The sequence below is a fragment of the Streptomyces sp. NPDC097107 genome (assembly GCF_044762405.1).
In the GTDB taxonomy this organism is placed as follows: Bacteria; Actinomycetota; Actinomycetes; order Streptomycetales; family Streptomycetaceae; genus Streptomyces; species Streptomyces thinghirensis.
Map to the genome: position 1 here is coordinate 1 of NZ_JBIWEF010000006.1, position 110,334 is coordinate 110,334.

Annotated in this window: 108 protein-coding genes, 1 rRNA gene, 3 pseudogenes and 1 riboswitch (1 of these 113 only partly in view); of the genes and pseudogenes, 65 read left to right on the top strand and 47 right to left on the bottom strand. The window is 72.6% G+C overall.

Annotation, left to right across the window (positions count from 1 at the left end; genetic code table 11):
* The 11 genes from rrf to ACIQ1J_RS15410 all read left to right on the top strand — a co-directional run.
* Positions 1–95: ribosomal RNA gene (gene rrf / locus ACIQ1J_RS15360) — 5S ribosomal RNA — on the top strand; the annotation flags it as partial.
* A 110-nt stretch (positions 96–205) separates the two neighbouring features.
* Complete coding sequence (locus tag ACIQ1J_RS15365; RefSeq protein ID WP_403557204.1) at positions 206–814, top strand: CDP-alcohol phosphatidyltransferase family protein; 609 nt, start codon at positions 206–208, stop codon at positions 812–814.
* A 112-nt stretch (positions 815–926) separates the two neighbouring features.
* Complete coding sequence (locus ACIQ1J_RS15370) at positions 927–3,422, top strand: mannose-1-phosphate guanyltransferase (RefSeq protein ID WP_210964161.1); 2,496 nt, start codon at positions 927–929, stop codon at positions 3,420–3,422.
* Positions 3,423–3,590: 168 nt separating this feature from the next.
* Positions 3,591–4,427, top strand: a complete 837-nt coding sequence (locus ACIQ1J_RS15375; RefSeq protein ID WP_403557205.1) for a DUF881 domain-containing protein — start codon at positions 3,591–3,593, stop codon at positions 4,425–4,427.
* The gene (locus ACIQ1J_RS15380; protein WP_003977440.1) at positions 4,424–4,756 is read left to right on the top strand and encodes a small basic family protein; all 333 of its coding nucleotides are present in this window, start codon (positions 4,424–4,426) and stop codon (positions 4,754–4,756) included. Before ACIQ1J_RS15375 ends, ACIQ1J_RS15380 begins: the two co-directional genes overlap by 4 nt.
* A 5-nt stretch (positions 4,757–4,761) precedes the next feature.
* Positions 4,762–5,688, top strand: a complete 927-nt coding sequence (locus tag ACIQ1J_RS15385; RefSeq protein WP_403557206.1) for a DUF881 domain-containing protein — start codon at positions 4,762–4,764, stop codon at positions 5,686–5,688.
* A 61-nt stretch (positions 5,689–5,749) separates the two neighbouring features.
* A complete protein-coding gene (locus tag ACIQ1J_RS15390) occupies positions 5,750–6,703 on the top strand; it encodes an FHA domain-containing protein (RefSeq protein WP_403557207.1) in 954 nt (317 codons plus the stop codon).
* A gap of 42 nt (positions 6,704–6,745) precedes the next feature.
* Positions 6,746–7,483 carry a MerR family transcriptional regulator gene (locus ACIQ1J_RS15395; RefSeq protein ID WP_403557208.1) on the top strand — a complete coding sequence of 246 codons (738 nt, stop codon included), beginning with the start codon at positions 6,746–6,748 and terminating at the stop codon, positions 7,481–7,483.
* A gap of 82 nt (positions 7,484–7,565) precedes the next feature.
* Positions 7,566–8,039 (top strand): bifunctional nuclease family protein, encoded by a 474-nt coding sequence (locus tag ACIQ1J_RS15400; RefSeq protein ID WP_030189411.1) that lies wholly within the window; start codon positions 7,566–7,568, stop codon positions 8,037–8,039.
* A gap of 193 nt (positions 8,040–8,232) precedes the next feature.
* Positions 8,233–8,916, top strand: coding sequence for a MerR family transcriptional regulator (locus tag ACIQ1J_RS15405; protein WP_403557209.1), 684 nt, complete (start codon positions 8,233–8,235; stop codon positions 8,914–8,916).
* 69 nt (positions 8,917–8,985) lie between these two features.
* Positions 8,986–10,437 carry a DNA polymerase IV gene (locus tag ACIQ1J_RS15410; RefSeq protein ID WP_403557210.1) on the top strand — a complete coding sequence of 484 codons (1,452 nt, stop codon included), beginning with the start codon at positions 8,986–8,988 and terminating at the stop codon, positions 10,435–10,437.
* Positions 10,438–10,482: 45 nt separating this feature from the next.
* Here ACIQ1J_RS15410 and ACIQ1J_RS15415 read toward each other — a convergent pair whose 3' ends face one another.
* Positions 10,483–10,860: a PRC-barrel domain-containing protein gene (locus tag ACIQ1J_RS15415; protein ID WP_210964155.1), complete on the bottom strand. Its 378-nt coding sequence runs from the start codon at positions 10,858–10,860 to the stop codon at positions 10,483–10,485.
* A gap of 150 nt (positions 10,861–11,010) precedes the next feature.
* A riboswitch (glycine riboswitch) is annotated at positions 11,011–11,106 on the top strand.
* A gap of 177 nt (positions 11,107–11,283) precedes the next feature.
* On the opposite strand from ACIQ1J_RS15415, the gene gcvP reads away from it, so the two are divergent.
* Positions 11,284–14,169 (top strand): aminomethyl-transferring glycine dehydrogenase, encoded by a 2,886-nt coding sequence (gene gcvP / locus ACIQ1J_RS15420; RefSeq protein WP_403557211.1) that lies wholly within the window; start codon positions 11,284–11,286, stop codon positions 14,167–14,169.
* A gap of 66 nt (positions 14,170–14,235) precedes the next feature.
* Here the strand turns inward: gcvP and ACIQ1J_RS15425 are convergent, their stop codons facing one another.
* From ACIQ1J_RS15425 to ACIQ1J_RS15445, 5 genes are all read right to left on the bottom strand, one after another.
* Positions 14,236–14,655 (bottom strand): molybdopterin-binding protein, encoded by a 420-nt coding sequence (locus ACIQ1J_RS15425; RefSeq protein ID WP_403557212.1) that lies wholly within the window; start codon positions 14,653–14,655, stop codon positions 14,236–14,238.
* 26 nt (positions 14,656–14,681) lie between these two features.
* On the bottom strand, positions 14,682–15,749 hold the full coding sequence (locus ACIQ1J_RS15430) for an ABC transporter ATP-binding protein (protein WP_403557593.1): 1,068 nt from the start codon (positions 15,747–15,749) through the stop codon (positions 14,682–14,684).
* 71 nt (positions 15,750–15,820) lie between these two features.
* On the bottom strand, positions 15,821–16,630 hold the full coding sequence (modB, locus tag ACIQ1J_RS15435) for a molybdate ABC transporter permease subunit (protein ID WP_210964151.1): 810 nt from the start codon (positions 16,628–16,630) through the stop codon (positions 15,821–15,823).
* On the bottom strand, positions 16,627–17,463 hold the full coding sequence (modA, locus tag ACIQ1J_RS15440) for a molybdate ABC transporter substrate-binding protein (protein WP_403557213.1): 837 nt from the start codon (positions 17,461–17,463) through the stop codon (positions 16,627–16,629). The genes modB and modA overlap by 4 nt, the downstream gene beginning before the upstream one ends.
* A gap of 204 nt (positions 17,464–17,667) precedes the next feature.
* Positions 17,668–18,063, bottom strand: coding sequence for a molybdopterin-binding protein (locus ACIQ1J_RS15445; RefSeq protein ID WP_403557214.1), 396 nt, complete (start codon positions 18,061–18,063; stop codon positions 17,668–17,670).
* A 296-nt stretch (positions 18,064–18,359) separates the two neighbouring features.
* Between ACIQ1J_RS15445 and kdpF the strand changes: the two genes are divergently transcribed.
* Genes kdpF through ACIQ1J_RS15465 form a run of 4 tightly spaced genes read left to right on the top strand, consistent with a single transcriptional unit; the run spans position 18,360 to position 22,931 of the window.
* A complete protein-coding gene (gene kdpF / locus ACIQ1J_RS15450; RefSeq protein ID WP_109004339.1) occupies positions 18,360–18,449 on the top strand; it encodes a K(+)-transporting ATPase subunit F in 90 nt (29 codons plus the stop codon).
* An 8-nt stretch (positions 18,450–18,457) separates the two neighbouring features.
* Positions 18,458–20,119, top strand: a complete 1,662-nt coding sequence (gene kdpA, locus ACIQ1J_RS15455) for a potassium-transporting ATPase subunit KdpA (RefSeq protein WP_403557215.1) — start codon at positions 18,458–18,460, stop codon at positions 20,117–20,119.
* A complete protein-coding gene (kdpB, locus tag ACIQ1J_RS15460) occupies positions 20,119–22,257 on the top strand; it encodes a potassium-transporting ATPase subunit KdpB (RefSeq protein ID WP_403557216.1) in 2,139 nt (712 codons plus the stop codon). The genes kdpA and kdpB overlap by 1 nt, the downstream gene beginning before the upstream one ends.
* A 5-nt stretch (positions 22,258–22,262) precedes the next feature.
* Positions 22,263–22,931 (top strand): potassium-transporting ATPase subunit C, encoded by a 669-nt coding sequence (locus ACIQ1J_RS15465; RefSeq protein ID WP_403557217.1) that lies wholly within the window; start codon positions 22,263–22,265, stop codon positions 22,929–22,931.
* Between the two features lie 137 nt (positions 22,932–23,068).
* On the opposite strand, the gene ACIQ1J_RS15470 is transcribed toward ACIQ1J_RS15465, so the two are convergent.
* The gene (locus tag ACIQ1J_RS15470) at positions 23,069–23,272 is read right to left on the bottom strand and encodes a DUF5999 family protein (RefSeq protein ID WP_210964143.1); all 204 of its coding nucleotides are present in this window, start codon (positions 23,270–23,272) and stop codon (positions 23,069–23,071) included.
* Between the two features lie 286 nt (positions 23,273–23,558).
* Positions 23,559–24,143, bottom strand: coding sequence for a hypothetical protein (locus tag ACIQ1J_RS15475; RefSeq protein ID WP_403557218.1), 585 nt, complete (start codon positions 24,141–24,143; stop codon positions 23,559–23,561).
* Positions 24,144–24,697: 554 nt separating this feature from the next.
* On the opposite strand from ACIQ1J_RS15475, the gene ACIQ1J_RS15480 reads away from it, so the two are divergent.
* Both ACIQ1J_RS15480 and ACIQ1J_RS15485 read left to right on the top strand, forming a co-directional pair.
* The gene (locus ACIQ1J_RS15480) at positions 24,698–26,215 is read left to right on the top strand and encodes a glutamate--cysteine ligase (protein ID WP_403557219.1); all 1,518 of its coding nucleotides are present in this window, start codon (positions 24,698–24,700) and stop codon (positions 26,213–26,215) included.
* A 212-nt stretch (positions 26,216–26,427) separates the two neighbouring features.
* Positions 26,428–27,234, top strand: coding sequence for a CPBP family intramembrane glutamic endopeptidase (locus tag ACIQ1J_RS15485; RefSeq protein WP_403557220.1), 807 nt, complete (start codon positions 26,428–26,430; stop codon positions 27,232–27,234).
* A 60-nt stretch (positions 27,235–27,294) separates the two neighbouring features.
* Here ACIQ1J_RS15485 and ACIQ1J_RS15490 read toward each other — a convergent pair whose 3' ends face one another.
* A complete protein-coding gene (locus tag ACIQ1J_RS15490; protein WP_403557221.1) occupies positions 27,295–28,104 on the bottom strand; it encodes a PhzF family phenazine biosynthesis protein in 810 nt (269 codons plus the stop codon).
* A gap of 203 nt (positions 28,105–28,307) precedes the next feature.
* On the opposite strand from ACIQ1J_RS15490, the gene ACIQ1J_RS15495 reads away from it, so the two are divergent.
* Positions 28,308–28,958, top strand: coding sequence for a PadR family transcriptional regulator (locus tag ACIQ1J_RS15495; protein WP_403557595.1), 651 nt, complete (start codon positions 28,308–28,310; stop codon positions 28,956–28,958).
* Positions 28,959–28,974: 16 nt separating this feature from the next.
* Here the strand turns inward: ACIQ1J_RS15495 and ACIQ1J_RS15500 are convergent, their stop codons facing one another.
* Positions 28,975–29,229: a hypothetical protein gene (locus ACIQ1J_RS15500; RefSeq protein ID WP_403557622.1), complete on the bottom strand. Its 255-nt coding sequence runs from the start codon at positions 29,227–29,229 to the stop codon at positions 28,975–28,977.
* 219 nt (positions 29,230–29,448) lie between these two features.
* On the opposite strand from ACIQ1J_RS15500, the gene ACIQ1J_RS15505 reads away from it, so the two are divergent.
* The 3 genes from ACIQ1J_RS15505 to ACIQ1J_RS15515 all read left to right on the top strand — a co-directional run bounded on the left by ACIQ1J_RS15505 (position 29,449) and on the right by ACIQ1J_RS15515 (position 32,633).
* Entirely contained in the window at positions 29,449–29,988 is a 540-nt protein-coding gene (locus ACIQ1J_RS15505) for a Clp protease N-terminal domain-containing protein (protein ID WP_403557222.1), read from the top strand.
* 508 nt (positions 29,989–30,496) lie between these two features.
* Positions 30,497–31,501 (top strand): EamA family transporter, encoded by a 1,005-nt coding sequence (locus ACIQ1J_RS15510; protein WP_403557223.1) that lies wholly within the window; start codon positions 30,497–30,499, stop codon positions 31,499–31,501.
* Between the two features lie 190 nt (positions 31,502–31,691).
* A complete protein-coding gene (locus ACIQ1J_RS15515) occupies positions 31,692–32,633 on the top strand; it encodes a DMT family transporter (protein WP_403557224.1) in 942 nt (313 codons plus the stop codon).
* Between the two features lie 235 nt (positions 32,634–32,868).
* Here ACIQ1J_RS15515 and ACIQ1J_RS15520 read toward each other — a convergent pair whose 3' ends face one another.
* The gene (locus ACIQ1J_RS15520; protein ID WP_403557225.1) at positions 32,869–33,561 is read right to left on the bottom strand and encodes a pyridoxamine 5'-phosphate oxidase family protein; all 693 of its coding nucleotides are present in this window, start codon (positions 33,559–33,561) and stop codon (positions 32,869–32,871) included.
* A gap of 35 nt (positions 33,562–33,596) precedes the next feature.
* On the opposite strand from ACIQ1J_RS15520, the gene ACIQ1J_RS15525 reads away from it, so the two are divergent.
* Positions 33,597–34,928, top strand: a complete 1,332-nt coding sequence (locus tag ACIQ1J_RS15525) for an aminotransferase class I/II-fold pyridoxal phosphate-dependent enzyme (protein ID WP_210964133.1) — start codon at positions 33,597–33,599, stop codon at positions 34,926–34,928.
* 120 nt (positions 34,929–35,048) lie between these two features.
* Here ACIQ1J_RS15525 and ACIQ1J_RS15530 read toward each other — a convergent pair whose 3' ends face one another.
* Complete coding sequence (locus ACIQ1J_RS15530; RefSeq protein ID WP_403557226.1) at positions 35,049–36,017, bottom strand: DMT family transporter; 969 nt, start codon at positions 36,015–36,017, stop codon at positions 35,049–35,051.
* Positions 36,018–36,091: 74 nt separating this feature from the next.
* On the opposite strand from ACIQ1J_RS15530, the gene ACIQ1J_RS15535 reads away from it, so the two are divergent.
* Positions 36,092–37,039 carry a LysR family transcriptional regulator gene (locus ACIQ1J_RS15535; RefSeq protein ID WP_403557227.1) on the top strand — a complete coding sequence of 316 codons (948 nt, stop codon included), beginning with the start codon at positions 36,092–36,094 and terminating at the stop codon, positions 37,037–37,039.
* A gap of 35 nt (positions 37,040–37,074) precedes the next feature.
* Here the strand turns inward: ACIQ1J_RS15535 and ACIQ1J_RS15540 are convergent, their stop codons facing one another.
* The 7 genes from ACIQ1J_RS15540 to ACIQ1J_RS15570 form a co-directional block, all read right to left on the bottom strand.
* Complete coding sequence (locus ACIQ1J_RS15540; RefSeq protein WP_403557228.1) at positions 37,075–37,542, bottom strand: pyridoxamine 5'-phosphate oxidase family protein; 468 nt, start codon at positions 37,540–37,542, stop codon at positions 37,075–37,077.
* A complete protein-coding gene (locus tag ACIQ1J_RS15545; protein WP_403557229.1) occupies positions 37,539–38,027 on the bottom strand; it encodes a Rieske (2Fe-2S) protein in 489 nt (162 codons plus the stop codon). Before ACIQ1J_RS15545 ends, ACIQ1J_RS15540 begins: the two co-directional genes overlap by 4 nt.
* A gap of 164 nt (positions 38,028–38,191) precedes the next feature.
* Entirely contained in the window at positions 38,192–38,911 is a 720-nt protein-coding gene (locus ACIQ1J_RS15550; protein WP_403557230.1) for a FadR/GntR family transcriptional regulator, read from the bottom strand.
* Between the two features lie 34 nt (positions 38,912–38,945).
* Positions 38,946–39,941 carry a sugar kinase gene (locus tag ACIQ1J_RS15555; protein WP_403557231.1) on the bottom strand — a complete coding sequence of 332 codons (996 nt, stop codon included), beginning with the start codon at positions 39,939–39,941 and terminating at the stop codon, positions 38,946–38,948.
* Positions 39,938–40,582, bottom strand: a complete 645-nt coding sequence (locus ACIQ1J_RS15560) for a bifunctional 4-hydroxy-2-oxoglutarate aldolase/2-dehydro-3-deoxy-phosphogluconate aldolase (protein ID WP_403557232.1) — start codon at positions 40,580–40,582, stop codon at positions 39,938–39,940. The genes ACIQ1J_RS15555 and ACIQ1J_RS15560 overlap by 4 nt, the downstream gene beginning before the upstream one ends.
* Before the next feature lie 55 nt (positions 40,583–40,637).
* Positions 40,638–41,825: a galactonate dehydratase gene (dgoD, locus tag ACIQ1J_RS15565; protein WP_403557233.1), complete on the bottom strand. Its 1,188-nt coding sequence runs from the start codon at positions 41,823–41,825 to the stop codon at positions 40,638–40,640.
* Between the two features lie 124 nt (positions 41,826–41,949).
* Positions 41,950–42,177, bottom strand: coding sequence for a hypothetical protein (locus tag ACIQ1J_RS15570; protein ID WP_403557234.1), 228 nt, complete (start codon positions 42,175–42,177; stop codon positions 41,950–41,952).
* A 593-nt stretch (positions 42,178–42,770) separates the two neighbouring features.
* Here ACIQ1J_RS15570 and ACIQ1J_RS15575 point away from each other — a divergent pair.
* The 4 genes from ACIQ1J_RS15575 to ACIQ1J_RS15590 all read left to right on the top strand — a co-directional run bounded on the left by ACIQ1J_RS15575 (position 42,771) and on the right by ACIQ1J_RS15590 (position 49,041).
* A complete protein-coding gene (locus tag ACIQ1J_RS15575; protein WP_403557235.1) occupies positions 42,771–43,931 on the top strand; it encodes a Vms1/Ankzf1 family peptidyl-tRNA hydrolase in 1,161 nt (386 codons plus the stop codon).
* Positions 43,932–44,066: 135 nt separating this feature from the next.
* Entirely contained in the window at positions 44,067–45,392 is a 1,326-nt protein-coding gene (locus ACIQ1J_RS15580) for a zinc-dependent alcohol dehydrogenase (RefSeq protein WP_403557236.1), read from the top strand.
* Between the two features lie 168 nt (positions 45,393–45,560).
* On the top strand, positions 45,561–47,027 hold the full coding sequence (locus ACIQ1J_RS15585) for a cation:proton antiporter (protein ID WP_403557237.1): 1,467 nt from the start codon (positions 45,561–45,563) through the stop codon (positions 47,025–47,027).
* Positions 47,028–47,199: 172 nt separating this feature from the next.
* Positions 47,200–49,041 carry a thiamine pyrophosphate-requiring protein gene (locus tag ACIQ1J_RS15590; RefSeq protein WP_403557238.1) on the top strand — a complete coding sequence of 614 codons (1,842 nt, stop codon included), beginning with the start codon at positions 47,200–47,202 and terminating at the stop codon, positions 49,039–49,041.
* 267 nt (positions 49,042–49,308) lie between these two features.
* On the opposite strand, the gene ACIQ1J_RS15595 is transcribed toward ACIQ1J_RS15590, so the two are convergent.
* Entirely contained in the window at positions 49,309–50,025 is a 717-nt protein-coding gene (locus ACIQ1J_RS15595) for a GAF and ANTAR domain-containing protein (RefSeq protein WP_403557239.1), read from the bottom strand.
* Positions 50,026–50,388: 363 nt separating this feature from the next.
* Here ACIQ1J_RS15595 and ACIQ1J_RS15600 point away from each other — a divergent pair, with 363 nt between their 5' ends.
* Together ACIQ1J_RS15600 and ACIQ1J_RS15605 are read left to right on the top strand one after the other, a co-directional pair.
* Positions 50,389–51,144 (top strand): HipA family kinase, encoded by a 756-nt coding sequence (locus ACIQ1J_RS15600; protein WP_403557240.1) that lies wholly within the window; start codon positions 50,389–50,391, stop codon positions 51,142–51,144.
* A complete protein-coding gene (locus ACIQ1J_RS15605) occupies positions 51,141–51,524 on the top strand; it encodes a DUF3037 domain-containing protein (protein WP_403557241.1) in 384 nt (127 codons plus the stop codon). The genes ACIQ1J_RS15600 and ACIQ1J_RS15605 overlap by 4 nt, the downstream gene beginning before the upstream one ends.
* A 21-nt stretch (positions 51,525–51,545) precedes the next feature.
* Here the strand turns inward: ACIQ1J_RS15605 and ACIQ1J_RS15610 are convergent, their stop codons facing one another.
* Positions 51,546–52,409, bottom strand: coding sequence for a hypothetical protein (locus ACIQ1J_RS15610; protein ID WP_403557242.1), 864 nt, complete (start codon positions 52,407–52,409; stop codon positions 51,546–51,548).
* Positions 52,410–52,681: 272 nt separating this feature from the next.
* Here ACIQ1J_RS15610 and fabG point away from each other — a divergent pair, with 272 nt between their 5' ends.
* The 5 genes from fabG (at position 52,682) to ACIQ1J_RS15635 (ending at position 57,502) form a co-directional block, all read left to right on the top strand.
* Positions 52,682–53,443 (top strand): 3-oxoacyl-ACP reductase FabG, encoded by a 762-nt coding sequence (gene fabG, locus ACIQ1J_RS15615; RefSeq protein WP_121745780.1) that lies wholly within the window; start codon positions 52,682–52,684, stop codon positions 53,441–53,443.
* A 43-nt stretch (positions 53,444–53,486) separates the two neighbouring features.
* A complete protein-coding gene (locus ACIQ1J_RS15620) occupies positions 53,487–54,248 on the top strand; it encodes an SDR family oxidoreductase (RefSeq protein WP_210959812.1) in 762 nt (253 codons plus the stop codon).
* A 209-nt stretch (positions 54,249–54,457) separates the two neighbouring features.
* Positions 54,458–56,044 carry an ABC transporter substrate-binding protein gene (locus ACIQ1J_RS15625; RefSeq protein ID WP_403557243.1) on the top strand — a complete coding sequence of 529 codons (1,587 nt, stop codon included), beginning with the start codon at positions 54,458–54,460 and terminating at the stop codon, positions 56,042–56,044.
* 93 nt (positions 56,045–56,137) lie between these two features.
* The gene (ung, locus tag ACIQ1J_RS15630; protein WP_403557244.1) at positions 56,138–56,821 is read left to right on the top strand and encodes a uracil-DNA glycosylase; all 684 of its coding nucleotides are present in this window, start codon (positions 56,138–56,140) and stop codon (positions 56,819–56,821) included.
* 123 nt (positions 56,822–56,944) lie between these two features.
* On the top strand, positions 56,945–57,502 hold the full coding sequence (locus ACIQ1J_RS15635) for a hypothetical protein (protein ID WP_403557245.1): 558 nt from the start codon (positions 56,945–56,947) through the stop codon (positions 57,500–57,502).
* A 27-nt stretch (positions 57,503–57,529) separates the two neighbouring features.
* On the opposite strand, the gene ACIQ1J_RS15640 is transcribed toward ACIQ1J_RS15635, so the two are convergent.
* The 3 genes from ACIQ1J_RS15640 to ACIQ1J_RS15650 form a co-directional block, all read right to left on the bottom strand.
* Positions 57,530–58,036 carry a hypothetical protein gene (locus ACIQ1J_RS15640; protein WP_403557246.1) on the bottom strand — a complete coding sequence of 169 codons (507 nt, stop codon included), beginning with the start codon at positions 58,034–58,036 and terminating at the stop codon, positions 57,530–57,532.
* A gap of 112 nt (positions 58,037–58,148) precedes the next feature.
* Positions 58,149–58,661, bottom strand: coding sequence for a DinB family protein (locus ACIQ1J_RS15645; protein ID WP_403557247.1), 513 nt, complete (start codon positions 58,659–58,661; stop codon positions 58,149–58,151).
* A gap of 42 nt (positions 58,662–58,703) precedes the next feature.
* The gene (locus ACIQ1J_RS15650) at positions 58,704–59,312 is read right to left on the bottom strand and encodes a TetR/AcrR family transcriptional regulator (RefSeq protein WP_210959803.1); all 609 of its coding nucleotides are present in this window, start codon (positions 59,310–59,312) and stop codon (positions 58,704–58,706) included.
* A gap of 98 nt (positions 59,313–59,410) precedes the next feature.
* On the opposite strand from ACIQ1J_RS15650, the gene ACIQ1J_RS15655 reads away from it, so the two are divergent.
* Complete coding sequence (locus ACIQ1J_RS15655) at positions 59,411–60,628, top strand: FAD-dependent monooxygenase (RefSeq protein ID WP_403557248.1); 1,218 nt, start codon at positions 59,411–59,413, stop codon at positions 60,626–60,628.
* Between the two features lie 13 nt (positions 60,629–60,641).
* Positions 60,642–61,547 carry a Gfo/Idh/MocA family protein gene (locus ACIQ1J_RS15660; protein ID WP_403557249.1) on the top strand — a complete coding sequence of 302 codons (906 nt, stop codon included), beginning with the start codon at positions 60,642–60,644 and terminating at the stop codon, positions 61,545–61,547.
* Here the strand turns inward: ACIQ1J_RS15660 and lnt are convergent.
* Positions 61,471–63,045 carry an apolipoprotein N-acyltransferase gene (lnt, locus tag ACIQ1J_RS15665; RefSeq protein ID WP_403557250.1) on the bottom strand — a complete coding sequence of 525 codons (1,575 nt, stop codon included), beginning with the start codon at positions 63,043–63,045 and terminating at the stop codon, positions 61,471–61,473. The genes ACIQ1J_RS15660 and lnt overlap by 77 nt on opposite strands.
* A 183-nt stretch (positions 63,046–63,228) precedes the next feature.
* Between lnt and ACIQ1J_RS15670 the strand changes: the two genes are divergently transcribed.
* Positions 63,229–63,969, top strand: a complete 741-nt coding sequence (locus tag ACIQ1J_RS15670; protein ID WP_403557251.1) for an SDR family oxidoreductase — start codon at positions 63,229–63,231, stop codon at positions 63,967–63,969.
* Between the two features lie 13 nt (positions 63,970–63,982).
* On the opposite strand, the gene ACIQ1J_RS15675 is transcribed toward ACIQ1J_RS15670, so the two are convergent.
* From ACIQ1J_RS15675 to ACIQ1J_RS15685, 3 genes are all read right to left on the bottom strand, one after another.
* Complete coding sequence (locus ACIQ1J_RS15675) at positions 63,983–64,162, bottom strand: hypothetical protein (RefSeq protein WP_403557252.1); 180 nt, start codon at positions 64,160–64,162, stop codon at positions 63,983–63,985.
* A gap of 63 nt (positions 64,163–64,225) precedes the next feature.
* Positions 64,226–65,101, bottom strand: coding sequence for an undecaprenyl-diphosphate phosphatase (locus ACIQ1J_RS15680; protein ID WP_403557253.1), 876 nt, complete (start codon positions 65,099–65,101; stop codon positions 64,226–64,228).
* A gap of 137 nt (positions 65,102–65,238) precedes the next feature.
* On the bottom strand, positions 65,239–65,715 hold the full coding sequence (locus ACIQ1J_RS15685) for a winged helix-turn-helix transcriptional regulator (RefSeq protein ID WP_403557254.1): 477 nt from the start codon (positions 65,713–65,715) through the stop codon (positions 65,239–65,241).
* Positions 65,716–65,816: 101 nt separating this feature from the next.
* Here ACIQ1J_RS15685 and ACIQ1J_RS15690 point away from each other — a divergent pair, with 101 nt between their 5' ends.
* Positions 65,817–66,986, top strand: coding sequence for a thiolase family protein (locus tag ACIQ1J_RS15690; RefSeq protein WP_403557255.1), 1,170 nt, complete (start codon positions 65,817–65,819; stop codon positions 66,984–66,986).
* A 7-nt stretch (positions 66,987–66,993) separates the two neighbouring features.
* Here the strand turns inward: ACIQ1J_RS15690 and ACIQ1J_RS15695 are convergent, their stop codons facing one another.
* Entirely contained in the window at positions 66,994–67,782 is a 789-nt protein-coding gene (locus tag ACIQ1J_RS15695) for a TVP38/TMEM64 family protein (RefSeq protein WP_403557256.1), read from the bottom strand.
* 49 nt (positions 67,783–67,831) lie between these two features.
* Here ACIQ1J_RS15695 and ACIQ1J_RS15700 point away from each other — a divergent pair, with 49 nt between their 5' ends.
* The 3 genes from ACIQ1J_RS15700 (at position 67,832) to ACIQ1J_RS15710 (ending at position 70,986) form a co-directional block, all read left to right on the top strand.
* Positions 67,832–68,554 (top strand): DNA alkylation repair protein, encoded by a 723-nt coding sequence (locus ACIQ1J_RS15700; protein ID WP_403557257.1) that lies wholly within the window; start codon positions 67,832–67,834, stop codon positions 68,552–68,554.
* A 295-nt stretch (positions 68,555–68,849) separates the two neighbouring features.
* Positions 68,850–70,040, top strand: coding sequence for an elongation factor Tu (gene tuf, locus ACIQ1J_RS15705; protein WP_403557258.1), 1,191 nt, complete (start codon positions 68,850–68,852; stop codon positions 70,038–70,040).
* A gap of 100 nt (positions 70,041–70,140) precedes the next feature.
* Complete coding sequence (locus ACIQ1J_RS15710) at positions 70,141–70,986, top strand: spermidine synthase (RefSeq protein ID WP_403557259.1); 846 nt, start codon at positions 70,141–70,143, stop codon at positions 70,984–70,986.
* Positions 70,987–71,071: 85 nt separating this feature from the next.
* Here the strand turns inward: ACIQ1J_RS15710 and ACIQ1J_RS15715 are convergent, their stop codons facing one another.
* Positions 71,072–72,094: a hypothetical protein gene (locus ACIQ1J_RS15715; RefSeq protein WP_403557260.1), complete on the bottom strand. Its 1,023-nt coding sequence runs from the start codon at positions 72,092–72,094 to the stop codon at positions 71,072–71,074.
* 83 nt (positions 72,095–72,177) lie between these two features.
* Positions 72,178–72,336 (bottom strand): hypothetical protein, encoded by a 159-nt coding sequence (locus tag ACIQ1J_RS15720; RefSeq protein WP_403557261.1) that lies wholly within the window; start codon positions 72,334–72,336, stop codon positions 72,178–72,180.
* Positions 72,337–72,906: 570 nt separating this feature from the next.
* Here ACIQ1J_RS15720 and ACIQ1J_RS15725 point away from each other — a divergent pair.
* On the top strand, positions 72,907–73,344 hold the full coding sequence (locus ACIQ1J_RS15725) for a DUF4442 domain-containing protein (protein ID WP_310875920.1): 438 nt from the start codon (positions 72,907–72,909) through the stop codon (positions 73,342–73,344).
* A gap of 108 nt (positions 73,345–73,452) precedes the next feature.
* Complete coding sequence (locus ACIQ1J_RS15730) at positions 73,453–74,106, top strand: DedA family protein (protein WP_403557262.1); 654 nt, start codon at positions 73,453–73,455, stop codon at positions 74,104–74,106.
* A gap of 3 nt (positions 74,107–74,109) precedes the next feature.
* On the opposite strand, the gene ACIQ1J_RS15735 is transcribed toward ACIQ1J_RS15730, so the two are convergent.
* Complete coding sequence (locus ACIQ1J_RS15735; protein ID WP_403557598.1) at positions 74,110–74,643, bottom strand: gamma carbonic anhydrase family protein; 534 nt, start codon at positions 74,641–74,643, stop codon at positions 74,110–74,112.
* Between the two features lie 107 nt (positions 74,644–74,750).
* On the opposite strand from ACIQ1J_RS15735, the gene ACIQ1J_RS15740 reads away from it, so the two are divergent.
* Entirely contained in the window at positions 74,751–75,554 is an 804-nt protein-coding gene (locus tag ACIQ1J_RS15740) for an acyltransferase (protein WP_403557600.1), read from the top strand.
* A 204-nt stretch (positions 75,555–75,758) separates the two neighbouring features.
* Positions 75,759–76,316, top strand: a complete 558-nt coding sequence (locus ACIQ1J_RS15745; RefSeq protein WP_403557263.1) for a YbaK/EbsC family protein — start codon at positions 75,759–75,761, stop codon at positions 76,314–76,316.
* Positions 76,317–76,320: 4 nt separating this feature from the next.
* Here the strand turns inward: ACIQ1J_RS15745 and ACIQ1J_RS15750 are convergent, their stop codons facing one another.
* Complete coding sequence (locus ACIQ1J_RS15750) at positions 76,321–77,424, bottom strand: cation diffusion facilitator family transporter (protein WP_403557264.1); 1,104 nt, start codon at positions 77,422–77,424, stop codon at positions 76,321–76,323.
* Positions 77,425–77,499: 75 nt separating this feature from the next.
* Between ACIQ1J_RS15750 and ACIQ1J_RS15755 the strand changes: the two genes are divergently transcribed.
* Complete coding sequence (locus ACIQ1J_RS15755) at positions 77,500–77,859, top strand: ArsR/SmtB family transcription factor (protein WP_403557265.1); 360 nt, start codon at positions 77,500–77,502, stop codon at positions 77,857–77,859.
* A 9-nt stretch (positions 77,860–77,868) separates the two neighbouring features.
* On the opposite strand, the pseudogene ACIQ1J_RS15760 reads toward ACIQ1J_RS15755, so the two are convergent.
* Both ACIQ1J_RS15760 and ACIQ1J_RS15765 read right to left on the bottom strand, forming a co-directional pair.
* Positions 77,869–79,073: pseudogene (locus ACIQ1J_RS15760) on the bottom strand (4-hydroxybenzoate 3-monooxygenase).
* A 237-nt stretch (positions 79,074–79,310) separates the two neighbouring features.
* Entirely contained in the window at positions 79,311–79,718 is a 408-nt protein-coding gene (locus tag ACIQ1J_RS15765; RefSeq protein ID WP_403557266.1) for a CoA-binding protein, read from the bottom strand.
* Positions 79,719–79,869: 151 nt separating this feature from the next.
* On the opposite strand from ACIQ1J_RS15765, the gene ACIQ1J_RS15770 reads away from it, so the two are divergent.
* The 5 genes and pseudogenes from ACIQ1J_RS15770 (at position 79,870) to ACIQ1J_RS15790 (ending at position 86,021) form a co-directional block, all read left to right on the top strand.
* Entirely contained in the window at positions 79,870–80,586 is a 717-nt protein-coding gene (locus tag ACIQ1J_RS15770; protein ID WP_403557267.1) for a hypothetical protein, read from the top strand.
* Positions 80,583–81,123 (top strand): annotated as a pseudogene (locus ACIQ1J_RS15775) (SixA phosphatase family protein). Before ACIQ1J_RS15770 ends, ACIQ1J_RS15775 begins: the two are co-directional and overlap by 4 nt.
* A 17-nt stretch (positions 81,124–81,140) precedes the next feature.
* Positions 81,141–81,767, top strand: a complete 627-nt coding sequence (locus ACIQ1J_RS15780) for a YigZ family protein (RefSeq protein WP_403557268.1) — start codon at positions 81,141–81,143, stop codon at positions 81,765–81,767.
* Positions 81,768–81,870: 103 nt separating this feature from the next.
* The gene (locus tag ACIQ1J_RS15785; protein WP_403557269.1) at positions 81,871–83,034 is read left to right on the top strand and encodes an exonuclease SbcCD subunit D; all 1,164 of its coding nucleotides are present in this window, start codon (positions 81,871–81,873) and stop codon (positions 83,032–83,034) included.
* Positions 83,031–86,021 (top strand): AAA family ATPase, encoded by a 2,991-nt coding sequence (locus tag ACIQ1J_RS15790; protein ID WP_403557270.1) that lies wholly within the window; start codon positions 83,031–83,033, stop codon positions 86,019–86,021. Before ACIQ1J_RS15785 ends, ACIQ1J_RS15790 begins: the two co-directional genes overlap by 4 nt.
* A 15-nt stretch (positions 86,022–86,036) precedes the next feature.
* Here ACIQ1J_RS15790 and ACIQ1J_RS15795 read toward each other — a convergent pair whose 3' ends face one another.
* The gene (locus ACIQ1J_RS15795) at positions 86,037–86,483 is read right to left on the bottom strand and encodes an Lrp/AsnC family transcriptional regulator (protein WP_210959755.1); all 447 of its coding nucleotides are present in this window, start codon (positions 86,481–86,483) and stop codon (positions 86,037–86,039) included.
* A gap of 124 nt (positions 86,484–86,607) precedes the next feature.
* Here ACIQ1J_RS15795 and ACIQ1J_RS15800 point away from each other — a divergent pair, with 124 nt between their 5' ends.
* The 3 genes and pseudogenes from ACIQ1J_RS15800 to ACIQ1J_RS15810 all read left to right on the top strand — a co-directional run bounded on the left by ACIQ1J_RS15800 (position 86,608) and on the right by ACIQ1J_RS15810 (position 88,524).
* Positions 86,608–87,084, top strand: a complete 477-nt coding sequence (locus ACIQ1J_RS15800) for a rhodanese-like domain-containing protein (RefSeq protein WP_403557271.1) — start codon at positions 86,608–86,610, stop codon at positions 87,082–87,084.
* 21 nt (positions 87,085–87,105) lie between these two features.
* Positions 87,106–87,624, top strand: coding sequence for an immunity 21 family protein (locus ACIQ1J_RS15805; RefSeq protein WP_403557272.1), 519 nt, complete (start codon positions 87,106–87,108; stop codon positions 87,622–87,624).
* 54 nt (positions 87,625–87,678) lie between these two features.
* Positions 87,679–88,524, top strand: a pseudogene (locus tag ACIQ1J_RS15810) (SDR family oxidoreductase).
* 10 nt (positions 88,525–88,534) lie between these two features.
* Here ACIQ1J_RS15810 and ACIQ1J_RS15815 read toward each other — a convergent pair.
* Together ACIQ1J_RS15815 and ACIQ1J_RS15820 are read right to left on the bottom strand one after the other, a co-directional pair.
* The gene (locus ACIQ1J_RS15815) at positions 88,535–90,223 is read right to left on the bottom strand and encodes a DUF885 domain-containing protein (RefSeq protein ID WP_403557273.1); all 1,689 of its coding nucleotides are present in this window, start codon (positions 90,221–90,223) and stop codon (positions 88,535–88,537) included.
* A 78-nt stretch (positions 90,224–90,301) separates the two neighbouring features.
* Positions 90,302–90,793 (bottom strand): Lrp/AsnC family transcriptional regulator, encoded by a 492-nt coding sequence (locus tag ACIQ1J_RS15820; protein ID WP_210959747.1) that lies wholly within the window; start codon positions 90,791–90,793, stop codon positions 90,302–90,304.
* 59 nt (positions 90,794–90,852) lie between these two features.
* Between ACIQ1J_RS15820 and ACIQ1J_RS15825 the strand changes: the two genes are divergently transcribed.
* Positions 90,853–92,076: a trans-sulfuration enzyme family protein gene (locus ACIQ1J_RS15825; RefSeq protein ID WP_403557274.1), complete on the top strand. Its 1,224-nt coding sequence runs from the start codon at positions 90,853–90,855 to the stop codon at positions 92,074–92,076.
* 22 nt (positions 92,077–92,098) lie between these two features.
* On the opposite strand, the gene ACIQ1J_RS15830 is transcribed toward ACIQ1J_RS15825, so the two are convergent.
* The 5 genes from ACIQ1J_RS15830 to ACIQ1J_RS15850 all read right to left on the bottom strand — a co-directional run bounded on the left by ACIQ1J_RS15830 (position 92,099) and on the right by ACIQ1J_RS15850 (position 97,966).
* Positions 92,099–93,472 (bottom strand): GNAT family N-acetyltransferase, encoded by a 1,374-nt coding sequence (locus ACIQ1J_RS15830; RefSeq protein WP_403557275.1) that lies wholly within the window; start codon positions 93,470–93,472, stop codon positions 92,099–92,101.
* A 117-nt stretch (positions 93,473–93,589) separates the two neighbouring features.
* Complete coding sequence (locus ACIQ1J_RS15835) at positions 93,590–93,823, bottom strand: hypothetical protein (protein ID WP_403557276.1); 234 nt, start codon at positions 93,821–93,823, stop codon at positions 93,590–93,592.
* Positions 93,824–93,902: 79 nt separating this feature from the next.
* Entirely contained in the window at positions 93,903–94,256 is a 354-nt protein-coding gene (locus ACIQ1J_RS15840) for a hypothetical protein (protein ID WP_403557277.1), read from the bottom strand.
* 489 nt (positions 94,257–94,745) lie between these two features.
* Positions 94,746–96,332: an alkaline phosphatase D family protein gene (locus tag ACIQ1J_RS15845; protein WP_403557278.1), complete on the bottom strand. Its 1,587-nt coding sequence runs from the start codon at positions 96,330–96,332 to the stop codon at positions 94,746–94,748.
* 152 nt (positions 96,333–96,484) lie between these two features.
* Positions 96,485–97,966, bottom strand: coding sequence for a PLP-dependent aminotransferase family protein (locus ACIQ1J_RS15850; protein ID WP_403557279.1), 1,482 nt, complete (start codon positions 97,964–97,966; stop codon positions 96,485–96,487).
* 149 nt (positions 97,967–98,115) lie between these two features.
* On the opposite strand from ACIQ1J_RS15850, the gene ACIQ1J_RS15855 reads away from it, so the two are divergent.
* From ACIQ1J_RS15855 to ACIQ1J_RS15870, 4 genes are all read left to right on the top strand, one after another.
* On the top strand, positions 98,116–98,622 hold the full coding sequence (locus ACIQ1J_RS15855; protein WP_403557280.1) for a hypothetical protein: 507 nt from the start codon (positions 98,116–98,118) through the stop codon (positions 98,620–98,622).
* Complete coding sequence (locus ACIQ1J_RS15860; RefSeq protein ID WP_403557281.1) at positions 98,606–99,568, top strand: bifunctional lysylphosphatidylglycerol flippase/synthetase MprF; 963 nt, start codon at positions 98,606–98,608, stop codon at positions 99,566–99,568. Before ACIQ1J_RS15855 ends, ACIQ1J_RS15860 begins: the two co-directional genes overlap by 17 nt.
* Before the next feature lie 72 nt (positions 99,569–99,640).
* Complete coding sequence (locus ACIQ1J_RS15865) at positions 99,641–100,774, top strand: acyl-CoA dehydrogenase (protein ID WP_403557282.1); 1,134 nt, start codon at positions 99,641–99,643, stop codon at positions 100,772–100,774.
* A 55-nt stretch (positions 100,775–100,829) separates the two neighbouring features.
* Positions 100,830–101,951 (top strand): SDR family oxidoreductase, encoded by a 1,122-nt coding sequence (locus ACIQ1J_RS15870; RefSeq protein WP_403557283.1) that lies wholly within the window; start codon positions 100,830–100,832, stop codon positions 101,949–101,951.
* On the opposite strand, the gene ACIQ1J_RS15875 is transcribed toward ACIQ1J_RS15870, so the two are convergent.
* Positions 101,902–102,309: a hypothetical protein gene (locus ACIQ1J_RS15875; RefSeq protein WP_403557284.1), complete on the bottom strand. Its 408-nt coding sequence runs from the start codon at positions 102,307–102,309 to the stop codon at positions 101,902–101,904. The two genes, ACIQ1J_RS15870 and ACIQ1J_RS15875, sit on opposite strands and share 50 nt — an antisense overlap.
* Between ACIQ1J_RS15875 and ACIQ1J_RS15880 the strand changes: the two genes are divergently transcribed.
* The 5 genes from ACIQ1J_RS15880 to ACIQ1J_RS15900 all read left to right on the top strand — a co-directional run bounded on the left by ACIQ1J_RS15880 (position 102,287) and on the right by ACIQ1J_RS15900 (position 107,412).
* Entirely contained in the window at positions 102,287–103,531 is a 1,245-nt protein-coding gene (locus ACIQ1J_RS15880) for an aspartate aminotransferase family protein (protein ID WP_403557285.1), read from the top strand. The genes ACIQ1J_RS15875 and ACIQ1J_RS15880 overlap by 23 nt on opposite strands.
* A gap of 94 nt (positions 103,532–103,625) precedes the next feature.
* Positions 103,626–104,093 (top strand): aromatase/cyclase, encoded by a 468-nt coding sequence (locus ACIQ1J_RS15885; protein WP_210959739.1) that lies wholly within the window; start codon positions 103,626–103,628, stop codon positions 104,091–104,093.
* A complete protein-coding gene (locus tag ACIQ1J_RS15890) occupies positions 104,065–104,664 on the top strand; it encodes a flavin reductase family protein (RefSeq protein ID WP_403557286.1) in 600 nt (199 codons plus the stop codon). Before ACIQ1J_RS15885 ends, ACIQ1J_RS15890 begins: the two co-directional genes overlap by 29 nt.
* On the top strand, positions 104,661–105,983 hold the full coding sequence (locus ACIQ1J_RS15895; RefSeq protein ID WP_210959735.1) for an FAD-binding oxidoreductase: 1,323 nt from the start codon (positions 104,661–104,663) through the stop codon (positions 105,981–105,983). Before ACIQ1J_RS15890 ends, ACIQ1J_RS15895 begins: the two co-directional genes overlap by 4 nt.
* Before the next feature lie 187 nt (positions 105,984–106,170).
* Complete coding sequence (locus ACIQ1J_RS15900; RefSeq protein ID WP_403557287.1) at positions 106,171–107,412, top strand: wax ester/triacylglycerol synthase domain-containing protein; 1,242 nt, start codon at positions 106,171–106,173, stop codon at positions 107,410–107,412.
* 58 nt (positions 107,413–107,470) lie between these two features.
* On the opposite strand, the gene ACIQ1J_RS15905 is transcribed toward ACIQ1J_RS15900, so the two are convergent.
* The 3 genes from ACIQ1J_RS15905 to ACIQ1J_RS15915 form a co-directional block, all read right to left on the bottom strand.
* Complete coding sequence (locus ACIQ1J_RS15905) at positions 107,471–108,349, bottom strand: SAM-dependent methyltransferase (RefSeq protein ID WP_403557288.1); 879 nt, start codon at positions 108,347–108,349, stop codon at positions 107,471–107,473.
* A 43-nt stretch (positions 108,350–108,392) separates the two neighbouring features.
* Positions 108,393–109,970: an AarF/ABC1/UbiB kinase family protein gene (locus ACIQ1J_RS15910; protein ID WP_210959732.1), complete on the bottom strand. Its 1,578-nt coding sequence runs from the start codon at positions 109,968–109,970 to the stop codon at positions 108,393–108,395.
* A 98-nt stretch (positions 109,971–110,068) separates the two neighbouring features.
* Positions 110,069–110,334, bottom strand: the final stretch of a protein-coding gene (locus ACIQ1J_RS15915) for a hypothetical protein (protein WP_403557289.1). The gene runs 409 nt beyond the window's last position; 266 of the gene's 675 nt are visible here — the last part of the coding sequence; its start codon lies off the right edge, out of view; its stop codon occupies positions 110,069–110,071.

Genomic DNA, 110,334 nt, shown 5'->3' on the forward strand with positions numbered 1-110,334 from the left:
AAACGCCCGGTTACATTTCGAACCCGGAAGCTAAGCCTTACAGCGCCGATGGTACTGCAGGGGGGACCCTGTGGGAGAGTAGGACGCCGCCGAACTCCTCTTAGAGCTCTGGCTCTTGGGCATGCAGCCCGAGAGCCGGAGCTTTTTTGCGTTGAGGTAGGGTCAGGGAGCATCATTGGCTCGTTTCACCCCAGGAGGCCCCCGCGTGGAGGTCCAGGAGACCCGCGTGCAGACCGACCGGGTCCTCACCATCCCGAACATCCTCAGCATGGCGCGCCTCGCCGGCGTGCCGCTCTTCCTGTGGCTGATCCTGCGGCCCGAGTTCGGCGGCCCGCAGAGTGACGGCTGGGCGTTGTTGGTACTGGCCCTGAGCGGAGTCAGTGACTACCTGGACGGGAAGCTCGCGCGGCGCTGGAACCAGATCAGCCGCCTCGGCCGTCTCCTGGACCCCGCCGCTGATCGGCTTTACATTCTGTCCACTCTGGTCGGCCTCACCTGGCGGGAGATTCTCCCGCTCTGGTTGACTCTTGTACTGCTTGCCCGGGAAGCGGTGCTGCTCGTGATGGTGGGCATCCTGCGACGCCACGGCTATCCGCCGCCGCAGGTGAACTTCCTGGGGAAGGCCGCCACGTTCAACCTCATGTACGCCTTCCCGCTGCTTCTGCTCAGTGATGGAAGCGGGTGGATCGCGTCACTTGCCGCTGTTTTCGGATGGGCGTTCGCCGGGTGGGGTACAACCTTGTATTGGTGGGCAGGTGTTCTCTACGTGGTACAGGTCCGCCGTTTGGTCCGTGCGAACACCATGGCCGACTGAACTCACCGATTGTGCGGCCCCAGCGGCCGGATGGCCCCCACGGCAAAAGTGCGGGACGCTGGTCGGGTGAAGTCGGTCAATCCGTCGTCTTTTAGAGGAGGACGCTTCCGACATGAAGGCCGTCGTGATGGCTGGAGGCGAAGGCACGCGCCTTCGTCCCATGACCTCAAGCATGCCCAAGCCGCTCCTGCCGGTGGCCAACCGGCCGATCATGGAGCACGTTCTGAGGCTGCTCAAAAGGCATGGGCTCAACGAGACCGTCGTCACCGTCCAGTTCCTGGCCTCGCTGGTCAAGAACTACTTCGGTGACGGCGAAGAGCTCGGAATGGAGCTCACCTACGCCAATGAGGAGAAGCCACTCGGTACCGCCGGAAGCGTCAAGAACGCCGAGGAGGCGTTGAAGGACGATGCGTTCCTCGTTATTTCCGGCGATGCCCTGACCGACTTCGACCTCACCGACCTGATCAATTTCCACAAGGAGAAGGGTGCGCTCGTCACCGTGTGTCTGACACGCGTGCCCAACCCCCTGGAATTCGGCATCACCATCGTCGACGAAGAGGGCAAGGTCGAGCGGTTCCTGGAGAAGCCGACCTGGGGACAGGTCTTCTCGGACACCGTGAACACCGGTATCTACGTCATGGAGCCCGAGGTATTCGACTACGTCGATCCCGACGTGCCCGTGGACTGGTCCGGTGACGTCTTCCCGCAGCTGATGAAGGAAGGGAAGCCCGTCTACGGCTACATCGCCGAGGGCTACTGGGAGGACGTCGGCACCCACGAGAGCTATGTGAAGGCCCAGGCAGACGTACTGGAGCGCAAGGTCGACGTCGACATCGACGGCTTCGAGATCTCACCCGGCGTCTGGGTGGCCGAGGGCGCCGAGGTTCATCCCGACGCCGTGCTCCGCGGGCCCCTCTACATCGGCGACTACGCCAAGGTAGAGGCCGGTGCCGAAATCCGGGAGCACACGGTCGTCGGCTCCAACGTCGTCGTGAAGAGCGGTGCCTTTCTGCACAAGGCCGTCGTTGCCGACAACGTGTACGTCGGGCCGCACAGCAACCTTCGGGGCTGTGTCGTCGGGAAGAACACCGACATCATGCGTGCCGCGCGGATCGAGGACGGCGCGGTCATCGGGGACGAGTGCCTGGTCGGTGAGGAATCGATCATCCAGGGCAACGTCCGGGTCTACCCGTTCAAGACCATCGAGGCCGGTGCCTTCGTCAACACCTCGGTCATCTGGGAGTCCCGGGGCCAGGCACACCTCTTCGGCGCCCGCGGGGTGTCCGGCATCCTGAACGTGGAGATCACGCCGGAACTGGCGGTGCGGCTGGCCGGCGCCTATGCGACCACGTTGAAGAAGGGCTCCACCGTCACCACGGCCCGCGACCACTCGCGTGGTGCCCGCGCGCTGAAGCGGGCGGTGATCTCCGCCCTGCAGGCCAGCGCCATCGACGTACGGGACCTGGAGAACGTACCGCTGCCCGTGGCGCGGCAGCAGACCGCGCGGGGCAGTGCCGGCGGCATCATGATCCGGACCACGCCCGGAGTGCCGGACTCCGTCGACATCATGTTCTTCGACGGACAGGGCGCCGACCTGTCGCAGGGCAGTCAGCGGAAGCTGGACCGGGTGTTCGCGCGACAGGAGTACCGGCGGGCGTTCCCGGGAGAGATCGGGGACCTGCACTTCCCGTCCAGTGTGTTCGACTCGTACACCGGGTCGCTGCTGCGGAACGTCGACATCACGGGGATCGCCGAATCCGGGCTCAAGGTGGTCGTGGACGCGTCCAACGGCAGCTCCGGGCTGGTACTGCCCAGCCTCCTCGGCAAGCTGGGTGTCGACTCGCTGACCATCAACCCGGGTCTCGACGAGTCCAGGCCGACCGAGTCGGCCGACATGCGGCGGTCGGGGCTGGTGCGCCTCGGGGAGATCGTGGCGTCCTCCCGGGCCGCGTTCGGCGTGCGCTTCGACCCGGTCGGTGAGCGGCTGTCGCTCGTCGACGAGAAGGGCCGCATCATCGAGGACGACCGTGCGCTGCTGGTGATGCTCGACCTGATCGCGGCCGAGCGGCGCAGTGGCCGGGTCGCGCTGCCGGTGACGACCACCAGGATCGCCGAGCAGGTGGCGGCCTACCACGGGACCCAGGTCGAGTGGACGACCACCTCGCCCGACGACCTGACGCGGGTCGGCGGCGAGGAAGGCGCGATCTTCGGCGGAGACGGCAAGGGCGGCTTCATCGTCCCGGAGTTCAGCAGCGTCTACGACGGTACGGCCGCCTTCGTGCGGCTGATCGGGCTGGTGGCGCGGACGCAGCTCACGCTCAGCCAGATCGACGCGCGGATCCCGCGGGCGCACGTCCTGAAGCGTGATCTGGCAACTCCGTGGGCGGTCAAGGGCCTGGTCATGCGGCGGGTCGTCGAGGCGGCCGGAGACCGCTTCGTGGACACCACGGACGGCGTGCGTGTGGTGGAGACCGACGGACGCTGGGTGATGGTGCTGCCCGATCCGGCGGAGGCGGTCACCCACCTGTGGGCCGAGGGCCCCGACGACGCGTCCGCGCAGGCGCTGCTCGACGAGTGGTCCGCGGTGGTGGACAGCGCGGGCCGTTAGGGGAACGTCGCACTCGTGCGTGCCGGACAAGTGTCCCCAAGGGGGCCTGTCCGGCACGCCGGTGGGGCCGTTCGGAGGTAGTGGCCGTGGCGTGCGACGATGTGCGGCATGCCGCAGCAACCCCCCGTTCGGAGCACACTCACGCGGCCCGCGCGCCCGGACGCGTCCATGTCCTTGCTCACCAACGTCATGGACCACAGCCTCGACGACGGATACGCCGAGGCCGCCACGCGGAAGAAGGCCGAGGGCACCGGCGGAATGCCCAAGACCCTCCGCGCCAAGCTCGGACTGGCCGCCGGGCTGGTGCTGGCCGCCCTGGTCGTCACGGTCGGCGCGGCCCAGGCGCGAGTCGCGGCTCCGGCCGTCGCCAAGGAGCGCGAAGAGCTCATCGACCGCATCGAGGGCGAGACCTCGACGGCCGACAAGCTCGAGGAGAGCGTCGACAAGCTGCGCCAGGACGTGGGCGCGCGGCAGCGCGAGGCGCTCGAGAAGAACGGCGACAGCGACCGCTCCGACCTGATGGGCGTCCTGTCGGGCGCGGTCGAGGTGCACGGCCCGGGTGTGAAGCTCGTGGTGAACGACGCCAAGGACACGGGCACGGGCGGTGACGGGCAGCCGCGTGGCACCTCCGGGTTCTCCGACACGGGCCGGGTACGGGACCGGGACATGCAGCGCGTGGTCAACGGGCTGTGGGAGTCGGGGGCCGAGGCGATCTCCATCAACGGGCAGCGGCTGACAGCACTGTCCGCGATCAGGGCCGCGGGAGACGCGATACTGGTCGACAACAGGCCGCTGGTGCCGCCGTACACGGTGCTCGCGGTGGGGGACGGCGAGGGGCTCAGCGCCCGGTTCCAGGACAGCGCCGACGGGCTGTATCTGCATGCCCTGCAGGAGAACTACGGCATCCGGACCGCCATCTCCGTCGCGGACGACCTTGAGCTGCCGGCCGCGACGAGCGTGATCGTACGTACAGCACAGCCGATAACCGAGAAGGGCACATCGTGATCGCCGTACTGGGCCTCGTCGTGGGAGTCGTGGCCGGCCTGCTGGTCCGGCCCGAGGTGCCGGCGGCCGTCGAGCCGTATCTGCCGATCGCCGTCGTGGCGGCGCTCGACGCCGTCTTCGGTGGTCTGAGGGCCATGCTCGACGGCATCTTCGACGACAAGGTCTTCGTGGTGTCGTTCCTGTCGAACGTGGTCGTGGCCGCACTGATCGTGTTCCTGGGCGACAAGTTGGGCGTCGGGGCCCAGCTGTCCACCGGCGTGGTGGTCGTGCTCGGTATCCGGATCTTCTCCAACGCCGCGGCGATCCGACGCCACGTCTTCCGGGCGTGAGACCGATGAGCGACCACGACGAGCAGAGCGCGAACAGGCTGCGCAAGGAGCTGCCCGACGAGGTGCCGGCGTCGTCGTCGGCAGAGCCGCGGGCGGCGGAGTCCCAGGCGGCGGAGTCCCAGGCGGCGGAGGCCCGGGCGGCCAAGGCCCCGGCCGCCGGCGCCGCGATCGGGGAGCGACCGGAGCGGCGGTCCGATCCGGAGCCGGGACTGACCGGTAGGCAGCGGCTTTTCAAGGGACTGTGGCCGCCGCGCCTCACCCGGGCCCAACTCATCGTCGCCGTGCTCCTGTTCGGCCTCGGTTTCGGCCTGGCGGTCCAGGTGGCGTCGAACAGTGACAGCGACGACGCGCTGCGCGGCGCCAGGCAGGAGGATCTGGTCCGCATCCTCGATGAACTGGACGACCGTACTCAGCGTCTTGAAGACGAGAAGCAGGGCCTCGAGAAGCAGCGCGACGAGTTGGAGAACAGCTCCGACCAGGCAGAAGAGGCCCGCAAGCAGACGCTCGAGAAGGAGCGGCAACTCGGCGTTCTCGCGGGCACCGTGGCCGCGCAGGGGCCCGGCATCACGGTGACGATCGAGGACACGAAGGGGGCGGTCGAGGCGGACATGCTGCTCAACGCGATACAGGAGCTGCGCGCGGCCGGCGCGGAGGCGATCCAGGTGAACGGCGTACGGGTGGTCGCCGGCACGTACCTCACGGACTCCGAGGAGAGCGTGAGCGTCGACGGGAACAAGATCAACGCGCCCTATCGTTTCCAGGCCATCGGCAAGCCGCAGGACCTCGAACCGGCTCTCAACATTCCTGGAGGTGTCGTGCAGACTCTGGAGAAGGAACAGGCCACCGTTACCGTTGAGCGGTCGAGCAAGATCGTCGTGGACGCCTTGCGAGCGGTGAAGCGGCCTGACTACGCTCGGTCGTCCTCCCAGTGAACCGGCGGTGCATGGGGGAAGACCGGCGAGGGCATGAGGTTGCGGGGGGTCGGCGCACCGATTGGGTGGTGCGTGGTGGAAACTGTCTGGTGGAGACGGACGTTGTGAAGGTGTCCGGGTCGGTCAGTACGGTCAGTCAGGGTTCGTCCTGCCCCACGGGCGGGTCTGTTTCGGTCAAGGGGAATCGCCCGTGAAGTTGTTTGCGAAGTTGTTCGGCAAGAGCGCGCGAGAGGGTCGCGAGAACGCGACCGCTCGCCATCGGGCACAGCCTGATGCGGAGGGCGGGCGCCCGATGTTCCGGGACCAGGTGGCTGGTCCGGGCGGTGGCATTTCCGGTGGTCAGGGCGCGCCGTCTGTTGACCCTGCGCAGTCCGGCGACATAGGTTTCGGGCAACCGTCAACTGCGGGTGGAGGGTTTGCCCCCGGTCCGTACGCGTCGAACGCCCCGGCGGGGCAGCCGCGGCAGGAGGATCCGTCCATGTCGGCCCTGGTGTGTACGAGGTGCGGTAACCGCAACGCGGAGAACAGCCGCTTCTGCTCCAACTGCGGCGCGCCCCTGCGCGCCGGGGCGGTTCCGGAGCGTGCGTCCGAGACGACCTCCACGATCTCCATCTCCGGCCTGGAGGCGTACGACGCCGAGGTCACCGGTCAGACGGCGATGCCGGCGCTCTCTCCCGAGGCGCAGGCGGCGGTCGACGCGCTGCCGCTCGGCTCGGCGCTCCTGGTCGTGCGCCGCGGTCCGAACTCCGGAAGCCGCTTCCTGCTGGACGGTGAGCTGACCACCGCCGGGCGTCATCCGCAGAGCGACATCTTCCTGGACGACGTGACGGTCTCGCGTCGGCACGTGGAGTTCCGCCGCAGTCCGGACGGGTCGTTCACGGTGGCCGATGTCGGCAGTCTGAACGGCACGTACGTCAACCGCGAGCGCATCGACCAGGTCGCGCTGTCGAACGGCGACGAGGTGCAGATCGGCAAGTACCGGCTGGTCTTCCACGCGAGCCAGCGGGGTTACTGACCTGCCCCCGGGCACCGCCCGGGGAACCTCCAGGGAAGGTCCATGCTTCAAACACCGAGCGGCGGTGCCGGGCACGGCACCGCCGCCACGGACAGTGGGCTGATGAGCATCGGCGCCGTGCTGAACGCGCTGCGTGACGAGTTCCCCGACGTCACCATCTCCAAGATCCGCTTTCTGGAGTCGGAAGGCCTCGTCGAGCCGCGGCGGACCCCGGCCGGGTACCGCAAGTTCAGCGCACACGACGTCGAGCGCCTCGGCCAGGTGCTGCGCATGCAGCGGGACCACTATCTGCCGCTGAAGGTGATCCGCGAGCACCTGGACGCGATCGAACGCGGCGAGGCCGTGCCGTTGCCGACTCTGGGCCGGCAGCGGGACGGGGAGACCGTACCGGAGCCCTCCGAGGGGCCCACGGCGGCCCGGATCGGGCGGGACGAGCTGCTCGCCGCGGCCCGGATCGGCGACCAGGAACTGAAGGAGTGGGAGTCTTACGGGCTCCTCGCTCCGCTGCCCGACGGGGCGTACGACGCCGAGGCGGTCACCGTGGCCTCACTGGTGGTGGAGCTGGGACGGTTCGGTATCGAGCCGCGGCACCTGCGGGTGATGAAGGCCGCCGCCGACCGGGAGGCCGGGCTCGTTGACCAGGTGGTGGCGCCGCTGAAGCGACACCGCAACCCCCAGACCAGGGCACACGCGGAAGCGCGCACCAAGGAGCTGGCGGGGCTGGCGGTGAAGCTGCACGCGGCGCTGGTGCAGACCGCCCTCGGCGTGCGGCTGCCCTGAAACGGGCGCCCGGAGCCCCGAACGCCCACCCCGACCCCGGCCCGACTACCCAAATGTCCCGGGCACGGCCTAGGGTTGCTGTGTGAACGAGCTCGATGTCGTAGGTGTCCGGGTCGAGATGCCCTCCAACCAACCGATCGTGCTGCTGCGCGAGGTGGGGGGCGACCGTTACCTCCCCATCTGGATCGGGCCGGGGGAGGCGACGGCGATCGCCTTCGCCCAGCAGGGCATGGCTCCCGCACGGCCGCTGACCCACGACCTCTTCAAGGACGTGCTGGAAGCCGTCGGCCAGGAGCTCACGGAAGTACGCATCACGGACCTGCGTGACGGGGTCTTCTACGCCGAGCTGGTCTTCGCGAGCGGTGTCGAGGTGAGTGCCCGGCCGTCCGACGCCATAGCGCTGGCCCTGCGCACCGGAACGCCGATCTACGGCAGCGACACGGTGCTCGACGACGCCGGCATCGCCATCCCGGACGAGCAGGAGGACGAGGTGGAGAAGTTCCGCGAGTTCCTCGACCAGATCTCGCCGGAGGACTTCGGGACCAGTAACCAGTGAGGCGCGCGGACCGGAGCGGTCCAGGGTGCCGTACGGCCCTTGACCGGGCACATTCGGCCAGCCTTTCCCCGCGGCCGGGTACGCGAAACCACTCGTAGGGTGATTATCACTCGGCGTGCCGAGTGTGGCGATCGTTGACGCACCCTTGGTGACTGCCTACCGTCGAGGAGGCAGGTCAAGGACGGAGGTCGGCGTGAGAATCAGCGGCGACGGTACGGCTGGGGGTGGCCCCGGGCAGAGCCTTGGGGCAAGCGGTCCGTACCCTCCCCCGAGCTCTCGGCTCCGCGCCGGCGGGGGGCATCCCCAGCACGGTGTGGCGGCCGACCCTGTTCCGCAGCGACCGGCTGCCGTCCCGAGCAGCGGAGGGGCGACGTCCATGACGTCCGAGCAGATCGGCTACCGCGGGCCGACGGCCTGCGCGGCCGCCGGTATCACCTACCGGCAGCTCGACTACTGGGCTCGTACGGGCCTGGTCGAGCCCAGTGTGAGACCCGCGCACGGTTCCGGGACGCAGCGTCTGTACAGCTTCCGCGACGTGGTCGTGCTGAAGATCGTCAAGCGCTTCCTCGACACCGGGGTGTCACTGCAGAACATCCGCACCGCCGTCCAGCATCTCCGGGAGCGCGGCTTTCGCGACCTGGAGCGGATGACGCTGATGAGTGACGGGGCCACGGTCTACGAGTGCACCTCGCCCGACGAGGTGCACGCCCTGCTCCAGGGCGGTCAGGGCATCTTCGGGATCGCCGTCGGCGTGGTCTGGCGGGACGTGGAGAGCGCGCTGTCGCAGCTGCACGGGGAGCGGATCGACACGGGGGAGACCCTGGTCGGACACAATCCGGCGGACGAGCTGGCGCGGCGGCGCAACCGGGCCGTCTGAACACCGCCGAACTCGGCACCCCCCTGCTGGGCCGGGACATTGTCAGTGGCGTAGGGCAGCATCGGAGATGTGAGAGCCGCGCCCACGATCCTGCATCTCGACATGGACGCCTTCTTCGCCTCGGTGGAGCAGGCCTCCAAGCCGAGCCTGCGCGGGAAGGCCGTCGTGGTGGGCGGCCTCGGACCGCGCGGTGTGGTCGCCACCTGCTCGTACGAGGCGCGGGTCTTCGGCGTCCACTCGGCGATGCCCATGGGCCAGGCCCGGCGGCTGGCACCCAACGCCGCGTACCTGGTCCCGCGCTTCGAGCTCTACCGGTCGATCAGCGAGCAGGTGATGCGGCTGCTGCGCGGGCTGTCGCCGCTGGTGGAGCCACTGAGCCTGGATGAGGCCTTCGTGGACCTGGAGGCCGGCGGGGTGGCCTGGGACGCGGCGTCGGCGCGGCTGGCCGGCACCAAACTGCGTACGGACATCCGCGCCGTCACCGGCCTCACCGGTTCCGTGGGGCTGGCCGCCTCCAAGATGCTCGCCAAGATCGCCTCGGAGGAGGCCAAACCCGACGGGCTGGTCCTGATCCCGCCGGGGACGGAACGGGCCAAGCTGGAGCCGATGACCGTGCGGACGCTGCCCGGCGTGGGGCCGGCCACGGGAGACCATCTGCGGCGGGCCGGGATCACCACGGTCGGCGACATCGCCGAGGCCGGCGAGGACGAGCTCGTACGGCTGCTGGGCAAGGCGCACGGGCACGCCCTGTACGCCATGGCCCTGGCCCTCGACGAGCGACCCGTGGTGGCCGAGCGGGAGACCAAGTCGGTGTCGGTCGAGGACACCTATGACGTGGACATCCACGACCGGGTGCGGGTCGGTGTGGAGGTGGGGCGGCTGGCCGATCGGTGCGTGCGGCGGCTGCGCGGTTCCGGGCTGTCCGGGCGGACCATCGTGCTCAAGGTGCGCAGGTACGACTTCTCCACACTGACGCGCTCCGAGACGCTGCGTGGCCCCACGGACGACCCGGGGGTGGTGCGGGAGGCCGCGGCCCGCCTGTTGGACTCCGTGGACACCACCGGCGGCGTGCGGCTGCTCGGGGTCGGCGTCAGCGGGCTCGCCGACTACACGCAGGAGGACCTGTTCGCACAGGCTGCGGGGGAGCGGGCCGACGAAGTCGCCGAGGAGCCCGACGCCGAGTCCGTCCAGGAGGACCGGCCGACCCCCGCCCCCGAGCGCCGGTGGCCGTCGGGGCACGACGTGCGGCACGTGGAGTACGGACACGGGTGGGTGCAGGGCAGCGGGCTGGGGCGGGTGACCGTGCGGTTCGAGACGCCGTACTCGGAGACCGGCCGGGTGCGGACCTTCCCGGTGGACGATCCGGATCTGGCGCCGGCGGAACCGCTGCCACTGGTCCCGGCCGTGCCGCGAAGACCCGGGGAGGGCGGGCCGACGACCACGGAGGCCGCCCCGGACCTCGGCGGGGAGACCGACGCGGAGACCGGCCCGGCGGGGTCGGCGCGCCTGGCTCCCGGCTAGGACCTCGCCTCGTCCGGCGGATCAGGCCGCAGGAAGCCGGCGGCGTCAGCCCTCTTCTTTGCCCTGGCCGGCCAGCTTGCCGAAGTCGTGGTCGGGGAGCGGGGGCGGAGCGGCGACGTCGAGACCGTAGTGGTGGTAGAGCTGGAGTTCCTGTTCCGGCGAGAGGTGGCGGCCGACGCCGAAGTCGGGGGCCTCCTTGATCAGGGCCCGGTCGAAGGGCACGCGCAAGGTGCCGTCGGACAACTCGCTCGGCTCCAGGGGAACGAAGGCGTCCCGGCTGAACAGGCCGGTGCGTATGGCCGCCCACTCGGGGACGCCGGTGGCGTCGTCGAGATAGACCTCGTCGACGGTACCGATCCGGGTGCCGTTGCGGTCGAACGCCTTGCGGCCGATCAGGTTGCGCGGGTCGATGTCGGTACGCACGGGGCCCTCCACTTGGTCGCACTGGGGTCGCGCACCAGCCGATCCACCAGCCGCCGAAATCATCCGTAGTACTACAAAAGAGCACATATGGCCGGTCGGCCACTCGAAGGTTCGTGCGTCGGCCTCGCTGGTACGCTGGCAAACGGCTGCTGACCCCGCGCGGGAGAGTCCTCCGGACACCATCGGAGGCGCCGAAGGAGCAAATCCTCCCCGGAATCTCTCAGGCTCACGTACCGCGCGGACGAGGTCACTCTGGAAAGCAGGGCGGGTGTCGACGGCTTCCGCTCTCACCGACGGTGAAAGCCGGGAGCGCCCTCGGGCCCACCCGGTGAAGCTCTCAGGTTGAGATGACAGAGGGGGAGGCCGTACGGGTACCCGCGCCGTGGTGCCCCTCGAAGGTCGTCAGACCAGGAGGCCTCCGCAATGACCGCCCATCGCACCCCGCTCTCCGAGCTCGAACAGGCAATGCCGTTCGAGCAGCGCCACATCGGCCCCGATCACGAGGCACGGGCCAAGATGCTCGCGCAGGTCGGTTACGGTTCGCTCGACGAGCTGACGGCCGCCGCGGTGCCGGATGTGATCAAGAACGCAGACGCGCTGGACCTGCCCGGCGCGCGGTCCGAGGCCGAGGTGCTGGCCGAGCTGCGCTCCCTGGCCGACCGCAACCAGGTCCTCGACTCCATGATCGGCCTCGGCTACTACGGCACCTTCACCCCGCCGGTCATCCTGCGCAACGTCATGGAGAACCCGGCCTGGTACACCGCGTACACGCCGTACCAGCCGGAGATCTCCCAGGGCCGTCTCGAGGCCCTGCTGAACTTCCAGACGATGGTCGCCGAGCTGACCGGCCTGCCCACCTCCGGCGCCTCGCTGCTCGACGAGGGCACCGCGGCCGCCGAGGCCATGGCGCTCTCCCGGCGCATGGGCAAGAACAAGAAGGGCCTGTTCCTGGTCGACGCGGACGCCCTGCCGCAGACCATCGCCGTGATCCGGACCCGCGCGGAGCCGACCGGTGTCGAGGTCGTCGTCGCCGACCTGAGCGAGGGCATCCCGGCCGAGGTCGCCGAGCGGGAGATCAACGGCGTCCTGATCCAGTACCCCGGCGCCTCCGGTGCCGTACGCGACATCAAGCCGGTGATCGACCGGGCGCACGAGCTCGGCGCCCTGGTCACCGTCGCCGCCGACCTGCTCGCCCTGACGCTGCTCACCTCGCCCGGCGAGCTGGGCGCGGACATCGCCATCGGCACGACGCAGCGCTTCGGTGTGCCGATGGGCTTCGGCGGGCCGCACGCCGGTTACATGGCGGTGCGCGAGAAGTTCGCCCGCAGCCTGCCCGGTCGCCTGGTCGGCGTCTCCGTGGACGCCGACGGCAACAAGGCCTACCGCCTCGCCCTGCAGACCCGCGAGCAGCACATCCGCCGCGAGAAGGCCACCAGCAACATCTGCACCGCGCAGGTGCTGCTCGCCGTGATGGCCGGCATGTACGCCGTGTACCACGGGCCCGAGGGGCTGCGAGCCATCGCGCGCCGCACCCACCGGTACGCCTCGATCACCGCCGCGGGCCTCTCGGCCGGTGGCGTCGAGGTCGTGCACGGCGCCTACTTCGACACGGTCACCGCGCGGGTGCCCGGCCGGGCCGACGCGATCGTCCACGCCGCCCGCGAGAACGGCATCAACCTGCGGCTCGTCGACGCCGACCACCTGTCGTTCGCCTGCGACGAGACCACCACGCGCGCCCAGGTCGGCGGCGTGTGGAACGCCTTCGGCGTCGAGGGCGACATCGAGGCGCTGGATGCGGCGACGGAGGAGACGCTCCCCGAGGCGCTGCTGCGCGGCGACGACTTCCTGACCCACCCGGTCTTCCACCAGCACCGGTCCGAGACCGCGATGCTGCGTTACCTGCGCCGCCTCGCCGACCGCGACTACGCGCTCGACCGGGGCATGATCCCGCTGGGCTCCTGCACCATGAAGCTCAACGCGACCACCGAGATGGAGCCGGTCACCTGGTCCGAGTTCGGGCAGCTGCACCCCTTCGCCCCCGCCGAGCAGGCGCAGGGCTACCTCACGCTCATCCGTGAGCTGGAGGAGCGGCTCGCCGAGGTCACCGGGTACGACAAGGTGTCACTCCAGCCGAACGCCGGGTCGCAGGGCGAGTTCGCCGGTCTGCTCGCCGTACGCGCCTACCACCGCGCCAACGGCGACGACCAGCGCACCGTCTGCCTCATCCCGTCCTCCGCGCACGGCACCAACGCCGCGAGCGCCGTCATGGCCGGCATGAAGGTCGTCGTCGTCAAGACCGCCGAGGACGGCGAGATCGACGTCGAGGACCTGCGCGCCAAGATCGAGAAGCACCGCGACGAGCTGTCCGTGCTGATGATCACCTACCCCTCCACGCACGGCGTCTTCGAGGAGCACGTCGCCGACATCTGCGCTCGGGTGCACGACGCCGGCGGTCAGGTCTACGTGGACGGCGCCAACCTCAACGCCCTGGTGGGCCTCGCCAAGCCCGGTCACTTCGGCGGCGACGTATCGCACCTGAACCTGCACAAGACCTTCTGCATCCCGCACGGCGGCGGCGGTCCCGGCGTCGGCCCCGTGGCCGTACGGTCGCACCTGGCGCCGTACCTGCCCAACCACCCGATGCAGCCGGCGGCCGGTCCGCAGACGGGCGTCGGCCCGATCTCGGCGGCGCCGTGGGGCTCGGCGGGCATCCTGCCGATCTCGTGGTCGTACGTCCGGCTGATGGGCGGCGAGGGCCTCAAGCGCGCCACGCAGGTGGCGGTGCTCTCCGCCAACTACATCGCCAAGCGCCTGGAGCCGCACTTCCCGGTGCTGTACAACGGCCCCGGCGGGCTGGTCGCGCACGAGTGCATCATCGACCTGCGCCCGCTGACCAAGACGACCGGCGTGAGCGTCGACGACGTCGCCAAGCGGCTGATCGACTACGGCTTCCACGCGCCGACGATGTCGTTCCCGGTGGCCGGCACGCTGATGATCGAGCCGACCGAGTCCGAGGACCTGGCCGAGCTGGACCGGTTCTGCGAGGCGATGATCGCCATCCGCGCGGAGATCGAGAAGGTCGGTTCCGGCGCCTGGTCCGCGGACGACAACCCGCTGCGGGGCGCGCCGCACACCGCCGGTGCGCTGGGCGGTGAGTGGGACCACGGGTACACGCGCGAGGAGGCCGTCTTCCCGGCCGGGGTGTCCGCCGCCGAGAAGTACTGGCCGCCGGTGCGCCGCGTCGACCAGGCCTTCGGTGACCGGAACCTGGTCTGCTCCTGCCCGCCGCTGGACGCCTACGAGGACTGAGCCGCCGGTGCGGGAGAGGCTCCGCGCAGGCCCGGGACGGCCTTGCGCGGAGCCTCTCACCGTGTGTCACGCGGTGGCCAGCGACACCTCCGTCGACTTGACCAGCGCGACGACGGGAACGCCGACGGACAGCCCCAGGTCGTCGGCGGCCTCCCGGGTGATCGCGGCGGTCAGTTCGGCGCCCTCGACCGCGACCCGGACGGAGGCCATGGCGCCGCCGGTGGTGAGGGCGGTGACCGTGCCGGGCAGCCGGTTGCGGATGGACAGGCCCTCGACGCGGCCGGTCGCCACCGACACCTCCGTGGACTTCACCAGGGCGCGGACCTCGGTCCCGGCGGTGAGGGAGAGGTCGTCGGCGGCCTCCCGGGTGATCGCCGCCGTGAGGTCCTGGCCGCCCGAGAGGCGGACCCTGACCGTCGCCATGGCCTCGCCCGGGGTGACGGCCGTGACGGTGCCGGGGAGCTGGTTGCGGATGCTCAGGCTCATGAGGGCACCGTAGCCCGGTCGGGGCGTCATGCCGGGTACGCGTGTGTCTGCGTCGCCTTGACCGCCGCCCACACCGGTGCGCCCGGGTGGAGGCCGAGCTCGGCCGCCGCGACCGTGGTGAGGTCGGCGGCGAGCGGGAGTCCACCGGTGAGGTCCACGCGGATCTGGTCGCCGTGGGTCTCCAGGCCGGCGACCTCGCAGTGCCACAGGTTCCGGGCGCTGGAGCCCGTGGGGCGCTCCGCGTACAGCGTCACGGCGCCCGGCGGGAACGCCACGAAGACCGGACCGGAGAGGTCCTCGGTGGTGGTGATGGCGGGACCGGCGTCGAGGCGGACCGTGTGGCCGTCGGCCCGCCCGCGGTAGAGGTTCAGGCCGACCAACTGCGCGATGTAGTCCGTGCGCGGCCGGCGGGCGATGTCGGCGGGGCCGCCCTCCTGGACGACCCTGCCGTTCTCGACCACCACCAGCCGGTCGGCCAGCACCATGGCGTCCAGGGGATCGTGCGTGACCAGTACGGCCACGGCCTCGAACTCGGCGAGATGGCGGCGGAGCTGCGCCCGCACCTCCAGCCGTGTGCGGGCGTCCAGCGCCGCGAGGGGCTCGTCCAGGAGCAGCAGCCGGGGGTTGGTGGCCAGGGCGCGGGCGAGTGCGACGCGCTGGGCCTGACCGCCGGAGAGGCGGCGCGGCTTGGCGCCCGCGTGGTCGGTGAGGCCCATGCGGTCGAGCCACGCGGCGGCCCGCGCCCGGGACTCGGCCTTGCTCGCGCCCCGGCAGCGCGGACCGAACGCGACGTTGTCGAGCGCGGTGAGATGCGGGAAGAGGAGGTAGTCCTGGAAGACCACGCCGACCGGGCGGGACTCGGGCGGCGTACGGTCCAGGGCGACACCGTCGAGGCGCAGGTGGCCGTCGGCGAGCGGGACCAGGCCGGCGAGCGCGCGCAGGGCGGTGGTCTTGCCGGCGCCGTTGGGGCCCAGCAGGGCGACGACGTCGCCGGGCGCGGCGGACAGGGCGACGTCCAGGTGGAAGGTCCCGCGGTCCACGACGAGCCGGGCGTCGAGGCCGCCGTCGGGCGCGTGGCCGTCGGCGGGGTCCATGGCGGTGGTCGGTCCGTCGGGGTGGGTCATGTCGTCCTCGTCCGGACGGTCGGACGCCTCGTCCAGGCCGGTCATGACGCCCTCATCCAGCGGTCCCGGAGACCGGCCAGTACGGCGATGGAGACGGCCAGCAGCACCAGGCTGAGCGCGATCGCCGCCGCCGGGTCGTTCTGCAGGGCGAGATAGACCGCCAGCGGCATGGTCTGGGTCCGGCCCGGGAAGTTGCCCGCGAACGTGATCGTCGCCCCGAACTCGCCCAGCGCCCGCGCCCAGGCCAGGACGGCGCCCGCCGCGATGCCCGGCGCGATCAGCGGCAGCGTGACCCGGCGGAACGCGGTGAAGCGGGAGGCGCCCAGCGTCGTGGCGGCCTCCTCGAAGCGCGGGTCGGCCGCGCGCAGGGTGCCCTCCACGCTGATGACCAGGAACGGCATCGCCACGAACGTCTCCGCGAGGATGACACCCGTCGTCGTGAACGGCAGCGTGATCCCGAACCACGCGTCCAGCCACTGCCCGATGACGCCGTTGCGCCCGAACGCCAGCAGGAGCGCCACACCGCCCACCACCGGGGGGAGCACGAGCGGCAGCGTCACCAGCGCGCGGACGAAGCCGCGGCCGGGGAACTCCGTGCGCGCCAGCAGCCAGGCCAGCGGCACGCCGACGACCAGGCTCAACGCGGTCGCCGACGTGGCGCACAGCAGCGACAGCCGCAGGGCCTGCCACACCTCCGGACTGGCCAGCTGGCCGGGCAGGTCGCGCCACGGTGCCCGCACCAGCAGGGCGATCAGGGGCAGCAGCAGGAACGCCAGGCCGACGAGGGCGGGTACCAGCAGGGGGACCGGCACCATGCGGGCGCGGGTCCTGGGTACGTCGGGTTTCCTCATGGCGTGCGGAACCCGGCCGCGGTCAGCACCCGCTGCCCCTCGGCGGACTTCACCAGCTTGATGAAGGCCGCGCCCGCGTCGGCGTTGGGAGCCTCCTTGAGGAGCGCGACCGGGTAGTCGTTGACGGCCTTGGCCGACTCGGGGAAGTCCACGCCGGTCACCTTGCCACCGGCCGCCTTCACGTCGGTCTGGTAGACGACGGCGGCGTCGGCCTCCTTCAGCTCGACCTTGGTCAGGGCGGCCTTGACGTCCTGCTCGTACGAGACCGGGGCGAGCCGGAGGCCGCCGGCCTCCAGCGCCTTCTGTGCCGCGGCGCCGCACGGCACCGACTTGTCGCACAGCACGACCTTGAGCCCGGAGCCCGTGAGGTCCTTCAAGGACGAGATCCTGTCGGGATTGCCCGGGAGGGTGGCGATCTCCAGCTGGTTGCGCACGAAGGTGGACGGGGCGCCGTCGGTGGCCCCGGCCTCGGTGACGGTGGCCATCGTTCCGGGGCTGGCGGAGGCGAACACGTCCGCCGGGGCGCCGCCGGTGACGCTGGCGGCGAGGGTGTCGCTGCCGGCGAAGCTGAAGGTGACCTCGGTGCCCGGGTGCTGCTTCTCGAACCGCTCCCCGAGCGTCGTGAAGCTCTCCTTGAGTGAGGCGGCGGCGAAGACGGTGACCTGGCCGGAGACCTTCGCCGAGGAGGACGACGAGGAACCGGCGGAGTCCGAGTCCGCATCCGAGCCGGAGGACGACGAGCACGCGCTCAGGGCCAGCAGCGCGGCGGCTCCCGCACCGCTCACTCGCAGGTTCCGGCGGCTGCGGCGGGTCCTGCACACGGAACGGGTCATCACGGGCCACTCCCTCGGTGTCTGGGGCGGGAGTCCGACGGGCTCCGCGGCCGGGCTGGGCGACCGGGCGCACGGCGGGCTCTCCGCTGCGTCGATCATACTTCCGCATCTGCGAGGGGTAAGTCTGCTGTCGCATCGCATGAGCCAGCCAGTACTGAGAATTGCCTGGCATGTGCGTTCACACCGACCGACGGTGGCGGCGGGTCAAACCCTGTCGACATGGACGTTCGTCGACTTCACGCGGGCGGTGGCCTCCATGCCGACCTCCAGGCCGAGTTCCTCGACCGCTTCCCGGGTCAGCAGGGAGACGAGCCGGTGCGGGCCGGCCTGGATCTCGACCTGGGCCGCCACGTCGCCGAGCTTGATCGCGGTCACGATGCCGGGGAAGGCGTTGCGGACCGAGGTGTACGGCGTCTCCTCGTCGGCGCCGCCGGACCGGGCCAGGTCGACCGAGAACGCGGCCAGGTCGCGCCCGTCGACGAGCCGCCGCCCGCCCTCGTCGCGGTGGGTGGTGATCCGGCCCGCGTCGGCCCAGCGGCGGGCGGTGTCCGGACTGACGCCGAGCAGCCGCGCCGCCTGGCCGATCGTGTAGGACTGCATGCCGGTCACGATAGGGCGCCGGGAGGAAGTGCGGGTGACGCGGGGCCGGCCCTCGACCTCGACCGCGCCGTGATCACCCACGACATCCTCGTAAGAGATCCGTCAAAGGGGCACAGGCCACCGTATGGGACCCGTCAACGGGGGTCGTTTCCGGTCGTGGCAGGGGTTTGCTCGAAGCGTCCTAGTCGCAACCGAACCCCATTCCAGGAGCTCACGATGGCCGATCTGGCCTTCGTCGTCACCACGATCGCGGTCTTCGCGCTGGTGGCTCTCGTCGCCAAGGGGGTGACGAAGCTGTGACCGCCGAGAACATCGTCGGCCTGCTCGTGGCCGTCGCCCTGCTGGGCTATCTCGTCCTCGCCCTGATCTTCCCGGAGAGGTTCTGAGAGATTCCATGGGTCCCGTAACCGCCGGCGTGCTCCAGCTGCTCGCCCTCATCGGCGCACTGGCTGTCGTGCACGCTCCACTGGGCAACCACATGGCCCGGGTCTACTCCGCCCCCGAGCACCTGCGGGTCGAGAAGTGGATCTACAAGGGCATCGGTGCCGACCCGGACACGGAGATGCGCTGGACCGCGTACCTGCGCGGCGTGCTCGCCTTCTCCTTCGCCGGTGTCCTCTTCCTCTACCTGCTCCAGCGCGTCCAAGGTGTCCTGCCGGGCTCGCTCGGCTTCGACTCGGTGGAGCCGGCGCAGGCCTTCAACACCGCCGCGTCGTTCGTGGCCAACACCAACTGGCAGTCGTACTCCGGCGAACAGACGATGGGGCACGTCGTGCAGACCGCCGGTCTCGCCGTGCAGAACTTCGTCTCCGCGGCGGTCGGCATGGCCGTGGCCGTCGCCCTCGTGCGGGGCTTCGCCCGCGCTCGCACCGGGGAGCTGGGCAACTTCTGGTCGGACCTGGTGCGCGGGGTCACCCGCGTGCTGGTGCCACTGGCCGTCCTCGGCGCGCTCGTGCTGGTCGCCTGCGGAGTCATCCAGAACTTCTCCGGCATCCACGAGGTCGGTCAGTTCCTGGGCGGCCCGCAGCAGTGGAACGGCGGCGCCGTCGCCTCGCAGGAGGTCATCAAGGAGCTGGGCACCAACGGCGGCGGCTACTTCAACGCCAACAGCGCCCACCCCTTCGAGAACCCGACGCCGTTCACCAACCTGTTCGAGATCTTCCTGATCCTGCTCATCCCGGTCTCCCTGACCCGGACCTTCGGCGTCATGGCCGGCTCGGTGCGTCAGGGCTACGCGATCCTCGCGACCATGGCCACCATCTGGGTCGGCTTCGTCGCCCTCATGATGTGGACCGAGTTCGCCCACCAGGGGCCCGCGCTCCAGGCGGCCGGCGGCGCGCTGGAGGGCAAGGAGCTGCGCTTCGGGGTCGGCGGCTCGTCGATCTTCGCGGTGACCACGACGCTCACCTCCACCGGTGCCGTCGACTCCTTCCACTCGTCGTACACCGGATTCGGCGGCGGCATCACCATGCTGGGCATGATGCTGGGCGAGATCGCGCCCGGCGGTGTCGGCTCCGGTCTCCACGGCATGCTGATCATGGCGATCATCGCCGTGTTCATCGCGGGGCTCATGGTCGGGCGCACACCGGAGTACCTCGGCAAGAAGATCGGCCCCCGCGAGATCAAGCTGGCGGCGGTCTACATCCTGATCACCCCGGCGCTGGTACTGGTGTTCACCTCGCTGTCCATGGCCCTGCCGACGCCGCCGAACTCGATGCTCAACCAGGGCGCCCACGGCTTCTCCGAGGTGCTGTACGCCTTCACCTCCGCCGCGAACAACAACGGCTCGGCCTTCGCCGGCCTGAACGCGAACACCGACTGGTTCAACAGCACGACCGGGCTCGCGATGCTGCTCGGCCGTTTCCTGCCGATGGTGTTCGTCCTGGCGCTGGCCGGCTCGCTGGCCGGGCAGCAGCCGGTGCCGGCGACCGCGGGCACCCTGCGCACCGAGAAGCCGATGTTCACCGGCCTGCTGGTGGGCGCGATCCTGATCATCGTCGGTCTCACCTACTTCCCGGTGCTGGCCCTTGGCCCGCTGGCCGAAGGGCTGGCGTGATGACCGCTCGTACACAGAAGCACGAGGACTCCATGTCCACAGCCACTTCCACCGCCGCCACCGGGAACCGGGCGCCGCACAGCGACGTACCCACCGGCCGCCCGCCCGCCGAGGGGCGCGTCGGCGGAGGGATCTTCCAACCCGCGCAACTGGTCGCGTCGCTGCCCGAGGCGTTCCGCAAGCTCGATCCGAGGGTGATGGTCAAGTCGCCCGTGATGTTCGTGGTGTGGATCGGCTCGGTGCTGACCACCGCCTTCTCCTTCACGGACCCCGGGGACTGGTTCGGCTGGACCATCAGCGCCTGGCTCTGGCTGACCGTGCTCTTCGCCAACCTGGCGGAGGCCGTCGCGGAGGGCCGGGGCAAGGCCCAGGCCGACACACTGCGCCGGGCCAGGACCGGCACGGTCGCCCGCCGGGTGGACGGGAGCACGGTCCCCGGCACCGTGCTGGCCGTCGGCGACCTGGTGGTCTGCGAGGCCGGAGACGTCATACCGGGCGACGGCGACGTCGTCGAGGGTGTCGCCTCGGTCGACGAGTCGGCCATCACCGGTGAGTCGGCGCCCGTCATCCGCGAGTCGGGCGGCGACCGCAGCGCCGTCACCGGCGGGACGAAGGTCCTCTCCGACCGCGTCGTCGTCAGGATCACCACCGAGCCGGGTGAGACGTTCATCGACCGGATGATCAACCTGGTCGAGGGCGCGGCACGCCAGAAGACCCCGAACGAGATCGCGCTGAACATCCTGCTCGCCTCGCTCACCATCGTCTTCCTGCTGGCCTGCGCCACGCTGACGCCGGTCGCCGACTACGCGGGCACCGAACTGACGATGGTGGTCCTGGTGGCGCTGCTGGTCTGCCTGATCCCGACCACGATCGGCGCCCTGCTCTCCGCGATCGGCATCGCGGGCATGGACCGCCTGGTCCAGCGCAACGTGCTGGCCATGTCGGGCCGTGCCGTCGAGGCGGCCGGCGATGTCTCCACGCTGCTGCTGGACAAGACCGGCACGATCACGCTCGGCAACCGGCAGGCGGCCGAGTTCGTGCCGGTGCGCGGTACGACGGAGGCGCGGATGGCGGACGCCGCCCAGCTCTCCTCACTGGCCGACGAGACGCCCGAGGGCCGCTCGGTCGTAGTCCTCGCCAAGGAGAGGTACGGGCTGCGCGAGCGGCACCAGGGCGAGCTGAGGGGCGCCGAATGGATCTCCTTCACCGCACAGACCCGCATGTCCGGCGTGGACGTCGACGGCCGCAGGATCCGCAAGGGAGCGGCCGGTTCGGTGACCGCCTGGGTGCGCGAGCGCGGCGGCGAGGTCGCCGAGGACACCCAGCGGCTGGCCGACGGCATCTCCGAGGCGGGCGGTACGCCGCTGCTGGTCGCTGTCGAGGACGGTGACGGGGCCCGCGTGCTCGGGGCCGTCCACCTGAAGGACGTCGTCAAGCAGGGCATGCGGGAGCGGTTCGAGGAACTGCGGGGCATGGGCATCAGAACCGTCATGATCACGGGCGACAACCCGCTGACGGCCAAGGCGATCGCCGACGAGGCAGGCGTCGACGACTTCCTCGCCGAGGCCACGCCCGAGGACAAGATGGCCCTGATCAAGCGCGAGCAGGCCGGCGGCAAGCTGGTCGCGATGACCGGCGACGGCACCAACGACGCGCCCGCCCTCGCGCAGGCCGACGTCGGGGTGGCGATGAACACCGGCACGTCGGCCGCCAAGGAGGCCGGCAACATGGTCGACCTCGACTCCAACCCGACGAAGCTCATCGAGATCGTCGAGATCGGCAAGCAGCTCCTCATCACGCGGGGCGCGCTGACCACGTTCTCCATCGCCAACGACGTTGCCAAGTACTTCGCGATCATCCCGGCGCTGTTCGCGGCGGTCCACCCCGGCCTGGACAAGCTCAACGTCATGCGGCTGTCCTCGCCGGACTCCGCGATCCTGTCGGCGGTCGTCTTCAACGCGCTGATCATCGTCGTGCTGGTGCCGCTCGCCCTGCGCGGCGTGCGGTACAGGCCGATGAGCGCGGACCGGATGCTCCGGCGCAGCCTCACGGTCTACGGCCTGGGCGGACTGGTCGCCCCCTTCGTCGGCATCAAGATCATCGACCTGCTCCTGTCCCTCATCCCCGGAATCGGTTGACCGCCATGAACAACTCGGTATCGAACACCGTCCGGTTGCTCGGGGCCGGCCTGCGTGCCCTCTTCGCGCTGACCCTGGTGACGGGCGTCCTCTACCCACTGGTGGTCACGGGAGTCGCCCAGGCCCTGTTCAACGGCAAGGCGAACGGCTCGGAAGTGTCGGCCGACGGCCGCGTGGTGGGGTCCTCGCTGATCGGGCAGTCGTACAACCTGCCGCTGGAGCCGGGGCAGGAGACTCCGGAACCCGACCTGAAGTGGTTCCAGGGCCGCCCGGCCAACGGTCTGGGGGAGAACACCCTCAACACCCAGTACCGCCTGATCCTGTCCGGCGCCACCAACCTGGCCGCCGACAACCCGGAGCTGGTCGAGCAGGTGAGGGCGGCGCAGGCCGCCGTCGTCGAGGACAACTCGGTCCCCGGCCACCCCGTCGAGCGGTCCGAGATCCCCGCGGACGCGGTGACCTCATCCGGCTCGGGACTGGACCCGGACATCTCGCCGGACTACGCCGAGCTGCAGGTACCCCGAATCGCCCGGGAGAACGGCCTGTCCGTCGCGAAGGTCCAGGGGCTTGTCGACCGGCACGCACAGGGCCGCACCCTCGGCTTCATCGGCGAGCCGCGGCTCAACGTCCTCGAACTGAACATCGCCCTCGAGGAGCTCGTGACTAGGGGCTGAGCGGGAGCGCCGGCATGGGACGTCCCGGCGTGAAAGAGCGGAAGCCGGACACGCGCCAGGGCCGGTTCGCAGACGATGTCCGCGGGCCGGCCCCGCGCATCACCGGGCGGAGTGGAGCCACCCCGCCCGGCCTGTGCTCAGGCGGCGCTCATCACGCCCGCACCGACAGGGCGGTGCGGGGCGATGACCTGGCCGTCCGGCAGGAGCTCACCGGTGTCCTCGAAGAGGACGACGCCGTTGCACAGCAGGCTCCAACCCTGTTCCGGGTGGTGCGCCACGAGGCGGGCGGATTCCCGGTCGGCGGAGTCGGCTGACGGACACGGTGGCTGGTGCTGGCACATGAGTGGGGTCTCTCGGTCTGTTGAGTCGGGTGAGGTCGCTGGCTGGTCTGTCCCGCGGCGTGAAGCTTCGTTCATGGCCGCCCCCCGTTGTTTGAGTCGGTCCGAACCCAGTGTTGCCCTACGGGCCTCGATCCGCAGGTATTTCGCAGCACCGCTTCTCACAGGTTGATGACGCGTCACCCGCGCGGACGGTTCAGCTCAACTGCACTGTCACTTCGGATGGTTCGGCATGGCCCTATGGGGCTAGTCCGCCCGGGACGGGAGGCGGCCGACGCGAACGGGCCGGTCAGGCGGGGGAGCGCAGCAGCCGGGTCGGCGTCACCCGGTGGGTGAGGACCGGCAGCAGCTCGGCGACCCGGTGCGGCCGGTGGGCCGCGATGCCGGGCGGGGCCGGCGCCAGCGGCACCAGCAGGTCGGTGGCCGCGGGGTGTCCGGCGGCGGCGTCCGCGGTGCGGTCGCCGTGCAGCCACAGCGTGAGCATGTAGAGCCCGGGGACCGACAGCAGACGGGGCTGGTAGGCCTGGGGGACCGACTCGGCCTGGCGCAGCGCGTGCTCGGTCGAGGCGACGTAGGGGCCCTCGAAGAAGTGTGAGAACGCCCATCCGTCGGGGGTCAGCATGGTCTCCGCCGCCGCCACCGCGCGGTCGCCGCAGCGGATCAGGAACCGCCATCCGGTCAGCCGTGTCACTGCCACGCCCTCCGCCGTGATCCGGTCCAGGACGTGCACGGGCAGCGGCAGTTCGGGTGTGGCGGGTCCCTGGGCGCCGAGCAGGGACGGGGTCCGGGCCTCGCGGACCGCGGTGGGAGACGAGAGGGCGCTGAGGACGGAGCGCAGGGCGGGCGCGGGAGCCGGGTGGACATGCAGGGGCATGGTGGGTCGCCTCTCATTCGAAGGCACGGTGGCGCGAGGGCGGGGCGGGGGCGGACGACGCTGTCAGCTCACGTGGCTGGGGAGGCAGAGGCCGGGGTCCGGGAACCGAGAAGGGGGTGAGGCCTGCCGTGCGTCAGCTCGACAGCAGGATCCATCGACCGTGGGCGCCGGTCATCTGCCTTGTCCGCGGAGTTTATACGACATGTGTTCAGACTGTGTTTCGGCTAGCTGATTCCGGCAACCAGTACAAGGTCGCATTCGGCCGCCGATATGCGGGAATCATCCGGATTTCGTGCCGGGTGTACGACGGCGACCTCGGGGAATGTTCGCCGAGCGGTCGGCCAATTGTCGTCGGCGGTTTTCACGACTTCCCGGCCGTGGAAACTGTTCGACGTGGCATGCCCGATGAATGTGCCACCGGTCACATCGGCACAGCCTAGCGGGTGCCGGGCCGGTGCGGGGACGTTATCGATCGCTTCGGCTGGGCATCATCCCACCTGACCGGCCCCCGGCGGCCGGATCTTCGACTCACCGCTCCGAGAAGGGACTCTTCCATGGGGGAGAAGGTCGTGGCAGGTCAGTTCGACCTGTCCGATCGCCAGCGCTACCGCGAGAAGCTCCAGCGGTGCCTGACGGGTCTGGAGCGACTTCTGGCGGAGAGAAGGTTCGACCGCCCGAAGAACCTGATGGGGCTGGAGATCGAATTGAATCTCGTCGGTGCCGACGGGATGCCGAAAATGTTGAATGCGCAAGTCCTGGAGCGCATCGCGAGCCGCGACTTCCAAACAGAACTAGCCATGTTCAACCTGGAGGTCAACATCGCCCCCCACCGACTGGGCGGCCGGGTATTCGACCGTCTGGCCGAGGAGATCCGAACGTCGCTGGCATATGCAGACCGCAAGGCCGGCGAGGTCGACGCGGGAATCGCGATGATCGGCATTCTGCCGACGCTGGACCGGGACGACCTGGTCTCGTCCAATCTCTCCGCCGTCGATCGCTACGCCCTCCTCAACGAGCAGATCGTGGCCGCCCGCGGCGAGGACTTCACCCTCGACATCGAGGGTGTCGAGCGCCTGACCTGCACCTCCAAGTCCATCGCTCCCGAGGCCGCCTGCACCTCGGTGCAGCTGCACCTCCAGGTCACCCCGGACCGCTTCGCCGACGTGTGGAACGCGGCCCAGGCGGTCACCGCCGCGCAGATCGCCGTCGGCGCGAACGCGCCCTTCCTGTTCGGCCGCGAGCTGTGGCGGGAGTCGCGGCCCCCACTGTTCCAGCAGTCCACGGACACCCGCCCGCCCGAACTCCAGGCCCAGGGTGTCCGGCCGCGCACCTGGTTCGGCGAGCGGTGGGTGACCTCGGCGTACGACCTGTTCGAGGAGAACCGGCGCTACTTCCCGGCGCTGCTCCCGATCTGCGACGACGAGGACCCGCTGGAGGTCCTGGAAGCCGGCGGCGTGCCCTCGCTCTCCGAACTCGTCCTGCACAACGGCACCGTCTACCGCTGGAACCGCCCGGTCTACGACATCGCCGACGGGGTCCCGCATCTGCGCGTGGAGAACCGTGTCCTGCCCGCCGGACCCACCGTCACCGATGTCATCGCCAACGCGGCCTTCTACTACGGCGTCGTGCGCGCGCTCGCAGAGGAGCCGAGGCCGCTGTGGACCCGGCTGCCCTTCGAGGCCGCCGCCGCCAACTTCGAGGCGGCGTGCCGCCACGGCATCGACGCCCGCTTCGAATGGCCCAAGCGCGGCCGGCTGGGCGGCACCACCGAGGTCGACGCCGCCGTCCTCGTACGCGACGAACTGCTGCCGCTCGCCGAGGCCGGTCTCGACGCGTGGGGCGTGGAGCCCGCCGACCGGGACCTGTACCTCGGCGTGATCGAGGAGCGGTGCCGGCGCCGGGTCAACGGCGCGTCCTGGCAGGCGGACACCTTCCACCGGGCACTGGAGGCCGGCCTGTCCCGGGAGGCCGCGCTGGCCGCCACGACCCGCCGCTACGTCGAGCTCATGCGCGAGGGCGACCCCGTGCACCTGTGGCCGGTGGGCCTGCCGGAGCCGGCGCCGCTGGGCTGAGACCGGCGGCACCGGGAAGGGCGGGCGAGCGCGGGCGTCGGTGTACTTGGGGTGTCGGTGTGCTCCGGGCGTCGGCGAGCACCGCTTCGCCGGATCGCGCCGGGGCCGCAACCGGATCGCGCCGGGACCGGATCGCGCCGGGACCGCCCCCGCCGCGCGTCGCCTCATACTGATCGGGCAAGCTGTGACGTTCCGGCTGGAGGCAGGTGTGCATGGCGGAGGCGGGCCCGGTGGACGATTCGTTCCCTCAGAAGCGTCAGGAGCGGCTCCCGCGACGGGTCCTGCGTGACGAGACGCTGCTCGTCCTGGCGTTGTCGCTCGGCGCCAGCGGGGTGTCCGCCCTCATCAGCTTCATCGGCTCGGTCACCCGGCCCGGCGGGCTCAAGGACCAGGCGGCCACCCTCAACGCCTCCGCCGCGCCCGGCCGTCCCTGGCTGGACCTGGCCTGGCAGCTCTTCGGGATCACCACGGCGCTCGTCCCGGTCGCCCTGGTCGCGCACTTCCTGCTGCGGGAGGGAAGCGGCCTGCGCGCCCTCGGCTTCGACCGCACCCGTCCGTGGCCGGACCTGGGCCGCGGTGCTGTCGTCGCCGCCGTCATCGGCAGCACCGGCATCGCCTTCTACCTGGCCGCCCGGGGCCTCGGCTTCAACCTCACCGTGGTGCCCGAGGCCCTGCCCGAGGTGTGGTGGAAGTACCCCGTACTGATCTTCTCGGCGGTGCAGAACTCCGTCCTGGAGGAAGTCATCGTCGTCGGCTACCTGCTGCGCCGGCTCGATCAGCTCGGCTGGAGTCCGGGCGCGTCGCTCGCGGCCAGTTCGGCGCTGCGCGGGTCGTACCACCTCTACCAGGGCATCGGCGGCTTCATCGGCAACATGGTCATGGGCGTCGTGTTCGTGTACCTGTACCGCCGGTGGGGGCGCGTGGGCCCGCTGGTGGTGGCGCACTCGCTGCTCGACATCGGTGCCTTCGTGGGCTACGCGCTGCTGGCCGGGAAGGTGGACTGGCTGCCGACGGCGTGACGGGGAGGGGACGACGGGCCGCCGTTCGCCGCGTCACCCCAACCCGGTTGGGCAGTACGTCTAGGCCAGCAGCTCACCCTCGATCACCGTCACCGCGCGCCCGCTCAGCAGCGTGCGCTCGCCGCGCAGCTCCGTACGGACCCGGCCGGAGCGGGGCGAGGCCTGCATCCCGGTGAGGCCGGGGCGGCCGAGGCGCTCGGACCAGAAGGGCGCGAGGGCCGTGTGGGCGCTGCCGGTGACCGGGTCCTCGTCGATGCCGACGTTCGGGAAGAAGCAGCGGGAGACGTAGTCGTAGCCGCGGGCGGCGTCCTCCGCACGGGCGGTGGCGATGATGCCGCGCTCGGAGTACGCGGCCAGCGCCTTGTGGTCCGGGGCCAGGCCGCGGACCGTCTTCTCGTCGGCGACCTCGACCAGCAGGTCCCCGATGTCCGGTCCGGTGTCCAGGACCGCGAGGGGCTCGGTGCCCAGGGCCTCGGCGACGCCCTCCGGGGCATCGACCGGGGTGAGCGGCGCGGTGGGGAAGTCCAGGGTGATCGAGCCGTCCTCGTCCGGCGTGGCGACGAGGACGCCACTGCGGGTGGCGAACCGCACGGTGCCCTGGTGGGCGCCGGTGGTGTGCAGGACGTGGGCCGTGGCGAGCGTCGCGTGGCCGCACATCGCGACCTCGGTGGCCGGGGTGAACCAGCGCAGCGCCCAGTCGGCCTCGCCGCCCTCGGGCAGACGGTGGGCGAACGCGGTCTCGGCGTGGTTGACCTCCAGGGCGACCTGCTGGAGCCGGTCGTTGTCCGGAAAGGCATCGAGGAGCAGGACCCCGGCGGGGTTGCCGGCGAAGGGCCGGTCGGTGAAGGCGTCGACGATTCGGATGCGCATGCTCCGACGCTAAACGCTCCACGAAGCAGCGGACCAAGGCCAATTCGTGAGTTCTGGACCGGATTCCCGCCGGGCGGTCACGACGACGACGGGCGCTCGTCGGCGGCGGTATCGGGAGGACTTGGCAGTCGATACATTCCGATATATCGTTGAAGCATCGCGATTGATACGCGACAGATCAAAGACTGAGTGGAGTGATGGCGATGCACAACCACGGACATGAGCGTGGACACGGCGGACACGGCCACGGAGGCGGTGGTCCCTTCGGTCACGGCGGCTTCGACGGTCGGCGTGCGGCCTTCGGTCCCTTCGGGCCGGGTGGCCCCGGTGGTGGTGGCCCCGGCGGCCCCTTCGGGCCGGGATTCGGCCACGGAGGTCCCTGGGGAGGTCGCGGACGCGGCGGTCCCAGGGGAAGGGCACGGCGCGGTGACGTACGGGCGTCGATTCTGGCCCTGCTGAAGGACCGGCCGATGCACGGCTACGAGATGATCCAGGAGATCGCCGAGCGCAGCGGCGGGGCGTGGAAGCCCAGCCCCGGTTCGGTGTACCCCACCCTTCAACTGCTTGAGGACGAGGGTCTGATCGCCAGCGAGAGCGAGGGCGGCAAGAAGCTCTTCGCGCTCACCGAGGCGGGCCGCACCGCGGCCGAGGAAGGCCCGGAGGCTCCCTGGGAAGAGGCCTCGCGGGGCGTCGACTGGGAAGCCCTGAACGACATCCGGCAGGCCGGCTTCGGGCTGATGGAGGCCTTCGGCCAGGTCTGGAAGACCGGCAGCAAGGAACAGCGGGAGAAGGCGCTCGCCGTCATCGGTGACGCCCGCAAGAAGCTGTACCTGATCCTCGCCGACGAGGACTGACCCGGCACGGCCGTCGTCACGGGGTGCCCCGCGGAGTGATCCGCGGGGCACCTTCGCGTGTGGCGTGATCGGTCGGCCCGGTCGGTCGACCGCCCTCGGCCCGCTCAGGCGACCGCCGTATCACCGCCGCGTCGGAGGGATCCCACGCGCGCGGGAAGGCGCTCCCGTCGTGGCAGTGCCACGCCTCCCGGAACAGGCCGGCGAGCAGCGCCTCCGCCGGGGCGTGCACCCGGTACACGTACTGCCTGCCGTCGACCGCCGGCAGGGCCACGAGCCAGCACCTGCTCCTCATACCCCTGTTGGACCCCCGACGGCATGCTTCGGTTGCCCGGGGAGCGCGTGGCAAGGGGGCGCGCGCCCGGCGGGGCGAAACGGTTTGATCTCATCCGCAAGGAGGAGATTCCGGCCCGGTGCGTCCACTCTGCGTGGGACGCGAAGATGCTTCCCTTCGGGGATGACCCGCTCTGGAGATGCTGATGGGCTAGGGGATGTGCAACCCCGTATCCCCCGGCAGTCGGCCGGCGAGCAGAACGGCCGGCGTCCGGACGGCACCGATCCCGATGCCCGGTTCAGCGAAGAACTGGCATCGGTGGTCACCGGCGCCCGCCGCAGAGCGGTGCGGGACGGCGACCGGCAGATCGACACGGCCCATCTGCTGCACTCCCTCCTCGAGTGCGACCCCGAGGCCCGCGCCGTCCTGGGCGAGGGCCCCCAGGTCGCCCGGCTGCTCGGCTACCTCGTGCAGCGCAGCATCGGTTACGGCCTGCGCTGGCAGAGCACCGTCGAGGACTCCGGCGCCGTACCCGTGGTGACCGGGGGCACCGGCTTCTCGCCGCTGGCCGCCGCGGCCATGGAAGGCGCCTGCGTCCGGGCCGCCCGGCGCGGAGTGGACCGGGCCTGCGGTGTCGACCTGCTCGCGGCCCTCGTCACGGATCCGCAGGCACGTGCCGTCGAGGTGCTCGGCCGCGCCGCCGTCGAGCCGCGCACGGTGCTCGCCCGCGTGGAGAATCACGTCGAGCCGACAGCCTGAGACCGAACCCCCGGTCCCGGCCCCGGCCCTGGTCTCGGCCCCGGCCCCGGTCCCGGCCCCGGCCCCGGTCCCGGCCCCGGCCCTGGTCTCGGCCCCGGCCCTGGTCTCGGCCCCGGCCCCGGTCCCGGCCCCGGCCCGGTCCCGGTCCCGGCCCGGTCTCGGCCCCGGCCCCGGTCCCGGCCCCGGCCCGGTCCCGGTCCCGGCCCGGTCTCGGTCCCGGCCCCGGCCCGGTCCCGGTCCCGGCCCGGTCTCGGCCCCGGTCTCGGTCTCGGCCCCGGCCCCGGTCCCGGCCCGGTCTCGGCCCCGGTCTCGGTCTCGGCCCCGGCCCGGCCCCGGTCTCGGTCTCGGTCTCGGCCCCGGCCCGGCCCCGGTCTCGGTCTCGGCCCCGGCCCCGGTCCCGGCCCGGTCTCGGCCCCGGTCCCGGTCCCGGAGCCGGGAGCGGCCCGGTCGTCCAGCCGGTGAGACAGGTGTCATCGGGGATGACGGTCATGTCGGCCCCTGTCATCATGTGCCGGTGCATACGTCTGACAGTGCTCGCGGCCGTCGCGGCAAGGGTGCCGGGCTCGGCCTGGCGCTCGCGTCCGCGGTCGCCTTCGGAGGTTCCGGGGTCGCGGCCAAGCCGCTGATCGAGGCGGGACTCGATCCGCTCCACGTGGTGTGGCTGCGCGTGGCCGGCGCGGCCCTGGTCATGCTGCCGCTCGCCGTGCGCCACCGCGCGCTGCTGCGCCGACGGCCCGGGCTGCTCGCCGGCTTCGGGCTGCTGGCAGTGGCGGGTGTCCAGGCCTGCTACTTCGCCGCGATCTCCCGTATCCCCGTCGGCGTCGCGCTGCTCGTCGAGTACCTGGCGCCCGCGCTGGTCCTCGGCTGGGTGCGGTTCGTGCAGCGGCGGCCGGTGACGCGGGCGGCGGCGCTCGGCGTGGTCCTCGCGGTCGGCGGACTCGCCTGCGTGGTGGAGGTCTGGTCGGGGCTGGGCTTCGACGCGCTCGGACTGCTCCTCGCGCTCGGCGCCGCCTGCTGCCAGGTCGGCTACTTCGTCCTGTCCGACCAGGGCAGCGACGCCGGCGACGAGGCGCCGGACCCGCTCGGCGTCATCGCCTACGGCCTGCTCGTCGGTGCCGCCGTGCTCACCGTCGTCGCCCGCCCCTGGTCGATGGACTGGTCCATCCTCACCCACGATGTCCCCATGAACGGCACACCCGTCGCCGCCGCCCTGCTGCTGGCCTGGATCGTGCTCATCGCCACGGTCCTCGCCTACGTCACCGGCATCGTCGCCGTGCGCCGCCTGTCGCCGCAGGTCGCGGGCGTCGTGGCCTGCCTCGAAGCGGTCATCGCGACCGTCCTGGCCTGGGTGCTGCTCGGCGAGCACCTCTCCGCCCCGCAGATCATCGGCGGCGTGGTGGTCCTGGTGGGTGCCTTCATCGCCCAGTCGTCGACACCGGCGAAGGGCTCCGCGGACCCGGTGGCGAGCGGTGGACCCGATAGGGAGTTGTCCAGCAGGGGAACGGCGACCTAGGCTGCTGATCATGCATTCCGACGCGCTCGTCCTCCCGCCTCCGACCGCCTGAGAGGCGGGCCCCTCCGATCAGCCCGGCGCGATGCCGCCGGGCCGGACGATGCTGCCCGCAGACGCAGCCCCCGCGCCCCCGGTTCTTCCGGGGCCGCTTCAAACTTCCGCGCCCTGTGCGCGTCTGCGGAGAGAACTCGTGTCGAATGCCGTCTCAGGCCTGCCCGTCGGGCGTGGCCTCCTCTATCTGATCGTCGCCGGTGTCGCCTGGGGCACCGCCGGTGCCGCCGCCTCGCTGGTCTACCGGGCCAGCGACATGGGGCCCGTCGCCCTGTCGTTCTGGCGTTGCGCGGCCGGGCTCGTCCTGCTGTTCGCCGTCCGTCCGCTGCGCCGGCCCGCGCGCCCGGCCGTACGCGAGCCGTTCGGCCGCAAGGCGCTGCGGGCCGTAGTCACGGGCCTCGGCCTCGCGATGTTCCAGACCGCCTACTTCGCCGCGGTGCAGTCCACCGGGCTCGCCGTGGCCACCATCGTCACCCTCGGCGCCGGCCCGGTGCTGATCGCACTCGGCGCGCGTTTCGCCCTCGGGGAGCACCTGGGCCGGGGCGGGGCCGCCGCCGTGGTCGGAGCGCTCGCCGGGCTCATGGTGCTCGTGCTCGGCGACGGAAGCACGACGGTCCGCGTGTCGGGCGTACTGCTCGCGCTGCTGTCCGCGGCCGGGTACTCGGCGATGACCCTGCTCACCCGCTGGTGGGGGCGCGACGGCGGGGCGGACGCCGCCAGTACGTCCGTCGGGGCGTTCGCCGTCACCAGTCTGTGCCTGCTGCCCCTCGCCCTCGCGGAGGGCCTGCTGCCGCACACCGACGAGCCGGTCCGGCTCCTGTGGCTGCTGGCCTACGTCGCCGCGGTCCCGACCGCCCTCGCCTATGGGCTCTACTTCGCCGGCGCGGCCGTCGTCCGGTCCGCCACGGTCTCCGTGATCATGCTGCTGGAGCCGGTCAGCGCGGCGGCGCTGGCCGTCCTGCTGCTCGGCGAGCACCTCACCGCGGCGACGCTGGCCGGAACGCTGCTGATGCTCGGCTCGGTCGCGGGGCTCGCGGTGGCGGAGACCCGGCAGGCACGGACCCGGCCGGCGCCGGCGTGACGGTCGGGGGGCCTCTCGGCGAGAGAGGCCCCCCACGCCGCAGGGCAGGGAGCCGTCTTCGGCGTGCTTCTCTGCGCGGCCTGCTCGCAGGCGGGGCACGGAGGCCGTCTTCGGATGCCTCGCCCGCCGTGGCCCGCGCGGAGCCGCCCTCACAGGGCAATACACCTAGGCCGGTCTCCTCGGCCGGGTCGTCACGAGACGGGCGGCGCGTCCCAGGGGTGGACCAGGACCAGGATCACGGGGTCGAGAGGTAGTCGGGCAGCCTCGTCCCGGCGTCCAGGCCCGGGTCGGCGACCGGGGTGTCGTACCCCTTGCGCAGCGGGACCAGGCCGGCCCAGTGGGGGAGGGCGAGGTCCTCCGGCTCGTCGTTCACGCCGCCGGTGCGGAGCTTGGCGGAGACCTCGTCCAGGTCGAGGCGGATCACGGCGGTGGCGGCCAGCTCCTTCTTGTTGGCCGGCCGGGAGTCGGCGGAGCGGCCGGGTACGACGTGGTCGACCAGGGCGTCCAGGGCCGTGCGCCTCTCCTCCGGGTCCGTCACCTCGTACGCGGTGCCGTGCACGACCACCGACCGGTAGTTGATCGAGTGGTGGAAGGCCGAGCGGGCCAGCACCAGCGCGTCCACGTGCGTCACCGTCAGGCACACCGGCAGGCCCGGGTCGGCCGCGCCCGTCATCCGCAGCGGGCGGGAGCCCGTCGAGCCGTGCACGTAGAGCCGATCGCCCACCCGGCCGTAGAGCGTCGGCAGCACCACCGGGGCGCCGTCGCGGACGAAGCCGAGATGGCAGACGTAGCCCTCGTCGAGTATCGCGTGCACCAGCTCCTTGTCGTAGGAGGCCCGGTCGGGGGAGCGGGTGGGGACGGTGCGGTCGGTGGGCGGGTAGGCGGTGGCGGGCTGCGACGGCGGCTGCGTCCGTGTGGTCCCCTGCATGGCGCTCTCCATTGCACTAGTGCATAATTGTGTTTGTGCTAGGAGAGTATCGGATCACAGGTCGGGGCGCAGCGGAGATCTCCGCGAGCGTCGAGCGTGCGGTGGCCTCCGGGGAGCTGGTGCCGGGACAACCGCTTCCGCCGATGCGGGAGTTGGCGGAGCGGCTCGGGGTGAACCCGAACACCGTGGCCGCCGCCTACCGCACCCTGCGCGAGCGCGGGGTCATCGAGACGGCCGGACGCCGGGGCAGCCGGGTACGCTCGAAACCGGCCACCACGGGGCGCGAGTTCATCCGGGTAGAGGTGCCGGAGGGCGTGCGCGACGTGTCCGACGGCAACCCGGACCCGGCGCTGCTGCCCGCGCTCGGACCGGTTTTCGCCGCGGCGGCCGAAGAGGGCGACCGCGAGCCCGTCCTGTACGGGCACGAGCCCGTGGAACCGGAGCTGGTGCGCCTCGCACGCGCCGAGCTGGACGCCGACGGGGTGCCGGACGGGCCCGTGGCCGTCACCTCCGGCTCGCTGGACGCCATGGAACGGGTGCTGGCGACCCACCTCCGACCGGGTGACGCCGTCGCCGTCGAGGATCCGGGCTGGGGCAGCCTCCTCGACCTCGTCCCCGCGCTCGGCCTGCGCACGGTCGCCGTCGGCGTCGACGACGAGGGGCCGCTGCCCGACGACGTACGGCGGGTCCTCGGGGCCGGCGCCCGCGCCCTGGTCGTCACGGACCGCGCGCAGAACCCGACGGGCGCCGCGGTGAGCGCCACGCGCGCGCGTGCCCTGCGGTCCGTGCTGCGCGAGCACCCGCGGACGCTGCTGGTGGAGGACGACCACGGCCACCGCATCGTCGACCTGCCCCTGCACCCCCTCGCCGGTACGACGCACAGCTGGGCCTTCGTCCGCTCGGCGGCCAAGGCGTACGGCCCCGACCTGCGCCTCGCCGTGCTCACCGGAGACGCCGTCACGCTGGATCGGGTGCGCGGGCGGCAGCGGCTGGGCCCCGGCTGGGTCAGCCGCATCACCCAGCGGGCCGTGGCCCGGCTGTGGGCGGACGGCTCCGTGGACGCGCACGCGGTGGCGGCGGCGTACGGGCGGCGCCGGGACGCCCTGCTCGGAGCCCTCGCGGAGCGCGGGATCGCCGCGTACGGGCGCAGCGGCATGAACGTGTGGATCCCGGTGCCGGACGAGACCGGTGCCGTCGCCCGGCTGCTGCACGCCGGGTGGGCCGTCGCCCCCGGCGCCCGCTTCCGCCTGAACGCCCCGCCCGGCATCCGCGTCACCGTCTCGACGCTGACGGAGCAGGACACCGGCCCTCTGGCGGACGCGGTCGCGGCGGCGGTGGGGCCGGGGCCGCTGCGGAGCTATGCCTGACACGTGGGCCCGCCTGCGTCTTCGCCTATCTGCCCGCCAACGTCCTCGCCTATGCGCCCGCCTGCGTCGTGGCCTTCGTCGCCGCCGGTGTCCCACCTGTGTGCCCGCCAGCGTCTTCGCCTACGTCGTAGCCTTGTCGCGCTCCCGTGTCCGGCGGGCCGGCTCCGCGGTGCCCGTGGTTGCCCCGGGTCGTGCCCGGGTCAGCGCCGCACCCGCGAGGACGATCGCCGCACCGGCCGGCGTCGACCAGGACAGCGACTCCCCGAGCAGCGCGACGCCCGCGGCCGTGGCGATGACCGGGGTGAAGTAGGTGACCATCTGCGCTGTCGTCGGGCCGACCTCGGTCACCAGGTCGTACTGGATCAGGAAGGCGAGCCCGGTGCCCAGAATGCCCAGCGCCGCCACCGCCAGCAGGGGCACGACCGCGAAGCCGCCCGGCATCGAGGTGAAGAGCGGCGTCACGACGGCCAGTTGCGCCGTGGCGAGACCCAGCTGGGCGCCGGTCAGCGAGAGGTGGGAGTGGCTGGAGCCGGCCAGGGTGCGGCGGACGTAGATCCAGCCGACCGGATAGCTGAGCGAGGCCAGCAGGGCCAGCGCCGTGCCCGTGACGTCCAGGCCGTGGAAGCCCTGCCAGACACCCAGCACCGTCAGGACACCGAGGAATCCGATGCCGAGGCCGGCCACCCGCCGCCGCGTCGGCCGGTCCTCGGAGAGGGCGATCAGCGACAGGGCCATGCCCCACAGCGGTGAGGTCGCGTTGCAGATGCCCGCGAGTGACGACGGGATCGTCAGCTCCGAGAAGGCGAACAGGGAGAACGGCAGCGCGTTGAGCAGGAACCCGGCGACCGTCAGGTGGACCCAGGTCCACGTCCCGCGCGGCAGCCGCTCCCGCTTCACCGCCATCGCGACGGCGACCACGGCCGTGCCGAACACCAGCCGCCCCAGCGTGACCTGGAACGGGGCGAAACTCTCCGTCCCCACCTTCATGAAGAGGAAGCTGAAGCCCCAGACGAGGGAGAGGAGCCCGAAGCGCAGCCGCCAGTCGAAGGCGCGGCGGGCTGCGGGAGAGGACGCGACACTGCTGCTCATGCAGGCAACGATGATGCAGCCAACCTCGTAGCACAATCGACATTACGCACGGAGTGTCTCGTAGCATTGCTTACATGTTGAACCTGGAGCGCCTGCGCACCCTCGACGCCCTCGCCCGGCACGGATCGGTGAGCGGCGCCGCCGTCGGCCTGCACATCACCACCTCGGCCGTCTCCCAGCAGATGGCCAAGCTGGAGCGCGAGGCAGGTCAGCAGCTGCTCGCCAAGAACGGGCGGGGCGTGCGGCTCACGGACGCGGGCCGGCTGCTCGCCGAGCACGCGGCCCGCATCCTCTCCCAGGTCGAACTCGCCCAGGCCGACCTGGAGGCCCAGCGCGGGCAGGTGGCGGGCGAGCTGAGGCTGTCGGCGTTCCCGACGGCCGCCCGCGGACTCTTCCCCGGCGCGCTGGCCGCCCTGCGCACCCAGCATCCGGCGTTGCGCATCCGCTCCTGCGAGTCGGAGCCGGAGCGCGGCATCAACGGCGTGGTGCGCGGAGACCTGGACCTGGCCGTCGTGCTCGACTGGTACAACAAGCCGATGCCGCTGCCCGACGGCCTGGTCAAGGCGCCGCTCCTGGACGACCCCGCGGACGTGGCCATGCCGGTCGGCCACCGGCTGGCGGGCCGCGACGAGGTGGACCTCGCCGAGTTCGCCGAGGACGAGTGGATCACGTGGGGCGAGGGCGAGTTCTGCCACGAATGGCTGATGTTCACACTGCGCTCGAAGGGCATCGAGCCGACCGTCGGCCATCGCGCCGCCGAGACCCACACCCAGCTGGGTCTGGTCGCCGCGGGGCTCGGCGTGTGCATCGCGCCGCTGCTCGGTCGCCATCCGATGCCCGCCGAGGTCGTCACGGCGCCGCTGAAGCAGCGGGTGCGCCGGCACGTGTACGTCGTCTGGCGCGCGGACGCCGACCGCCGCCCGTCGATCCGGGCGGCGGTGGAGGCGTTGCGGGCGACGGCGGGGGAGGTGGGGGAGCCGGGAAAGGCGGGAGAGGTGGGAAAGGTGAAGGAGGCGGTATAGGCGAGGCCAGGCCGGTCACGGCGAGGCCAGGCCGGTCACGGCGACGACAGCTTGCGGAAGTCCCAGGAGACCACCTTCTCGGGCGTCAGCCGCAGCCACGCGTGCCGGCCGTCGTGCGGCATCTCCTCCAGACCGAAGTTCTTGCGGGCGAACAGAGTCTCGGGGAAGTCCAGTTCGGCGTACAGCTCGCCGGTGCGCGGTGCCTCGCCCACGGACTCCACCCGGCCGGACAGCTCCGCGCCCCGCAACTCGTCGTACTCCTCGCCGGTGTCCACGACGATCGCCACCCGGGGGTCGCGCCGCAGATCCGTCCAGCGCCGGCTGCGCACGACCGAGTACAGCCACATCGAGGAGCCGTCCCAGGCGAACCAGAGCGTGCTCACGTGCGGGGCGCCGTCGGGCGAGACCGTCGCGACCCGGCAAGTGCGCTGCGTGGTGAGGAACGCGTCCAGCTCGCCGGGGGTCATCATGATCTTCCGGCCCCGGCGCTGAGTGACGGTCATCCGGCCATCTGGATCGAGTCCCCGCTGACCGTGATCTGCACGGCGGGCAGCGGCTTGGTCGCCGGACCGCTCTGCACGCTGCCGTCGGTGATCGAGAAGTTGCTGTTGTGACAGGGGCAGTTGATGACGCCGTCGGACACGCTCTTCACGGCGCATCCCTGGTGGGTGCAGGTGGCGGAGAATGCCTTGAACTCGCCCGCCGCGGGCTGGGTGACCACCACTTTCCGGTCGGCGAAGACCTTCCCGCCGCCCTCGGGGATGTCGGCGGTCGCCGCGAGCGCGGCTCCGGTGTTCTCGCCGCCCGAACCGCCGTCGCCCGCCGAGTCGGACGTGGGGGCCGAGGGAGCGGCGCCGGTGTCGCTCGACGCGTCGTCGTCCGAGCCTCCGCACGCGGTCAGCGCGACGGCGAGCCCCGCCGCTCCGGCCGCCGCCACGACGATACGACGAGCCGGACCCGCTGCGGGGTGAAACGATGCGCTGGTCATGCTGGGGTTCCCTTCCGGGGTGGATGCGTGATGATCTGCCGAGAGGTACGGCCCCGGGGCACGTGCTGTTCAGACCGTGTGGTGATGCTGTCGTGCCGGACGTCGGGCGGGCGTAAAACACGGCTGTCGTTTCGCTGTCGGCCGGTCGCAACTCGTGCCGGAACTCAGGGTCGAGCCGCGCCATTTGGAGCCCGGTCGAGGTGGTCGAGGTCCTCGGCCGCCTTGGCCAGCAGGTCCAGCATGGCGGACTCGGCGCGCGCCGGGGCCCCGTCCCGGATCGCGTCGAGGACGGCACGGTGGCTGGGGACGGGGTCGTCGGCGTCGGCGTGTGCGTGGACCATGCGGTCGCGTTCCCTGAGTCCGGGCTCCAGGAGCATGTCCATCCTGCGGAGCAGCTCGTTGCCGGTGGCGGCGAGCAGCGCCCGGTGGAAGGCCACGTCCGCCTCGGCGGCCGCGGCGGGGTCCGTCCGGGTCCGCCCCATGGCTTCGAGGGCGGCTTCGAGGGCGGCCAGGTCGGCGTCGGTGCGGTGCAGGGCGGCCCGGTGCGCCGCGGCGGGCTCGACGATGGAGCGTACGTCGGAGAGGTCGCGCAGCAACGGGCCGCCGTCGCCCGTCTCCATCCGCCAGCGGATCACGTCGGCGTCGAGGAGGTTCCAGTGTGTTCGCTCCCGGACGAAGGTGCCGCGCTTCTGCCGTGCGTCGGTCAGCCCCTTGCCCGCGAGAACCTTCAACGCCTCCCGCATGACGGTCAGGCTCACCTCCAGTTCCGCTCCGAGCGCGCCGATGTCCAGGATCTCGCCCTCGGCGATCTCCCCTCCCACGATGCGCGCGCCCAGCTTGTGTACGACCTGTCCGTGCACGCCGCGGCCGGAATAGGACGCCATGCGGTTCTCCTCGGTGTGAAAGGTGCCGGTGGGCTCAGCGGATGGCGCTGCCGGGTGAGGCGTCCAGGAGGGACAGTTCGTCGCGGTGCGGGAGGCCCTCCCAGTCGCCGCGCGAGGCTACCGCGAAGGCGCCGGTGGTGCCCGCGCGCCGCAGCCGGCCGGCCGGTGCCAGGCCGTCCAGGAGGCCCGAGAGGTACCCGGCGCAGAACGCGTCGCCGGCGCCGACCGTGTCGAGGACCGGGACGCGGCGGGCGGGCTGGTGGAGACGCCGGCCGTCGGCGCTGTACAGGGTGGCGCCCTCGCCGCCTCGTTTGACGACCACTTCGCGTGCTCCGGCGGCCAGCAGCTCCGCCACCCGCACCGCTTCGTCCGTGCCGTCGGCTCCGGCGATCAGGGGGAGTTCGTCGTCCGAGGCGATCAGGACGTCGACGCTGCCGCGAAGCCCGCGCAGGACGGGCGCTGCCTCCAGCTCGCCCCACAGCCGGGCCCGGTGGTTGACGTCCAGCACCACCGTCCAGCCGTGTTCGCGCGCGTGCTCCACCGCCCCGGTCACCGCGGCGAGCGGGCCGGGGCCGAGGGCGCAGGTGATGCCGGTGACGTGCAGGACGCGGGCCCCGGCGGCCAGCGCGGCGGCGAGGTGCTCGGGCCGCTGACGAGAGGCGGCCGACCCGGCTCGCCAGTAGTGCACGCGCGTGACGTCGGCGACGAGACGTTCACGCATCAGGGCACCCGTGGGCGCCCCGGGGTCGCTGGTCGCGTGCCGCACGTCGACGCCCTCTCCCCGCAGGGTCCGCAGGATCAGGCGGGCCGGCTCGTCCGCGCCCAGGCGGCCGGCCCAGGAGACGCGGTGACCGAGGCGGGCCAGTCCGATGGCGACGTTCGACTCGGCGCCGGCCACCGCGGTGCGGGCCGGGGCCCCGGTGGTCAGTGGGCCTTCGGTCTGCAGGGACAGCATCGTCTCACCGAAGGTCAGCACATCGGCCGGCGGGTACTGCCGCCGCGGCGTCGCGGTGTCCGTCGGGACGGTCATGCGCCCGGTTCCTCTCCTCGGCACACCGCGCGGAACCGGCGGGCCCGGACGCGGAGTCCGTCCAGCTCTCCGCCGTGGGCGGCGTCGCCGACGAGCGGTGACCCGACTCCGACCGCGAGGGCGCCGGCCGCGAAGTACTCCGGCGCGAGGTCCGCGTCCACCCCGCCGACCGGTACCAGCGGCATGTCGGGGAAGGGGTCCCTGAGGGCCCGGAGGTAGGCGGGGCCGCCCAGGGACGCGGGGAAGAGCTTGACCGCGGTGGCGCCCGCGGCCATGGCGGCGGCGGCCTCGGTGGGGGTGAGCGCGCCCGCCAGTACGGGCATCCCGCGCTGCGCGGCGGCGGCGACCGCGTCACCGCCGGTGGGGGTGACCACCCAGGTGGCGCCGGCGTCCTGGGCGCGGAGCAGGTCGTCCCGGGTGACGACCGTGCCGGCGCCGACGAAGGCGTCCTCGCCCACCGCGCGGGCGGCGCGGGCGATCACGCCACAGGCGTCGTCGGTGTTGAGGGAGACCTCGACGAGGCCGATGCCCTCCTCGACGAGTGTGAGTACGGTGCGCAGGGCGGCGTCCGCCGAGCGTCCACGCACGACGGCGGCGAGCCGGTCACGGCTCAGGCGGGCGGTGAAGTCGGTCAGGTCCACGGGAGGGCTCCGGCGTGAGAAGGCGGTCGGGTGCGGGTGCGGTGAGCGGGTGCCGTCACCACTCGGCGAACGAGCCGTCCGGGTGCCGCCAGACGGGCCCCCGCCAGTCGGGGGTGCTGTTGTCGGCCGCCCGTACGGCCTTCTCGTCGACCTCGATGCCCAGGCCGGGTGCGGTGGGCCGCAGGAAGCATCCGTCGTGGAAGCGGAACACCTCGGCATCGACGACGTAGTCCAGGACTTCGGCACCCTGGTTGTAGTGGATGCCGATGCTCTGCTCCTGGATGAGGAAGTTGGGAGTGCTGAAGGCGATCTGCAGGCTCGACGCGAGGGAGACCGGGCCGAGCGGGCAGTGCGGTGCGACGGGGACGTCGAAGGTCTCCGCGAGTGCGGCGATGCGGCGCACCTCGGAGATGCCGCCCGCGTGGGAGAGGTCGGGCTGGAGGACGGCGACTCCGGCCTGGAGGGCGGGCAGGGCGTCGGTGCGGGAGTACAGACGCTCGCCGGTGGCGAGGGGCACCGGGGAACCGGCCACCAGGTCCGCCAGCAGGGGGGTGTACTCCGGCAGTACCACCTCCTCCGCGAACAGGGGGTTGAAGGGCGCCAGGTGCGGCAGCACCTTCCGCGCGTTGGCCACCGTGAAACGCCCGTGGAAGTCGACGGCGAAGTCCCTGTCGGCGCCGAGCACTTCCCGTGCCGCGGCCGCCCGCCCCACCAGGTCGTCGATGTCGCGCGTCGTCGCCAGGCGGTTCATCCTGCCGCATGCGTTCATCTTGACCGCCGTGAAACCGGCCTCCACCTGGGCCGTGATGGCGTCCGCCACCTCGGCGGGCTCGTCGCCGCCCACCCAGCTGTAGGCGCGCACACGGTCGCGCACCGGGCCACCGAGCAGCACGTGGACGGGGACGCCGAACCTCTTGCCCGCGATGTCCCACAGGGCCTGGTCGAGTCCCGCCACGGCGCTGGAGAGCACCGGACCGCCCCGGTAGAAGGAGCCCTTCGTCATGACCTGCCAGTGGTCCTCGATGCGCGAGGGGTCCTGGCCGACCAGCAGTTCGGCCAGTTCGTGCACCGCGGTGCGTACGGTGGCCGCCCTTCCCTCGACGACCGGCTCGCCCCAGCCGACGATGCCCTCGTCGGTCTCGACTCGGCACAGCAGCCATCGGGGCGGAACGGCGAAGGTCTCGATGCGGGTGATCTTCAAGGGGGCGCTCCTGCGCTGGGTGTGGGTACGTGTAGGGGGCACGGTCCTGCACGCTCCGGGCAATGAGGAACGCCACGATTAAATATGAATTAATGATCCCTGCCAAGAGCTGCCCGAGGGCAGCAAGTGAGGGAGGGGAACCTGCCCCGCGCGCTGAGCCCCCGCGTCACGACACGGCTGACAGCGCGATGAAACGCCGCAGCAGCGGCATCGGGTACCCCGCGGCGAGCAGCGGGCCACGCACGTCGCGGGGGTCGAGGTCGGGCAGGTAGCCGATCAGCACGTCGGCCGGCCCGGTGATCTCGACTTCGCCGCAGCCGGCGCCCATGAGCGCTTCGGGGTGGTCACCGAGCACCCGGTGCAGTGACCGGCCGGCCATGGGGCCGTTGGCCACGACACTACGGTTGCCGGCGACGTCGCTGCATCCCCAGGTCTCCGCGACGCTCCATTGGGGCCGGGAGGGACGGGTACTCGGCGCCCCCGACCGCCCCCGGCCGCCCCCGGCCGCCCCCGGCCGCCCCCGGCCGCCCCCGGCCGCCCCCGGCCGCCCCCGGCCGCCCCCGGCCGCCCCCGGCCGCCCCCGGCCACCCCCGGGTGCCGGCGTGCCCGGCACCGGCCCCCGCTCAGTACGCGTCACCCTCTCTGGAGCCGTGATGCGGAGCGTCCGTACTGCCGCTTCACCGTTCGGGGAACCGGGCCTAGTCCGGGAGGGGCGGGGACAGTCCCGGGCCGGCTCGCCGAGGAGCGTGACGCAGGAACGGAGCGTCATCGTGAAACGCCTCCCGGCCGGGACGGCCCACGAGGAGAAGCGGCGTCCAAGGACTTCGGCCCGGCAGCGCCGCCGCCGCTGCCGCGGGCCCCGGTGCCGCGACGGGCGGCGTCCGATCCCGGCACTCACCAGCTCGCCGGCGTCCGCGGAGCTTCCCCGAGTGTCTCTCGCTGTCACCCGGGCACTCGGCCCGCGAACCGTGCCAATGAGGAGGAAGTGTGCAGCTGTCATTTCTGGCACCACTGTTCGATCATGGCGGGCCATGGGCCACCGTGTACTTCGACCCGGCTCAGAACGACGAGTCGGGGGCCAAGCGACGCGAACTGTCCGTACGGGAGGCGTGCCGGACGCTGGAGGAAGCGGGTGCCGACGCGGCGACCGTCCGAGCCGTGCGGGAGGCGCTGACGGACATCGGGCCCGCGGAGGACCCGGCCGGCCGCGTGGTCTTCGCCGCCGGCGGGAACGTGGTGCACAGCCACCGTCTCTCCCGGCCGCCGCAGCGGCAGATCGCCTGCTGGGCTCCGCTGCCCAGGTTGACGCCGCTGCTGGAGCTGTCCAGTCAGGACCCGGACTGCCTCGTGGCGTACATCGACCGGACCGGCGCCGACTTCGAGCTGCGCGGCGCGGCGGGCCCGCAGGACGCGGGCCGAACGGAGGGGCGGCAGTGGCCGGTCCACCGTACGGCGTCGGTGGACTGGTCCGAGCGGCGCTTTCAGCTCAAGGTCGAGAACACCTGGGAGCACAACGCGGGCGAGATCGCCGAAGCGCTGGGCGCCGCGTACGAGGAGACCGGCGCCGACCTGGTCGTGCTGGTGGGTGACCCCCGTGAACGGCCTGCCGTGCGTGACCGGCTTCCCGAGGCCGTCCGTGCGGTGACGGTGGACACCGAGCGCGGTGGGCGTGCCGCCGGCTCCTCCTCTCCCGTGCTGGAGGAGGCCATCGAGCAGGCGCGGCAGCAGTACACCCGTCGGCGCGTCGAGGCGGCGCTCGACCGCTTCCGCGCCGGGAGGGTGGGCACCGACAGGCAGACGGACGCGGTCGAGGGCGTCCCCGCCGTGATCGAGGCTGCCCGGGAGCACCGTATGGACACGCTCCTGGTCCGTCCCGGCGGGCCGGACCTGGCGCGTGAGACGTGGGTGGGCGCCGGGCCTGATCAGGTGGCGGTGCGCCGGACCGATGTGCAGACCCTCGGAGAGGGCGATCCGGCCTCCGTGCGAGCCGACGACGCACTTCTGCGGTCGGCCGCCGCCACCGCGGCCGACGTGCTGATCGTTCCCTCTCCGGACGAAGACGGCTCCGGGGGGCCCGACGGTTCCGACATCCCCGTGGGTGGCCTGGGCGCCCTGCTGCGCTGGACGTACGAACCGGCGCAGACCTGATGAAGCACGAGTTGGAGGGCCACCTGCGCTCGAGCCGGCCGATGCACGCGGCCGGGAGACGCCGCTGGACGGCCGGACGTCACGCACCGGACCCGACGCTGCGGGCGGTGTGGGAACCAGGGACGGAGGAGACACATGAAGGCTGTCGTGTGGCACGGGCTGGGGGACATACGTCTGGACGACGTGCCGGAACCGGAGATCAAGGATCCGTACGACGCGATCGTGCGGATCACGACGTCGGCCATCTGCGGTACCGACCTCCACTTCGTCCGCGGCACCATGCCCGGCATGCGGGAGGGCCGCATCCTCGGCCACGAGGCCGTCGGCGTCGTGGAGGCAGTCGGATCCGGGGTGCGCAACCTTCGTCCCGGTGACCGTGTGGTGGTGCCGTCCACCGTGGCGTGCGGAACGTGCAGCTACTGCCGTGCGGGCTACTACGCGCAGTGTGACAACGCCAACCCGGGTGGCCGGAGGGCGGGCACGGTGTTCTTCGGCGGCCCGGAGGCCGCCGGGGGACTGGACGGACTGCAGGCCGAGTACGCCCGTATCCCGTTCGCGCACGTCGGGCTGGTTCCGCTGCCGGACACCGTCGACGACGCACAGGCCGTCCTGCTCTCCGACATCTACCCCACGTCGTGGTTCGGAGCACGGCTGGCGGAGGTCGGAGACGGCGACACCGTGGCGATCGTGGGTGCCGGACCGGTCGGGCAGGCGGCCATCGCCTGCGCCCGTCTCCAGGGAGCCGGGCGCATCATCGTCGTCGACGGCCTGGCGGACCGGCTGGACCTGGCGCGCGACCAGCATGCCGAAACGGTCGACTTCAACGCCGAGGATCCGGTCGAGGCTGTTCTGGAGCTGACCGGCGGCATCGGTGTGGACCGCGTGATCGAGGCCGTGGGCGTGGACGCTCAGCGGCCGTCCCACGGCCCGGCGGCCGAAGCGCTGCGTGACCAGGGCGAGGAGTTCGCGCACGAACGCCAGGAGGCGGCTCCGGAACGGCACCCGGACGGAAATACGTGGGTGCCCGGCGACGCCCCGACGCTGGCCGCCCGCTGGGCGGTGCGGATGTCGGCGAAAGCCGGCACGGTCGGCACCGTCGGTGTCTATCCGCCACAGGTGCGGCACTATCCGTTCGGCGAGGCGTTCATGAAGAACCTCACCCTGAAGATGGGCAACTGCAACCACCGCCGATACGTGCCCGAGCTGGTGTCCATGGTCGCAGCCGGCCGGCTCGACCCCACCCCGCTGATCACCCGCTGGGTCGGAACCGAGGACGCGATCGACGCCTACCGCACCTTCGACCGGCGGGAGGCGGGCTGGACCAAGGTGACCCTCGGCGTGGCGGGCGACGGCTCGGTCGCCCCCGGCCTGGGCGAAGCGGCCGGCACCGGAGCCGCCACCACCGCCGGCACGCAGGGGCCGAGGACGGCGGACCAGGGCAGCCGAGGCGACCGGTCGTGACCGCCCCTGCTGCCGCTGGGCGCCGTCGGCGCGGCGGTGGCGGCGCCGGCCGCGCTCGCGGCGGTGCGACGCTCCGCCCGTAACCGCTGACTCGCACAGACCGCGCGACCTGTCCTCGTTGTCCCAGCGTGCTCGGACGGGGTCGCCGAAGGGGAGGGAGCCGGAAACATGGAGGGAGTCTGGTCGTTCGGACTGGCCGTGCTGATCGTGGCACTGGCCGGCATGGCCGCGCTGGGATCCAATTGGGTGAGCGAACGTGCCCGCGTCCCGGCCCCGGCGTTCTTCCTCGTCGGCACCGCCGTGGCGGTGGACGTCTTCCCACAACTGAGGAAGCTGTCGATGGCGACGGTGCAGGACGTCGTCACCATCGCCCTCGTGGTGCTGCTCTTCCAGGGCGGCATGGACATCGGCTGGCGCCGCTTCAAGCCGGAAGCCCGTGCCATCCTCTCGATCGGTGTGCTGGGCACCTTCGCCACCGCAGGTCTGCTCGCCCTCGCGGCCCACCTCCTGCTCGGACTGGACTGGCGCATCGCCCTGCTGCTGGGCACCGCGCTCGCGCCCACCGACCCGGCCGTCGTCTTCTCCGTCCTCGGCCGTCGGAAGATCACCGGCCGGACCGGTGTCCTGTTGCCCGGCGAGTCCGGTGCGAACGACCCGGTGGGCATCGCCCTGATGGCCGGCCTGCTGGGCACCTCCGCCGGATCGGCGTTCGGCACCGCGGGCCACACCGCGCTGCTCTTCGTCCAGGAGATGGCCATCGGCGCGGTGCTGGGAGCGGCGGGCGGTTGGGGGCTGAAGTTCCTGATGCGCAAGGTGCCGTTGCCGGCCGAAGGACTGTACCCGCTGCGCACGCTGGCCGGAGCGTTCGCGGTCTACGGGCTGACGACGGTGGCGCACGGTTCCGGTTTCCTGGCCGTCTTCGTGGCCGGTGTTCTGCTCGGCGACGTCCGCGCCCCCTACAAGAAGGAGATCGAACGCTTCCACACGGCGCTCGGCAGCCTGGGGGAGATCGTCGCCTTCGCCGTGCTGGGACTGACCGTGCCGCTGTGGACGTTCACCAGGGAAGGGGCGTGGACGGACGGTCTGCTCCTGGCGGTGCTGCTGGCCTTCGTGGTGCGGCCGGTCGTGATGGCGGTGCTGCTGTGGCGGATGCGCCTGAGCATCGGCGAACGGGTGTTCCTCGCCTTCACCGGGCTCAAAGGCGCCGTTCCGGTGCTGCTCGGCAGCTATCTCGTCAGCTCCGGGGTTCCGGACGCCGGCCGCCTGTACGACGTGGTGTTCGTCGTGGTCGTCTTCTCCGTCATCGTGCAGGGCTCGCTGGTGCCGACGGTGGCCCGGTTGTGCAAGGTGCCGATGCGCTCGGTGGAGCTGGAACCGTGGGCGCTGGGCGTGCGGCTGAAGGACCGCCCCGAGGGCGTCGCGCGCCATGTGGTCGAGGAAGGGTCCGCGGCCGATGGAAGCAGGGTCGACGGGCTGGACATCGGCGAGGACACCTGGATCAGCATGGTCGTCCGCGAGGGCGGCATCATTCCTGTGAGCGGGGCCACGCAGTTGCGGGTGGGCGACGAGGTACTACTCATCACCGGTGACAACGACGAGGAGTGCGCCGGCCCGTTCACCGCCGGGCGGGAGTGACGAGCCGCGACGGCGGCGCTGAACAGGCTCCTTCCGTGCGCGGCGAGGCGCCGGGGACGGCCAACAGGCTGTTCACTCGCCCTCGGCGTTTCCCTGCGATGCCCAGGGTTACCCATGGGACTGACGTCCGCCGTCGAGCGGGACCTACCGAAACAGGAACGGAGCGTCGCCCATGGCGAGCACGAAGGTGTCGGACTACATTCTCCAGCGGTTGCGTGACTGGGACGTCGACCACGTCTTCTCCTATGCCGGTGACGGCATCAACGGACTGCTGGCCGCCTGGGGACGGGCGGACAACAACCCGAAGTTCGTGCAGGCGCGCCATGAGGAGATGGCAGCCTTCCAGGCTGTCGGATACGCCAAGTTCTCCGGCAAGGTCGGGGTGTGCGCGGCCACCTCCGGACCGGGTGCGATCCACCTGCTGAACGGCCTGTACGACGCCAAACTCGACCATGTACCGGTCGTGGCGCTGGTCGGGCAGACCAACCGCAGCGCCATGGGCGGTTCTTATCAGCAGGAAGTCGATCTGGCGAGCCTCTACAAGGACGTCGCCTCGGATTTCTGCGAGACGGCGACCGTGCCGGAGCAGCTGCCGAACCTGATCGACCGTGCCATGCGCACCGCCTACGCCAGGCGGACCGTCACCGCGATCATCCTGCCGGCCGATGTGCAGGAGCTGGACTACTCGCCGCCGGGCCACGCGTTCAAGATGGTGCCGTCCAGCCTGGGGCTGGGCCGTTCCGCGCCGGTGCCGTCCGACGAGGATCTCCAGCGGGCCGCGGACGTGCTGAACGCCGGCGAGAAGGTCGCCGTCCTGGTCGGACAGGGCGCCCGCGGAGCCCGTGAAGAGGTGGAGCGGCTGGCGGAGGTGCTCGGCGCCGGCGTGGCCAAGGCCCTCCTCGGCAAGGACGTGCTGCCGGACGACCTGCCGTACGTGACCGGCGCGATCGGCCTGCTGGGCACCCGCCCTTCCTACGAGCTGATGCAGGACTGCGACACCCTGCTGATGATCGGCTCAAGCTTCCCGTACACGCAGTTCCTGCCGGAGTTGGACCAGGCCAGGGCGGTGCAGATCGACATCGACCCGCACATGATCGGCCTGCGCTACCCCTTCGAGGTGAACCTCGTCGGTGACGCGCGCGAGACGCTGCGGCGGCTGCTGCCGCGCCTGCACCGAAAGGAGGACCGAGCCTGGCGGGAGAAGGTCGAGAAGAACGCCTCCCGCTGGTGGGAGGTCATGCAGCGCCGGGCGGCCGTGGACGCCGACCCCGTCAATCCGGAGTACGTGGTCCACGCCCTGGACGGCAGGCTGCCCGACGACGCCATCGTCACCGCCGACTCCGGCTCCGCCGCCAACTGGTACGCCCGCCACTTGCGCTTCCGCGGTCGGATGCGCGGCTCCCTGTCCGGCACGCTGGCGACGATGGGTCCCGGCGTGCCCTACGCGATCGGCGCCAAGTTCGCTCACCCCGACCGCCCGGCGATCGCCCTGGTCGGCGACGGCGCCATGCAGATGAACGGCATGATGGAGATGGTCACCGCGGCGAAATACCACCGTGAGTGGTCCGACCCGCGGCTCATCGTCGCGGTGCTGAACAACGGCGACCTCAACCAGGTCACCTGGGAGATGCGGGCCATGTCCGGTGCCCCGCAGTTCGAGGAGTCGCAGCACATCCCCGACCTGCCCTACGCCGACATCGCCCGCAGTATCGGCCTGGACGGCGTCCGGGTGGAGAAGCCCAAGCACGTCGAGGCGGCCTGGGAACAGGCGTTGGCCGCGGACCGTCCGTTCGTCATCGACTTCCGCACCGACCCGGCCGTGCCGCCGGTCCCGCCGCACGCCGAACTGGATCAGATCGAGGCCGCGGCCACCGCGATCCTGAAGGGCGACAGCGACCGCGGCTCCATGATCAAGCAGGGTTTCAAGTCAAAGGTGCAGGAGATGCTGCCCGGCAGTCGCCACCGCGGCGACCGACCCGGCGCCACGGACGACAGCAGCCGGTCCGGCGACTGACGGCGGCCGCCGACCGGGTGCGGGACCTCTTCGTGTTCGGTGCTGTTCAGGACGGCACCAGCGGCGCCCCACCCCGTCCCCGTCGGCTGCCATGACGGAGTCGGGGACGGGCTTGAGATGCTGATGGGCCCGCCCCGCGCCGGTGTCGTCGATCGGGAGCGTGGCCCGGTCGCGGTCCGTGGTCTGTCCGGCGTCCAGCGGACTGTCCACCATCGGCAGGTTCTGCTGGGCGTCCGAGCATCACTCCCTTCCACGGGCGCGAGCCGGTCAGGGCCTGGGCCGCATCCCGCCGTCCTCGGGCGGCCGGCCGCCGATGCTGGTGACAAGGTCGCGGCACAGGTCGCGGAGTTTGATGTTGCGGTTCTGCGAGGCGTTGCGCAGGATGCCGAATGCCTGCTCGGCGTCGCAGCGCTGCTGGGCCATGATGGCGCCGATGGCCTGGTCGATGACGCTGCGCGAGCGCATCGCGGTCTCCAGGTCGCGCGCGAATTCCTGGGCGTCGGCGATCCGCTGCGCCAGGGCGATGGCTCCGGTGGCCTGAGCGGCGATCAGCCGCAGGCCGGCGAGGTCGGCGTCGGCGAAGCCGTCCGGCTTGGGTGAGTAGAGATTGAGCGCGCCGGCGGTGTGGGTGTGTGCGGCGATCGGCAGCGACATCGACGAGCGGGTCCCGCACGCGACGGCGTGGGCGGGATAGGAGTCCCAGCGCTGGTCGCCCAGCATGTCGGCCACCATGACCTCTTCCCCGGTGCGCAGTGCTTGCAGGCAGGGCCCGTCGTCCAGGCCGTACTGCCTCTCGTCCAGGTCGAGCGCGGTACGTCCCGCGCTCGCCACCGTCAGGAAGCGGCCCTCGCGGCTGATGGTGATGCCGCAGCCGTTCGCCGCGGACGCACGGGTCAGCGTGTGGTCGGCCAGAGTGTCCAAAAATCCTTCCAGGGAGTCGGTCTCCAGGAGGAAGTCGGTCACACGCAGGTCGTCGTTGGCCATGGAGGAGTCCCCTTGCGCAGACCATGCGGCCTGCCGTCGGCGGCGGTCGAAGGGAGCGGCGCCAGAAGGGCCACGGAGCCCAAAGCCGGAGGGGAAATCTCCCAGCGTCAACAGCCGTCCTGGTCACGGAGGAGCCGGAAAGGACGGCCGCACCTCCAGCATCGCACGTACGTTCGCCGATACCAGGCCGCTCCACCGGCCCGTCGACTTCCGCCAAAACGTCCGGCGTCAGGCGCAGACGAGGCCGTCGCCGTCCACCACGGGCCGCGGAGGTGGTCACACTCGGTTACTATGCACACTTCATGCCAGAAGCCGGAAGCAAGGGGCGGGCGGCCACCGATGTGCTGCCGGGAGGCGGGGGAGATGCTGAGGAATGTCACCGCCACCCGCTACATCACGCCCCTGCGTGAGGGCGGCTCGCTGCCGGGACTCGTCGAGGCCGACGACCTCGGCACGTACGTCCTGAAGTTCACCGGCGCGGGGCAGGGACGCAAGACACTCGTCGCCGAGGTGGTCTGCGGTGAACTCGCCCGCCGGCTGGGCTTGCGGGTGCCGCGTCTCGTGACGGTCGATCTCGATCCGGTGCTGGGGCTCGGCGAGCCCGACCAGCAGGTGCAGGAACTGCTCAAGTCGAGCGGCGGCACCAACCTCGGCATGGACTTCCTCTCTGGCGCGCTCGGGTTCGACCCGCTCGCCTTCGAGGTGAGCGCGGAGGAGGCCGGGCGGATCGTGTGGTTCGACGCGCTGGTCAACAACGTCGACCGGTCCTGGCGCAACCCCAACCTGCTGAGGTGGCGGGGCGAGGTGTGGCTCATCGACCACGGCGCGACCATGATCTGGCACCACAACTGGCCCGGCGCCGAGACCTCCGCCGCCCGCCCCTACGACGCCCGCGACCACGCCCTCGCGCGCTTCGATCCCGATGTCCGCTCGGCCGCCGCCGCGCTCGCTCCCCTGGTCACCGAGGAACTCCTCGCCGAGGTCACCGCCGAGATTCCGGACGTGTGGCTGCTGGACGAACCCGGCTTCGCCGCGCCCGACGATCTCCGGCGCGCCTACGCCCGCCCCCTGCTCGGACGGGCCGCCACGATCCACGACCGCATCCAGGGGGACCGGTGAGCGACCGCCACGTCTTCGAGTACGCGCTGCTGCGCGTCGTACCCCGCGTCGAGCGCGGGGAGTGCGTCAACGCCGGGGTGCTCGTGTACTGCCGGGCCGAGTCCTACGTGGGTGCCCGCATCCACCTCGACGAGCGCCGGTTGCTGGCCCTCGACCCGGACGTCGATCTGCCGGGCGTGTGTGCCGCCCTGCGTGCCGTCGAGGGCGTGTGCACCGGCGGGGACGCGGCGGGCCAGGCGGCCGGTGACGATCCCGGCCGCCGCTTCCGGTGGCTCATCGCCCCCCGCTCCACCATCGTCCGGCCCGGCCCCGTCCACACCGGCCTCACGGCCGACCCGGCGGCCGAGGCGGAGCGGCTGCTCGACCTGCTGGTGCGGTAGCCGCGCCCCGCGTTCCTCGCCTCAGACGCGTCGGCGGCGCCTGAGCACGTAGGCCGTGGCCAGCGCGGCGCTCGTCACGCAGCTCAGTCCGATCCCGATGTCCCAGCCGCTCGGCCCGATGCCCGAGGTGCCGCCCAGCCCGCCCTGCGTGCCGCGCGTCGGCGCGACGGTGGGGGAGGCGGAGGGAACCGGCGTGCTGGTGACCGGGGCCGGTGCGGTCGGGGTGGCACGCGGCACGGAGGTCGCGGAGATGGTCGGGACGGAGTCCCGCTTCGGCGGTGCCCCGCGGGCCGCGCTCCAGTCGGTCTGCCGGGCGGCGTCGATGCCGCCCAGGTCGAGTCGGTTCTCGTCGGGTCGGCCCTGGTCGATGCCGCCCTGGCCGACGTTCTGGCCGCTTCCGCCCTGGTCGGGTCGGGCCGAGTCGAATCCGCCTTCGCCGAATCCGCCCTCGTCGAATCCGCCTTCGCCGAATCCGCCCTCGTCGAATCCGCCTTCGCCGACTCCGCCCTCGTCGAATCCGCCTTCGCCGACTCCGCCTTCGCCGAATCCGCCCTCGTCGAACCCGCCTTCGCCGAATCCGCCCTCGTCGGGCCGGTACGCGTCGAGGGCGCCCTCGTCGAGCCGTCCTTCGTCGGCTCCGTTCTCGTCGGTTCCGTCGCCGTCGGCTCCGCTCCCGTCGGACGGGTCTTCGGCGAGTGCGCCCGGAGCGAGGGAGCCGGGGGCGAACGGGTCCGGGTCGACCGGTCCGCTGTCGATGACGGGCTGGGACGCCTTCTGGCGGGTGAGATTCCAGGAGTCCGGGTCCTGGGGGTGTGCGGGGTGGGCCAGCGGCACGATCGCGGCGATCGCGACGGCTATGCCTGCGGCACCGGTACGACGGCGCATGGACGCCTCCTTTTCCGGCCACGAATGGCTCGCGCTACGACGCTAGGGCGCCGGTGGCGCGGGGGCCCGCAGCGATGGGCCGATCGGGTGGGCCGGGCGTGACGGCGCACCCGGGAGCCCAGGTAATGGATCACACCGGCCCGGTGTCCCGTTGACACCGGGTGCCAGGGCTTCTAGCGTCACGTCTGCGGAAGGTACTAAGCGGTCGCTCACCACCGGGCGCCCCGCAACGCTCCGCATGGGCCGCATCCCCAGGACGAGGAGAAGCAGCAATGTCCACCACTGAGCAGCGGGTCGCCGTAGTCACCGGAGCCGCGCGCGGCATCGGTGCCGCCACCGCCGTACGACTGGCCGCTGAGGGCCGCGCCGTCGCCGTCATCGACCTCGACGAGGCGGCCTGCAAGGACACCGTCGAGAAGATCGGCGCGGCCGGCGGCAAGGCGATCGCGGTCGGCTGTGACGTCTCCGACGAGGCGCAGGTCGAGGCGGCGATCGCCCGGATCGCCGAGGAACTGGGCGCGCCGACGATCCTCGTCAACAACGCGGGCGTGCTGCGCGACAACCTGCTGTTCAAGATGAGCGCCTCCGACTGGGACACCGTCATGAACGTGCACCTGCGCGGCGCCTTCCTGATGTCGAAGGCCTGCCAGAAGCACATGGTGGACGCCGGCTTCGGCCGCATCGTCAACCTGTCCTCGTCCTCCGCGCTCGGCAACCGCGGCCAGGTCAACTACTCCGCCGCCAAGGCCGGCCTGCAGGGCTTCACCAAGACCCTCGCCAAGGAACTGGGCAAGTTCGGCGTCACCGCCAACTCCGTCGCGCCGGGCTTCATCGCCACCGAGATGACCAAGGCCACCGCCGACCGCGTGGGCATGGGCTTCGACGACTTCAAGGCCGCCGCCGCCACCCAGATCCCGGTCGCCCGCGTCGGCGAGCCCGACGACATCGCCAACGCCATCGCCTTCTTCACCGGCGAGGCGGCCGGCTTCGTCTCCGGCCAGGTGCTGTACGTGGCCGGCGGACCGCTGGACTAGGTGACACGGGGACTAGGGAACACTGGGACTAGGGACCACTGACATGACTGAACTTCCCGGACTCTCCGGCAAGGTCGCGCTCGTCACGGGCGCCAGCCGCGGCATCGGCTACGGCGTCGCCGAGGCGCTCGTCGCGCGCGGTGACCGCGTCTGCATCACCGGTCGCAACGAGGACGCCCTGAAGGAGGCCGTCGACAAGCTCGGCTCCGACCGGGTCATCGGCGTCGCCGGCAAGGCGCACGACGAGGCCCACCAGGCCGTCGCGGTCGAGCGCGCGATGGAGGCCTTCGGCCGCGTCGACTTCCTGGTGAACAACGCCGGTACCAACCCGGTGTTCGGGCCGATCGCCGACCTCGACCTGAACGTCGCGCGCAAGGTCTTCGAGACCAACGTGGTCTCGGCGCTCGGCTTCGCCCAGCGCACCTGGCACGCCTGGCAGAAGGACAACGGCGGGGCGATCGTCAACATCGCCTCCGTCGCGGGCCTGTCGCCCTCGCCCTTCATCGCCGCGTACGGCGTCAGCAAGGCCGCGCTGATCAACCTCACCGCGCAGCTGGCGCACGAGTTCGCGCCGGGGGTGCGGGTCAACGCGATCGCCCCGGCCGTCGTGAAGACCAAGTTCGCCGCCGCCCTGTACGAGGGCCGCGAGGAGGAGGCGGCCGCGGCCTACCCGCTGGGCCGGCTCGGCGTGCCCTCCGACATCGGCGGCGCCACCGCGTTCCTCACCTCGGAGCAGTCCGCCTGGGTCACCGGTCAGACGCTCGTCGTCGACGGCGGCATCTTCCTGAACGCCGGCGTGGCCTGATATCGGCTGTCGCCGACCCACAAGACCGATCCCGGACACGGGCGCCGTTGACGAGAACGGCGCCCGTGTCCGCGTTCCGAGACCACGGGGACGATGACAACGTAGTCATCGCCAAATGATCAAAACCCCTGCTCAGGAGGGGGTTCAGGTGGCGTGGCGCTGCGGTATGGTCTGCCGACCCTTGGTACGGCAGATCGAGGAGCGTGCGCGTGTTCAACCGGAACCGAGGCCTGCGGCGGGTGGCGGCCATCGTGTCCATATCGTCGCTGGTCACCGGCTGCGGCATCCTGTCGTCCGACGGTTCGGGGGACGAGGGGCCGATCGTGGTGGGGACGACCAGCGCGCCCAGCACGCTGGATCCGGCCGCTTCGTGGGACGGTTCGTGGGAGCTGTTCCGCAACATCTACCAGACGCTGCTCAGCTACCCCAACGGCGCGTCCGCGCCCGAGCCCGACGCCGCCGAGCAGTGCGCGTTCACCGATTCCACGAACCAGGTGTACCGCTGCGAGCTGCGCGAGGATCTGACCTTCTCCAACGGGGACGCGCTGGACTCCCAGGCCGTCAAGCACTCGATCGACCGGATCAAGGAGATCAACGTCAACGGCGGTCCCGCCGGTCTGCTGGGCAGCCTCGACCGGGTCCAGGCGCCGAGCGAGCGCGAGGTGGTCTTCCACCTCAACAAGCCCGACGCCACCTTCCCGTTCGTGCTCGCCACGCCCGCCATGTCGGTCGTCGAACCCGGCGGCTACCCGGCCGACGCCCTGCGCGAGGACGGCAAGGTCGTCGGCTCCGGCCCGTACAAGCTCGAGTCGTACGAGGACGGCGAGCGGGCCGAACTCGTCCGCAACGACCGCTACAAGGGCTTCGCCGACCGCCACAACGACGCGGTCACCGTCCGCTACTTCAAGGACTCCGCCGGCATGGTGAAGGCGCTGCGCGACGGGGAGATCCAGGTCACCTACCGCGGTCTGGCGGCCGACGACGTCATCACGCTGCAGGGCAGGACCAGCAAGGACGAGGACATCCAGCTGGTCGAGGGCAGCGGGACGGAGATCCGCTACCTCGTCTTCAACCCCGAGGACCCGTGGGCGGGCAAGAAGGAAGTGCGCCAGGCCGTCGCCCAGGTGGTCGACCGGGCCGCGATCGCCCACAAGATCTACCAGGACACCGTCGACCCGCTGTACTCGATGGTCCCCAAGGGCCTGACCGGCCACACCACGGGCTTCTTCGACGACTACGGCGACCCCAGCGTCCCCAAGGCCCGCGACATCCTCACCGACGCGGGCATCACCGAGCCCGTCCCGCTCACCCTCTGGTACACCAGCGACCGCTACGGCTCCGAGACGGCGCAGGAGTTCAAGGAGATCAAGCGCCAGCTCGAGGCCTCCGGCCTGTTCACGGTCACTCTCGAGAGCCGTCCGTGGAAGACGTACGTCGAGGGCTACCAGAAGGGCGAGTACCCGGTGTTCGGGCGCGGCTGGTCCCCCGACTTCCCGGACGCGGAGAACTTCATCGCGCCCTTCGTCGGCAAGCAGAACGCCCTCGGCACGCCCTATCTCGCTCCCGAGATCACCGGCGAGCTGCTGCCGCGCTCACGCCGGGAGAGCGACCGTGCCAACGTGGAGAAGGAGTTCGAGCGGGCGCAGCAGATCCTGGTGAACGACGCCCGGCTGCTGCCGCTGTGGCAGGGCAAGCAGTACGTGGCCGCCAGTACGGACATCTCGGGCGCGGAGCGGGCCATGGACCCCTCGGCGATCATGATGATGTGGCAGCTGTACCGGAAGACCAGCTGGTAGGCGCCGGTACGCGCGGGCGGGCGCGCCCGTTGTCAGTGGTCGCCGGTAGGTTCTTCAGCACCGGAAGCGACCGCACAGCGTAAGGAAGTTGACGTGACCGACACCGCCATGCTGCCCGAGTCCTGGCGCGAGGTGCTGGGCGACGAACTGCAGAAGCCCTACTTCAAGGAGCTGACGGAGTTCGTCGAGGAGGAGCGGGCGAACGGCCCCGTCTACCCCCCGCGCGAGGAGGTCTTCGCCGCGCTGGAGGCCACGCCGTACGACCGGGTGAAGGTGCTGGTCCTCGGGCAGGACCCGTACCACGGCCAGGGGCAGGGCCACGGGCTGTGCTTCTCGGTCCGGCCGGGCGTCAAGGTGCCGCCGTCCCTGCGGAACATCTACAAGGAGATGCACGCGGAGCTGGACACCCCGATCCCGGACAACGGCTGTCTGATGCCGTGGGCGGAGCAGGGCGTCCTGCTGCTCAACGCGGTGCTCACGGTCCGGGCCGGCGAGGCGAACTCGCACAAGGCCCGCGGCTGGGAGCTGTTCACCGACGCGGTGATCCGCGCGGTGGCGAACCGGCCCGACCCGGCCGTGTTCGTGCTGTGGGGCAACTACGCGCAGAAGAAGCTGCCGCTGATCGACGAGATGCGGCACGTCGTGGTCAAGGGAGCGCACCCCTCGCCGCTGTCGGCGAAGAAGTTCTTCGGCTCCCGTCCGTTCACGCAGATCAACGAGGCGGTCGCGAAGCAGGGCCACGAGCCGATCGACTGGACCATCCCGAGCCTGGGCTGAGCCGGCGGACCGGCCGGTCGGCCACTGACCGGCCCGCGCGCGTCACGGGCCGCCTGACCGGGATTGCCGGTAGCTGCGGTTAGCGTCGTCGGGGACAGCCGACGGACGGGCACGGAGGACGCGGTGGCCAATGGACAGGAGCAGGCGGCGCCGGACGCCGTGCTGACGCGGATCGGGCAGGTCGTCATGCTGCACCACGCGGGCGACCGCGAGGAGGCCCGCCACCGTCTCCTCGGCCTGTGGGCGGAGATCGGCGAGCGCGGCGACCCGCTGCACCGCTGCACCCTGGCCCACTATCTGGCCGACACCCAGGACGACCCGGGGGACGAGCTGGCCTGGGACCTGCGGGCGTTGGCGGCGGCCGAGGAACTCACGGAGGACCGGTTCGGGGACCGGACCGCCGATCGGCCCGAGGGCGCACTCGCCGCCCGCGCCCTCTACCCCTCGCTGCAGCTGAACCTGGCCGCCGACTACGACCGGCTGGGCCACCGCGAGGCCGCCCGCGTACACCTGCGGCGCGCCCGCGGCGCGGCCGAGTCCCTGGCCCCCGACCGCTACGGCGAGGGCGTACGCGCGGCCATCGGCCGGCTGGAGCTGCGGCTCGGCGGCACCGGCCCCACCACGGACGGGCCACCGGAGCGGCCCGACGGGTGGTGGGGGCCGCCGAGGCAGCGGCCGTAGTCCCGGCCCGCGGCCGGGCGTGCGCGCTCAGTGGCCGTACGCCTGCTCGCAGATGACCGACTCGGGGCTGCCCGGCCGCCAGCCGCCGTACTGCTTGCCGAGCGAGCACACGTCGGCGTTCTCGCCGGTGTCCCGGCCGGCCGGCCGGGACACGTCGGGGACCTCGACGCGAGATCGCTCCCGGCCTGGCTCCCGCTCCGGTGTCCCGGGAGGTGCGGTCCGGGACCGTTGTTCCGGACGGGCGCGGGTGGCGGAGGGTTTCCGGTGCGGTGGGGCCGCTTCCGGTGGCGCCGTACGGCGCGGCTCGCCGGACGCGTGGTCCGGGGCCCGGGAGGGGCCGGTCATCTCCAGCGCCTCACGGGCCGGGGCCTGCACGCCCTGAGGCTCGGACGGACCGTCCGGGCGCGGTGCCGAGGAGCGGGCGCCCGCCGCCGACGGGTCGGCCGCGGCCGGGCCCTGGACCTTCGTACAGCCGGTCAGGGCCGAGACCGCCACGGTCACCAGGAGCGTTGCGGTGGTCGTCGTTCGATGCACCCGCGCCACTCTGCTGGGTCGGGCTCCGTCGACGGTGCCGGACAAGCGGAGGTTGCCCCGCACGGGTGATCTCCGGCCCCGTACGGAGGCCCCGGGGCCGCCGGGAGTGACGTCAGTCGCCCGTGGCGCCGTCGAGGCTCTCGCGGATCAGGTCGGCGTGCCCGTTGTGGCGGGCGTACTCCTCGATCATGTGGGTGTGGATCCAGCGCAGGGTGTAGCGCTCGCCGGTGCGCCGGTGCAGGCCGCGGGTCGGTGCGTCGAGGGGGACGCCGGCCGCGTTGCGCCGGGCGGCCTCGATCTCGGCCTGCCAGGTGGCGTGGGCCTCCCGCCAGGTGTCCGCCTCGGTCAGCAGGAACTCGCCGTCCGGGTTCTCGTCGCTGTAGTGGATCGGGTCCGCGTCCTCGTCCGCCAGCACCCTGCGGTACCAGCTCCGCTCCACCTCCGCCATGTGCCGCACCAGCCCCATCAGGGTCAACGTGGACGGGGCCACGGCGGCGGTCCTGAGCTGGGCGTCGGTCAGGCCCTCGCACTTCCACGCGAGGGTCTGCCGGTGGTACTCCAGCCAGCCCTCCAGCATGGTGCGTTCGTCGGCGTCGGCGGCTGGTTCGCGGCGTTCGGTTGTCATGTCGGCATCCTTGCTGATGAAGACCCCGCCCACCAGGAGATTTCAGCCGCCCAGCATGCCGTCCAGCACCTCGCGCAGGCCGGCCCGCACTTCGTGGAGGCCGGGCACCTGAGCGTGGAAGGTCCCGGCCACGCAGTTGAACATCAGCCCGTCCGCCCAGGCGACCAGCGACAGCACGTGGCGTGCCGGGTCGGCCGAGCCCATCGCCGTGACGAGGGCGCCGAGTTGTTCACGGAAGCGGGCGCCCGCCGCGTCGAAGTGGGCTCGTAGCTCTGGGCGGCGCGTGGCCTCCAGAGCCAGTTCGTACCGGGCCAGCGTCAGCTCGCGGTTGCGGGTCAGGGCGCGGTGCGTCGCCAGTGCCAGCGAGTCCACCAGCGAGTCCAGGCCCTGGCGCGGGTCCGGCATCTCGTCCAGCCCCAGCACCCGCGCCTCCCGGTCGGCCAGGCGCCGCACCGCCAGTTCCAGGAGGGCCTGCCGGGTCCGCGCGAGGTTGGACGTGGAGCCCTGGGGGAGTCCGGCCGCCTCGTCGACCGCGCGGTGCGTGAGCCCGCGCATCCCGCGCCCGGCGAGCAGGGCCAGAGCGGCGTCGGCGACGAGGTCGGCGCGGGAAGCGCCGGCGGGAGGCGCGGTGCGTGGGGTGCTTTCGGACATGGAGATCAACCTACCCGCTTCACTACGGCTGTAGTACAGTCACGATCGAAGGCGTCACTACAGCTGTAGTGAGCGGACGGCGAGTGAAAGGAGCAGCCATGACACGGACACGGCAGGCCGTAGTGATCGGCGGCGGTATCGGGGGTCTGACCGCGGCGGTGGCCCTGCACCGCCGCGGCCTGCGGGTCACCGTCCTGGAACGCGCCACCTCGCTCCAGCCGATCGGTGCGGCCATTTCCCTGTCGCCCAACGCCCTGCGCGCCCTGGACGTCATCGCCCTGGGCGACGAGATCCGCGACCTGGCCGCCTGGCAGGGCGACGCAGGCCTGCGCACCCCGGGCGGGCGCTGGATCTCCCGCTCCGGCGCCGAGGCCGCGGCGGCCCGGTTCGGGGGCCCGCTCGTGCTGCTGCACCGGGCCACCCTCATCGACCGGCTGGCCGCGCGACTGCCGCCCGACACCGTCCGCACCGCCGCCGACGCGATGCTCGCCGACCCCGGCGGCAGCGACCGGCCGGCCAGGGTGCGCACCCCCGACGGCGAGCTGGAGGCGGACCTGGTCGTCGGAGCCGACGGCATCCGCTCCTCCGTACGCGACACACTGTTCCCGCACCACCCGGGCCCCGTCTACTCCGGCTTCACCACCTGGCGCGTGGTGATCCCGGTGCCCGGCGCCGAGTTCGCCTCCCACGAGACATGGGGCCGGGGCCGCATCTGGGGCACGCACCCGCTCAAGGACGGCCGGGTCTACGCCTACGCCGCCGCAATCACCCCGGCGGGCGGACACGCGGCCGACGAGAAGGCGGAGCTGCTGCACCGGTACGGCGACTGGCACGACCCGATCCCCGCCGTCCTCGCCGCGGCCCGCCCCGAGGACGTCCTGCGCCACGACGTGCACCACATCGCCGAGCCGCTGCCCGCGTACCACCAAGGCCGGGTCGCCCTGCTGGGGGATGCCGCGCACGCCATGCCCCCGACCCTTGGGCAGGGCGGCAACCAGGCCGTCGAGGACGCGATCGTGCTCGCTCACCACTGTGACGACCTCGCCGCCTACACCGCCGCGCGCCTGCCCCGCACGACGGGCGTCGTCCGCCAGGCGGTCAGGGTCGCCCGGCTCAACCTGATGACCAACCGCGCCGGTATCGCCGTACGCGACACCGCGATCGCCGCGCTGTCCAAGGCCGGACCGGCCCTCTTCCTGCGCGGCTTCGACGGCATCGCGGACTGGCGGCCCCCGACGGGGGCCCTTCCCGCTCGAGCGAAGCCGAGGGTGGGGGAAGCCGTATGCTCCCAGCAGACCCAGGTCGGCGAGCGTTAGAGGAGCACACCCCGTGAAGGTCGGCGTCATCGGACTCGGCGACATCGCGCAGAAGGCCTACCTGCCGGTGCTCGCCACGTTGCCCGGGGTCGAACTGCATCTGCAGACCCGCACCCCCGCGACGCTCACCCGCGTCGCCGACGGACTGCGCCTTGCGGACGGGCAGCGCCACGCCGACCTCGCCCCGCTCCTGGCCGAAGGCCTCGACGCCGCCTTCGTGCACGCGCCGACGGCCGTCCACCCCGAGATCGTGACCCGGCTGCTCGAAGCCGGCGTCCCGACCTACGTCGACAAGCCGCTCGCCTACGAACTCGCCGACTCCGAGCGCCTGGTGGCCCTCGCCGAGGAACGCGGCACCAGTCTGGCCGTCGGCTTCAACCGGCGCCACGCTCCCGGGTACGCGCAGTGCGCCGAGCACCCGCGCGAGCTGATCCTCATGCAGAAGAACCGCACAGGCCTGCCCGAGGAACCGCGCACGATGATCCTCGACGACTTCATCCACGTCGTCGACACGCTGCGCTTCCTGGCGCCGGGACAGGTCGACGACGTGACGGTCCGGGCCCGTGTCCAGGACGGGCTGCTCCACCACGTCGTGCTCCAGCTCGCCGGGGACGGCTTCACCGCGCTCGGCGTCATGAACCGGCTCAGCGGCTCGGCGGAGGAGATCCTCGAGGTCTCCGGCCAGGACACCAAGCGCCAGGTGGTCAACCTCGCCGAGGTGATCGACCACAAGGGCCAGCCGACCGTGCGGCGGCGCGGTGACTGGGTCCCGGTGGCCCGCCAGCGCGGCATCGAGCAGGCGGCGCTCGCCTTCCTCGACGCCGTGCGCGCCGGCAAGGTGCTCAGCGCCCGGGACGCGCTCCAGACCCATGAGCTGTGCGAGCGGGTGGTGCGGGCGGTGGCGGAGCGCTCCGCCTGAGCCGCACCGCCCGTACACCCTCGGTGGCGGCCCAGGACGCGAGGATCAGCAGCGCCGCGTGCGGCGTCCAGTCGCCGTAGCGGACGTACGGCGTGCTGCCGTGCGTGAGCGGCACCTCGTAGATCCGCGACGCGCTCGCGTCGGTGCCGAGCCACCCCCCGGTGCGGGCGCCGTTCGCGTCGTAGACGGCGGAGACGCCGGTCAGGGTCGCGTGCACCATCGGGCGGCCGGTCTCGGCGGCGCGCAGTGCGGCGAGCGAGGCGTGCTGCGCGGGCGCCCAGGTGTGCTGGAAGGTGGACGTCGACGACTGGGCGAGCAACACCTCGGCGCCGTCGGCGGCGAGCCGGCGGCTCATGTCGGGGAACGCGCTCTCGAAGCACACCATCGGGCCGATCCGCAGCCCGTCCCCGGCGTCCATCACCACCTGCTCGGAGCCCCGCCTGCGGTCCTCGCCCGCCGCCTCGCCGACGGAGGTGGCCCAGCCGAGCAGTGAGCGGGCCGGCACGTACTCGCCGAACGGGACGAGCCGCATCTTGTCGTACCGCTCACCGGTCGGGCCGTCTGGGCCGACGAGCACCGAACTCTTGTAGATGCCGGGCTTGTCGGAGCGCCGCGCGTCCACGTTGACCAGGATGTCCGCGCCGGTCTCCCGCGACAGCGTCGTGAGCCGGCGTGCCAGGTCGGGCCGGTCGTCCAGGTCGAAGCCGACGCTGCTCTCACCCCAGACGACCAGGTCGAGGTCCCGGTCGGCGAGCCGGCGGGTCAGCTCCTCCTCGCGGTCGAAGCGCCGGTCGGCACTGTCCCGGCCGGCGACGATGCCGGGCTGCACGACGGCGATCGCGGCCCGCTCGTCGGTATCGGGGCGCGGTGACCAGACCCAGGCCGCGGAGGTGGCGGCGGCGGTGGCGACCAGCCCGGCCAGTGCGGGCACCCGGGCCCGGCGGACGGCGACGAGCACGGCGACGGCGACGTTGACGGCCACCACCAGGAAGCTCAGCAGCCACACCCCGCCCACCGAGGCGAGCCGCAGCGCCGGCGCCACCTGCCACTGACTCGCGCCGAGGACGCCCCAGGGGCCGCCGAGCCCCTCCCAGGAACGGACCAGCTCCACCGCCAGCCAGCCCGACGGCAGTACCACGAGCGACGCTGCGACCCTGCGGACCGAGGGCGCCCCGCCCAGCAGCCAGCGTACCAGCCAGCCCCACGGCGCCCACAGCGCGCCGAGCAGCGCGGCGATGACGAACGTGAACACATGCAGGTTGGGCAGCAGCCAGTGATGCATGGCCAGCATGAACCCGAACCCGCCGCACCATCCGTCGTACGCCGCCCGCTTCCAGGTCGGCGCGGTACGGACCAGCAGCAGCCAGGGCACCAGGGCGACCCAGGCCCACCACCACAGGGCCGGACCCGGAAAGGCGAGCACGGGCAGCGCGCCGGCGACCGCGGCGGCAGCCGAGCGCCGCCACGTGGAGGCGAGCCGGCGGTCGAGCGTCTTCATAGGCGCCTCCCTACCCCGTGGTCTCTTCAGTGTGCGCGCTCGACCAGGGCGGATTGCAGTTGATCACATCGGATGTCCGGGCCCCGGGAAGCGCGGCCTCGCCTAATATGATCGATGATCGATCAAATGAAACGGGGCGGCAACGCCTCTCGGTCCCACGACGATCCTCTGCTGGAGGTACTCATGAAGCGTCCCATCACGGTGGTCACCGGCGGCAGCCGGGGGATCGGGGCAGCGGCCTGCCTGCGGCTCGCGGCCGACGGGCACGACGTCGTCGTGGGCTACGTGCGGGACCCGGTGGCGGCGGAGGCGGTCGTCGCGGGGGTGCGCGAGGCCGGCGGCCGCGGTCTCGCGGTCCGGGCGGACACGTCGGCCGAGGCCGACGTCGAGCGGCTCTTCGACGTCGCGGAGGAGCGGCTGGGGCCGGTGACGGGGCTGGTGAACAACGCGGCGGTGACCGGGCCGCTGGGGCGGCTCGCCGACAGCGACACCGCGAACCTGCGCCGGGTCCTCGACGTCAATCTGATGGGCGTGCTGCTGTGCGCCCGGCGCGCCGCGCAACTGATGACCGCGCGGGGAAGCGGCGTGATCGTGAACGTGTCGTCGGGCGCCGCGACCATCGGCAGCCCGGGGGAGTACGTGCACTACGCGGCCACGAAGGCGGGCGTCGACGCCCTGACCCTGGGCCTGGCCAAGGAGCTCGGCCCGGACGGCGTCCGCGTCAACGCGGTCGCCCCCGGGGTCATCGACACCGAGATGCACGCCGCGATGGGCGACCCGGAGCGTGCCCGGCGGATGGGGGCCGCCGTTCCGCTGGGCCGGGCGGGACGGGCGGAGGAGATCGCCGCGGCGATCGCCTGGCTGATGTCGCCGGACGCGTCGTACACGACGGGGACGGTGCTCAGGGTGGCCGGCGGGCGCTGACCGAGCCGGCCGGTCAGGCCGCCTCGACGACCTCGCCACGGATCGCGGTCGCCCACTCGACCACCAGCAACTCGTACTCCGCACGCTCCTGCGCCGACAGGGTCCCGCCCGCACGCCGCCACAGCGCACGGATCTGATCGTTCAGCTCCGCGGCGGACCGCGCGAAACCAGGAGTCACGGAATTGGGGGACATGCGGACAAGCCTAGGTGCAAGCACTGACAGTGCGCTACCGGACGGCTACAGAAGCGGCTGCGGTCAGCCGGACGACTCCGCGGCGTGCGGGCTGAGGGCACCCGTCGCGACCAGGGCGAGGATGACGATGCCGAGCGCGATGCGGTACCAGACGAACGGCATGAAGCTCCTGGTCGAGATGAACTTCATGAACCAGGCGATGACCGCGTACCCGGTGGCGAAGGCGATGATCGTCGCGAACACCGTCGGCCCCCAGGAGACGTGATCGCTCTCCATCGCGTCCGTGAGCTCGAACAGGCCGGAGGCGAGCACCGCCGGGATCGCGAGCAGGAACGAGTACCGGGCCGCCGCCTCGCGGCGGTAGCCCATGAAGAGGCCGCCGCTGATGGTCGCCCCGGAGCGGGAGACGCCGGGAATGAGGGCCGCGGCCTGGCAGAGGCCGTAGATCAGGCCGTCCCGGACGCTCAGGTTCTCCAGTTCCTTGCGCTGCTTGGGCGCGCGATGCCGGCCGCCCTTCTCGTCCCGCGCGGCCATCCGGTCCGCGATGCCGATGATCACACCGACGACGATGAGCATGGTCGCCGTGATCCGCAGGTCGCGGAACGGGCCCTCGATGTGGTCCTTCAGCGTCAGACCGAGCACGCCGATCGGGATCGAGCCGACGATCACGAGCCAGCCCATGCGCGCGTCGGGGTTGCGGCGCATCGACTTGTCGGTGAGCGACCGCGTCCACGCCGAGATGATCCGCCCGATGTCCTTGCGGAAGTAGATGAGTACGGCGGCCTCGGTGCCGATCTGCGTGATCGCCGTGAAGGCCGCGCCCGGGTCGTGCCAGCCGGAGAACGCCGCGGTCAGGCGCAGGTGAGCGCTGGAGGACACGGGGAGGAACTCGGTCAGCCCCTGGACGAGTCCGAGGATGAGTGATTCGAACCAAGACATGAGGTTACGGGGTCCAAGTGCCGAGGAAGAAACGGGCGACGGGCACGCCGAAGCGCCGTGTGCGGTGATCAGGACCAGGCGTGCCGAGGGGCAGCGTAGCGCCCCAAAGTGAAGAGCCGCCCACAGGGGCGGAAGAGCTACTGGGCCACCGTCGGGCCCGTCACCGTCCAGCCCGGGGCCTGCGGATGGGCGGTCAGGTCCTCGTGCCGGACGGTGTCACCGCAGGCCCGGCAGGTCACCTGCGGGACGAGTTCGCTGCCGCATGCGTGTTCGACCACCATGGGGCGGTCGTCGTCCGCGCGCAGGTGCCGGTCGCCCCATTCCATGAGGGTCATCAGGACCGGCTCCAGCTCCAGTCCCGCCCTGGTGGGCCGGTACTCGAAGCGCTGCGGGCGTTCGCTGTACGGCTGCCGGGTCAGGATCCCCGCGTCGACGAGCCGCCGCAGCCGGGTGGCGAGGATGTCGCGCGGGGCGCCGATGTTGCGCACCAGCTGGTCGAAGCGGCCGTTGCCGAGACACACCTCGCGCAGCACGAGCAGGGAGTACTTCTCGCCGACGAGCGCCAGGGCATCGGCGATCGAGCAGGGGCGCGGGTTCTTGGGGGCGGCGGCCATGACCTCAGTCTAATTGAGGGTTTGTTTTTCCAACTCACGGAGCTATGGTGAGTCCACATTTCCTACTCACTGGTAGTCGCCGGCCATCGGAGGTCCGCACCATGCGTGATGCAGTCGTCGTCGAAGCCGTACGCACCCCCATGGGCAAGGGCAGGCCGAACGGCGCCCTCGCGCACGTCCATCCCGTGGAACTCCTCGCGCACACGCTGCGCACCCTCGTCGAGCGGTCGGGTGTCGACCCGCTGCTGATCGACGACGTCATCGGCGGCACCGTCGACCAGGTCGGCGAGCAGGCCATGAACACCACCCGATACGCCCTCCTGTCGGCCGGCTTCCCCGAGTCCGTCCCCGCGACCACCGTGGACCGTCAGTGCGGCTCCTCCCAGCAGGCCGTCCACTTCGCCGCGCAGGGCGTCATGGCCGGGGCGTACGACCTCGTCGTCGCCTGCGGGGTCGAGTCGATGAGCCGGGTGCCGATGTGGTCCAACGTGCCGCCCGGCACAGACCCCTTCGGCCCCGGCGTCGCCGCCCGCTACCCCGAGGGACTCGTCCCGCAGGGCGTCAGCGCCGAGCTGATCGCCGCCAAGTGGTCGCTCACCCGGGAGCGGATGGACACCTTCGCCGCCGCCTCCCACCACAAGGCCGCCGAGGCCTGGGACACCGGCCGGTTCGACGCCGAGACCGCGCCCCTCGACGGCGTCTCGCGCGACGAGTGCGTACGCCCCGCCAGCAGCGTCGAGGTCCTCGCCGGCCTCAAGTCCGCCTATCACGACCCGGCCTTCGCCGAGCGCTTCCCGCAGATCGAGTGGAACGTCACCGCGGGCAACGCCAGCCCGGTCAACGACGGCGCCTCGGCCGTGCTGATCACGTCGAGCGAGACCGCCGCCCGCCTCGGCCTGCGCCCGCTCGCCCGCCTGCACAGCTTCGCCGTCACCGGCTCCGACCCGCTGCTGATGCTGACGGGCGTAATCCCGGCCACCGAGAAGGTGCTGCGCAGGGCGTCGCTCTCCCTCGGCGACATCGACCTGTTCGAGGTCAACGAAGCTTTCGCGAGCGTGGTGCTGGCCTGGCAGCAGGAGACCGGCGCCGACCTCGACCGGGTGAACGTGCACGGCGGGGCGATCGCCCTCGGCCACCCCCTCGGCGCGAGCGGCACCCGGCTCACCACGACGCTCGTCCACGCCATGCACGAGCGCGGCGCCCGCTACGGCCTGCAGACGATGTGCGAGGCGGGCGGACTCGCCAACGCGATGGTCCTGGAGGCGCTGTAACGCCCCGTCAGCGCCCGCGCAACCGGTTCCGCTTGCGCCAGGCCACCACGGCGCCCGCCAGTCCCGGCAGGGCGATGCAGGCCAGCGCGATCAGGAAGGCGGGGGAGGTCGGTGCCGAGGCGCGGGCACCGGCGACGACGTAGGCGGCGGTATTGGGGATCGACCCCAGCGCGGTCGCGAGCAGGAAGGGCAGCAGGCCCATACGGGAGACGGCCGCGCAGTAGTTGGCGGCGGCGAACGGCACCCCGGGGAACAGCCGCGCCGCCAGCATCGAGCGGAAACCGTGCCGGCTGAGCTGCCCGTCCGCGGCCTTCAGCCACTTGCCCCGCAGCAGCGGGCGCAGCGCCTCCTGGCCCAGCATCCGGCCGAGGCAGAAGGCGATTCCGGCGCCGAGCACCGTCCCCGCCAGTGCCGAGGCGAGGCCGAGCTGCGAACCGAACAGGGCGCCCGCGGCCAGGTTCAGCAGCGGACGCGGCACGAAGGCGACGGTGCACAGCCCGTACGCCACCGCGTACGCGACCGCCGCCGCGGCGCCCCCGAGCTGCGGCGGCCAGCCGTTGGTCAGCAACTGCTGCGGCTGGAACAGCAGAACGGCGGTCGCGGCCGACGCGAGCAGGGCGACGAGCAGGGAGAAGCGGGACCACGGAGAGAGCAGGACTCTCGTCACGCGGGCGGCGAAGCCGGTCGGTGCGGCCGGCGCGACCGGCCCGGCGGCGGTGGCGACGGCGAGCTCCGTTGCTGCGGTCCGGGGAGAGACCGTGGCGGTGCCCCCAGAGCGGGCGGTGGCATCGAGCATCCGGTGACACTAACCGACAAATGTGTGTGATCGCCGTATGGTGCGTCTCATGAGCGTCACAGCCGAGGGAATTCCGGACGTGCCGCGCAGCCCGCTCGCCGACACCGTGATGGAGCGGCTCACCGTCGGGTACGCCGCCGCGGCCGATCCCGAGCGAGCCGTGGCCCTGCGGGCGTACATGAAGGACGTGGCGCCTTTCCTCGGCCTGACCTCCCCCGTTCGCCGCAGCCTCTCCCGCACCGTCCTGGAAGGTCTGCCCCGCCCGGGCGAGCCGGACTGCGCCGCGGTCGCGTTGCGCTGCTGGCGGCTGCCCGAGCGCGAGTACCACTACTTCGCCGTCGATTTCCTGCGCCGGTATGTGACGCATTGCTCTTCCGGTTTCCTGCCCGTGGTCCGGCATCTGCTCACCACGGCGCCATGGTGGGACACCGTCGACCTGCTCTCCGCGCACGTAGTCGGAGGGCTGGTCGCGGCCGACCGCGGCCTCACGGCCGACATGGACGCCTGGAGCGCGGACGAGGACCGGTGGCTGGTCCGCGCGGCCCTGCTCCACCAACTGCGCTACAGGGAACGCACCGACACCGACCGCCTCTTCGGCTACTGCCTGCGCCAGTCGGGCCACGGCGACTTCTTCGTCCGCAAGGCCATCGGCTGGTGCCTGCGCGAGTACGCCAAGACCGCCCCGGACGCCGTACGCGCCTTCGTGACCGAGCACGGGCAACGCCTCGCGCCGCTGTCCGTGCGGGAGGCGCTGCGCAACATCGGGCCGTAGAAGGCGGAGCCAGTACTCGAACACCCGGTACTCGAACTCCCATGCCGTAAAAACCATTCGACGCGGGCCAGAGCGTCGGCAAGGATCGGCGTCATGTTCCGGCACGCCTTCCACCTCGCAGCATCCGCGGTCGCGGATGCACCGAAGGCTGCCGTCCCCTTCCTCAAGGCCGCGACGGCCGCAGCCGACGGCGCCCGAAGCTGACCCTCCCCGGATCGTCCGGCGGACCCCGCAGGGGGAGGGTCGGCCGGCCCCAGGGGTCCCCGCCACCGCCACGAGGCTTCGAGGTACCGCCATGTCCAAGACGGCGTACGTCCGCACCAAACCGCATCTGAACATCGGCACGATGGGCCATGTCGACCACGGCAAGACCACCCTGACCGCCGCCATCACCAAGGTGCTCGCCGAGCGCGGCGCCGGCAGCACCACCCGGTACGTCTCGTTCGACCGCATCGACCGCGCCCCGGAGGAGGCGGCGCGCGGCATCACCATCAACATCGCGCACGTCGAGTACGAGACCGACACCCGGCACTACGCGCACGTCGACATGCCGGGTCACGCCGACTACGTCAAGAACATGGTCACCGGCGCCGCCCAGCTCGACGGGGCGATCCTCGTCGTCTCCGCGCTGGACGGGATCATGCCGCAGACCGCCGAACACGTCCTGCTCGCCCGGCAGGTGGGCGTCGACCACATCGTGGTCGCGCTCAACAAGGCCGATGCCGTCGAGGACAGCGAGGACGCGGTACTGACCGACCTGGTCGAGCTGGAGGTGCGGGACCTGCTCACCGCGCACGGCTACGGCGGCGACGCCGTGCCCGTCGTACGGGTCTCGGGGCTGAAGGCGCTGGCGGGCGACCCGCGGTGGACGGCGTCCGTCGAGGCGCTGCTCGACGCGGTGGACACGTACGTGCCCATGCCCGAGCGGTACCTGGACGCGCCGTTCCTGCTGTCGGTGGAGAACGTGCTCACCATCACCGGCCGCGGCACGGTCGTCACCGGCGCCGTCGAGCGCGGCACCGTGCACGTCGGAGACCGGGTCGAGGTGCTCGGGGCGTCCGTCGAGACGGTCGTCACCGGCCTGGAGACCTTCGGCAAGCCGATGGACGAGGCGCAGGCCGGGGACAACGTGGCGCTGCTGCTGCGCGGTGTCGCCCGCGACACGGTACGTCGCGGCCACGTGGTCGCCGCACCCGGCAGCGTCGTGCCCGCGCGGCGCTTCTCGGCGCGGGTGTACGTGCTGTCGGCGCGGGAGGGCGGGCGTTCGACGCCGGTCGCCACGGGGTATCGGCCGCAGTTCTACATCCGTACGGCCGATGTCGTCGGAGACGTCGACCTCGGCGAGGTGGCGGTGGCGCGGCCCGGGGACACGGTCACGATGACGGTCGAGCTGGGGCGGGACGTGCCGCTGGAAACGGGGCTCGGGTTCGCCATCCGTGAGGGCGGCCGGACCGTGGGTGCGGGAACCGTTACCACGGTGGGGTGAGTGCCCCTGGCCGTGCGTGGGGGACCGCGGGGCCCGTGGTGGCTGGTCGCGCAGTCCCCCGCGCCCCTTCGGGGGCGCTTGGCACAGGCACAATGAACAGGTGAAGGAAGCCATACCGCTCAGCCGCGTCACCGACCACGGCACCGCCAAGCTCATGCCCGACGTCGACCGGAGGCGGGCCTGGCTGCTCACCGTCGACGGGGCGCCGCAGTCGTACGTGGACCTGGACGAGCCGGCGCACCTGGAGTTCGAGTACACGCGCCGGCTCGGCCACGTCCTGGACACGGTCGCCGGGCCGGGGCGCGCCCTGGACGTGCTGCACCTCGGCGGCGGCGCGTTCACCCTGCCCCGGTACCTGGCCGCCACCCGGCCCGGCTCCCGCCAGGACGTCGTGGAGGCCGACCGGGGGCTGTTGGACCTGGTCGCCGAGCACCTGCCGCTGCCGGACGGCGCGGGCATCACCGCGCACGGCGCCGACGCCCGGGCCTGGCTGGAGGCCGCACCCGCGGACTCGGCCGACGTCCTGGTCGCCGATGTCTTCGGAGGCTCACGGGTGCCCGCGCACCTGACCTCCGTCGCCTACGCCCGGGAGGCGGCGCGGGTACTGCGCGCCGACGGCGTGTACGTGGCCAACCTGGCCGACTCCGCGCCGTTCCCCTTCCTGCGCCCGCAACTGGCCGGGTTCGCCACGCTCTTCGAGGAGCTGGCGCTGATCGCCGAACCGGGTGTGCTGCGCGGACGGCGCTTCGGAAACGCCGTCCTCGTCGCCGCGCACCGACCGATCGACACGGCCGCGCTGGCCCGGCGCACCGCCGCCGACGCCTTCCCGGCCAGGGTCGAGCACGGGCCCGCCCTGCGGAAACTCATCGGTGACGCGCGGCCGGTGCGCGACGAGGACGCCGTACCGTCGCCCGAGCCTCCCGCCGGGGCGTTCGGCATCGGCTGAGCGGCGCGCGGGGCGCCGCGCGCGCCGCCCGGCGGGCGCCTACGAGTCGGTCGGCGGGGCGCCTACGAGTCGGTCGGCGGGGCGCCTACGAGTCGGTCGGCGGTTCCTCGGTGAGGCGCACGGTGCTCAGGATCTTCTGGATCGTCGCCTCCGGGACCTCGTCGCCGACGCCCTTGGCTCCGTACAGGTTCCAGGTGACGAAGTCGCCCGCGCTGTTCTTGAAGGCGAAGGTGATCGCTTTGCCCTCGCTGTCGCACTTCCCCTTCTGCGGCGTGCCCTGCGAGTACGCGGCGATGACGCTGCCCTTGATACCGGACGTCGTGGTGTACGCCTTCGGCTTGCCGTACTTCACGCTCTTCTTGTCCGGCTGGGTGTAACCGCCGAAGATCCACCACGGCACCCGCGTCTCGGCCGCCATGTCGGTGTCCTTGGCGCCGCTCTCACCGCGGGTACCGGTGGTGGCGAGGGCGGTGCTCTCCTTGCGGCCGTCCTTGTTCTCGTCCGTCGTGCACCACTCGGACTTCAGGTAGGCCGGGGCGGTGACCGTGGTGCGGTCGGTCTTGCCCTTCTCCTCCCACTCGAAGCCGACGCTGGTGTCGGTGCTGTCGATCTCCCAGTCGGCGGGCACGTCGAACATGGTGCCGAAGCGCGGATTGGCGACGACCTTCCAGCCGTCGATGGTCGCCTTCAGCCCGTCGCCGCCCCGCGGGTTGTCCTCGTCGCCGGACGCGCTCGGGTCGCTGGACGGGGCCTCGGACTTGTCCGCGGACGCGCTCGCGGACGGCTTCTTGTCCTTGCCGTCGTCCGCCTGGTCGTCCTTGTCACCGCCCAGCACCAGGAACCCGGTGACACCGGCGGCCACCACCACGGCGAGCGCCGCGACGATCGCGACCACCTTCGTCCGGTTGCCGCCACCGCCCCCACCCGGGGACGGCTGCGGAGCTCCGGGGGGCTGCGGAGCGCCCCACTGCTGCTGCCCGTAAGCACCGGGCTGCTGCTGCTGGTAGCCGGGCTGCTGGTACGGATTCGGCTGCTGGTACCCCGGCTGCTGATACGGATTGTTCTGCGGGTTCTGCTCGCCCCCGGGCGGCTGCTGTCCTGGCCACATGAGAGGTCACCCTAATGCCGCGCAGGACACGATTCGGTCACCGGCCCTTGTCAGGGACGTACCGAAGTCGTGAACGTGCGTCCTCATGAGTCCGCCGGCGTGAACTCCCTGACGGTGCCGAGGATCTTTTGGACGGTGGCGTCCGGAACCTCGTCGCCGACGCCCGCGGCGCCGAAGAACGACCAGGAGACGAGGCCGCCGTCGGCGGTTTCGAAGGCGAACGTCGTCGCCTTGCCGTCCACGTCGCACTTGCCCTTCTTCTCGACCCCGGACGAACGGGAGAGGTGACCCAGGTGGGCGACTGCGGTACCCAGGAGGACGGTACGTCGAAGGCGATGCCGTCGTCGGGGTCGGCCACGACGCGCCGGCCCGCGACGGTCGGCTTCAGGCCGTCGTCCCCGCCCCGCGGATCGTCGGCGGCCGACGCGGATACCGAAGGGGAGGCGGTGGGGCCGGGCTCGGCCCGGCCCTCCTCGTCCCCGCCCAGAAGGACGGTCCCGGTCACGGCGGCAGCCACTACGACGACCCCGGCGGCGACGAGGGCAACGAGCTTCGTACGGCCGCCGGGACCCCGCCCGGGCGGCGGGGCGGCCGTGACCGTGGGTGCGTTCCAGGTGCCGTGTTGCCGCCCGGCGTACGGCTGTTGCCGCTGGTAGCCGGGCTGCCGGTACGGGTTGGGCTGCCGCGGGTCCGGGCCGCCGGCGGGGGGCTGCTCTCCTGGCCGCATGGGCGGCGAGCACACGACGATCATGCCGGATGCCTGGCCCCAGGACGCTACTCATGGGTAACCTGCTGCCATGAGCACAGATCAGATGTCGATCGGCGAGTTGCTCGCCGCCACGGTGCCGATGGTTAGGACCCTGAACCTCGAGTACCTGGAGACCACTCCGGAGAAGGCCGTACTGGCCCTTCCGGACCAGAGCGAGTACCGCAACCACGTCGGCGGACCGCACGCCGGAGCGATGTTCACGCTGGGCGAGTCGGCCAGCGGCGCGATCGTGCTCGCCGCCTTCGGCGACCAGCTCTCCAGGGCGGTGCCGCTGCCGGTCACCGCGGAGATCGCCTTCAAGAAGATCGCGCTCGGCCCGGTCACGGCCACCGCGACACTCGGCCGCCCCGTCGCCGAGGTCGTCGCGGAGCTGGACGAGGGCAGCCGCCCCGAGTTCCCGGTGAGCGTCGCCATCCAGCGCGAGGACGGTGCCGTGACCAGTGAGATGACCGTCATATGGACCCTGCGTCCCAACAGCTGACGCCCTTCGAACCGGTAGGCTTCCCGGGTCGCCTCGTTCGAGGCGACCCGGGAAGCGGCGCGAGACCCACCCGGAACGCATCAGGGACGCGAATCGGAGGGTCTGGCCTTGCACGTCCAGGAGTGGCTCGACACGGTGCCCGCGGCGGCCGTCTACGCCGTCGTCGGACTGGTCATCGGTCTGGAGAGCCTGGGCATCCCCTTGCCGGGCGAGATCATCCTGGTTTCCGCGGCCCTGCTGTCCTCCCAGCACGGCGGCGTCGACCCGCTGGTCCTGGGCGCCTGTGCCAGCGCGGGCGCGGTGATCGGCGACTCCATCGGGTACGCCATCGGCCGCAAGGGAGGCCGGCCGCTCCTGGCCTGGCTGGGCGGGAAATTCCCCAGGCACTTCAGCGCAGGGCACATCGCCACCGCCGAACGGTCCTTCCAGAAGTGGGGCATGTGGGCCGTGTTCTTCGGCCGCTTCGTCGCCCTGCTCCGCATCTTCGCGGGCCCGCTGGCCGGCGTGCTGCGGATGCCGTACTGGAAGTTCCTGATCGCCAACGTCCTCGGCGGCATCGTCTGGGCGGGCGGCACCACCGCCGTCATCTACTACGTCGGTGTCGTCGCCGAGTCCTGGCTCAAGCGTTTCTCCTGGCTGGGCCTGGTGGTGGCCGTGGGCATCGGCGTCGCGTCGATGCTGGTGCTCAAGCGCAAGGCCCAGCGGGCCGTGCCGGAGCAGGGCGCGGCGGCCGGACCGGAGCCGGCCCCGGCTGCCGACTGAACCTCACGGTCCCTCGTGGACCTCGTGATGCGCCTTCGCCAGCTCCGCGTACATCGTGCCGTTCAACGTGACACCCTGACGCTCCTCCTCCGTCAGCTCCCGCCTCACCTTCGCCGGCACTCCCGCGACCAGGGAGCCCGGCGGCACCGCCATCCCCTGCGGCACCAACGCCTGCGCCGCGACCAGCGACCCGGCGCCGATCACCGCGCCGTTGAGGACCGTGGCGCCCATGCCGATCAGGCAGTCGTCCTCGACGGTCGCGCCGTGCACCACGGCGTTGTGCCCGATGGAGACGCGCTCGCCGACGGTGACGGGGAAGCCGGGGTCGGCGTGGAGCGTGCAGTTGTCCTGGACGTTGCTGCTCGCGCCGACGGAGATCCGCTCGACGTCGCCGCGCAGCACCGCGCCGTACCAGACGCTCGCTCCCGCGTGGAGCGTCACGTCCCCGATGACCGAGGACATCGGCGCCACGAAGGCCTCCGCGTCCACCTTCGGGTCCTTGCCGCCGATGCCCGTGATCAGCGCCTGCTGCGTCATCATCGCCTCCTGCTCGGGTGATGTACGGCACCGTACGCCACCCGGTGGGGTGAAGATCACAGGCCTTGGAAGTCATGGCCGTACCGCGTGCCGACTACCGTGAGCGGGTGCCGAAGCGCAAGAACACGTATCCGTCCTGGCGGAGCCGCCTCGCGCAGCGGGCCGTCCACGCCGGCTGGGCCTGGGTGCAGCGCACCGGCTCCGTCACCGCCGCGCACCCCGGGCGCTTCCGCTTCGGGGCGCTGGGCACGGGCACCCGGCTCGCCTTCCCGCTCGGCACGGTCTTCGGCGAGCCCTGGATCCACGTCGGCGCCCACTGCATCATCGGCGAGCAGGTCACCCTGACCGCCGGACTCATGCCCGACCTCGACCTCGGCCCCGAGCCCATCCTGCGCATCGGCGACGGAGTGGTCCTCGGCCGCGGCAGCCACGTCATCGCGGACACCACGGTCACCATCGGCAGCGACTGCTACTTCGGCCCGTACGTCTACGTCACCTCCACCAACCACTCCTACGACGACCCGCACCAGCCCATCGGCAAGCAGTGGCCCCGGATGGACCCGGTGGAGATCGGCTCCGGCTGCTGGATCGGCACCGGCGCGGTGATCCTGCCCGGCGCGCGGATCGGGCGGAACGTGGTGGTCGCCGCCGGTGCCGTGGTCCGGGGCACGGTCCCCGACCACGCCGTGGTGGCGGGCGCGCCGGCCCGTGTCGTACGGCGCTGGACGCCCGACGACGGCTGGCAGCCGCCGCTGCGGACGCCGGCCCCGGTGCCGATCCCCGACGGGGTCACGCCGGGACAGCTGCGGGCGCTGTCGAAGCTGGACGACGAGGCGGTGGCCCGGCTCGCCGAGCTGGACGGCCGGGCGGGAGGGGCGGGCAGGCTCGCGGAGCCGGCCGCCGAGAGCTGACAGCGGCGGACCCGGTGCCGCCCGTGCGTCGAGACGCCCTGTACGTCGAGGCGCTCGTGCGCCGAGGCGGCCGTGCGCCGAGGCGGCCGTGCGCCGAGGCGGCCGTGCGCCGAGGCGGCCGTGCGCCGAGGCGGCCGTGCGCCGAGGCGGCCGTGCGCCGAGACGACCGTTCGCGGTGCCGGGCGCTGTTGTTAGCGTGCGGCCATGCACGCACCCATCGGGAACTTCGGCAACGCCACACCCGCTCCGGACGCCTTCGACGAGCTGACCCGGCCGGTCGCCGACGCCGTACGCCACTGGCGCGGGAGCGTACCCGCCGACCAGATCGTCTACGTCGACACCGACCCGGAGTGGGCGGACACCGCCACCTTCGTCGAGCACTACGGCCGTGAGTTGCTCGAACAGTCCGCCAACTGCGTCGTGGTCACCGGCAAGCGGGGCGGCGGCACGACGCTGGCCGCCTGTGTGGTGCTCTCCACCACCCGGGTCGACGTCAACGGTGTCGTACGCCGCCACCTCGGCGCGCGCAAGGCATCCTTCGCCTCGATGGACACGGCGACCGGCGAGACCGGTATGGAGTACGGGGGCATCACCCCGGTCGGCCTGCCCGGCGACTGGCCCGTGCTGGTGGACTCGGCCGTGGTCGACCTGCCGTACGTCCTCGTCGGCAGCGGACGCCGGCGCGGCAAGCTGCTGGTGCCGGGCAAGGCCTTCGCGGAGCTGCCGGGAGCCGTGGTACTGGAGGGCCTGGGCGTCGCCTGACCCTTCACGCGGTGGCGTGGTGGGCCAGCGCCAGGTGCGGGTCCGTCTCGCCCGGGGCCGGTGCCGGGTCGGCGTGGACCAGGGCGGCGGTGAGCCGCGGGACGGCGTGGAGAAGGGCGTGTTCCGCCTCGACGGCGATGCGATGGGCCTGCCGGACCGTCGCCTCGCCGTCCACCACCAGGGCCACCTCGGCGCGCAGCCGGTGCCCGATCCAGCGCAGCCGCAGCTCACCCACCCCGCGCACGCCGGGTACCTCCGCCAGTGCGCGCTCGGCCCGGTCCACCAGCGCCGGATCGACGGCGTCCATCAGGCGCCGGAACACCTCACGCGCCGCGTCCCGCAGGACCAGCACGATCGCGGCCGTGATCGCCAGCCCGACGACCGGGTCGGCGAGTCGCCATCCCAGCGCCGCGCCGCCCGCGCTCAGCAGCACGGCCAGTGACGTGTAACCGTCCGTCCGGGCGTGCAGTCCGTCGGCGACCAGTGCGGCGGAGCCGATCGACCGGCCCACGCGCATCCGGTAGCGGGCCACCCACTCGTTGCCGGCGAAGCCGACCAGGGCGGCGACGGCCACCGCCGGGACGTGGGTGACCGGGCGCGGGTCGAGCAACCGGTCCACCGCCGTCCACGCCGCCAGGACCGCGGACGCGGCGATCGTCAGCACGATCACGATGCCCGCGAGATCCTCGGCTCGCCCGTAGCCGTACGTGAAGCGCCGGGTGGCCGCGCGCCGGCCCAGGACGAAGGCGATGCCCAGCGGTACGGCGGTCAGCGCGTCCGCGGTGTTGTGCACCGTGTCGCCGAGCAGGGCCACCGACCCGGAGACCACCACCACGGCCGCCTGCGCCACCGCCGTCGCGCCGAGCACCGCCAGCGACACCCACAGGGCGCGCAGCCCACGGGCCGAGGACTCCAGCGCCGGGTCCAGCTTGTCGGCGCTCTCGTGGGAGTGCGGGGCGAGACGGTGCGCGAGGCGGCGCCACGGGCGGGTGGGGGAGTGGTGGCCGGGGGAGTGGGCATCGTGGTGCTGGTGCTGGTGCTGGTGCTGGTGCTGGTGCTGGTGCTGGTGCTGGTGCTGGTGCTGGTGCTGCCGGTGCGGGTCGCTCACGGGGTGCCCCTTCCGGTGCTCCGGTGCTGTGGTGCTGTGGTGGACTCCCTGCGTCCAGCAGACCATTATGTGCGTATGAGCGCACGCATGCACCTGTCATCTGCGGACGATGCGCACCCGCGCACCCCCGGCGAGGAGCAGTTCGCGCTCGCCGCCGAGGTCCTCGCCCTCCTCGGCGACCGCACCCGCCTGACCCTGCTGCACGCCCTGACCGCCGGGGAGGCCGACGTCACCACCCTGACCGAGGCGTGCGGGGCCGCCCGGCCCGCGGTCAGCCAGCACCTGGCCCGGCTGCGGCTGGCGGGGCTCGTGAACACCCGCAAGGAGGGACGGCGGGTCGTGTACGCGCTGCGTGACGGGCACCTGCGCCGCCTGGTCGAGGAGGCGCTGAACGTGGCCGACCACCGGCTCGGCGACCGGCCGCTCCACGACTGAGGGGGAGTCTCAGCCGCCGGTACGGGCGCCGAGGTACTGCTCGGCGAACGCGGCCGCGGCCACGGGTGAGTCGAACAGCCGCCGCAGCCGGGCCAGCGCGGCGCCCGCGCGGTACGGGTCGCCCGACGCCGTGCCGTGGTACATCTCCGCGAGCCACACGGAGAACTCCTGGTAGTCCCACGCCCGGGCGAGACATGTGGCCGAGTAGCCGGACAGGCCGGCGTCGTCGCCCTTCGTGAGGTGGGCGACCAGCCCGTCGCCGAGCAGGAAGGCGTCGTGCAGGGCGAGATTCAGGCCCTTGGCGGCGATGGGGGCGGTGAGGTGGGCCGCGTCCTCCGCCAGGAAGAGCGCCCGTGGGCCATGGGCTCGACGACGTAGCCGTGCAGGTCCAGGACGCGCCTCTCGATCAGAGCCGCCCCTCCTTGAGCGGCGGCGCGCCGACCGCGCCGAGCCGTTCCCGCAACTCCGCCCAGACCCGCTCGTGCGGCCAGTTGTCCGGGTCGTCGCCCGGCGGGCACTGGAGGTAGTAGCGGGTCACCTCGGGGCTGCGCGCCATGTGTCCGGCGAAACCGCGCCGATGCATGCCGAAGACGACACAGTCCGAGGACGGCGGTGCCTCCGCCGGCAGCGCCAGCCGGCCGACGCCGTAGTCGTGGCGTGCGACACGGACGCGATCGGGCTGCAGCGCCGCCCGCGACACCCCGCGCGCACCGTCACATCCGGCGACGAAGCCGGCTTCCACGACACGCCGTTCGCCGGAATCGGGGCACGGGTACGACACCGACGGCCGGCCGGACTCCAGCCCGTGCAGTCCGACGTCCCGTACGCCCGAACCGGATTTCCCCGCCCCGCACGTCCGCGTACTCCCGGACCAGGTCCGTCACCAGGAACTGCTGCGGGTGGAAAAAGTGGTGACGGCCGGTCAGCCCGGTGTACCCGAACCGGTACCGCGCCCCGTCGAACCGGAACTCGCACTCGGTGTGCGCCTGCGCCCGCTCCAACAGGTTCCGCGCCAGTCCGCGCCGTTCCAGCCCGCGTACGGCCCACTCCTCGATGACCCCGGCGCGGGGCCGCCGCTCGATGAACTCCCGGGTCCCGGTCTCCAGGACCAGACAGTCGACGCACGCCGCGCGCAGGATGCCGCCGACGGTGAGCCCGGTGGGACCCGCGCCCACGACGACGACCGGAATTCGTTGGGAAACCCGTTGCTGCACAAGGGAGTTGGCGCGGAGGAAGGATGCCTTCACCCGAAACACTATGTCGGCGGCACGCGGCCCACGGGAATGCTCCGGGCGGGCCTGCCACGCGGAAAAACCTGGCAGGTCGGTGTCGGCGCGGCTGTGCCCCCCGCGATGAACGATCCCGAGTACGTGCCCGACTCACCGTCCGGCCGGGCGCGCGTGGTGGAGATCGGGTCGGACCCGGCAGGTGGCCGGTGAGACGTCGGAGGGTCAGCCCAGCCGCGGGATCTCGATCGCCGGGCAGCGGTCCATCACCATCTCCAGGCCCGCGGCCCGGGTCCGCTCGTACGCGGCCTCGTCGATCACCCCGAGCTGGAACCAGACGGCCCCGGCGCCCTTCGCGACCGCCTCAACGGCGACCGGTCCGGCCAGGTCGCCGTTGACGAAGACGTCGACGACGTCCACGTCGAAGGGGATGTCCGCGAGGGAGGCGTACCCCTGCTCGCCGTGCACCGTCTCCGCCTTGGGATGCACCGGCACGACCCGCTTGCCGAAGCGCCGCAGGACTTCGGCGACGCCGTACGCGGCGCGCTTCCGGTTGGACGAGAGACCCACCACCGCCCAGGTGTCGCCGAGCTCGGTGAGGATCTTGCGGACGGTTGCCTCGTCGCCGTACACCGGCGGCCTCCTTGTGCTCCTGGACGACTCGCGTGTCGCGTCCTCCGGTCGGGACAACGGACGGCGGCGTGCGGAGATTCCCCACGCGGCGGGGGGAGGGCGGCGAGCGCGCCGCCTGTGCGCCACCGCCCCGCCCGCCTACGCTCGCCCCGTGCTGCGCATCATCGACGCCCGGACCTCAGAGCCCGCTCCCGCCGCCCCCGCCCGACGGGGGCCGACCCGTGTCGAGGCGCACGCGCCGGGCCGCGACACGACCGGACTGCGCGTGCTGCTCGTCGCCGACCTCCTGGTCCGCGCCCTGGAGCTCGACGGCACGCCCACCTGGGCACTGCTGACCGGTGCGGACGAGCGAGCGGGGCTGTGTGCGGACGCCGCGGCCCTCGGCATCCGGCCCTTCGAGGACGGCGGCGCCGGCACCGGTCCGGGCGCGGGCCAGGCCGTGCACGTCGTACGCGAGGGAGCGGTCGCTCCGGACGGGACAACGGTCGCCGTCGCCCCCGTGGACGAGGCCGGGCAGGCGGCCACCGCCGGCCCCGACGCCCTGCGTCTCGCCCTGCTGGAGCGCCACCACCACGCGCGCGTGCAGCTCGACGCGACCGTGCTGGCCGGCGCCGGGGACACGCTCGCGCGCTGGCGCCGCGCGGTCGCCGCCTGGGCGCGGCAGCCGTCGCGCCCCGTCCCGGGCGAGGTACGCGACCGACTGCGCGCCGCCTGGGAGGACGACCTCGACGCCCCCGGGGTGCTCCGGGTCCTGCGCCAAGTGGAGCACGACCCGGGACTTCCGGACGGAGCCCGCTTCGAGACCTACGCCTACGCCGACCGGTTCCTCGGCCTGCACCTCGCCCGGGACATCGGAGCCCCGGCGTGATAGCGCGCCCCGGGTCGGGCCCGCTGCGCCGCCTGGTCGTCCTGCGGCACGCCAAGTCGGCGCGCCCCGCCGGTGTCGCCGACCGCGACCGTCCCCTCGCCGGGCGAGGCCGCCGCGAGGCCCCCGCCGCCGGACGGGCCCTCGCCCGGGCCGGCCGGCTGCCGGACCTCGCCCTGCTCCACCGCCGTACGCGCCCGGCAGACCTGGGAACCGGCCTCCGCCCAGTGGGGCACACCGTCGTCCGTGCGCTACGACGCGCGCCTGTGCGCAGCCGGCGTACCGGACCTCCTCGAGGTGGTGCGTGAGGTGCCCGCCGACACCGAGACACTGCTCCTCGTGGGTCACAATCCCGGCCTGGAGGACCTCGTCCTCGCGCTGGCCGGGGACGCTCTCGACGACACGCTGGACCGGCTCCGCGCGAAGTACCCCACGTCGGCGATCGCCGTGCTGGACTGGCACGGCACCACCTGGCGGGCCCTCGCCCCCGGCGCGGCCCCGCTGACCGCGATGACCGTGCCGAGGGGCGTGCCGCGGTGAGCGCATAGGCTGGCCGGATGCAGGACGAGTACCGCACGGTCGCCCGCGCGGGTGTGCACGAGACCGAGATCAACCGCTCCCGCTTCCTGTGCGCCCTCGCCCCGGCCGCCACCGAGCAGGAGGCCCAGGCGTTCGTCGCGGCCGTACGCAAGGAGCACGCGGACGCCAGCCACAACTGCTGGGCGTACGTCATCGGAGCCGACGCCGCCGTGCAGAAGGCCAGTGACGACGGTGAGCCCGGCGGCACCGCCGGCGTCCCGATGCTCCAGATGCTGCTGCGCCGCGACATGCGGTACGTCGTCGCCGTCGTCACCCGCTACTACGGCGGCGTCAAGCTCGGCGCGGGCGGACTCATCCGCGCCTACGGCGGCGCCGTGGGCGAGGCCCTCGACGACCTCGGTACGCTCACCCGCCGCCGGTTCCGCCTCGCCACGGTGACCGTCGACCACCAGCGCGCCGGCAAGCTCCAGAACGACCTGCGCACGGCGGGACGCGCGGTGCGCGACGTGCGGTACGCCGAGGCCGTCACCATCGAGGTCGGCCTGCCGGAGGCCGATGTGGACACCTTCCGGTCCTGGCTCGCGGACGCCACCGCCGGGACGGCCGGGTTCGAACTGGGCGGCGAGGCGTACGGGGACGCGTGACAGGGTGGCAAAAAGGGTGTAACGGCCTTTAGGGGGCGGAGTCGAGGGGCGAAACGGGAGTAACCACCCGGGCTGTCGGACCCTGCCGTTAGTCTCGGGGATCATGCGACTGCTGCACACTTCCGACTGGCATCTCGGCCGGGCGTTCCACCGGGTGAACATGCTGGGCGCCCAGGCCGGGTTCATCGGCCACCTCGTCGAGACCGTGCGCGCGCACGGCGTCGACGCCGTGGTCGTGTCGGGAGACGTGTACGACCGGGCGGTGCCGCCGCTCGCCGCCGTCGAGCTGTTCGACGACGCGCTGCACCGCCTCGCCGGCCTCGGCGTGCCGACGGTGATGATCTCCGGGAACCACGACTCGGCCCGCCGCCTGGGTGTGGGCGCCGGACTCATCGACCGCGCCGGCATCCACCTGCGCACCGACCCGGCGGGCTGCGGGACCCCGGTCGTGCTGGAGGACGCGCACGGTGAAGTGGCCTTCTACGGGCTGCCGTATCTCGAACCGGCGCTGGTGAAAGCCGAGTTCCGGGTCGAGAAGGCGGGCCACGAGGCCGTGCTCGCCGCCGCCATGGACCGGGTCCGCGCCGACCTCGCCACGCGCGCGCGGGGAACGCGTTCCGTCGTCCTCGCGCACGCCTTCGTCACCGGCGGCGAGCAGAGCGACAGCGAACGGGACATCACCGTCGGAGGGGTGGCCGCCGTGCCCTCCGGTGTCTTCGACGGCGTCGACTACGTGGCGCTCGGGCACCTGCACGGCTGCCAGACCCTCACCGAGCGCGTCCGCTACTCCGGCTCCCCGCTGCCGTACTCCTTCTCCGAGCACCGGCACCGCAAAAGCATGTGGCTCGTCGACCTGGACGCCGACGGCTCGGTCACCGCCGAGCGGGTCGACTGCCCGGTGCCCCGCGACCTGGCCCGGCTGCGCGGCACCCTGGAGGAGCTGCTCGCCGACCCCGGGCTGACCCCGCACGAGGAGGCGTGGGTCGAGGCGACCCTCACCGACCCGGTCCGTCCGGCCGACCCCATGGCCCGGCTCACCGCCCGCTTCCCGCACACGCTGAGCCTCCTCTTCGACCCCGAGCGGGCCCCGGACGACCCGGCCGTGTCCTATGCCCGGCGCCTCGCCGGACGCAGCGACCAGCAGATCGCGGAGGACTTCGTGACGCACGTGCGCGGCGCCGGACCCGACGACCACGAACAGGCCGTGCTGCGGGACGCCTTCGACGCGGTGCGCGCGGACGAGCCTCTGCGGGAGGTGGCCCGGTGAGGCTGCACCGGCTGGACGTCACCGCCTTCGGGCCCTTCGGCGCATCGCAGGGCGTCGACTTCGACGACCTGTCGGCGGCCGGACTCTTCCTGCTGCACGGACCCACCGGCGCCGGCAAGACCTCCGTCCTCGACGCCGTCTGCTACGCGCTGTACGGCTCGGTGCCCGGCGCCCGCCAGAGCGGCCAGGGCATGAGCCTGCGCAGCGACCACGCCGCCGTCGGCACGCGCACCGAGGTGCGCCTCGAACTCACCGTCGCCGGACGGCGGCTGGAGGTCACCCGGCAGCCACCTTGGGAGCGCCCCAAGAAGAAGGGCGTCGGCACGACCGTCGACAAGGCCCAGACCTGGCTGCGCGAGTACGACGCGGGCGCCGGGGCCTGGAAGGACCTGAGCCGCTCCCACCAGGAGATCGGCGAGGAGATCACCCAGCTGCTCGGCATGAGCCGCGAGCAGTTCTGCCAGGTCGTGCTGTTGCCCCAGGGCGACTTCGCGCGCTTCCTGCGCGCCGACGCGGAGGCCCGCGGCAAGCTCCTCGGCCGGCTCTTCGACACCCGGCGCTTCGCCGACGTCGAGAAACGCCTCGCCGAGCGGCGCCGCGCCACCGAGGCCCTGGTGCGCGAGGGGGACGCCGCACTGCTGGCCGACGCCCACCGGATGCAGCAGGCCGCCGGCGACGCGATGGCACTGCCGGAGCTGGCGCCGGGCGAGCCGGGACTGGCCGAGGCCGTCCTCACCGCCGCCGCCGTCGCCCGCAGCACCGCCCGCGAGCTGCTGGCCGTCGCCGACTGCCGGCTCCTGACCGCCGAGTCCGCCCAGGCCGCCGCCGAACGCGACCTCGCGGGCGCACGGGAACTGGACCGGCTGCAACGCCGGTTCGCGCAGGCACGGGAGCGGGCCGCACGGCTGGCCGAGCGGGCCGCCGCCCACCACGCCGCACAGAAACGCATGGAGCGCGCCCGTAAGGCCGAAGCGGTCGCCCCCGCACTGGAGCTGCGGGACGCCGCCGACGCCGAACACCGGCGGGCCGCGGCCGCGGAGGAGCGCGCGCGTGCCCTGCTGCCCCAGGACCTCGCGGACGCCGGTGCCGCGGGACTCGCCGCCGCCGCCCGCCGGGCCGCCGAGGAACTGGGCGGGCTGGACTCAGCCCGCCGGGCCGAACAGCGCCTCGGCGAGCTGGTCGAGGAGCGGACCCGGCTCGACCGGCAGGAGCGCGCCGACGAGGACGTCCTGCACGAGGCCGAGGCCTGGCTCGCCGACTGGGAGACCACGCGCACCGGACTGCGGGCCGACGTCGACTCCGCGCAGGAAGCGGCGACCCGCGCCGAACAGCTCGCCGTACAGCGCGACCCGGCACAGCGGCGGCTGAACGCGGCCCGGCAACGGGACCAGTACGCCGCCGACACGGAGGAGGCCCAGCGGCACGCCCTCGCCTCGGCCGAACACGCCGTCGAGGCCCGCGCCCGCTGGCTCGACCTCAAGGAGCAGCGGCTGAACGGCATCGCCGCCGAACTCGCCGACAGCCTCACCGAAGGCGCGCCGTGCGCCGTGTGCGGCGCCACCGAACACCCCGCCCCGGCACGCAAGGTCGCGGGGCACGTCGACCGCGAGGCGGAGGAGCGCGCCCTCGCCGCCTACCAGGACGCCGACGAGCGTCGCGCGGACGCCGAACGGCGCCTGGGCACCGTACGGGAGGCCCTCGCCGCCACCGCGGAGGCCGGGGACGCGCCCACCGCCCGCCTGGCCGAAGAGGCCGAGGATCTGGAGCGGCGGTACGCGCGGGCGCGGGCGAGCGCCTCCGGGCTGCACACCGCGCAGGAGGAGCTGCGCCGGGCGGAGCACGAGCGCGAGCAGCGGATCGCCGCCCAGCAGCAGGCCGCCGTCCGGGCCGCCTCCCGGGTCGGCAACCGGGAGCGGATGGAGAGCGAACGGACCGCGCTGGAGGAGGAGCTGACGCGGGCCCGCGGCAACGCCGACAGCGTCGCCGCGCGGGCCGCGCAGCTCGAGCGCCGGGCCACGCGGCTGACGGAGGCCGCCGACACCGCCCGCGTCGCCGAGGACACGGCCCAGCGGCTCAAGGACGCCGACGCCCGCCTCGCCGACGCCGCCTTCCGGGCCGGCTTCCACACCCCCCAAGACGCGGCCGCCGCGCTGCTCGACGCCGCCGCCCACCGGGAGTTGCAACGCCAACTCGACGCATGGGACTTGGAGGAGGCAGCCGTCCGCGCGGTCCTCACCGAGGCCGACACCGCCGCCGCGGCCCAGCAGCCGCCCGCCGACCTCGCCGCGGCGGAACACACCGCCGCCGACGCGGGCCGGCGCCTGCGCGACGCCTCCTCGGCCCGCGACGCCGCCGCCCGCCGCTGCGCCGAACTGGACCGGCTGTCCGGCCACGCCGCCACCTCCGTGCGCCGGCTCGCCCCGCTGCGTGAGGAACACGGCCGAGTCGCCCGCCTGGCCACCCTCGCGGCGGGGACCTCCGCGGACAACGAACGCCGGATGCGCCTGGAGTCCTACGTGCTGGCGGCCCGCCTCGAACAGGTCGCCGCCGCGGCGACCGCGCGGCTCCAGCGCATGTCCTCCGGCCGCTACACCCTCGTCCACTCCGACGACCGCACCGGGCGCGGCCGCAGCGGTCTCGGCCTGCACGTCGTCGACGCCTGGACCGGCCGCGAGCGGGACACGGCCACGCTGTCCGGCGGTGAGACGTTCTTCGCCTCGCTCGCCCTCGCGCTCGGCCTCGCCGACGTCGTCACCGACGAGGCGGGCGGCGTACGCCTGGACACCCTCTTCATCGACGAGGGCTTCGGCAGCCTGGACGACCAGACCCTCGACGAGGTCCTGGACGTCCTCGACTCGCTGCGCGAGCGGGACCGCAGCGTCGGCATCGTCAGCCATGTCGCCGATCTGCGGCGGCGGATACACGCCCAACTGGAGGTCGTGAAGGGGCGGTCGGGGTCGGTGCTGCGGCAGCGCGGTACCGGCTGAGCGGTCCCGGGGGCCTCAGCGGCCCAGCGGCCGGCGGGGGAGCGGTGAGGAGTAGACGACGCTCGTGGTGACCGAGCCCAGCGCGCTGATCCGGCCCGACACCTCCTCCAGGTGCCGCATCGACCGGGCAGCGACCTTGATGACGAAGCAGTCGTCCCCCGTGACGTGGTGCGCCTCCAGGATCTCGGGAGTGACCGCGACCAGATCGTGGAACGGCTTGTAGTTGGCGACCGGATAGCGCAACCGCACGAAGGCCAGGATCGGCAGCCCCAGCCGTTCGGGGTCGACGACCGCCGCGTATCCCCGGATGACCCCCGCCTCCTCCAGCCGGCGCACCCGCTCGGTCACCGCGCTCGCGGACATCGAGACCGCACGGGCCAACTCGGCGAAACTGGCCCGCCCGTTGCGCTGGAGGGCGCCGAGGATGAGCCAGTCGGTGGCGTCCGGGGAATGCTCGGTCATCCGGCATGGATAGCAGGCAATCCCCGGCCCGGCAAGGGACAGACCAGGAGATCTGCCTTCTGGGGAGGTGCCCGCGGACCTTAGATTCCTGGCCAGGAGATCCGAGCGAGGAGAGGCCGCGCCCATGAACACCACCACCGGCAACCCCGTCCTGCGCACCGCCCCCGCGCCGCCCGCCGAGGCCGCCGCGTACTTCCGGGCGAGCCTCGCCTTCCACGCCGACGTCTCCGACGTCGCCGCCGCGCTCGCGGCCGACGGCGGCCCGGGGTTCGTCCTCGTGGACTGCCGTTCCACCGAGTCCTGGGACCAGGGCCACATCCCCGGCGCCGTCCACCTGCCCACCGCTCTCATGGCCGAGCAGGCAGGCCGGCTCCTCGACCCTGCGGTGCCGGTGGTGACGTACTGCTGGGGTCCCGGCTGCAACGGTGCGACCCGCGCCGCCCTCGCCCTCGCCGAACTCGGCTACCGGGTCAAGGAGATGCTCGGCGGCTTCGAGTACTGGGTGCGCGAGGGCTTCGCGCACGAGACCTGGCAGGGCCCCGGGCGCCGCGCCGCCGACCCCCTGACCGCCCCGGTGGACGCGGGCGACTGCGGCTGCTGAGCGGCGTGTAAGTTCTGCGGCATGGTGCGATACGCGGAGCCGGGCGCGGTGGAGTGGGTGGAGTCGGGCGGCGGACCGCTGGTCGCGGTCCCGGAGACGGTCCTGCCCTTCTGGACCGGCGCCGACGGCGAGGAGACGGACTCCGACTACGACCGGGCCTGCGAGATCGACGGCTATGTCGGACTCCTGCCGGTCGGCGACTGCGCGGCCCTGGTGCTCGGCGACGAACCCGCCTCCACCGCCTATCTGCCCGACCACGGCGCCTTCGTCCGCTGGTGCGCCGCGGACTCCGAGGACGAGGTGCTGGCCGGCGTCCCCGCCGCCCTCGACGCGGCCGAATGGGAGCCCGAGGTGTCCTGGCAGGTGCCCGGCCCCGTGCTCCTCTTCGACGCGGCCTGGCCCGGCACCGCCTGCGACCGTGCCGGCCATGTGCGGGTCGCCCTGGCCCCCGGCCGGTACGCGGTGCGCGCGGCCGAGGTGCGTCCCGGGCCGGAGACCTGGCTGAACGTCGTACAACTGCGGCGGCTCGCGGACCGCTAGCCACCGCGGATACCGGGCTGCGTCGTCGCGACGGCCCAGCCATGATGGGTGCCCATGCCACGACTTCCGCACCCCGCCCCCCGAAGACCTCCGCCGTGACCCCCTGCCCTGCGCGGCCGGACCGCGCTCGTCACCGGAGCCGGCCGGCGCGGCGGCATCGGCCACGCGGTGGCCCGGCGGCTCGCCGCGTACGGGGCGAGCGTCCACCTGCACCACCACGTCCCGCACGACGCCGCCATGCCCTGGGGCGCCGACCGGCCCGAGGACGTGGTCGCCTCCGTGCGCGCGGCGCTCGGCGACCCGGACGCCACCGTGACGGCCGGCCCCGGCGACCTCACCGACCCCGCCGCACCCGGCGAACTGGTCGCCACCGCCGCCGAAGCGCTCGGCGGACGGCTGGACATCCTCGTCGCCAACCACGCCCTCAGCGGCAGCGACGGCACCCTCGACACCATCGACGCCGCCATGCTCGACGCGCACTGGCAGGTCGACACCCGCTCGGTACTGCTGCTCGTCCAGGCCTACGCCCGGCTGCGCGCCGCCCTGCCGCCCCGCAGGCCCGGCGGGCGCGTCGTGATGACGACCTCCGGCCAGGACATCGCCGGCGGCATGCCCGGCGAGATCGCCTACGCCCTGCAGAAGGGCGCACTCGCCTCCATCACGCGCTCCCTGTCGACGGCCCTCGCCGAACACGCGGTCACCGTCAACGCGGTCAACCCCGGGCCCGTGGACACCGACTACATGACCGGCGAGGACTACGACGCCATCGCCGCGCTCTTCCCCGCCGGGCGGTGGGGCATGCCCGACGACCCGGCCCGCCTCGTCGCGTGGCTCGCCACGGACGAGGCCGAGTGGGTCACCGGTCAGGTCGTCGACTCGGAGGGCGGTTTCCGGCGGTGAGCGGCCCGGCTCACAGCCGCGACAGCTCGTCCACAAGGTCGTCCAGGCCCAGCGAACCCTGGGAGAGGGCCGCCATGTGCCAGGCCTTGGCGTCGAAGGCGTCGCCGTGCCGCTCGCGGGCCTTCTCCCGGCCCAGCAGCCACGCCCGCTCACCGAGCTTGTAGCCGATCGCCTGGCCCGGGATCGTCAGGTACCGGGTCAGCTCGCTCTCCACGAAGTCCGCGGGACGGCTGCTGTGCGCGCCGAAGAACTCCTGCGCCAGCTCCGGCGTCCAGCGCTCGCCCGGGTGGAAGGGGGAGTCCGCCGGGATCTCCAGCTCCAGGTGCATGCCGATGTCCACGATGACCCGGGCGGCCCGCATCATCTGCGCGTCCAGGTAACCGAGCCGCTGCTCCGCGTCCGTGAGGAAGCCCAGCTCGTCCATCAGCCGCTCCGCGTACAGCGCCCAGCCCTCGGCGTTGGCGCTGACCATGCCGACGGAGGCCTGGTAGCGGGAGAGGTCCTCGGCCACGTGCGCCCACTGGGCGAGCTGGAGGTGGTGACCGGGAACGCCCTCGTGGTACCAGGTGGAGACCAGGTCGTAGACCGGGAACCGGGTCAGGCCCATCGTCGGCAGCCAGGTCCGGCCGGGGCGCGAGAAGTCCTCCGACGGCGGCGTGTAGTACGGGGCCGCCGCGCTGCCGGGCGGGGCGATCCGCGACTCCACCTTCCGCACCCGCTCGGCGAGTTCGAAGTGGGTGCCGTCCAGCGCCTCGATCGCCTGGTCCATCAGGCCCTGCAGCCAGTCGCGGACCTCGTCGACGCCTTCGATGTGCCTGCCGTGCTCGTCCAGGTGCGCCAGCGCCACCCACGGCGTCGCGGCGCCCGGCAGGATCTTCTCCGCCTCCCGCTTCATCTCGGCGAGCAGCCGGTGGTACTCGGCCCAGCCGTACGCGTACGCCTCGTCCAGGTCGAGGTCGGTGCCGTTGTAGTAGCGCGACCAGCGGGCATAGCGCTCGCGGCCCACCGTGTCCGGGGAGCCCTCGATCGCCGGCGCGTACACGTCGCGCGTCCAGTCCCGCAGCTCCACCACGGCCGCGGTCGCGGCCCGGGCCGCCTCGTCCAGCTCGGCGCGCAGCGCGCCGGGGCCGGCGGACGCGAAGTCCTCGAACCAGCCGCGGCCCTCACCCGTGTCCGCCCACTCGCCGAGCTGCTCGACGAAGGTGGCGGTCGGGCGCGGAGACGCGTACAGCTTGCGCTCCAGACCGAGGGCCAGGGACTCGCGGTAACCGGCGAGCGCCGCGGGCACCGCGCGCAGCCGCTCGGCGATCCGCGCCCAGTCCTCGTCCGTCTGCGTCGGCGTCACCGTGAACACCTCGCGCACCGAATGCGCGGCGGTGCCCATGTTGCCGACCGAGCGCAGGCCCTCCTCCGCCTCGTGCACGCCGAGTTCGGCGGTCAGGCGCTCGCGTAGCAGCCGGGCGCAGCGCCGTTCCACGTCACTGTCCCCGCCGGGCCGGCGCTCCGCCTCGTCCAGCCGGGCGAGCGTGGCCCGCGCCAGCTCCGCGAGGGCCGCCTGCCCCGCGGGCGAGAAGTCGGGCAGGCGGCTGGAACTCTCCCGCACGCCGAGGAACGTACCGGTGACCGGATCGAGGGCGATGAGCTCGTCGACGTAGGCGTCGGCGACCTCGCGGGGCAGCGGGCTCTTGGTCTCTGACATGCGGACATCCTCATACGGATTCCGGTGCCGCGTCAGCCCGCTTTGCCCGGCCCGGTACCGCGGGCTGCCGGATTTCGCTCAGGGCGTGTCCGCGGGCGCGGCGGGCGGCAGCAGGGGGCCGCACTCCCACTGCTGGAAGATCAGCCGCGTCTCGACCCGGGCCACCTCCGGCCGGGAGGTGAAACCGTCCAGCACCAGCCGCTGCAGATCCGTCATGTCCGCGACCGCGACATGGACGAGGTAGTCGTCCGGGCCGGTGAGGTGGAAGACGGTGCGCGACTCCGGAAGCGCCCGGATCCGCTCCACGAACGGGCCGACCAGTTCCCGCCGGTGCGGGCGCACCTGCACCGACAGCAGTGCCTGGAGCCCCCGGCCCAGCCTGGCCGGGTCCAGTTCCAGCCGATGGCCGAGGATCACCCCGGCACGCCGCAGCCGGGTCACCCGGTCCAGGCAGGTCGACGGGGCGACTCCGACCTGGGCGGCGAGGTCGCGGTAGGTGGTCCGGGCGTCGTTCTGCAGCAGTCGCAGCAGATGAAGATCCACCGGATCCAGTACGACAGATTCGGCCATCTGTCGAACGTAGCACGGCCTCTGATCGTGGTGGCCCGGTCAGTGTTCACTCTCGGGTCATGGACTTCGCGCGCACGCACACGTCACCACCCGACGACGTACGCACCACCGCTCCCACGGGCAGGGCACTGGCCACCGAGGCCGTGCACGCCGGCCGCGACGATCTCGCCGCCCAGGGACTGCACGCCCCGCCCATCGACCTGTCCACGACCTACCCGTCGTACGACAGCCGCGGCGAGGCCGCCCGTATCGACGCGTTCGCCACCACCGGCGCCGACCCGGAGGGCCCGCCGGTCTACGGCCGCCTCGGCAACCCCACCGTCGCCCGCTTCGAGACGGCGCTGGCCCGGCTGGAGGGCACCGAGTCCGCGGTCGCCTTCGCCAGCGGCATGGCCGCGCTGAGCGCCGTCCTGCTGGTCCGCGGGTCGACGGGCCTGCGGCACGTCGTGGCCGTACGGCCCCTGTACGGCTGCAGCGACCACCTGCTCACCGCCGGACTGCTCGGATCCGAGGTCACCTGGACGGACCCGGCGGGCGTCGCGGACGCGCTGCGCCCGGACACCGGCCTGGTGCTCGTGGAGTCACCGGCCAACCCCACGCTGGCCGAGGTGGACCTGCGGGCCATCGCCCACGCCTGCGGATCGGTGCCGTTGCTCGTCGACAACACCTTCGCCACGCCCGTGCTCCAGCGCCCCGCCGAACAGGGCGCGCGCCTGGTGCTGCACAGCGCCACCAAGTACCTCGGCGGGCACGGGGACGTGCTGGCCGGTGTGGTGGCCTGCGACGAGGAGTTCGCGGGACGGCTGCGGCAGGTCCGCTTCGCCACCGGCGGCGTACTGCACCCGCTGGCCGGCTATCTCCTGCTGCGCGGTCTGTCGACCCTGCCCGTACGGGTGCGGGCCGCCTCCGCGAACGCCGCCGCGCTCGTCCGGCGCCTCGCCGCCGATCCGCGCGTGGCCCGCGTCCACTATCCGCGCATCGGCGGCGCGATGGTCTCCTTCGAGGTCCACGGCGATCCGCACGAGGTCATCGGCCGCGTCCGCCTGATCACCCCCGCGGTGAGCCTCGGCAGTGTCGACACGCTGATCCAGCACCCGGCGTCCATCAGCCACCGCATCGTCGACGCCGACGACCGCCGGGAGGCCGGGGTGGGCGACCGGCTGCTGCGGCTGTCCGTCGGCCTGGAGGACGTCGACGACCTGTGGGCCGACCTGGACCAGGCGCTGGGCGAGCGGGCGGCCGAGGCGATCCCATTGCGGGAGGCGCTGTCGCGGGCCGAGTGACCGCGCGGCACCGCCCGCCGGCTCACTCCTTGCCGATCCGTTCCCCCCGCGGCAGCCGCGCAGCCGCCCGGGCCGCCGGGTCCAGACGGGCCGTGATGACGAGGGTCCCCTCCTCGATCTGGTAGTCGAGGGGGAGGCCCAGGCCGCGCATCGCGGCGACCATGCCGGTGTTGGACGCCTGCGTCACGGCGTACACGCTCTCGCACCTCGTCTCCGCCGCCATCGCCACGAGCCGGCCGAGGAGTTCGCCGCCGACGCCACGGCGCTGCCACCCGTCCTCGACCAGCAGCGCGATCTCCGTCTCGTCCCCGTCCCACAGCAGGTGGCCCAGCCCGACGATCCGCCCCGAGGCGGTCTGCACGGCGAGGGTACGGCCGTGGCGCGGGCTGAGGAGGTGGTTGAGGTACCGGTCGGCGTCGCCGACCGGGCCGTGGTATCGCAGCCCGAGCGTGCGCGTCGAGCAGCGCTCGTGCATCGCCTTCGCCGCCGGGACGTCACGCTGGTCGGCCCGGCGGACCGTGATGTCGCGTCCCTCGGGCAGCGTCAGCGTGTCCAGGCCGCGCGGGAGGCGCGGACCGAGCCGGGCGTCCAGCTCGACCAGCGCCCGCGCGCGGGCGAACTCGGCCGGGGTGAACGGCAGATACGGCCGCTCCACACTGATCATCCCGCCCTCCGGCGCGCGCAGCCGCAGCACGGTGTCCTCCAGCGCACCTTCCGGCGGTACGTCGTCCGCCGCCCGTCCACCGACAGTCGCGGGCAACGACCGGATGGTGCACCGGCCCAGCAACTGCCGCAGTGCCAGCGGGAGTTCCGCCGCGTCCAGCGCCGTACGGGCGGCCAGCCCCAGCACCCGCGTCGGCGCGTCCACCAGATCGTGGGCGTCCGCCCGCTCGGTCCAGGTGTGGTCACCGCCCGCCGCCGACACCACGTCGGCCAGCTGGGATCCCGTCAACTCACCCGGGGCACGGAGCAGGAACTCGTCCACCGTCCCCTCCGCCAGCGGGTGCGTCTGCAGGCTGAGGATGTCGACCCGCCGGTCGGCGAGGGCCGAGCACAGCACGGCCAGTGACCCGGGTGCGTCCCGCACGGTCGTCCGCATCCGCCACAGCGCGCTGTCGCCCGCGTCGGCTTTGGAACCGGCCGCCGGCCCGGTCCCGGACCTCGCTCCCGCCCCCGGCGCTGTCCCGTCGTCCCGGTGGGAAGGCCCGGCCTGCCGCCCTGCGGACGGCGGCCGGGCGCCGGTATCGTCCGCCGGCGGGGCGTGCCCGTGGCGGCGTGTCCACCAGGTGTGGAAGCCGGTCGCGGCGATCAGGGTGGCCACCGAGGCCAGCAGCATGGCGGGGACCACGGGGCCGTTCTCGAAGAGGCGCGCCACGGCGTCCGTCACATCAGACATGTCTCGACTCATGCACCCACTGTGACGGGACGGTGTTGCGTGATCACGAACGCTCTGTGACCGATGGGTAAAGAAGGCTTCTGGGACGTTTGCTGGCCTTTTTACCGGAGTCGTGTGTCAGACGGCGGCCGTCACCGCCGCCGCCTCCGTCGGCGCGCCGCGCAGTCGCCGGGCCTGCGTCACCAGCCGGGACGAACCGCGCCGGTCCGCCGCCTCCGGCAGCTGCGGCGGGTCGCCACGGGTCCCCACCCGCTCGGCGCACTCTGCGGCCACGGCGAGGAGTTCGCCGCGCCCGCGGGCCGAGGGGCCCATCGAGCCGGTGGCGGGGCCGGCGAGCAGGACGGGCAGCACCTGGCGGAGGACACCCCAGTGCCGGCGTTCGCCCCCGTGGCCGCCGCGGTCCGCGCCGCGTCGGCGAGCCGCACCGGTTTCACCGCGCCGCCCGCACCAACCGGCCCAGGTCCGCGCCCAGCCGGTCGGTGTCGAGCCGGTCGCGCGCCCCCGGCACCCGCAGGGCGTTGACGACGGCCGGCCCTCCCCGCGCCGGGCCCCGCGTCCCGTACGCCACCCACGGGTGCACGGCCTCTCCCGCCTCGCCGACCGCATCGGTGAGGCGCGGCAGCGCCGCGGTGACGCCCCGGCCGTCGTCCACGGCCACCGTGGACACCTCCCGCAGCAGGCGCGCGGCCACCGGCTCCAGTCGCTCGGGCGGCAGGGCGCGCCAGTGCTGCCGTATCTCGCCGTTCCGGTGATGGCAGTACCAGTGTTCCGGAGTCACACCCACCGGCCGCCCCCACGGCCGGAACCCGGCCGGGCGATCGTCCCGCAGCTCCGGCACCTCACCGGACTCCACCAGGACGCGGGCGTCCGCCGTCCGCAGGGAGGCGGGCGGACCGGTGCCCCCGGCGGTCGGTCACCGTGCGAGCCGTTTCCCCCTCGCGAGCAGTGCAGCGGACGCCTGCTGGGGCAACGTCAGCAAGCCGGCGAGGTACCGCGGTTGGTCCACGGCGCCGGAAGGCGTCGACCCCTCGGAGGTCTCCAGCCCCACGCGCAGTCCGCCCGCCGATGATCCCGGCGCGGAGGGGCGGCGGCAGGTCACGGCCCGCACAGACCGCGTCATGCGAAAAGCCGTGGAGCCGACCACTGACGCTCGGCCTGGCTTGGACAAAAGGGTTCGCAGAGCGCGGAGTCGGCGAATGCGCGGCGGGCGGGGACGTGAGCCGCGCACCGGGGGATGACGCCGGCGCGCGGCACACCGGACAGGCTACGGGAACTACTGGCCGACCCGGCCCGGCTGGAGCACCTTCGTGTACAGCACCGTGCCGTCCTGCTCGCGCAGACGCACCGTCATCTCGGCGCTGTCGCCGTCGATGTCGACCTCGCCGAAGAACTGGTAGCCGTCCGCGGGCGAGACGTTCGAAGCGGTCGGCGCCTTCACGAACACCCTCTCCGGGCCGAAGGTCCCGTCGAGGGCGCCGGCCGGGAACGCACCCGAGTTGAGCGGCCCGGAGACGAACTCCCAGAACGGCTCGAAGTCGGTGAACGCGGCCCGCGAGGGCTGGTAGTGCTGCGCCGAGGTGTGGTGCACGTCGGCCGTCAGCCACACCGTGCCGGTGATCCGCCGGTGCTTGATGTGGCGCAGCAGCTCGGCGATCTGCAGTTCACGCCCCAGAGGCGCGCCGGGGTCGCCCTGCGCCACTCCTTCGATGTTCGCCTCGCCCTCGGTGGCGTCGGGCACGACCAGGCCGATCGGCATGTCGGCGGCGATCACCTTCCACACCGCACGCGACCGCGACAGCTCCCGCTTGAGCCACTCCAACTGCTCGCGGCCCAGGATGCCCTGCGGGTCCACGGTCTGGTCGCCGGGGGAGTTGGGGTCGCGGTACGTCCGCATGTCCAGCACGAACACGTCGAGGAGCGGGCCCTGGCGCAGCACCCGGTGCACGCGCCCCTCCCGCGCGCCGGGGCGCAGGGTGGAGATCGGAAAGTACTCACCGAACGCGCGCCGGGCGCGGGCGGCCAGCACGTCCACGCTCTTCTCGGTGTAGCGGCTGTCCGTGTCCGCGATCACCTGGCCCGGGTACCAGTTGTTGCGCACCTCGTGGTCGTCCCACTGGATGACCGACGGGACCTGGGCGTTGAAGCGCCGCAGGTTCTCGTCGAGCAGGTTGTAGCGGAAGTTGCCGCGGAACTCGGCGAGGGTCTCGGCGACCTTGGACTTCTCCTCGGTGGTGATGTTCCGCCAGGTGCCGCCGTCGGGGAGGGTGGCCGTCTCCGCGATGGGGCCGTCGGCGTAGATGTTGTCGCCGCTGCACAGGAAGAAGTCCGGGTCCAGGGCGCCCATGGCGTCGTAGATGCGGTAGCCGCCCAGGTCGGGGTTGATGCCCCAGCCCTGGCCCGCGAGGTCGCCGGACCACACGAAGCGCGTCCCGTGGCGCCTGCGGACCGGCACCGTGCGGAACGTGCCGGGGACCGGCTCACCGGTGCGGCGCGGGTCGTCCGGGTCGCCGAGGAGCACGCGGTAGTGGATCTGTTCGCCCGGCGGCAGCCCGCGCAGCCTGGTCGTGCCGGTGAAGTCCGTGTCCGCCCCGAGCAGCGGGCCGTGCCATCTGCGCGCGTTGCGGAACGACTCGGTGGCCGACGTCTCGACGATCATGCGGGCCGGCCGGTCGGACCGTACCCACACGAGACCGGAGTGGGAGGTCACGTCTCCCGTCTGCACGCCCCAGCCCGCTCCGGGCCGCCCGGAACGGGCGAACGCCGGCGCCGCCCCGAGGGCGGTGGGCAGGGTCAGGGCCGCCGACGCGGCGAGGGAGCCGCGCAGCACGCTGCGGCGACCGGGCAACGGACGGTGTGACATGAATGCGCCTCCAGGGACGTCCAGGGACGGGATCCGGCCAGTGTTCGGGCCAGTGTGCAGAGCCAGACCTACTGGTGCGGCGCGGCGGCCACGGAAATTCGGGGTGAACAACCGGCCGCTCGCGCGCGTGGAAGCACCTCACCCGCCCCGCGTCACACGGCCCTGCCCATCATCTCCACCCCCGCACGAACGCGTCCCGGTGTCAGGTGCGCGTACCCCAGCACCAGCCGCACCTCCTTCGTCGCCGCGTCGTCGCCACCCGCCCCGTGCTCGTAGTCCGCCAGCGAACGCACGGCGACCCCGGCCTCCGCCACGCGCGCGAGGAAGCGCGCCTCGGGTCCGTACCGCTCGGGGAGGGTGGCGATGGCGTGGAGTCCGGCGGCGATGCCGGACACCCGGGAGCCGGGAAAGTACTCCTCCAGGGCGGCGACCAGGGCGTCGCGCCGCTCACGGTAGGCGCGCTGACAGACGCGCAGCTGGCGGTCGTAGTCGCCGCGCTCCACGAAGCGTGCGAAGAGTGCCTGGTCGAGGGCCGGATGCCCGAGGTCCGTGGTGCGCTTGCGCTCGACGACGTCGTCCGCCAGCCACTCCGGAACCAGCAGCCAGCCCAGCCGCAGTCCCGGGGCGAGCGACTTGCTGACCGAACCCGTGTAGGCGACGCGTTCCGGATCGAGCCCCTGGAGTGCGCCCACGGGGGCACGGTCGTACCGGAAGTCGCCGTCGTAGTCGTCCTCCAGGACGAGGCCGTCCACGGACCGTGCCCATTCCAGCAGTTCGCCGCGCCGCCGCGCGGAGTAGGCGATCCCGGTGGGGAACTGGTGGGCCGGAGTCGTCACGACGGCCCGTACTCCCGAGGCGTGCAGCGGGCCGACGGCGAGTCCCTCGTCGTCCAGCGGCAGCGGCACGGTGTCCACGCCCGCCGACGCGTACAGGGCGTCGTGCTGGGGGCTGCCGGGGACCTCGACGCCGGTGGCGCGCACCCCGCGCGCGTGGAGCACGCTCGCGAGCAGCGCCGTCGCCTGGGCCACCCCGGAGACCACCGTGATCCGTTCCGGGTCGGCCACCACCCCCCGGCGCCGCGCGAGCAGCTCGGCCAGCGCGGTCCGCAGCCGGGGCAGCCCGCGCGGGTCGGGGTAGCCGAGGCTCTCGTGCGGCAGCTCCGTCAGCACGCCCCGCTGCGCGGCGGCCCACGCCGAGCGCGGGAAGAGCGACAGATCCGGTGTCCCCGGCACGAAGTCGACGCGGTCGGCGGGGGAGCGCGGGGCGAGGTCACGCGCGCGCGGACGGGCGGTCCGCACTGCGTCCCCCACCCAGGTCCCCGCCCCCCGCCCGCTGCGCAGATAGCCCTCGGCCGTCAGTTGCTCGTACGCCTCCGTCACCAGCCCCCGCGACACCTTGAGGTCGGCCGCCAGGTCCCGGCTGGACGGGAGGCGGGTGCCCGGCGTGAGCCGGCCCGAGCGGACCGCGTCGCGCAGCGCCGCCTGAAGCGCGCGCCCGCGCGCGCGTGCCGGCGCCGAGGCGGCGGGCAGCAGCAACTCCCAGGCGGCGCCGCTGTCGACGCTGCTGTCGGCGCTGCGATGGGCGTTTCGGTCGGCGGAGCCCGGAGAGCCCCCCTGACCGGTCGACGGCGTCATGAAAGAAGTCCCCCCAGCATCATGTCTTTCAATCACCCCCATTTTACGAGGGGTTGGGCCCGCTGGTGCGTAAACCGGAGTGACAGACCACAGCGAGGGGGCAGGCAGAGGTCGCGCCCCGGAATCGTACGCGCAATCCAGGAGCGCCCGTGGACGCCAAGAACCGTTTCGAGACGAAGACCACCTTCGCTCTCTCCCGACTCGAATGGCTGGGCTTTCTCACCGTATCGCTCGTGCTCGCGTTCCAGCACCTCACGGAAATCCGCTGGGCCGTCTTCGTGCTGCTGTTCGCGGTGATCGACGTCGTCGGATACCTGCCCGGCGCGATCGCATTCCGGCGCAGCCCGGACGGACACGTTCCGCGCGGCTGCTACGTGGCCTACAACACGATGCACAGCCTGGTCACAGCGGGTGTCCTGGCCGGGGCGTGGGCACTGTTCGTCCGGCCGGAATGGGCACTGCTGGCCCTCCCGATCCACCTCATGGGCGACCGGGCCCTCTTCGGGAACTCCCTCAAACCCTTCGGTGTCGCCTTCGAGCCGGAAACCACCCCGGAGTTCCGCAGGTTCGAGCAGCGGTACCACTCGGCGGCGGATTCCGGTGAAAGCGCCGCCGTGCGGACTTCCGTGGAGGACGCCGATGCCGTCCGTGCTTGACACACTCGTCGCGCACAGCGACAACCCCAGTTCCTTTCTCGCCCTCAACAGCGGGAACGCGTACTTCCACGACGGCGGGTTCGACGGCGCCTGCGCCTATCGCACCTCGGGCCGCTACGTACTGCAATTCGGCGGCCCGTTCACCGCGCCGGAACACCGTGCACGCCTGCTGGACACGTTCGCCGCCCACGCCGGCCGCCGTCTGGTCGCCGTGCAACTGCAACGGGCGGACGCCGAGCTGTACGCGGCGCACGGCTTCACGGTCAACCAGCTCGGGGCGTCGTACGCGGTCGACCTGAGCCGTTTCACGCTGCGCGGCTCACGGTTCGTCCGGCTGCGGAACAAGATCTCGCGCGCCCGGCGGGCGGGCCTGGAGGTCGCCGAGGTCATGGCCGGCGACGACTGCGCCGAACTGGACCGGATCGACCAGTGCTGGCTGCGGGACAAGGGCCGGCACGCCAAGGAGCTGCGCTTCCTCGTCGGCCAGCGCAACGGGAGCCTGCAGAGGCACCGCCGTCTGTTCGTCGGCCGGATCGACGGCGAGACGGCCGGCTACATCAACTACTCGCCGGTCTACGGCAGCCGCTCCGGCTGGCTGCACGACCTCAGCCGGCGCCGCCCCGACGCTCCGCCCGGAGTGATGGAGGCGCTCAACGCCACCGTCATGGAACGGCTGACCGCCGACGGAGCGGGCTGGCTGCACTTCGGGTTCACCCCGTTCACCGGGCTCGACCCGGAGCACGAACTACCCGGGGCCAGCCGTGTGTTCACCCGGTTCGCCCGGTTGCTGGCCGAGCGCGGCGACGTGATCTACCCGGCGGCCTCCCAGCTCGAGTACAAGCAGAAGTGGGCCCCGCACGTGGTCCTGCCGGAGTACATCGCCTTCCGCGGCAGGCCCCGCCCCGGCGCGGTCTGGCAGTTGCTGCGCGCCACCAACGCCCTCTGAGCCACCGCGTCCACGGCCGCGCGGGTGCCGCGCCGATTCCGTGTTCATCCCACCCTGGAGGACCGCACGCCCATGAGATTCCTAGAGCGTGAACGCACCACCCTCGCGAAGCTGCTGCCCGAACTGGACGGCGCCCTGCGCGAGGCCCCGCTGATGGAACTGGAGCGGCCGGGCAGCCCGGGCATCCGGCACTTCCGGGACAGCGGCGGTCCAGGACTGCTCGTCCCCGAGTCCCACCAGGGCCGGGGCGCCACCGCGCTCGATGCTTTGCGCGTGCAGCGGGCCATCGGCAGCCGCTCGCCGTCCCTGGCCGTGGCCACCACCATGCACCACTTCTCCATGGCCACCCTTGTCGGGCTCGGCGGCCTCGGCGACGGCTTGGAGTGGATGCTGATCGAGGGCGTGGCCTCGTCCAACCGCGTGATCGCCTCCGGCTTCGCCGAGGGCCGCAGCGGCGCGGGCATCCTCGACCCGTCGATGACCGCCACGGTGACCGCGGACGGCGTCCGGATCAACGGCGTCAAACGGCCGTGCAGCCTGGCCCACTCCATGGACGTGCTCACCGCCAGCGTGATGATCCCGCGCGAGGACGGGCAGGGCGACGAACTCGCCGTAGCCGTCGTGCCCGCGGAGAGCGAGGGTATGAGCGTCAGCGGCTTCTGGTCCAGCGCCTTCCTCGCCGGGGCCGAGAGCGAACAGGTCACGCTCACCGACGTCCTCGTGCCGCCGGAACTCCTGCTGCGCACCGGGACGACCTCCGGTGAACAGCTCGACGAACTCCAGACGGCCGGTCTGATCTGGTTCCAGACGCTGATGACGGGCAGCTACCTCGGCGCCGCGAGCGCGCTGGTGGAACGGGTGCTGCTGAACGACCGCATCCCCGAGCACGAGCGCGTACGCCTCTTCGTCGAGACCGAGGCCGCCATGGCCACCGCCGAGGGCGTCGCCCGGCGCATCGACGCCGGTGACCTCGACGAGTCGGCGCTCGCACAGGCGCTGTACGTGCGCTACGGCGTCCAGGACGCCATCGCCCGAGTCGTCCCGCGCGCGGTCGAACTCCTCGGCGGCCTCAACTTCATGACGTCCGACGAGGTGGGCCACCTGGCCGCCTGCGCCAACGGACTCTCCCTGCACCCGCCGTCGCGCTCCCGGATGACCGCCCCGTTCTCCGCGTACCTGGCGGACCGGCCACTCGCCATCGCCTGACCGCGCCCCCCACCGTCCATCGGTGGGCCGAGACCCGTTGGGAGAACACCCCCCCATGCCGTCAGACAACCAGCGTCTCGCCCTGCTGCCCGTCGGCCGTACGGGACGGCGCGACCGCCCCTCCCTGCTGCTCACCGGCGGTTCCGGAGTGCTCGGACGTGCCCTGATCGATGAGCTGTCACCCGACTTCGACCTGCTGTGCCTGCGCCGCAACACACCGTTGCGCGATCCGCGGGTGCGCGAGCTCCGGGGCGACCTGGTCGCTCCCCGGCTCGGCCTGAGCCCACTGGCCTGGCACGAACTGGCCCTCGAGGTGGACGTGGTGCTGCACTGCGCCGCCGAGACCAACTGGCGTACCCCGCCACAGGACATCACGCGCACCAACCTGCGCGGTGCCGACAGCATGCTCGACCTGGCGGCCCGGGCCGACGCCCCGCTGTACCTGGTGAGTACCGCGTTCGTGGCCAACACCCTCACCGAGGAGGACCGCCGGCGCTTCCCCGGTGCAGCCGCTTACCTCGACTCCAAGGCCAGGGCCGAACAGATGACACGCGAGGCGGGCGTGCCCGGCGTCATCGTCCGGCCCTCGGTCGTCATGGGTGACTCCGTCAGCGGGCGGATCGCAGGTCAGCAGGGGCTGACCAAGACGATCGGCTCGATGGTCCTGGGGCAGGCCCCGGTGCTGCCCGGAGCCCCCGAGGCCCGGATCGACATGGTGCCCCAGGACTACGTCTCGCGGGCCATCGGCGACCTGGTCCGGGGCGGTGTGGCCGACGGCGAGTACTGGCTGACGGCCGGCAAGGAGGCCATCGACCTGCGGGAGTTCGCCGACGTCTGCGCGGGTGTCGCCGTACGCCACGGCCTGCCCCGGCCCCAGCGGCCCCGGCTCATCCCCGTCGATGCCGTGCACCGGCTGCTCCTGCCCATGCTGGAGGGCACCTCGCTGCCCGCGTCCCTGAGACGGCGGCTGGAGTACTACGCGGAACTGCTGCTGGTGTTCCAGCGGGAGTTGCCGTTCGACACCTCCCTCGGCGAACCCCACTGCGGCACCCGTCTGACCCGGACCGACATCCGGGCCGCGCTCGTACGCAACGCGGAGAGCTGGGCCGGGGACAGAGCCGGCCTGCTCAGCCGGAACCGATCCGCCGCGACCGCCCCCACGGAGGTGGCGTCATGACCGTGTCACCCCCGTCCGCCGGTACCACCGGGCCGTCCTCCGGGTCCCCCGCCTCGACCTCCGGGTCCTCCGGGGCTGCCGGGCCGCGCTCCGGGACCGCCACGGCGCTCCCCGGGACCACCGCCCCGTCCTCCGGCTCCGGGGCTACCGGGTCCGCGTCCGGGGCTGCCGGGCTGCGCTCCGGGACCGCCACGGCGCTCCCCGGGACCACCGCCCCGTCCTCCGGCTCCGGGGCTACCGGGTCCGCGTCCGGGGCAGCCGGGCCGCGCTCCGGGACCGCCACGGCGTCCTCCGCCCCGTCCTCCGAGCCCTCCGCCCCGCGCGCCGGAACCGCCGTGCCGACCGACCGGCCCGACATCGTGGACCTCTATCTGAAGCACATCGGCTCCGGCCGTGCCGTGATGGGCCGTGTCATGGGCGGCATGGCCGAGGTCCGCTCCGAGGGGGTCTGGATCCACGCCGACGACGGCCGCCGCTTCCTGGACTTCGGCGGCTACGGCGTCTTCATCATGGGCCACCGCCACCCGGCCGTCGTCGAAGCGGTGCACCGCCAGATCGACACCCACCCGCTGGCCAGCCGCGTCTTCCTCGAACCCGTCGCCGCCCTGGCCGCCCAGGCCCTGGCCGCCCACACCCCGCCCGGCCTCGACTACGTCCACTTCGTCAACTCCGGCGCCGAGGCCACCGAGGCGGCCCTGAAACTGGCCCGCGCCCACGGACTCACCTCGGTGATCACCACCCGCAGCGGCTTCCACGGCAAGACCCTCGGCGCGCTGAGCGTCACCGCCAACGCCACGTACCAGACGCCCTTCCAGCCCCTGCTCCCGGACGTCACCCAGGTGGCCTACGACGATCCGGCCGACCTCGAACAGGCGCTGGCCGCCCGCCGCGACCGGGCCTGCGTCATCGTCGAACCCGTCCAGGGCGAGGGCGGCGTACGCATCCCCCGCCACGGCTACCTCAGTCAGGCGCAGGCGCTGTGCCGGGAGTACGGCGCCCTGCTGGTCGTCGACGAGATCCAGACCGGCATGGGACGGCTGGGCACCTGGTGGGGCGTCGACGCCGAGGGCGTGCGTCCGGACGTGCTGCTCGTCGGCAAGGGACTCAGCGGCGGTGTCGTACCGGTCGCCGCGATGGTCGCCACCGCGGAGGCCTACGCCCCCTTCAGCCGCGACCCCTACCTGCACACCTCCACCTTCGGCGCCTCGCCGATCGCCTGCGCCGCCGCCCTCGCCACCGTACGGGCGATGGAGGAGGAGGACACCGTGGCCCGGGCCGCCGCGCTCGGCCCGCGCATCCTCACCGCCGTACGGGACGTGTGCGCGCCGTACGAGGGCGGACTGGTCCGCGAAGTGCGCGGCCGGGGTCTGCTGATCGGTATCGAGTTCGCCGAAGAACAGGCGGTCGGCGAACTCCTGCTGGAACTGATCTCCCGCGGCGTGCTCGTCAACAACTCCCTCAACTCCACCCGGGTGCTGCGGCTCACCCCGCCGGCCGTGGTCGAGGACGCCGCCCTCGACCTGTTCCTCACCACCCTCGGCGCGGCCCTGCGCAGCACGGCCGACCGCATGACCGGCTGACACCGGCTCCAGGCGCCTGCTCCTGACGCCGGCGCCTGCCACCAGCTCCGGACACCGGCGTCCGGAAACCCTCCGGGAAGGAACCGAACGACCCATGCGCCACGTGGTACTGCACGCCCTCGCCGACGGACTGGCACCCGCCGACGTCTACAGCCGCATCAGCGACTTCCGCCGCTTTCCCGAGTACAGCGACACCTTCCGCGAGGTGCACGTCGAGCCTCCGCTGGCCGACGGCTCCACGGTCTCGAACTGGACCGTTGAGTTCCGGGGTGGCCTGATGCGGTGGCGGGAACGCGACACCTACTCGCCCGAGACGCACTCCCTCGCCTTCGAACAGCTCAGCGGCGACTTCCAGACCTTCGAGGGGAGCTGGCGCTGCGAACCGAGGGACGGCGGCACGCTCGTCGTCTTCAGCGCGGCCTTCGACCTCGGCATCCCTTCCATGGCCGAGATCCTCGACCCGGTGGCCGAGTCGACCTTGCGTACCAACATCGCCCGCGTGCTGCGGGGCCTGGCGAACGCGGAGGTGATCGATGAGCGCGCGGCTGCGGATCGTGACTGACCGGGCGGCCGTCGCTGGCGCCCCGCCGCCGGCCGCCGATCCGCCGCACGAGGAACCGCTGCACGAGGAACCGGGGCCGGGCGCCGCGCGCTGCCTCGGCCTGTACGCCAAGCTGGCCGCAGGGGTGACCGTGGTGACCGCCCGCGGCGCGGACGGCCCGCTCGGTATGACCGTGTCCGCCGTCACCTCGCTCTCCGCCCGCCCGCCGCTGCTGCTGGCCTGTCTGCGCGACGGCTCCCGCACCCTCGCCGCCGTTCGCGGCCGGCGGGCCTTCGCCGTGCACCTGCTGCGCGAGGAACAGCAGGAGCTCGCGGGCCGGTTCGCGTCCCCCATGACGACCGCGGCGGAGCGGTTCGCCGGGACCGACACCCGGCAGGTGCTGGGCGTCCCCGTGCTGGCCGGCGCGCTCGCCTGGTCGGTGTGCCTGACCGAGGACGTACGCCGCTACGGCGACCACCACCTCGTCGTCGGCCGGGTCGCCGCCGTGCACGTGGGCGGCGGACGCCCGCTGCTGTGGCACGACCGCCGGTTCGGTGCGCTGACCGAGCCGGTGCCGGACGCCGCCGGATGACCAGGCCGCCGGCCGGAACGCCGTACTGGGACCCCGCGGAACTGCCGACGCAGCCCCAGCTGCACGGCGTGGTCACCGCGGACGTGGCCGTCGTCGGGGCCGGGCTGGCCGGGCTGTCCTGCGCCTACCACCTGGCGGAACGCGCCCCGGGGCTCGACATCGCGGTGGTGGACGCCGAACACCCGGCCGCCGGCGCCAGCGGCCGGGGCACCGGTCTGCTGGGTCCCCGGGCCGGCCCCGCGGTCGACCGCGCGGTGCGCCGCTTCGGCCCGCAGACGGCGCGCAGGATGCACCGGGCCAGTGAGCGGGCGGTGCGGGACGTCCTCGACCTGTGCGCCCGGCTCGACGTGCCCTGCGGGCTGCGGCCCGGCGAGCAGCTGGTGGCCACGCGGTCGTCCGCGGGCCTGGTGGCACTCGCCCGCCAGGCCCGCGCCTGCCGCGAACTCGGTCTGGACGTCCCCGTCCTCACCCCGGCCGGCATCCTCGACCGGGTCGGCGTGCCCTACCGGGCGGCACTCCTGCACCGCCCCGCCGCGACCCTCGACCCGGCCGCCCTGACCTGCGCCCTCGCCCGTGCCTGCGCCGACAAGGGCGTGCGATTCTACGGCCGCAGCCCGCTGCTGGCCCTCCGCCCCGGCGATCTGGTCGGCCCCGAGCTGGTCCTCCCGCACGGCAGGCTCTACGCCGGTCAGGCGGTGCTGGCCGTCAACTCAGCCGCGCAGGCACTGGACCTGCCGGTGGGCACCGTCCTGCCGCTCGAGGTGTACGCCGTCGCCACCGAACCGCTGAGCGCCCCGGCCTACGAGGCCCTGGGCGGGCGCGCCGGGCACTCCGTCGTCGACGCCGTCCCGCTGGCGCCGTACTTCCGGCTGCTCCCGGACCAGGGCCTGGTGGCGGGCGGCGGTACCGCCACGGTCCCGGCGGGTCTCGGCGCTCCCCGTCTCCAGGCCGTCAGGGAGCGTGCCTGGGCCCGGCTGGAGAGGTGGCTGCGGTCCCTGCATCCGGACCTCGCCCGGGTACGGGTCACCCACCGCTGGTCCGGCCGCATCGGCATGACGGGCGACGACCTGCCGGTGGTGGGACCGGTGCCGGGCTTCGACGGCGTCTGGTACATCGGCGGCTGCTGCGGGCACGGACTCGCCCTGTCCGTGGCGCACGGCGCACACGTGGCCGCGGCCCTGCTGGGTGAGCCGGAACCCGGCGAACCGCTCCCGTGGCACCGTTCCCGGGCCCCGCGCCTGCCCGCACGCGGACCCGTTCGGCCGTTGCTGCGGGCGTACGTGGACGCAACGGGGCGAATCGCGCGGCATACGTGCTGACGGCGGGCGCGGCCCGTATCCGTACCCCAGCTCCGCAGACCGCGGACTCCGGCTCCGCAGGCCCCGTGTCCGCTGACCGCTAGCCATGGACCGCACCGCTAGACATGGACCGCACCGCTAGCCATGAGCCGCAGACCCCGGCCTCGCAGCCCCACAGATCCTCAGAACCCGACCAGGAGGTTCCACGATGCGTCCCGACTTCGGTACGGACGGCCGCCTGCCGCCGTCCCTGTCCATGGGTACCGCAGATGTCGCCTTCCACCTGGCGACGGGCGGCAGTCCCCTGCCCCTCGCGTTCACGTTCGGGTTCGAAGGCCGTGCCCCCACCCTGGACTCCGTACGCGCGCGGGTCGCCGAACGCGTCCACCGTGTCCCGACGTCGCGCTACCGCATCGCACGGGACCACAGGAAATTCCGGCGAGTGGACCGGATCGCGGTGGACCGGCATGTGCACGAGGCGTGGCTGCCCGAGGACACCGACGGGTCGGCGACCAGCCGCCTGATGCTGTCCCGGCCGATGAGCACGGACGACCGGCCGCCCTGGGAGGTGTGGCTGGTCCACGGCCCGGCGGACCGCCACACCCTGGTCTACCGAACCGACCACACCTTCCAGGACGGCATGGGCGCCGCCTACACCGCCCGCGCTCTCCTCGGAGACCACCCCGAGGGCGGACCGGCCCCACAGCGTCCCGCCCGGCCCACCGCACACGGCCTCGCGGACGCCCTGGGCGAGGTCGTGGCCGCCTTCCGAGCGCCCACCCCGAAACCCGCGTTCGACGGAGAATCCACGGGCCGCGTCGACGTCTGCCACGCCGACACCCCGCTGGCCCGGCTGCGCGCCATCGCCCGCGCCCACGGCGGCACGGTCACGGACGTCTATCTCGCGGCCCTGTCCCACGCCGTCCGCACCTGGTACCTGAAGGACACCGGCTCGGCCCATCCGGCGCTGCCCGTGTCGATCCCGATGTCGGTCCGGGCCCCGGGGGAGGAGTACGCCCCGGGCAACCGCATGGTCACCGCCCGGCTCCTGCTGCCCTGCGACGAGGAGTCACCCCAGCGGGCCCTGGCCCGGGTCGTCGCCCGCACGGGCCGGCTGCGGGAGAGCCGGCGGCGCGACGCCATGCGCCTGCTGCTGTCCGCCGCCCCGCGGACGCTCGGCGCCACCGTCGGTACCCGCCTGGTCCGCGGGGCGTTCGTGGCCGGCCCGGTGAGCAGCGTGAACTTCGGCACGGCCCTGGTCCACCAGGGGGTCGCGGCCCGTCGCGCGGCCGTCTTCGCCGGCGTCGCGTCAGGCATCCGGTGTGTGACGACGCTGACGAGCCAGCACGACACCGCGTGCCTGACCGTCGTTCACGACGAGGCCCTGGCGACCGCGGACGAACTCCCCGACCTGTGGCTCGCGGCGCTGCTGGAGCTGGAGCGGCCGTAGCCACGGCACCACGCGCAGGCCCCGGACACACCGTCCGGGGCCTGCGCGTGGTGCCGTGTCAGGGAGCGCCGCGCAGCGTTCCGGTGGTGAGGAAGACGCACTCCGCGGCGACCGTGCCGACCAGCGGCAGATACGGGGAGAGGCGCTCGACCGCGTACGGCAGCGCGTACAGGTCGGCGGCCGCCGCGTCCCAGCCGTGCTCCGCCCACCAGCGTTCCGGCTCGGCGATCTGCCAGTTCCAGGCCAGTCCGATCGTCGACAGGGCGTCCATGAAGGGCGCGACGAACGGGGAGGGCGTGGTCGCGGAGTTCACGCACTCGGCGCCGAACATGCTGCCGGGCGCGGAGAGTTTGGTCATCGCGGCGACGACGGCCTCCACCTCCGGGGGCCGAAGGAAGTACATGGGTGCCTCCCAGAGCCATGCGGTGGGCCTGCCGGGATCGAATCCCGCCGCCCCGAGTTCCTCCCGCCAGGATGCTGTGCCGTCGGCTTCGACGACGGTGCGGCGTCCGCAGGAGAGCCGGCTCCAGTCCAGTACGTACTCCTTGAAGGCCTGTACGGCCGCGTCCTCCACCTCGAAGACGTGCACCCCGGTCGGCCAGTCGAGCCGGAAGGCACGGGTGTCCAGTCCGGCGCCGAGCAGCACCACCTGGCGGCAGCCCGAACGGGCCGCGGCGAGGAGGTAGTCGTCGAAGAAGCGGGTGCGTACCACCTGATAGTCGGGCAGCAGGCGCTGCATCGGTCCGTCGCCGGGCGGGCCCCCGTCGAACCCGGCCGCGTGGAGGAAGTCGGCGGCCCACGGGTCGCGGACGAGCGGCGCGGGCCGGAGGCACTCCGCCGCGTGGGCGGCGGCCGTCCAGAGCGCCGCCCGCGAAATGCCGTGCGGGGTTGCGGCGGCCGGCGCGAACGGTGACTGCTGACGTGCGGATTCCGGCATGGGATCTCCTTGGGGTGGGGCGGGGTGGCTGTGCGGGCCCGGATCATCCGGAGCGGCGACGGCCCAGCAGGAAGGCCGCGGCACCCAGCGCGAGCAGGCTTCCGGAGGGGCGGGTGGGCCGCTGGCCGCCCATCGCGGCGGGAGTGCGCGGCTCGTGGATGTTCAGTGCGAACTGACGGTTGGCCACGTCGGAGAGGACGCCCCGGACCTGTTCCGGACTGGTGACGGCGGCCAGCAGAAGCTCCATGGAGTTCCGGGCGAACTGGTTGCGGCCGAGGAACTCGCGGCCCAGTGCGAAAAGGATCTTCGGCACCTCCGCCTGGAACACCTCGGGCAGCGTGATCTCGGGAGCCAGGCACCGCACCGAACCGTCGAGGTTCGCGAAGGACTTGCCCAGCAGTGAGACGGCCGGCGGCGAACCGATCCCGCGCTTGGTCGCCTTGGCCAGCACAGTGGTGAGCGCGACGCCGAAGTTCATGTCCTCCAGTGAGAGATGGGAGACCGTGGGCACGAACGCGGCCATGTCGGCGGCGAACGCGGGCATGTTGGCCCACGGCGTCACCCGGCCCATCTCCGCCCAGTGCTGCGCCAGCCCGGCTCCGTCGTTCTGCGCCAAGGTCATGAACAGCGGCAGCAGCTGAAGACTGGTCCTGCGGTCCAGGCGGCCGACCATGCCCCAGTCGATCAGCGTCGCGGGTCCGCCGGGAGTGGCGAAGACGTTGCCGGCGTGCGGGTCGGCGTGGAAGAAGCGATGGACGAAGTACCCGTGGTACATGAACCGCAGCAGGTCCTTGCCGATCTCCACGCGCTCGTCGTCCGTGAAGTGGGCGCGGTCGACGTGCCGCACCGACTTCCCGTCGGCCAGCGACTGGACGAGGACCCGGGGGCTGGCGTGCAGTACCCGGGGCACCTCCAGCGAACGGAACGACCGGACCTGCCCGCGGGCCTCGTCCATGTTGCGGGCCTCGCCGGTGAAGTCCAGCTCCGGCTCCATGGCGTCGAAGACCGAGCCGAGCATCGCCTCCATGTCGATGACCTCGTTGAACCGGGGAGCGACGCGGGCCACGATCTTCGACGCCCGGCGCATCAGGGCCATGTCCGCGAGTACGCCCTCGCGGATGCCGGGTCGCTGGATCTTCACCACGGCCGCGCGCCCGCCGGGCAGCGTCACGCGGTAGACCTGGGCGAGGGACGCCGCCCCCAGCGGGGCGACGGTCTCGATGTCGTCGAAGCGCAGCTTCCAGTTCGGCCCGAGGTCCCGGGCCAGTACCGGCTCGAACTCCGAGAACGGCTGGACGTCGACCTCGTCGTGCAGGTTCTGCAGTTCGTCCCGGATGGACTGGGGGACCATGTCGGGCCGGGTGGAGAGGATTTGGCCGAGTTTCACATAGAAGGGGCCGAGGCTCTCCAGGGCATGCCGTACCGCCTTGGCGCGGCGCTGCTCCGCCCCGGCGGTGGCCTCGGCCGCGGACCCGGCGGAGCCGACGGGGCCCTCCGCCGGGGACCGCGTGTCCCGCTTCGTACGCCTCCGCAGCCGGGTCGCCTGTCCCACCTCGTCGGCCACGAGGCTGCCCAGGACCCTGACCACGAGACGCAGCCGATCGCCGACGACAGACGTCATCGTGTGTGATCCTCCTCAGATCGGGACCCGGGTACGGAACGGCGGTCGGGGTGCACCACGGAGACGGCCGGGGCCGGGCGGGACGGTGGCACGGCCGGTCAGCCCGAGGTCGAGGACTGTCCGCCCTGGGACGGCTTCCCGCCCTGCCCCTGCTGACCGGTCAGACCCTGCAGGGCCGCCAGCCCCTGCTGACCGGCCTGGGCCGGCAGGTTGGTCAGGTTCTGCAGGCCCTGGACCGCCTCGATGAGCTTGGGCAGCACCTGGAGCAGCTGGGTGAGCTGGGCCGGGAGCGCCATCAGGTCGCCCGCCCCGCTCGCCGCGTGTCCGAGGCCTCCGGCCATCTGACCGAGCCCGCCGAGCGCGC

Bases quoted from the DNA above. Each gene is read 5' to 3' on its own strand.
- ACIQ1J_RS15815 (WP_403557273.1), bottom strand. From the start codon at position 90,223: ATGTCAGAGACCAAGAGCCCGCTGCCCCGCGAGGTCGCCGACGCCTAC.
- ACIQ1J_RS15755 (WP_403557265.1), top strand. From the start codon at position 77,500: ATGAGCGCACGCATGCACCTGTCATCTGCGGACGATGCGCACCCGCGC.
- ACIQ1J_RS15795 (WP_210959755.1), bottom strand. From the start codon at position 86,483: ATGACCGAGCATTCCCCGGACGCCACCGACTGGCTCATCCTCGGCGCC.
- ACIQ1J_RS15800 (WP_403557271.1), top strand. From the start codon at position 86,608: ATGAACACCACCACCGGCAACCCCGTCCTGCGCACCGCCCCCGCGCCG.
- ACIQ1J_RS15520 (WP_403557225.1), bottom strand. From the start codon at position 33,561: ATGCAGGGGACCACACGGACGCAGCCGCCGTCGCAGCCCGCCACCGCC.
- ACIQ1J_RS15535 (WP_403557227.1), top strand. From the start codon at position 36,092: ATGTTGAACCTGGAGCGCCTGCGCACCCTCGACGCCCTCGCCCGGCAC.
- ACIQ1J_RS15580 (WP_403557236.1), top strand. From the start codon at position 44,067: ATGAAGGCTGTCGTGTGGCACGGGCTGGGGGACATACGTCTGGACGAC.
- ACIQ1J_RS15890 (WP_403557286.1), top strand. From the start codon at position 104,065: ATGAGCGCGCGGCTGCGGATCGTGACTGACCGGGCGGCCGTCGCTGGC.
- ACIQ1J_RS15830 (WP_403557275.1), bottom strand. From the start codon at position 93,472: ATGTCTGATGTGACGGACGCCGTGGCGCGCCTCTTCGAGAACGGCCCC.
- ACIQ1J_RS15600 (WP_403557240.1), top strand. From the start codon at position 50,389: ATGCTGAGGAATGTCACCGCCACCCGCTACATCACGCCCCTGCGTGAG.
- ACIQ1J_RS15550 (WP_403557230.1), bottom strand. From the start codon at position 38,911: ATGGCGTCCTATTCCGGCCGCGGCGTGCACGGACAGGTCGTACACAAG.
- ACIQ1J_RS15480 (WP_403557219.1), top strand. From the start codon at position 24,698: ATGGGGGAGAAGGTCGTGGCAGGTCAGTTCGACCTGTCCGATCGCCAG.
- modA (WP_403557213.1), bottom strand. From the start codon at position 17,463: ATGACCCGTTCCGTGTGCAGGACCCGCCGCAGCCGCCGGAACCTGCGA.
- ACIQ1J_RS15475 (WP_403557218.1), bottom strand. From the start codon at position 24,143: ATGCCCCTGCATGTCCACCCGGCTCCCGCGCCCGCCCTGCGCTCCGTC.
- ACIQ1J_RS15425 (WP_403557212.1), bottom strand. From the start codon at position 14,655: ATGAGCCTGAGCATCCGCAACCAGCTCCCCGGCACCGTCACGGCCGTC.
- ACIQ1J_RS15735 (WP_403557598.1), bottom strand. From the start codon at position 74,643: ATGACGCAGCAGGCGCTGATCACGGGCATCGGCGGCAAGGACCCGAAG.
- ACIQ1J_RS15910 (WP_210959732.1), bottom strand. From the start codon at position 109,970: ATGACGTCTGTCGTCGGCGATCGGCTGCGTCTCGTGGTCAGGGTCCTG.
- ACIQ1J_RS15385 (WP_403557206.1), top strand. From the start codon at position 4,762: ATGAGCGACCACGACGAGCAGAGCGCGAACAGGCTGCGCAAGGAGCTG.
- ACIQ1J_RS15595 (WP_403557239.1), bottom strand. From the start codon at position 50,025: ATGGCCAACGACGACCTGCGTGTGACCGACTTCCTCCTGGAGACCGAC.
- ACIQ1J_RS15875 (WP_403557284.1), bottom strand. From the start codon at position 102,309: ATGTCGGGCCGGTCGGTCGGCACGGCGGTTCCGGCGCGCGGGGCGGAG.
- ACIQ1J_RS15725 (WP_310875920.1), top strand. From the start codon at position 72,907: ATGTCGATCGGCGAGTTGCTCGCCGCCACGGTGCCGATGGTTAGGACC.
- ACIQ1J_RS15670 (WP_403557251.1), top strand. From the start codon at position 63,229: ATGAAGCGTCCCATCACGGTGGTCACCGGCGGCAGCCGGGGGATCGGG.
- ACIQ1J_RS15540 (WP_403557228.1), bottom strand. From the start codon at position 37,542: ATGACCGTCACTCAGCGCCGGGGCCGGAAGATCATGATGACCCCCGGC.
- ACIQ1J_RS15825 (WP_403557274.1), top strand. From the start codon at position 90,853: ATGGACTTCGCGCGCACGCACACGTCACCACCCGACGACGTACGCACC.
- ACIQ1J_RS15805 (WP_403557272.1), top strand. From the start codon at position 87,106: ATGGTGCGATACGCGGAGCCGGGCGCGGTGGAGTGGGTGGAGTCGGGC.
- gcvP (WP_403557211.1), top strand. From the start codon at position 11,284: ATGACCGCCCATCGCACCCCGCTCTCCGAGCTCGAACAGGCAATGCCG.
- ACIQ1J_RS15905 (WP_403557288.1), bottom strand. From the start codon at position 108,349: ATGCCGGAATCCGCACGTCAGCAGTCACCGTTCGCGCCGGCCGCCGCA.
- ACIQ1J_RS15715 (WP_403557260.1), bottom strand. From the start codon at position 72,094: ATGTGGCCAGGACAGCAGCCGCCCGGGGGCGAGCAGAACCCGCAGAAC.
- ACIQ1J_RS15555 (WP_403557231.1), bottom strand. From the start codon at position 39,941: ATGACCGTCCCGACGGACACCGCGACGCCGCGGCGGCAGTACCCGCCG.
- ACIQ1J_RS15680 (WP_403557253.1), bottom strand. From the start codon at position 65,101: ATGTCTTGGTTCGAATCACTCATCCTCGGACTCGTCCAGGGGCTGACC.
- modB (WP_210964151.1), bottom strand. From the start codon at position 16,630: ATGAGGAAACCCGACGTACCCAGGACCCGCGCCCGCATGGTGCCGGTC.
- ACIQ1J_RS15780 (WP_403557268.1), top strand. From the start codon at position 81,141: ATGCAGGACGAGTACCGCACGGTCGCCCGCGCGGGTGTGCACGAGACC.
- ACIQ1J_RS15885 (WP_210959739.1), top strand. From the start codon at position 103,626: ATGCGCCACGTGGTACTGCACGCCCTCGCCGACGGACTGGCACCCGCC.
- ACIQ1J_RS15850 (WP_403557279.1), bottom strand. From the start codon at position 97,966: ATGACGCCGTCGACCGGTCAGGGGGGCTCTCCGGGCTCCGCCGACCGA.
- ACIQ1J_RS15620 (WP_210959812.1), top strand. From the start codon at position 53,487: ATGACTGAACTTCCCGGACTCTCCGGCAAGGTCGCGCTCGTCACGGGC.
- ACIQ1J_RS15895 (WP_210959735.1), top strand. From the start codon at position 104,661: ATGACCAGGCCGCCGGCCGGAACGCCGTACTGGGACCCCGCGGAACTG.
- ACIQ1J_RS15860 (WP_403557281.1), top strand. From the start codon at position 98,606: ATGCCGTCCGTGCTTGACACACTCGTCGCGCACAGCGACAACCCCAGT.
- ACIQ1J_RS15470 (WP_210964143.1), bottom strand. From the start codon at position 23,272: ATGTGCCAGCACCAGCCACCGTGTCCGTCAGCCGACTCCGCCGACCGG.
- ACIQ1J_RS15430 (WP_403557593.1), bottom strand. From the start codon at position 15,749: ATGGACCCCGCCGACGGCCACGCGCCCGACGGCGGCCTCGACGCCCGG.
- ACIQ1J_RS15675 (WP_403557252.1), bottom strand. From the start codon at position 64,162: ATGTCCCCCAATTCCGTGACTCCTGGTTTCGCGCGGTCCGCCGCGGAG.
- ACIQ1J_RS15610 (WP_403557242.1), bottom strand. From the start codon at position 52,409: ATGCGCCGTCGTACCGGTGCCGCAGGCATAGCCGTCGCGATCGCCGCG.
- ACIQ1J_RS15690 (WP_403557255.1), top strand. From the start codon at position 65,817: ATGCGTGATGCAGTCGTCGTCGAAGCCGTACGCACCCCCATGGGCAAG.
- ACIQ1J_RS15865 (WP_403557282.1), top strand. From the start codon at position 99,641: ATGAGATTCCTAGAGCGTGAACGCACCACCCTCGCGAAGCTGCTGCCC.
- ACIQ1J_RS15545 (WP_403557229.1), bottom strand. From the start codon at position 38,027: ATGACCAGCGCATCGTTTCACCCCGCAGCGGGTCCGGCTCGTCGTATC.
- ACIQ1J_RS15655 (WP_403557248.1), top strand. From the start codon at position 59,411: ATGACACGGACACGGCAGGCCGTAGTGATCGGCGGCGGTATCGGGGGT.
- ACIQ1J_RS15495 (WP_403557595.1), top strand. From the start codon at position 28,308: ATGCACAACCACGGACATGAGCGTGGACACGGCGGACACGGCCACGGA.
- ACIQ1J_RS15370 (WP_210964161.1), top strand. From the start codon at position 927: ATGAAGGCCGTCGTGATGGCTGGAGGCGAAGGCACGCGCCTTCGTCCC.
- kdpA (WP_403557215.1), top strand. From the start codon at position 18,458: ATGGGTCCCGTAACCGCCGGCGTGCTCCAGCTGCTCGCCCTCATCGGC.
- ACIQ1J_RS15485 (WP_403557220.1), top strand. From the start codon at position 26,428: ATGGCGGAGGCGGGCCCGGTGGACGATTCGTTCCCTCAGAAGCGTCAG.
- ACIQ1J_RS15820 (WP_210959747.1), bottom strand. From the start codon at position 90,793: ATGGCCGAATCTGTCGTACTGGATCCGGTGGATCTTCATCTGCTGCGA.
- ACIQ1J_RS15465 (WP_403557217.1), top strand. From the start codon at position 22,263: ATGAACAACTCGGTATCGAACACCGTCCGGTTGCTCGGGGCCGGCCTG.
- ACIQ1J_RS15585 (WP_403557237.1), top strand. From the start codon at position 45,561: ATGGAGGGAGTCTGGTCGTTCGGACTGGCCGTGCTGATCGTGGCACTG.
- ACIQ1J_RS15590 (WP_403557238.1), top strand. From the start codon at position 47,200: ATGGCGAGCACGAAGGTGTCGGACTACATTCTCCAGCGGTTGCGTGAC.
- ACIQ1J_RS15650 (WP_210959803.1), bottom strand. From the start codon at position 59,312: ATGTCCGAAAGCACCCCACGCACCGCGCCTCCCGCCGGCGCTTCCCGC.
- ACIQ1J_RS15745 (WP_403557263.1), top strand. From the start codon at position 75,759: ATGCACGCACCCATCGGGAACTTCGGCAACGCCACACCCGCTCCGGAC.
- fabG (WP_121745780.1), top strand. From the start codon at position 52,682: ATGTCCACCACTGAGCAGCGGGTCGCCGTAGTCACCGGAGCCGCGCGC.
- ACIQ1J_RS15900 (WP_403557287.1), top strand. From the start codon at position 106,171: ATGCGTCCCGACTTCGGTACGGACGGCCGCCTGCCGCCGTCCCTGTCC.
- ACIQ1J_RS15700 (WP_403557257.1), top strand. From the start codon at position 67,832: ATGAGCGTCACAGCCGAGGGAATTCCGGACGTGCCGCGCAGCCCGCTC.
- ACIQ1J_RS15845 (WP_403557278.1), bottom strand. From the start codon at position 96,332: ATGTCACACCGTCCGTTGCCCGGTCGCCGCAGCGTGCTGCGCGGCTCC.
- ACIQ1J_RS15530 (WP_403557226.1), bottom strand. From the start codon at position 36,017: ATGAGCAGCAGTGTCGCGTCCTCTCCCGCAGCCCGCCGCGCCTTCGAC.
- ACIQ1J_RS15785 (WP_403557269.1), top strand. From the start codon at position 81,871: ATGCGACTGCTGCACACTTCCGACTGGCATCTCGGCCGGGCGTTCCAC.
- kdpB (WP_403557216.1), top strand. From the start codon at position 20,119: ATGACCGCTCGTACACAGAAGCACGAGGACTCCATGTCCACAGCCACT.
- ACIQ1J_RS15695 (WP_403557256.1), bottom strand. From the start codon at position 67,782: ATGCTCGATGCCACCGCCCGCTCTGGGGGCACCGCCACGGTCTCTCCC.
- ACIQ1J_RS15870 (WP_403557283.1), top strand. From the start codon at position 100,830: ATGCCGTCAGACAACCAGCGTCTCGCCCTGCTGCCCGTCGGCCGTACG.
- ACIQ1J_RS15645 (WP_403557247.1), bottom strand. From the start codon at position 58,661: ATGACAACCGAACGCCGCGAACCAGCCGCCGACGCCGACGAACGCACC.
- lnt (WP_403557250.1), bottom strand. From the start codon at position 63,045: ATGAAGACGCTCGACCGCCGGCTCGCCTCCACGTGGCGGCGCTCGGCT.
- ACIQ1J_RS15685 (WP_403557254.1), bottom strand. From the start codon at position 65,715: ATGGCCGCCGCCCCCAAGAACCCGCGCCCCTGCTCGATCGCCGATGCC.
- ACIQ1J_RS15375 (WP_403557205.1), top strand. From the start codon at position 3,591: ATGTCCTTGCTCACCAACGTCATGGACCACAGCCTCGACGACGGATAC.
- ACIQ1J_RS15445 (WP_403557214.1), bottom strand. From the start codon at position 18,063: ATGCAGTCCTACACGATCGGCCAGGCGGCGCGGCTGCTCGGCGTCAGT.
- ACIQ1J_RS15490 (WP_403557221.1), bottom strand. From the start codon at position 28,104: ATGCGCATCCGAATCGTCGACGCCTTCACCGACCGGCCCTTCGCCGGC.
- ACIQ1J_RS15395 (WP_403557208.1), top strand. From the start codon at position 6,746: ATGCTTCAAACACCGAGCGGCGGTGCCGGGCACGGCACCGCCGCCACG.
- tuf (WP_403557258.1), top strand. From the start codon at position 68,850: ATGTCCAAGACGGCGTACGTCCGCACCAAACCGCATCTGAACATCGGC.